At 39.9% G+C, this 115,343-nt stretch carries 97 protein-coding genes and 1 riboswitch; of the genes, 48 read left to right on the top strand and 49 right to left on the bottom strand.

The features are described 5' to 3' along the window. Window positions 1-7 precede the first annotated feature (7 nt). On the bottom strand, window positions 8-1,018 hold the full coding sequence (locus tag ABJD64_RS09105) for a class I SAM-dependent methyltransferase (protein WP_348181939.1): 1,011 nt from the start codon (window positions 1,016-1,018) through the stop codon (window positions 8-10). A 312-nt stretch (window positions 1,019-1,330) separates the two neighbouring features. Here ABJD64_RS09105 and ABJD64_RS09100 point away from each other — a divergent pair, with 312 nt between their 5' ends. Together ABJD64_RS09100 and ABJD64_RS09095 are read left to right on the top strand one after the other, a co-directional pair. Continuing rightward, window positions 1,331-1,888, top strand: a complete 558-nt coding sequence (locus tag ABJD64_RS09100) for a biopolymer transporter ExbD (protein ID WP_348181938.1) — start codon at window positions 1,331-1,333, stop codon at window positions 1,886-1,888. Continuing rightward, a complete protein-coding gene (locus ABJD64_RS09095) occupies window positions 1,885-2,334 on the top strand; it encodes a biopolymer transporter ExbD (RefSeq protein WP_348181937.1) in 450 nt (149 codons plus the stop codon). Before ABJD64_RS09100 ends, ABJD64_RS09095 begins: the two co-directional genes overlap by 4 nt. 79 nt (window positions 2,335-2,413) lie before the next feature. On the opposite strand, the gene ABJD64_RS09090 is transcribed toward ABJD64_RS09095, so the two are convergent. From ABJD64_RS09090 to ABJD64_RS09075, 4 genes are all read right to left on the bottom strand, one after another. Further along, window positions 2,414-2,815, bottom strand: a complete 402-nt coding sequence (locus ABJD64_RS09090; protein WP_348181936.1) for a hypothetical protein — start codon at window positions 2,813-2,815, stop codon at window positions 2,414-2,416. 244 nt (window positions 2,816-3,059) lie between these two features. Further along, complete coding sequence (locus ABJD64_RS09085) at window positions 3,060-4,127, bottom strand: helix-turn-helix transcriptional regulator (RefSeq protein ID WP_348181935.1); 1,068 nt, start codon at window positions 4,125-4,127, stop codon at window positions 3,060-3,062. 154 nt (window positions 4,128-4,281) lie between these two features. Then, complete coding sequence (locus ABJD64_RS09080) at window positions 4,282-4,734, bottom strand: nucleoside deaminase (protein ID WP_348181934.1); 453 nt, start codon at window positions 4,732-4,734, stop codon at window positions 4,282-4,284. A 37-nt stretch (window positions 4,735-4,771) separates the two neighbouring features. Beyond that, window positions 4,772-6,079, bottom strand: a complete 1,308-nt coding sequence (locus ABJD64_RS09075; protein WP_348181933.1) for a hypothetical protein — start codon at window positions 6,077-6,079, stop codon at window positions 4,772-4,774. 725 nt (window positions 6,080-6,804) lie between these two features. Between ABJD64_RS09075 and ABJD64_RS09070 the strand changes: the two genes are divergently transcribed. After that, window positions 6,805-10,860 (top strand): reprolysin-like metallopeptidase, encoded by a 4,056-nt coding sequence (locus tag ABJD64_RS09070; RefSeq protein ID WP_348181932.1) that lies wholly within the window; start codon window positions 6,805-6,807, stop codon window positions 10,858-10,860. A 116-nt stretch (window positions 10,861-10,976) separates the two neighbouring features. Further along, window positions 10,977-11,423, top strand: a complete 447-nt coding sequence (locus tag ABJD64_RS09065; RefSeq protein ID WP_348181931.1) for a hypothetical protein — start codon at window positions 10,977-10,979, stop codon at window positions 11,421-11,423. A 24-nt stretch (window positions 11,424-11,447) separates the two neighbouring features. Here ABJD64_RS09065 and ABJD64_RS09060 read toward each other — a convergent pair whose 3' ends face one another. Beyond that, window positions 11,448-13,463, bottom strand: a complete 2,016-nt coding sequence (locus ABJD64_RS09060; protein ID WP_348181930.1) for a tetratricopeptide repeat protein — start codon at window positions 13,461-13,463, stop codon at window positions 11,448-11,450. 458 nt (window positions 13,464-13,921) lie between these two features. Here ABJD64_RS09060 and ABJD64_RS09055 point away from each other — a divergent pair, with 458 nt between their 5' ends. The 3 genes from ABJD64_RS09055 to ABJD64_RS09045 all read left to right on the top strand — a co-directional run bounded on the left by ABJD64_RS09055 (window position 13,922) and on the right by ABJD64_RS09045 (window position 18,925). Continuing rightward, a complete protein-coding gene (locus ABJD64_RS09055; RefSeq protein ID WP_348181929.1) occupies window positions 13,922-15,352 on the top strand; it encodes a hypothetical protein in 1,431 nt (476 codons plus the stop codon). Window positions 15,353-15,465: 113 nt separating this feature from the next. Next, window positions 15,466-18,399, top strand: coding sequence for a CHAT domain-containing tetratricopeptide repeat protein (locus ABJD64_RS09050; RefSeq protein ID WP_348181928.1), 2,934 nt, complete (start codon window positions 15,466-15,468; stop codon window positions 18,397-18,399). Window positions 18,400-18,424: 25 nt separating this feature from the next. After that, window positions 18,425-18,925: a YHS domain-containing (seleno)protein gene (locus ABJD64_RS09045; protein ID WP_348181927.1), complete on the top strand. Its 501-nt coding sequence runs from the start codon at window positions 18,425-18,427 to the stop codon at window positions 18,923-18,925. Here ABJD64_RS09045 and ABJD64_RS09040 read toward each other — a convergent pair. The 4 genes from ABJD64_RS09040 to ABJD64_RS09025 form a co-directional block, all read right to left on the bottom strand. Then, entirely contained in the window at window positions 18,909-21,236 is a 2,328-nt protein-coding gene (locus ABJD64_RS09040; protein ID WP_348181926.1) for an MMPL family transporter, read from the bottom strand. The two genes, ABJD64_RS09045 and ABJD64_RS09040, sit on opposite strands and share 17 nt — an antisense overlap. A gap of 6 nt (window positions 21,237-21,242) precedes the next feature. After that, entirely contained in the window at window positions 21,243-21,536 is a 294-nt protein-coding gene (locus ABJD64_RS09035) for a DUF6695 family protein (RefSeq protein ID WP_348181925.1), read from the bottom strand. Beyond that, window positions 21,533-22,198 (bottom strand): DUF6695 family protein, encoded by a 666-nt coding sequence (locus ABJD64_RS09030; RefSeq protein WP_348181924.1) that lies wholly within the window; start codon window positions 22,196-22,198, stop codon window positions 21,533-21,535. Before ABJD64_RS09030 ends, ABJD64_RS09035 begins: the two co-directional genes overlap by 4 nt. Window positions 22,199-22,386: 188 nt before the next feature. After that, window positions 22,387-23,733 (bottom strand): DEAD/DEAH box helicase, encoded by a 1,347-nt coding sequence (locus ABJD64_RS09025; RefSeq protein WP_348181923.1) that lies wholly within the window; start codon window positions 23,731-23,733, stop codon window positions 22,387-22,389. Between the two features lie 350 nt (window positions 23,734-24,083). Between ABJD64_RS09025 and ABJD64_RS09020 the strand changes: the two genes are divergently transcribed. The 3 genes from ABJD64_RS09020 to ABJD64_RS09010 all read left to right on the top strand — a co-directional run bounded on the left by ABJD64_RS09020 (window position 24,084) and on the right by ABJD64_RS09010 (window position 27,192). After that, window positions 24,084-25,775: a CHASE domain-containing protein gene (locus ABJD64_RS09020; protein WP_348181922.1), complete on the top strand. Its 1,692-nt coding sequence runs from the start codon at window positions 24,084-24,086 to the stop codon at window positions 25,773-25,775. Further along, complete coding sequence (locus ABJD64_RS09015; protein WP_348181921.1) at window positions 25,776-26,168, top strand: response regulator; 393 nt, start codon at window positions 25,776-25,778, stop codon at window positions 26,166-26,168. 151 nt (window positions 26,169-26,319) lie between these two features. Next, a complete protein-coding gene (locus ABJD64_RS09010; RefSeq protein ID WP_348181920.1) occupies window positions 26,320-27,192 on the top strand; it encodes a DUF72 domain-containing protein in 873 nt (290 codons plus the stop codon). 57 nt (window positions 27,193-27,249) lie between these two features. Here the strand turns inward: ABJD64_RS09010 and ABJD64_RS09005 are convergent, their stop codons facing one another. The 4 genes from ABJD64_RS09005 to ABJD64_RS08990 all read right to left on the bottom strand — a co-directional run bounded on the left by ABJD64_RS09005 (window position 27,250) and on the right by ABJD64_RS08990 (window position 33,252). Next, entirely contained in the window at window positions 27,250-27,441 is a 192-nt protein-coding gene (locus ABJD64_RS09005) for a cold shock domain-containing protein (RefSeq protein WP_084370440.1), read from the bottom strand. 55 nt (window positions 27,442-27,496) lie between these two features. After that, a complete protein-coding gene (locus ABJD64_RS09000) occupies window positions 27,497-27,721 on the bottom strand; it encodes a cold-shock protein (protein ID WP_348181919.1) in 225 nt (74 codons plus the stop codon). A gap of 457 nt (window positions 27,722-28,178) precedes the next feature. Further along, complete coding sequence (locus tag ABJD64_RS08995; protein ID WP_348181918.1) at window positions 28,179-31,214, bottom strand: two-component regulator propeller domain-containing protein; 3,036 nt, start codon at window positions 31,212-31,214, stop codon at window positions 28,179-28,181. Window positions 31,215-31,329: 115 nt separating this feature from the next. Continuing rightward, window positions 31,330-33,252 carry an OmpA family protein gene (locus ABJD64_RS08990; protein ID WP_348181917.1) on the bottom strand — a complete coding sequence of 641 codons (1,923 nt, stop codon included), beginning with the start codon at window positions 33,250-33,252 and terminating at the stop codon, window positions 31,330-31,332. A gap of 189 nt (window positions 33,253-33,441) precedes the next feature. Between ABJD64_RS08990 and ABJD64_RS08985 the strand changes: the two genes are divergently transcribed. Beyond that, on the top strand, window positions 33,442-34,017 hold the full coding sequence (locus tag ABJD64_RS08985) for a hypothetical protein (protein ID WP_348181916.1): 576 nt from the start codon (window positions 33,442-33,444) through the stop codon (window positions 34,015-34,017). Here the strand turns inward: ABJD64_RS08985 and ABJD64_RS08980 are convergent. The 3 genes from ABJD64_RS08980 to ABJD64_RS08970 form a co-directional block, all read right to left on the bottom strand. Next, window positions 34,014-35,537 carry a HAMP domain-containing sensor histidine kinase gene (locus tag ABJD64_RS08980; protein WP_348181915.1) on the bottom strand — a complete coding sequence of 508 codons (1,524 nt, stop codon included), beginning with the start codon at window positions 35,535-35,537 and terminating at the stop codon, window positions 34,014-34,016. The genes ABJD64_RS08985 and ABJD64_RS08980 overlap by 4 nt on opposite strands. 34 nt (window positions 35,538-35,571) lie before the next feature. After that, window positions 35,572-36,696, bottom strand: a complete 1,125-nt coding sequence (locus ABJD64_RS08975; protein WP_348181914.1) for a PAS domain S-box protein — start codon at window positions 36,694-36,696, stop codon at window positions 35,572-35,574. A 192-nt stretch (window positions 36,697-36,888) separates the two neighbouring features. Further along, entirely contained in the window at window positions 36,889-39,255 is a 2,367-nt protein-coding gene (locus ABJD64_RS08970) for an ABC transporter permease (protein ID WP_348181913.1), read from the bottom strand. Between the two features lie 180 nt (window positions 39,256-39,435). Between ABJD64_RS08970 and ABJD64_RS08965 the strand changes: the two genes are divergently transcribed. After that, complete coding sequence (locus ABJD64_RS08965) at window positions 39,436-41,892, top strand: caspase family protein (RefSeq protein WP_348181912.1); 2,457 nt, start codon at window positions 39,436-39,438, stop codon at window positions 41,890-41,892. A gap of 1 nt (window position 41,893) precedes the next feature. Here the strand turns inward: ABJD64_RS08965 and ABJD64_RS08960 are convergent, their stop codons facing one another. Next, window positions 41,894-43,027, bottom strand: coding sequence for an AraC family transcriptional regulator (locus ABJD64_RS08960; RefSeq protein ID WP_348181911.1), 1,134 nt, complete (start codon window positions 43,025-43,027; stop codon window positions 41,894-41,896). A gap of 319 nt (window positions 43,028-43,346) precedes the next feature. On the opposite strand from ABJD64_RS08960, the gene yaaA reads away from it, so the two are divergent. Further along, on the top strand, window positions 43,347-44,114 hold the full coding sequence (gene yaaA / locus ABJD64_RS08955; RefSeq protein ID WP_348181910.1) for a peroxide stress protein YaaA: 768 nt from the start codon (window positions 43,347-43,349) through the stop codon (window positions 44,112-44,114). On the opposite strand, the gene ABJD64_RS08950 is transcribed toward yaaA, so the two are convergent. Next, a complete protein-coding gene (locus tag ABJD64_RS08950; RefSeq protein ID WP_348181909.1) occupies window positions 44,101-45,279 on the bottom strand; it encodes a twitch domain-containing radical SAM protein in 1,179 nt (392 codons plus the stop codon). The two genes, yaaA and ABJD64_RS08950, sit on opposite strands and share 14 nt — an antisense overlap. Before the next feature lie 136 nt (window positions 45,280-45,415). Here ABJD64_RS08950 and ABJD64_RS08945 point away from each other — a divergent pair, with 136 nt between their 5' ends. After that, window positions 45,416-46,213, top strand: coding sequence for a DUF3108 domain-containing protein (locus ABJD64_RS08945; RefSeq protein ID WP_348181908.1), 798 nt, complete (start codon window positions 45,416-45,418; stop codon window positions 46,211-46,213). Window positions 46,214-46,215: 2 nt separating this feature from the next. Here ABJD64_RS08945 and ABJD64_RS08940 read toward each other — a convergent pair whose 3' ends face one another. Next, the gene (locus ABJD64_RS08940) at window positions 46,216-46,965 is read right to left on the bottom strand and encodes a LytTR family DNA-binding domain-containing protein (RefSeq protein ID WP_348181907.1); all 750 of its coding nucleotides are present in this window, start codon (window positions 46,963-46,965) and stop codon (window positions 46,216-46,218) included. After that, window positions 46,958-48,925, bottom strand: a complete 1,968-nt coding sequence (locus ABJD64_RS08935) for a histidine kinase (protein WP_348181906.1) — start codon at window positions 48,923-48,925, stop codon at window positions 46,958-46,960. Before ABJD64_RS08935 ends, ABJD64_RS08940 begins: the two co-directional genes overlap by 8 nt. Window positions 48,926-49,315: 390 nt before the next feature. On the opposite strand from ABJD64_RS08935, the gene ABJD64_RS08930 reads away from it, so the two are divergent. Further along, a complete protein-coding gene (locus ABJD64_RS08930) occupies window positions 49,316-50,470 on the top strand; it encodes a VWA domain-containing protein (RefSeq protein ID WP_348181905.1) in 1,155 nt (384 codons plus the stop codon). Between the two features lie 75 nt (window positions 50,471-50,545). After that, window positions 50,546-51,379, top strand: coding sequence for a S1-like domain-containing RNA-binding protein (locus tag ABJD64_RS08925; protein ID WP_348181904.1), 834 nt, complete (start codon window positions 50,546-50,548; stop codon window positions 51,377-51,379). A 121-nt stretch (window positions 51,380-51,500) separates the two neighbouring features. Here the strand turns inward: ABJD64_RS08925 and ABJD64_RS08920 are convergent, their stop codons facing one another. From ABJD64_RS08920 to ABJD64_RS08860, 13 genes are all read right to left on the bottom strand, one after another. Next, window positions 51,501-52,259 carry a LytTR family DNA-binding domain-containing protein gene (locus ABJD64_RS08920; protein WP_348181903.1) on the bottom strand — a complete coding sequence of 253 codons (759 nt, stop codon included), beginning with the start codon at window positions 52,257-52,259 and terminating at the stop codon, window positions 51,501-51,503. Beyond that, complete coding sequence (locus ABJD64_RS08915) at window positions 52,252-53,373, bottom strand: histidine kinase (RefSeq protein WP_348181902.1); 1,122 nt, start codon at window positions 53,371-53,373, stop codon at window positions 52,252-52,254. Before ABJD64_RS08915 ends, ABJD64_RS08920 begins: the two co-directional genes overlap by 8 nt. A gap of 99 nt (window positions 53,374-53,472) precedes the next feature. Continuing rightward, window positions 53,473-54,126 (bottom strand): M15 family metallopeptidase, encoded by a 654-nt coding sequence (locus tag ABJD64_RS08910; protein ID WP_348181901.1) that lies wholly within the window; start codon window positions 54,124-54,126, stop codon window positions 53,473-53,475. Then, window positions 54,092-55,216 carry an alanine/ornithine racemase family PLP-dependent enzyme gene (locus tag ABJD64_RS08905; protein ID WP_348181900.1) on the bottom strand — a complete coding sequence of 375 codons (1,125 nt, stop codon included), beginning with the start codon at window positions 55,214-55,216 and terminating at the stop codon, window positions 54,092-54,094. The genes ABJD64_RS08910 and ABJD64_RS08905 overlap by 35 nt, the downstream gene beginning before the upstream one ends. Then, window positions 55,198-56,289, bottom strand: a complete 1,092-nt coding sequence (locus tag ABJD64_RS08900) for a DUF1611 domain-containing protein (RefSeq protein WP_348181899.1) — start codon at window positions 56,287-56,289, stop codon at window positions 55,198-55,200. The genes ABJD64_RS08905 and ABJD64_RS08900 overlap by 19 nt, the downstream gene beginning before the upstream one ends. 33 nt (window positions 56,290-56,322) lie before the next feature. Further along, the gene (locus ABJD64_RS08895) at window positions 56,323-56,481 is read right to left on the bottom strand and encodes a hypothetical protein (protein ID WP_348181898.1); all 159 of its coding nucleotides are present in this window, start codon (window positions 56,479-56,481) and stop codon (window positions 56,323-56,325) included. A 62-nt stretch (window positions 56,482-56,543) separates the two neighbouring features. After that, complete coding sequence (locus ABJD64_RS08890; RefSeq protein WP_348181897.1) at window positions 56,544-56,666, bottom strand: hypothetical protein; 123 nt, start codon at window positions 56,664-56,666, stop codon at window positions 56,544-56,546. A 157-nt stretch (window positions 56,667-56,823) separates the two neighbouring features. Further along, window positions 56,824-57,042 (bottom strand): hypothetical protein, encoded by a 219-nt coding sequence (locus ABJD64_RS08885; RefSeq protein WP_348181896.1) that lies wholly within the window; start codon window positions 57,040-57,042, stop codon window positions 56,824-56,826. A 19-nt stretch (window positions 57,043-57,061) separates the two neighbouring features. Then, window positions 57,062-57,415 carry a cupin domain-containing protein gene (locus ABJD64_RS08880; protein WP_348181895.1) on the bottom strand — a complete coding sequence of 118 codons (354 nt, stop codon included), beginning with the start codon at window positions 57,413-57,415 and terminating at the stop codon, window positions 57,062-57,064. A 148-nt stretch (window positions 57,416-57,563) separates the two neighbouring features. Continuing rightward, window positions 57,564-58,124, bottom strand: coding sequence for a helix-turn-helix domain-containing protein (locus ABJD64_RS08875; protein WP_348181894.1), 561 nt, complete (start codon window positions 58,122-58,124; stop codon window positions 57,564-57,566). Between the two features lie 14 nt (window positions 58,125-58,138). Further along, complete coding sequence (locus ABJD64_RS08870; RefSeq protein WP_348181893.1) at window positions 58,139-58,891, bottom strand: NYN domain-containing protein; 753 nt, start codon at window positions 58,889-58,891, stop codon at window positions 58,139-58,141. A gap of 31 nt (window positions 58,892-58,922) precedes the next feature. Continuing rightward, complete coding sequence (locus tag ABJD64_RS08865; RefSeq protein ID WP_348181892.1) at window positions 58,923-59,378, bottom strand: hypothetical protein; 456 nt, start codon at window positions 59,376-59,378, stop codon at window positions 58,923-58,925. A gap of 143 nt (window positions 59,379-59,521) precedes the next feature. Continuing rightward, complete coding sequence (locus ABJD64_RS08860) at window positions 59,522-59,707, bottom strand: hypothetical protein (RefSeq protein ID WP_348181891.1); 186 nt, start codon at window positions 59,705-59,707, stop codon at window positions 59,522-59,524. A 169-nt stretch (window positions 59,708-59,876) separates the two neighbouring features. On the opposite strand from ABJD64_RS08860, the gene ABJD64_RS08855 reads away from it, so the two are divergent. The 15 genes from ABJD64_RS08855 (at window position 59,877) to ABJD64_RS08785 (ending at window position 74,832) form a co-directional block, all read left to right on the top strand. Next, the gene (locus tag ABJD64_RS08855; RefSeq protein ID WP_348181890.1) at window positions 59,877-60,398 is read left to right on the top strand and encodes a hypothetical protein; all 522 of its coding nucleotides are present in this window, start codon (window positions 59,877-59,879) and stop codon (window positions 60,396-60,398) included. 44 nt (window positions 60,399-60,442) lie between these two features. Beyond that, a complete protein-coding gene (locus ABJD64_RS08850) occupies window positions 60,443-62,068 on the top strand; it encodes a tetratricopeptide repeat protein (protein WP_348181889.1) in 1,626 nt (541 codons plus the stop codon). A 163-nt stretch (window positions 62,069-62,231) separates the two neighbouring features. Then, window positions 62,232-62,810: a GNAT family N-acetyltransferase gene (locus ABJD64_RS08845; RefSeq protein WP_348181888.1), complete on the top strand. Its 579-nt coding sequence runs from the start codon at window positions 62,232-62,234 to the stop codon at window positions 62,808-62,810. 179 nt (window positions 62,811-62,989) lie between these two features. Then, a complete protein-coding gene (locus tag ABJD64_RS08840; protein WP_348181887.1) occupies window positions 62,990-63,769 on the top strand; it encodes a LuxR C-terminal-related transcriptional regulator in 780 nt (259 codons plus the stop codon). 66 nt (window positions 63,770-63,835) lie between these two features. After that, on the top strand, window positions 63,836-64,471 hold the full coding sequence (gene pnuC / locus ABJD64_RS08835; RefSeq protein WP_348181886.1) for a nicotinamide riboside transporter PnuC: 636 nt from the start codon (window positions 63,836-63,838) through the stop codon (window positions 64,469-64,471). Next, window positions 64,435-64,971, top strand: a complete 537-nt coding sequence (locus ABJD64_RS08830; RefSeq protein ID WP_348181885.1) for an ATP-binding protein — start codon at window positions 64,435-64,437, stop codon at window positions 64,969-64,971. The genes pnuC and ABJD64_RS08830 overlap by 37 nt, the downstream gene beginning before the upstream one ends. A 55-nt stretch (window positions 64,972-65,026) precedes the next feature. Continuing rightward, window positions 65,027-65,132, top strand: a riboswitch (TPP riboswitch). A gap of 50 nt (window positions 65,133-65,182) precedes the next feature. Further along, window positions 65,183-67,426 carry a TonB-dependent receptor gene (locus ABJD64_RS08825; protein WP_348181884.1) on the top strand — a complete coding sequence of 748 codons (2,244 nt, stop codon included), beginning with the start codon at window positions 65,183-65,185 and terminating at the stop codon, window positions 67,424-67,426. A 12-nt stretch (window positions 67,427-67,438) separates the two neighbouring features. Then, window positions 67,439-67,645 carry a sulfur carrier protein ThiS gene (thiS, locus tag ABJD64_RS08820; protein WP_348181883.1) on the top strand — a complete coding sequence of 69 codons (207 nt, stop codon included), beginning with the start codon at window positions 67,439-67,441 and terminating at the stop codon, window positions 67,643-67,645. 9 nt (window positions 67,646-67,654) lie between these two features. Continuing rightward, window positions 67,655-69,526, top strand: coding sequence for a phosphomethylpyrimidine synthase ThiC (gene thiC, locus ABJD64_RS08815; RefSeq protein WP_348181882.1), 1,872 nt, complete (start codon window positions 67,655-67,657; stop codon window positions 69,524-69,526). 96 nt (window positions 69,527-69,622) lie between these two features. Continuing rightward, window positions 69,623-70,102 carry a thiamine phosphate synthase gene (locus ABJD64_RS08810; RefSeq protein ID WP_348181881.1) on the top strand — a complete coding sequence of 160 codons (480 nt, stop codon included), beginning with the start codon at window positions 69,623-69,625 and terminating at the stop codon, window positions 70,100-70,102. Further along, window positions 70,095-70,844 carry a hydroxymethylpyrimidine/phosphomethylpyrimidine kinase gene (locus ABJD64_RS08805; protein WP_348195070.1) on the top strand — a complete coding sequence of 250 codons (750 nt, stop codon included), beginning with the start codon at window positions 70,095-70,097 and terminating at the stop codon, window positions 70,842-70,844. The genes ABJD64_RS08810 and ABJD64_RS08805 overlap by 8 nt, the downstream gene beginning before the upstream one ends. Further along, complete coding sequence (locus tag ABJD64_RS08800) at window positions 70,841-71,500, top strand: thiamine phosphate synthase (RefSeq protein WP_348181879.1); 660 nt, start codon at window positions 70,841-70,843, stop codon at window positions 71,498-71,500. Before ABJD64_RS08805 ends, ABJD64_RS08800 begins: the two co-directional genes overlap by 4 nt. Then, complete coding sequence (locus tag ABJD64_RS08795; RefSeq protein WP_348181878.1) at window positions 71,466-72,236, top strand: thiazole synthase; 771 nt, start codon at window positions 71,466-71,468, stop codon at window positions 72,234-72,236. Before ABJD64_RS08800 ends, ABJD64_RS08795 begins: the two co-directional genes overlap by 35 nt. Next, window positions 72,229-73,347, top strand: a complete 1,119-nt coding sequence (gene thiH, locus ABJD64_RS08790; protein ID WP_348181877.1) for a 2-iminoacetate synthase ThiH — start codon at window positions 72,229-72,231, stop codon at window positions 73,345-73,347. The genes ABJD64_RS08795 and thiH overlap by 8 nt, the downstream gene beginning before the upstream one ends. 204 nt (window positions 73,348-73,551) lie before the next feature. Continuing rightward, complete coding sequence (locus ABJD64_RS08785) at window positions 73,552-74,832, top strand: alpha/beta hydrolase-fold protein (RefSeq protein ID WP_348181876.1); 1,281 nt, start codon at window positions 73,552-73,554, stop codon at window positions 74,830-74,832. A gap of 86 nt (window positions 74,833-74,918) precedes the next feature. On the opposite strand, the gene ABJD64_RS08780 is transcribed toward ABJD64_RS08785, so the two are convergent. Then, on the bottom strand, window positions 74,919-75,233 hold the full coding sequence (locus tag ABJD64_RS08780; protein WP_348181875.1) for a hypothetical protein: 315 nt from the start codon (window positions 75,231-75,233) through the stop codon (window positions 74,919-74,921). A 148-nt stretch (window positions 75,234-75,381) separates the two neighbouring features. On the opposite strand from ABJD64_RS08780, the gene dnaX reads away from it, so the two are divergent. The 6 genes from dnaX to ABJD64_RS08750 all read left to right on the top strand — a co-directional run bounded on the left by dnaX (window position 75,382) and on the right by ABJD64_RS08750 (window position 80,416). Continuing rightward, window positions 75,382-76,497: a DNA polymerase III subunit gamma/tau gene (gene dnaX, locus ABJD64_RS08775; RefSeq protein ID WP_348181874.1), complete on the top strand. Its 1,116-nt coding sequence runs from the start codon at window positions 75,382-75,384 to the stop codon at window positions 76,495-76,497. Window positions 76,498-76,832: 335 nt separating this feature from the next. Then, on the top strand, window positions 76,833-77,066 hold the full coding sequence (locus tag ABJD64_RS08770; protein ID WP_348181873.1) for a hypothetical protein: 234 nt from the start codon (window positions 76,833-76,835) through the stop codon (window positions 77,064-77,066). 116 nt (window positions 77,067-77,182) lie between these two features. After that, a complete protein-coding gene (locus ABJD64_RS08765) occupies window positions 77,183-78,298 on the top strand; it encodes a Gfo/Idh/MocA family oxidoreductase (RefSeq protein ID WP_348181872.1) in 1,116 nt (371 codons plus the stop codon). A 127-nt stretch (window positions 78,299-78,425) separates the two neighbouring features. Next, complete coding sequence (locus ABJD64_RS08760) at window positions 78,426-78,902, top strand: hypothetical protein (RefSeq protein ID WP_348181871.1); 477 nt, start codon at window positions 78,426-78,428, stop codon at window positions 78,900-78,902. Between the two features lie 279 nt (window positions 78,903-79,181). After that, the gene (locus tag ABJD64_RS08755) at window positions 79,182-79,571 is read left to right on the top strand and encodes a hypothetical protein (protein ID WP_348181870.1); all 390 of its coding nucleotides are present in this window, start codon (window positions 79,182-79,184) and stop codon (window positions 79,569-79,571) included. Window positions 79,572-79,873: 302 nt separating this feature from the next. Next, window positions 79,874-80,416 (top strand): transposase, encoded by a 543-nt coding sequence (locus ABJD64_RS08750; RefSeq protein ID WP_348181869.1) that lies wholly within the window; start codon window positions 79,874-79,876, stop codon window positions 80,414-80,416. A gap of 123 nt (window positions 80,417-80,539) precedes the next feature. On the opposite strand, the gene ABJD64_RS08745 is transcribed toward ABJD64_RS08750, so the two are convergent. From ABJD64_RS08745 to ABJD64_RS08735, 3 genes are all read right to left on the bottom strand, one after another. Then, window positions 80,540-80,887 carry a helix-turn-helix transcriptional regulator gene (locus ABJD64_RS08745; RefSeq protein WP_348181868.1) on the bottom strand — a complete coding sequence of 116 codons (348 nt, stop codon included), beginning with the start codon at window positions 80,885-80,887 and terminating at the stop codon, window positions 80,540-80,542. 273 nt (window positions 80,888-81,160) lie between these two features. Beyond that, complete coding sequence (locus ABJD64_RS08740; RefSeq protein ID WP_348181867.1) at window positions 81,161-82,978, bottom strand: LysM peptidoglycan-binding domain-containing protein; 1,818 nt, start codon at window positions 82,976-82,978, stop codon at window positions 81,161-81,163. After that, window positions 82,975-83,616, bottom strand: coding sequence for an O-methyltransferase (locus ABJD64_RS08735; RefSeq protein WP_348181866.1), 642 nt, complete (start codon window positions 83,614-83,616; stop codon window positions 82,975-82,977). The genes ABJD64_RS08740 and ABJD64_RS08735 overlap by 4 nt, the downstream gene beginning before the upstream one ends. Before the next feature lie 158 nt (window positions 83,617-83,774). On the opposite strand from ABJD64_RS08735, the gene ABJD64_RS08730 reads away from it, so the two are divergent. From ABJD64_RS08730 to ABJD64_RS08710, 5 genes are all read left to right on the top strand, one after another. Further along, window positions 83,775-84,407, top strand: coding sequence for a deoxynucleoside kinase (locus ABJD64_RS08730; protein WP_348181865.1), 633 nt, complete (start codon window positions 83,775-83,777; stop codon window positions 84,405-84,407). Window positions 84,408-84,505: 98 nt separating this feature from the next. Further along, on the top strand, window positions 84,506-86,524 hold the full coding sequence (locus tag ABJD64_RS08725) for a dihydrofolate reductase (protein ID WP_348181864.1): 2,019 nt from the start codon (window positions 84,506-84,508) through the stop codon (window positions 86,522-86,524). A gap of 76 nt (window positions 86,525-86,600) precedes the next feature. Continuing rightward, a complete protein-coding gene (locus ABJD64_RS08720) occupies window positions 86,601-87,197 on the top strand; it encodes a TetR/AcrR family transcriptional regulator (protein ID WP_348181863.1) in 597 nt (198 codons plus the stop codon). A 127-nt stretch (window positions 87,198-87,324) separates the two neighbouring features. After that, window positions 87,325-87,723, top strand: coding sequence for a hypothetical protein (locus tag ABJD64_RS08715; RefSeq protein WP_348181862.1), 399 nt, complete (start codon window positions 87,325-87,327; stop codon window positions 87,721-87,723). 177 nt (window positions 87,724-87,900) lie between these two features. Beyond that, window positions 87,901-88,077, top strand: a complete 177-nt coding sequence (locus ABJD64_RS08710) for a hypothetical protein (protein ID WP_348181861.1) — start codon at window positions 87,901-87,903, stop codon at window positions 88,075-88,077. Here ABJD64_RS08710 and ABJD64_RS08705 read toward each other — a convergent pair. After that, window positions 88,067-88,561, bottom strand: coding sequence for a hypothetical protein (locus tag ABJD64_RS08705; RefSeq protein ID WP_348181860.1), 495 nt, complete (start codon window positions 88,559-88,561; stop codon window positions 88,067-88,069). The genes ABJD64_RS08710 and ABJD64_RS08705 overlap by 11 nt on opposite strands. Before the next feature lie 144 nt (window positions 88,562-88,705). Between ABJD64_RS08705 and ABJD64_RS08700 the strand changes: the two genes are divergently transcribed. Together ABJD64_RS08700 and ABJD64_RS08695 are read left to right on the top strand one after the other, a co-directional pair. Then, window positions 88,706-91,129, top strand: coding sequence for an ABC transporter permease (locus ABJD64_RS08700; RefSeq protein WP_348181859.1), 2,424 nt, complete (start codon window positions 88,706-88,708; stop codon window positions 91,127-91,129). A 179-nt stretch (window positions 91,130-91,308) separates the two neighbouring features. After that, entirely contained in the window at window positions 91,309-91,875 is a 567-nt protein-coding gene (locus ABJD64_RS08695) for a carbonic anhydrase (protein ID WP_348181858.1), read from the top strand. Window positions 91,876-91,948: 73 nt separating this feature from the next. Here the strand turns inward: ABJD64_RS08695 and ABJD64_RS08690 are convergent, their stop codons facing one another. The 9 genes from ABJD64_RS08690 to ABJD64_RS08650 all read right to left on the bottom strand — a co-directional run bounded on the left by ABJD64_RS08690 (window position 91,949) and on the right by ABJD64_RS08650 (window position 102,347). After that, window positions 91,949-93,475: an oligopeptide:H+ symporter gene (locus ABJD64_RS08690; protein WP_348181857.1), complete on the bottom strand. Its 1,527-nt coding sequence runs from the start codon at window positions 93,473-93,475 to the stop codon at window positions 91,949-91,951. Window positions 93,476-93,634: 159 nt separating this feature from the next. Next, window positions 93,635-95,398 carry a peptide MFS transporter gene (locus tag ABJD64_RS08685; protein ID WP_348181856.1) on the bottom strand — a complete coding sequence of 588 codons (1,764 nt, stop codon included), beginning with the start codon at window positions 95,396-95,398 and terminating at the stop codon, window positions 93,635-93,637. A 511-nt stretch (window positions 95,399-95,909) separates the two neighbouring features. Continuing rightward, window positions 95,910-96,680 carry a tryptophan synthase subunit alpha gene (gene trpA / locus ABJD64_RS08680; RefSeq protein ID WP_348181855.1) on the bottom strand — a complete coding sequence of 257 codons (771 nt, stop codon included), beginning with the start codon at window positions 96,678-96,680 and terminating at the stop codon, window positions 95,910-95,912. 33 nt (window positions 96,681-96,713) lie between these two features. Then, the gene (gene trpB, locus ABJD64_RS08675; RefSeq protein ID WP_348181854.1) at window positions 96,714-97,895 is read right to left on the bottom strand and encodes a tryptophan synthase subunit beta; all 1,182 of its coding nucleotides are present in this window, start codon (window positions 97,893-97,895) and stop codon (window positions 96,714-96,716) included. Further along, window positions 97,896-98,519, bottom strand: coding sequence for a phosphoribosylanthranilate isomerase (locus tag ABJD64_RS08670; protein WP_348181853.1), 624 nt, complete (start codon window positions 98,517-98,519; stop codon window positions 97,896-97,898). Beyond that, complete coding sequence (gene trpC / locus ABJD64_RS08665; protein WP_348181852.1) at window positions 98,516-99,310, bottom strand: indole-3-glycerol phosphate synthase TrpC; 795 nt, start codon at window positions 99,308-99,310, stop codon at window positions 98,516-98,518. Before trpC ends, ABJD64_RS08670 begins: the two co-directional genes overlap by 4 nt. A 3-nt stretch (window positions 99,311-99,313) precedes the next feature. Continuing rightward, on the bottom strand, window positions 99,314-100,327 hold the full coding sequence (gene trpD, locus ABJD64_RS08660; protein WP_348181851.1) for an anthranilate phosphoribosyltransferase: 1,014 nt from the start codon (window positions 100,325-100,327) through the stop codon (window positions 99,314-99,316). A 17-nt stretch (window positions 100,328-100,344) separates the two neighbouring features. After that, entirely contained in the window at window positions 100,345-100,911 is a 567-nt protein-coding gene (locus tag ABJD64_RS08655) for an aminodeoxychorismate/anthranilate synthase component II (RefSeq protein WP_348181850.1), read from the bottom strand. Next, window positions 100,911-102,347 carry an anthranilate synthase component I family protein gene (locus ABJD64_RS08650; RefSeq protein ID WP_348181849.1) on the bottom strand — a complete coding sequence of 479 codons (1,437 nt, stop codon included), beginning with the start codon at window positions 102,345-102,347 and terminating at the stop codon, window positions 100,911-100,913. Before ABJD64_RS08650 ends, ABJD64_RS08655 begins: the two co-directional genes overlap by 1 nt. Before the next feature lie 320 nt (window positions 102,348-102,667). On the opposite strand from ABJD64_RS08650, the gene ABJD64_RS08645 reads away from it, so the two are divergent. Next, complete coding sequence (locus ABJD64_RS08645) at window positions 102,668-103,090, top strand: TerB family tellurite resistance protein (RefSeq protein WP_348181848.1); 423 nt, start codon at window positions 102,668-102,670, stop codon at window positions 103,088-103,090. Between the two features lie 28 nt (window positions 103,091-103,118). Here the strand turns inward: ABJD64_RS08645 and ABJD64_RS08640 are convergent, their stop codons facing one another. Continuing rightward, window positions 103,119-103,949 carry an outer membrane beta-barrel protein gene (locus ABJD64_RS08640; RefSeq protein ID WP_348181847.1) on the bottom strand — a complete coding sequence of 277 codons (831 nt, stop codon included), beginning with the start codon at window positions 103,947-103,949 and terminating at the stop codon, window positions 103,119-103,121. Between the two features lie 254 nt (window positions 103,950-104,203). On the opposite strand from ABJD64_RS08640, the gene ABJD64_RS08635 reads away from it, so the two are divergent. The 3 genes from ABJD64_RS08635 to ABJD64_RS08625 all read left to right on the top strand — a co-directional run. Beyond that, window positions 104,204-105,811, top strand: a complete 1,608-nt coding sequence (locus ABJD64_RS08635; protein WP_348181846.1) for a type IX secretion system membrane protein PorP/SprF — start codon at window positions 104,204-104,206, stop codon at window positions 105,809-105,811. 6 nt (window positions 105,812-105,817) lie between these two features. After that, on the top strand, window positions 105,818-109,159 hold the full coding sequence (locus tag ABJD64_RS08630) for an FG-GAP-like repeat-containing protein (protein ID WP_348181845.1): 3,342 nt from the start codon (window positions 105,818-105,820) through the stop codon (window positions 109,157-109,159). Between the two features lie 230 nt (window positions 109,160-109,389). Then, the coding region (locus ABJD64_RS08625) for a hypothetical protein (protein ID WP_348195067.1) at window positions 109,390-115,343 on the top strand (5,954 nt) is incomplete at its 3' end.

Genomic DNA, 115,343 nt, shown 5'->3' with positions numbered 1-115,343 from the left:
ATTTCTCTTACTTTTTTTCAAAAACCAACCGTGCATGTCCCATAATTTCTCGTTCGAAACAGACTCTATTAGGTCGTACCCTCAGAACAGCAAGCTGATGGCGGAATTCTTTGTCTATAAAGAATTTGGGGATTAGTGAAGCAAACCATAAGTATTTCTTCAGATTGAATTTGTAGAACCGCTTAGTCCATTCTCTGTTGGTTTTAACGTAATCCAGACGCCCATCGCTATAAAATACTTTATTCATATATGGTTCAGCAGTTCTTACGATGTGTTCCTGACCATAAGGAACCCATGAATCTGGATTGTGCTTACGAAGTAACGCAATAAAATAACTGTCAGAGTCTTTTGGTGCGTTGATATCAATATCGTCAAACGGAATCATGTTCTTTTCGAAAGTCATGCTTTGCATATAGAACCGCCCACCGGGATTAAGAAGGTTAGCCACATGTTTGAAATAGTCCTCATATACAGCATCTTGCCGGCCCTCACGGTAGTCCTTTACCGAAGATACATGCTCAAAACTGCCAAAAGCAGTCACCGCATCGAACATACCAAAGTCTTCAGGCTTGACGAATCGGGCGTCTTTGATGTGTGCATCCAGTCCGTTGGACACACATGCCGCCACTTGTCCATCGGACAGGTTTACACCCACTCCTTCAGCTCCTATCTCATCCCTTAAATACTTGAGCCAACCACCCCAACCGCAACCCAGGTCCAGAACTTTACTACCCTTTTTGATCCCAAGTTCTTTAGCCACAAACTCATATTTTTTTAGTTGTGCTTCATCAAGCGACATGGAGTAATCCCCGTTGTACATGGCATTACTGAAATGGGCAGTTTCACCCAGACTTAACCTGATAAATTTATCGATATTGGAATAGGTAAAATCCATTTCCTTTTTCTTGTCCCAAGTCTGTCCGTCGCTCTCACTCTTACTCGATCCTATCCATTTGTCTGACAGGTTTTCAGGTTTAATAGCTTGTTCGTCTTCAAGTTCTTGCAGTTTTTGACTCATGTTTATTGGTTTAGGAGGTGAAAGATAATTATCTCAGTTGCGTATGCGCTAAAGATATTTTTACTGTTCATAATTTACTGAATTGCTCTAAGTAAACCATAATTATTTCCTATTCCTTCACCTATTGTTTCTTGATAGACCAATTTTGGAGGTAGTCATACAATAGATAGAAGTTTCTTTCTAAGCCAAAAGAACCAGTGATCTTGTCACCCAGAATCATGGCAACCCTTCCTTGCTGAATAAAGGATCCAACCGAAATAAACATTAATATGTGACTATTCAGCATTCTCGGATTAATACTGTAAAAAGCCTATGAAATTGAAAAAAACAAAAGTAGAGCCGAAAGTCTCAGCCGGGTCTATGGCGGACATCGCCTTTTTATTGCTGATTTTCTTTCTGGTGAGTACGAATTTACTTCAGGATAAAGGACTCATGCTACAGCTCCCTCCAGATGTACCTCCAACTGATACTCCGATCAAAGACAGAAACTTGTTTAAGGTACTGATCAATTCTAAAAATGAATATCTCATAGAAGGTAAAGTGAGGTCTGATCTGGCAGGCCTACATGATGAAGTCAAAATGTTCGTACTCAACCCTTCCTCTAATCCTTCTCTTTCTGAAAGTCCTAAGAAGGCAATTATTTCCATTAAAACTCAGCGCGGCGCCCATTATGCATCATTTATTGCAGCCCTCGACATCATCAAAGAATCCTACTACCAGATGTATGGCGAGCAGGTTGGTTTATCCTCTGAAGAATACAGGAGGCTCAATCGTAACATTCCAAAGGAATATAGCTTATACCTGAAAGGTAAAATGAACCTACCTATGAACATATCCATTGCAGAACCAGACCAAATCAGTACACTATGAAAATCAAGAGAAAAACCGGGACTAACACAGAGATATCAACCGCCTCCATGCCGGACATTGTATTCCTGCTGCTGTTCTTTTTTATGGTGACAGCCACGATAAAAGTGAAAGATGAACAATTGAATGTCAATGTTCCCGATGCCCAGGCGGTCAACTCCGTCGACAAAAAGTTTCTCATCAAAGAACTAACTGTGGGCTTTCCTAAAGATGTGCGACTGGGTCATTCACCAAGAATTTCAGCAGACAAGCAAATGATCACTCTCAATCAGATTGGTCAGTGGGTACAACGACAGAAGACCGATCTGGGTGAGCAATACAAGGATCAAATGATTGTCATGCTCAGAGCTGATGAAAAGGTGGATATGGGCTTCATTGGTGATATTCAGTCGGAGCTTAGAAAAAATAATGCAAGAAAGATTCTATATAGAACCCTGGTACACAATTAGTCCGATTGGCAATGTTGTCAAAGTAAAAAAACATAGAGACCCGGCTCCCGCTGGTCTCTATGCTAATATATAGGTGAATCTATTGTTTGGTCATAGTAACAGTATAACTACACCCATCTTCACTATCGATCCAATTGGCGGACAAGGTACCCGAAACCAATGTATAACTTACATCCGTACAACCATTGTCCGGAACACAAAGCTTTAAACCTGATGCGTCTCCTGTAGCGGTGCCCTGTAGCACTACCTCAGGATAGGACCCCGAATAACCACCATTTGATGAAAAAGTAAGCGTCATACAGCCAGCGGTATCGCACGCAGCATTATCTCCTGAGGCCGTGCAATTAGTCCTCGAAAAAGCCGATGAACTCCACGTGCCTACCAGTTCAACAGGAAAGTCAACGGAGCCATCATCATCATCGCTACTACAGTTGAACAAAATAATGGAGCTTAGTATAGCCAGTGCTATTCTTCTTTTCATAATCGTAAATGTTTAAGTTATCTATTGATTTCGTGCCTCTCTGATACCCAGTCATACTTCTATATTTCGAGCTATGTCCAGAGCGCAGGAAAATCAATTTTCAGAATGGATTAAAAGTATAGATCTGGGAAGGCATAGCTGTTTCGTACATAAGAAATATTGATGTACGTAAAAGTATGACTGCAACTTCTGAGTAGCCTAGCTTAAAGAGGTATAAGAAGTTCACCTGGAGCTTAGTTGAACTCTATGGTACGCGAACTGAACTAATAAACTCTTTTGGGAGCATTCCGGTCTTCTTTCTGAAGGCCTTTATGAAAGTGGTTTTTGACCTGAATCCGGCTTCCTCGGCGATGGTCTTGATCGTGTACTGTCTGTCATCCCCCATTTTGAAGCGCTCTATCGTATCTGCTACCCTATAGTCGTTCACAAAATCATAATAGCTACATTTAAAATGCTCCTTCAGTACCAATGTTAAGGCATGGGTAGAAGCATTCATTTGCCCGGCGATAACAGCAAGTGAGAGATCTGGTTTTTTAAACAGTTTTTCTTCTTCCATCAGGTTCTCAAGATGGGCGGCCAAATCTGTTGTTCTAACCGATGGCGGCTTTTTATCTGCGATCATATAAGCAATCGGTTTTATAGGATGCATTATGAAATGATAACCCAGATAAAGATTCAGATACAACATCAACAGCCAAAGTGGGTAAAATGCGGTATCAGGTAATTGCGCCGGATATACTGAAACATCTGCCAGAAATAAACCGATCCAAAGCAAGAAGATGATCACAATGATTACAAAAACATGCACTAATCTTGAAAGATTGGAGGGGCCATTTAATGCAATCCGGATGGCGCGATAGAGGTAAAAACCATTATAGAAAATAGCGATCCCCTCATAGATATGAAGTGTCAAAGGATCAAACAAAATTTCAAACTTATCGTCGATTGCAAAAAAATAAATATATCCCCATAAAATCATGGTTAATAAAATATCCAGATAGCCCCCAATCAAATGTTTATGCTTAATTACTTGCTTACCATTTGTCCCGAACAAGGCCTGCGAAAAAGCATAGATCAATGGTCCCAAAAAATAGACCACCGGAAACCGGTCGATACAAAACCAATCGTAATCGTAAGCTAAATAGGGAATCAATATCCAACTCGCGAAATTCAAAGAGGTAAGAAAAATGAAAAAGGTCAAAGCTCGGTTCGCCTGATTGTATCTTTTAGGACTCACATAGATGAGAATCAAAAAGAACATGGAATTGACCAGGCTGGTCATTAAAATAATTTCTACTATTCCTAAATCCATAGATTGGCGGCTGGTTTGATTATTGGTAAATCTAGGCTCCTGATTTCAGGCATAAAGTAAAGTCATTTGTTTTTAAACATATTCGAGGTTTTCATAAAGTAGAGGCTAATATTTGACAAAAGGCTTGAATAATCACACATACATTCTCGGAATGTTAATAATCCACCCGATCGGGACTCTCTTCCCATTTTTTAAAAGCTTCTTTGGCCTCCTCTCTCAACATTTGTCGGGTGAACAACTTGCGTTGGTTAATCGGTTTTTCTATCTCCTCGTAGATAAACTGGTCATTAAAATTGATGTGTGCGGCATCCTCCTTTGAATTAGCGTAGTATATTTTGTCTGGTCTTGCCCAATAGATTGCTCCGAGACACATGGGACAGGGCTCGCAGCTGGTGTAGATTTCGCAACCGTCAAGTTGAAAACTGTCGAGGTATTTACACGCGCTTCTTATGGCCAAAATCTCCGCATGAGCGGTTGGATCATTGGCAGTAGTCACTTGATTCCTACCTCGTCCGATGATTTTGCCATCCTTTACCACTACGGCACCAAACGGTCCTCCATGTCCAGATGTAACATTCTCAATGGAGAGCTTGATGGCTTCTCTCATGAATTTTTCACTACCACTTGACATAACTCAGAATAGGCTACTTAGAATAGGTTTTTTCGTTAAGATAATTCATTGTACGTAGCGGCTTCTCCATTTTCCTAAGCGCATCCTGACCTACTTTTGGCAGTTTTAAATAATGCATACTGCCCATCAGGTCACCTTCCACCTGCTGGTATTTTCTGCCAGGGATATACATGGCATATTTTCCCGTCCGTTCATTGAAAATCAGGTATTCCTTTGCGTACAAATTAATTACGTCCTCGGATGTCCAATCCGTATCCTCATTCGGGCGAATGTTTTTAGTTACACTACCTCCAGCCGATCTCAATTCCTGGTCGGCGCTTTCCAATGCAGCTCCTGTGACTGCATTAGCCAGCTCCCCTCCTGTACTAGGCGTAGAAGGGTGCGGATTACGAATGTGAATCAACCCACCCGATCGATCCAGGACCTTGACATATTCATTTTCAAAATTTACATACTCTACGATTTTTCCATCTTTGCTGAAAACCAATCTTTTCAGGGCTCCATTATTAGTATAATATTCTACATCACCATTGGTTCTGGTTAAGGTCACATCACGTACAAACCAAATACCCGGAAATTCTGAAATTGTAATTTTGCCCTTTATTTTTTCACCTGATGAGGTAATAGCATAACCATTTGTGTTTTGATCTAAACCAGCCAGTAGCACCGGGTCAAGTGAGTCATAACTGCTATTATCCCTATCGTTCACGACCAAGGTTGTGCTACCTGATGTTTGTGCTTCTTTCCTTTTTCCCACTCCAAAATTGGACAACTGACTAGCCTCAAATTTGAACTTCTGTTTGTCCCCAGTCTTTACATCAATTTGAATAATTTTTTTCCGCACCTCCTTAATGGAGATTTTTCCTTGGTAGGTCTGTCCTTCTTTGGTCACCACATACCCATAGGCCGTACTTCCTTTTCTTGTATTACTTGGCTTCGAAGGCGCACCCGTATTTGACCCCAGCTTGACTTTATCTACCGTATACCACTCAAATTCACCAGGTGTGTCATTTGTCAGATTTTCAGATAGCCCAAACTCTACCAAGCTTCTTAGTGAGAATTTATATTTTTCACCGGCATCGGTCTTAAAATTGACACCATATAGCCTATCGTATGAATATCCAATAATAGAAATTTGACCGTCTAGTCTGGTGCCATCCAACAATTGAACATATCCATTTTGATAGTTGGAAGCGTACTCATGAAAGGAGGTTTTTTGCGCTTGATAATTTCCGGCCTGACTTCTGTTTATCTGTCCGTAAGTAGAATTGTTGAAGCAACAGATAAGGACAATACAAAAAAATCTAAAAAATATTTTCATCAAAATGAGATTAAAAAGTCGTGAGATTCATGTTATACCTAGACACTAATCTAACCAATATATTTCATTAATATAAACAGCTGAAAAACAGAAACATATAAAAGAATTCGTGATTCTTTTATTCAATCATCCGAACCGCTACTTCCTTAAGACTACTTAAACCAATGAATATCATTTTTACCTTAACAGATACTTTTTTGACATGCTAAATTTCGCACTGATTTTGGTTTATAAATTTATCCAACATATATTCGGGGTTTCGTAAACCCAAATATTATTCGCTAAACAACCTAACCGGCCGTGTATTTACCCAACCTAACTAACCAAAATGAAATATTCTATGGAATAGATCATTTGTCACCAAGCAACATTGAGAAAAAGATGACTACGCAACTCAACCCAAAACTCTGCAGTGGTCTATTGCAGAACTACCAGCTCGATATTTACTGTAGCCAAGAATGGGTCGTATAGCCCACTTCAACTTCATCCAGTGATTAACTGCCCGACTCGGGTATCAATCAGGGAACAAAATCACAGGATAAAACCGTCTTTTCTGACGCATTGATAGCTACTATCGGTGAAGTTCAAAACATTTCGTCGTGTTCACAATGTCATTATTGCGAGCTCAACAACAGGAGACTTGAGCTTAATCAGGACAGAAGCATTTCTTAATACTCAACAACACCATTATTCAACTAATTACTTAACTATTTAACCCAATTAAGATGAAAAAAGCTTTACTAACGCTATTTCTCCCACTGGTTTTTGGTTACGGCTATGCCCAAACCAAAAACAACAGTTGGACCTCCAGTAGTCCCACTGGAGCCACACTCAACTCCAGGGTGATTACGCAGGAGTCAGAGGTATATGACCTTGACATTGCCTCATTAAAACAAAACCTGACACAGGTGCAGAGCAGGGATGCAGCCAGTGGCAGAACAAACCATATCATTAGTTTCCCCACTGCTAGTGGACGTGTAGAAGCGTTTCGTGTGGTGGAAGCCTCAGCTTTACATCCTGATTTAGCAGCCAGGTATCCTGGCATAAAATCCTATGCAGGACAAGGAGTAGATGACCCGAGTGCAACCATTCGATTCAGTTTGTCTGACCAGGCCGGATTTCATGGAATGATTCTATCAGGTACCGAAGGACTCAGCTATATTGATCCTTTCACCGAGGATTTAAAAAGCTACAAAGTTTATGCAAGACAAAGCATTGACAATTTAGTGTCTGAGTTTCAGTGTATGACCGACGAGGAAGTCAATTTGCCCTCGTTGATGAATAACGGACAAGGAAGTGCACAAAGAACCGATGACAAAAAGCTAAGGAAATACAGATTAGCTATGTCATGTACAGCAGAGTATGGCAATATTTTCGCAGGCTCAGGTACCGACGCACAGAAGAAGGCTAATATCCTGGCTCAAATGAACATAACCATGACGCGTGTGAACGGAGTCTATGAACGTGACCTGGCTATAACCATGGAATTGGTACCAAACAATGATGCCATAATCTATTATGGCAGTACCAACTCTGACCCCTGGACCAACGAATACAACAACAAAACTCAACAAGTGATTGATGCGGCTATCGGAGATGGCAACTATGATATTGGGCACAATTTCAACACAACTGGTGGTGGAAATGCAGGTTGTATTGGTTGTGTGTGTACAAGTGGCAGCAAAGGAAGCGGATACACAGGTAGATCAGACCCCACCGGAGATCCATTTGATATTGACTATGTAGCTCATGAGATTGGCCACCAGTTTGGCGGCTATCATACACAAAGCAATTCAAGTTGTAGAAGTGGTAGTGGATCTACGGAAGTAGAACCAGGTAGTGGTAGCTCAATTATGGGATACGCGGGTATCTGTGCAGCCAATGTTCAGAGCAATAGTGATGCATATTTTAACTATGTGAACATCAGAGATATATCTGCCAATATACAAACGGGTACAAGCTCAAGCTGTGCACAGGTGGTAAATTTATCCAACAACCCTCCTACTGCTAATGCCGGCTCAAACTATTCAATCCCTAAATCAACCGCCTTTATACTTAGAGGTCAGGGTTCAGATCCTGACGGAGATGCCATCACCTACACTTGGGAACAAAATGACCCTGAGAACCCTAATTCAAACGCTGCACCGTCGTCTACAAGAACGACCGGCCCAATGTTTAGATCAAAAGAAGGCACTACTTCTCCTGACAGATATATGCCTCAAATCTCTGATGTGGTCGCAGGTAATTTAACTCCTACATGGGAGGTCGTACCTTCAGTGGCGAGAAGTATGGAATTTGCCTTAACTGTAAGAGACAATAAGGCAGGCGGCGGTCAGACTGATGACGATTTAATGTCAGTAACAGTTGTGAACGTGACTCCATTTACTATGTCGGCACCAAACACTGCTGTGACCTGGAATGTAGGACAAACAGAAACAGTAACCTGGAATGTTGGCTCTACCAATTCATCTCCAATCAACTGTGCAAATGTCAATATTTTGTTGTCTACCGATGGAGGACTTACTTACCCAGTCACCTTGCTATCCAATACGGCCAATGATGGATCGGCTAGCATATCCGTACCTAACAATGTATCTACTACTTGTAGAGTAATGGTGGCTGCAGCTGATAATATCTTCTATGATATTTCGAACATCAATTTCTCTATTGAAGGAGCCATCGCATGTAATGCCACCACTCCTACCGGTCTGGCAGCATCCAATATTGGCTCGGCTACGGTTGATCTAAACTGGAATTCTGTAGCAGGTGCTTCTTATGAGATAAGGCACAGAGCTACCGGTACTTCAACCTGGGCGACTACAGCATCAGGCAGCAACAGTCTTTCTCTTTCGGGATTGTCCGCACTGACTGAATATGAGGCCCAGGTAAGAAGTGTATGTACGAGTTCAAGTTCTTCTTATAGCTCTTCGGTCGTGTTTACTACCACCGAAGTCCAGCTTAACTATTGTGCTTCGAATGGCAACAATACCAGTGATGAATATATAGGAAGAGTACAGTTAGGTGCAATTGACAACAGCACCGGGGCTGGTTCTGGTGGATATTCAGACCATACTTCAATATCAACTACTTTGACAATCGGTGATGCCAACACCATCACCATTACTCCAACTTGGACAGGAACTGTTTACAATGAAGGCTACTCTGTATGGGTAGACTATAACCAGGATGGCGATTTTGGAGACTCAGGTGAACAGGTGTGGTCAGCTTCTGCATCGCAAACCACACCAGTAGCTGGTTCATTCACAGCTCCTGCAACAGCTACAGTCGGCAATACTCGAATGAGAGTATCTATGAAGTATAATGGTGTACCAACGAATTGTGAATCATTTGATTACGGTGAAGTAGAAGATTATACGGTAAATATTCAAAATTCAACTCCGGATACAGAAGCACCTTCCACTCCTTCTGGATTGGCTACAGCCAACATCACAGAAACTTCATTGGACTTATCATGGACAGCGTCTACTGACAATGTAGGTGTTACCGGATATAATATCTACTTGAATGGAAGTCTTCACGGAAACTCCTCGAGTACGTCATATTCATTTACTGGGTTATCGGCAAGTACTACTTACGCTCTAGCTGTGAGCGCATCAGATGCAGTAGGAAACGTATCCTCAAATGGAAGCATCAATGCGACTACACTTGACCCTGTAAGTGGCTGTGTTGGAGGAATTTCAGCCTTCCCTTATGCAGAAGGGTTTGAAAGTGGTCTTGGTGCTTGGACACAAAGCTCAGCCGATGATATCGATTGGACGGTGGATGCCAGCGGCACACCATCCAACAACACTGGGCCGTCGTCTGCAACCGAAGGTTCTAACTATCTCTATGTTGAGTCTTCCGGAAATGGTACAGGTTTCCCAAACAAGGTAGCCACCATAAACAGTCCATGTATCGATTTGTCAGCTCAGTCAGCTGCAACCGTTACTTTCTCCTACCACATGTATGGTGCAACTATGGGTAGCCTGAATTTGCAAGCAAGTACCGATGGTGCGGCATGGGCTTCCCTGTGGAGTTTGTCAGGAAACCAAGGCAATACTTGGTCTAGTGCCAATGTTGACCTTACCGCCTATGCTGGTGGTTCTGTACAGCTCCGGTTTGTCGGAACTACCAATTCCAGCTACACCAGCGATATGGCCATTGACAAACTCAACATATCCTCAGGTACCACTGGTGGTTGTACAGATGTGACACTTACTTTAACCCTGGATGATTATCCTGCAGAAACTAGCTGGGCGATAACGGATGATCAGGGAGGCACTGTCATGTCTGGTGGATCTTATGACGCAAACAATGATAAAGGTGCTACAAAAATAGACACAAGCTGTCTGGCAGACGGCTGCTATACCTTTACCATCAACGATTCTTACGGTGACGGTATTTGCTGTAGCTATGGAAACGGCTCTTACTCATTAGAGGATGCCAACAGTACGCTTCTAGCTTCTGGAGGAACGTTTACAAATTCCCAGGCTACCAACTTCTGTCTGAATGGATCAACAGCGAGAAATGCATCTGTTGTCGAACGTTTTGTGCCTGTTAGCCAACCTCGGGTATTTCCGAATCCGGCTTCCGATGTATTGTTTATCAATGCACCTGCCGATTTGGTAGCTGTCAGGGTTTTGACTGTTAGTGGATTACAGATCACAGAAGTAAAACTTTCAGATCGAGGGCTTGATGTGTCTTCTTTAAATCCGGGTGTCTACATCATTTCGATGCTCACGGAAAAGGCAACATTAAATGCGAGATTTATCAAAAAGTAATTTTTATAAGAATTAATATTAAACAAGGCCTCCGGATTTAATTCGGAGGCTTTTGTTTTTCAGAATTATGGTATCATTGTTGATTCATGTGATATCACATCACTCTAAAGTCTGACATGAAATATTTCCTACTTTATTTTTTAATCTCACTAACTACTCCGCTCGCGGCGCAAGTGGACAACATCGAAAAGATCAGTTTCCAATCGTTATCCAGAGGATATTTTGAAAATGTAGTAATTACTCAAGATAGCTTGATCATTAGAAAAAGCGAAAACCGAGGCTCTGTTGAACAAACTACCAGACGTTACTTGACTAAAAAAGAATGGAAATCACTGGTTAGGGATTTAAGTAAAGTTATCCTATCCGATATACCTGTATTAAAGTCTCCTACGGCAAAACGGACGTATGACGGCGCCAGACATTCCAGCATAATCATATACACCACCGATGGTTCTTCGTATGAGCATTTATTTGATAATGAAGACCCCAATGATAAACTTGAACCACTCATGAAATGCATTATTAGTATCAGAGATCGGATTGACGGTGCTTTACTTGATTAGTGCTCTTTTTACTCCTGCTGCCAACTAAACCATTCCCTCTTTTTCAAGCGTCTTATTTATTTCCCGAAGTGTTTCATCAAGTTCCTTAGCTGAGTTGTAGACGTTTTTACTTATAAAATTAATATCCTCTGAGTTGCTCTTATCTGCTCTATACAAATTGATAAGCGCCAATATCCTTGAAACGGGCGCCCGAACAATATGGGAATTGAAGTAAATGTATTTTTTTAGTTTTTTGTTTTGTTCCTGAAGTAATTTATTTCTCTCACTCATTTTCTTTTCGAGCGTGGAATTGATGGATTTTATTTCATCACTTTGCTCTTTCAGAGTCTCTGTCGATTTGTGGCTCTGCTTTATTCTCTTATACAATAGAAAATAAACCACAAGGCACAATACAAGCGCAAGTATGGCCAGGCAAGCCCAAAGGACTCGATAAGCTACCTCCTTTGCTTCTCGAGCCTCCAGCAAACTTATTTCAACATCTTTAGCTTTCAATACTGCATCAGTCTCAAGACGAGCTATTTGTAGCGAATTCTTATTACTAAATATGGAATCCTCTATCGCATGATATTTTATTTGAGCATCCAGGGATTTCTCAAAATCCCCAAGTTTTCGGTATAACTGAGACTGGTTTTGCGTTATCTCCAAAGTCAATCTTCTTGCATTGAGTCTGTCGGATATTCCAAGGGCCTCATCAAAATATCTTTCTGACAAATCGAAATTTGCCTCTTCAAACTCTATTTTCCCAAGGATGAGATATGATTCAGCCAACTCCAATGGCGTTTCTAGTTGTAAGAAGACATCAATAGCTTCATTAATATATGTCCTTGCCAAAGTAAAATCACCTATGTCAAGATTAGAACTACCTAACTTCAGCAATGACATCGCAATGGCATGTGGATTGCCAACTTTACGCCTGATTTGAAGTGCCTCATTCATATGAAGGAACCCCAGATCTACACTATCCAGTCGTACATAGGTATCACCCAGGTCAGACATTGTAGATGCTTGAGCATACTCATCACTTATTATTTTTTTTATTGCCAAGGCTCTTTTTTGGTAGATCAAGGCATTCACATAATCTCCAAGTTCTGAATAACTACCTCCGATATTGCTCAATCCAATGGCAATCCCAACGCTGTCTTGCAATGATTCCTTTATTTCTAAAGATTCTTGAAAATATTTTAAGGCCTCAGAAAATAGCCCTTGCTTAGCATACAATATGGCGATACTATTCAACGATTTGGCCTTGCTGTCCATATCTCCGAGCTGATCCTTTATGGTTAATGAAATTAAATGGTATTTAAGCGCTTCGGGGAATTTTCCAAGTTTGGTCAGCGTCACTCCTAAATTTGAATAAGCACGCGACTGTGTTTTCCGATCGGAGACTTCAGCAGCAACTTTCAGCGCCTGTTCGAAATAGAATTTAGCTTCAATAAATCTTGACTCATTATAATAAAGAATAGCCAGATCATTACTTGTTTGGGCTTTGATTTGACTGTCAGCCGTGCCAAAAGACTCTAGCGCCAGCTCATAGAAGTGTTGCGCATACTTAACAGGTCGGTGCTTTTCAAAAATATGTCCTAGTCGTCTCAAATACTTTCCATTCTCAATATAGTCAGTAGATGCCAATTCAAATTCCTTAGTGAGATCGATGTATTCCAAGAGTTTTTCAGGATCCGGATTTCTTCGTCCGGCCCACAGAATTTTCAGTAAGTTGCTGTGATGTTCGTCATAATTTTTAAATCGATTTTGACCTTTATCAGATAAGCGATTCTCCATATTTTTTTCAAAATCGCTGTACTTCACAGAGTCCGACCTTATTAGTTCCCAAAACTCCTTAGTGATTTGTCTGATGGAGGCCTTAATCAACTCATTTTCCCGGGACATGAGATGCTCTTCAAATTGCTGCATTAAGCTATCAACCGATATCCGATTTCCGGGTACCAGCTGCTGATAAGCTGATCCTGTAGCCGTAGTACTTAATACGTTAAGCAAGCTAAGTGATAACCAAAACCCGAGAATTGGACTGTATGATTTCATCAGTTTTCTTAAAAAAAACACTTATTGGGCTGGTTAAACTATATCAATTGGTCAGATAAGCCAAATTGATAGCTCTAAGACAAAGTTGAATAATAAATATAGCCAAAGAATCCATATAATTGTTATGGTTGTCTCAGATTCGCTAAAAGCTCTAAGCCATATGGACAGCTATTACTAAACAATATTAGTTTCAATCCATGACGTTTTCTATTGATGTGTTATCGGTACTGACCTCTTCGTAATAATTGATCAATGATTAAGAACAATTATTACGATCATGACGAAAAAATCGCTAAGATCACATAATATGAAAGCCAAATCCCCTCTATTTCTATTTCAGCTGAAGCTTTTTTAGTACTTTTATACCAAGCATTTTTGAGATAGAGCAATTATAATAACTGTTCATTCAACATATTTAATTATTGTTGAGCGGACTAAAAATGTCAAAATCATCTCTAATGCCAGACAAAATCTTGCCTGATAGCCGACTGATTGGTGCGCTCTTTATAGCTGGGTTGAGTAACAAAGGTCATTCAACTACTACAGAAAGAGTAATATTGGCCAATGCTATATTTCTGGTCGTGCCGTTCATTATTGTAATTTCCTACCTTCTCGATTATCAGGAATTTTTAAAGCCAATCTCAGAATTGAATTTTGATCAGTTCACAAGGTTAATGTTTGCAGGAGCTTCGCTCATTTGTTATTTCTTAAATCGCAGTAATCTATTTTTAACCAGCAGATGGATCTACCTATTATCCTGGGTAGCTTTTTGGCTGTTACTTGATCCCATAGTACAGGGAACGTCATCGGACTACTACTTTCACTTCGATTTAAGCATTATTGGATTTTCTGTTGTCACACAAATCCTTATTTCATACAAAAAAGAACCAATTGCCTTCACCAGTCTCATACTGTTCAGTTTGGTCTCCATATTTTTCCAGCAACCCTATTTACTTCACTTCGACTCAGACAGGTCATTTACAGAAACATTCCTGGACAACAACTACACCTATCTTACATCCATCTACTATTGGGCTATTTTCAACCTTATTATCGGATATCTCCTTTACATATATGAAAAATCTAATAATCGCCTGGTGGAAAATAATGTTCAACTCGATCAATTAACCATGAACCTTGAAGGGCTAGTGGCCGAAAGAACTTCAGATTTGCAAAAAAAACAAAATGCTCTTCTTGAAATAACAAATAAACTCAGGGAAAGTGAGGAAAAATACCGTAAACTCTTTACCAATAGCTTTGAGGGAATTGCTCTCCTCAAACTAAACCGTCCGATGGAAACATCTCTATCCAAAGAAGAGCAAATTAAGTACCTGTCTGAAAACCTTACGCTTGCAGAATGTAATCACGTATTTGGCCAACTATACTTGCATGGTGATCCTGATACACTTATCGGAAAACCTTTGTCATTTATCATGGACCATAAGGAGTCTCTAACAAATTTATTGCAGGCCTACATCGACAACAATCATCATTTGAACGGACAGGTATTTAAAGAATCAATTCACGAAACTGACAGATGGTTTATTAGTCATATTACTTCGCAAATAGAAAATGACAGCATATCGTGGATCTGGTTAAATAAATTAGATATCACCGAGAAGAGCATGCAAGATAATGAACGGAAGATCCTGCTTCAAAACCTTGAAGAGTATGCATTCCAGACTTCACATGAGCTTCGCGGACCTTTGTCTCGTCTACTTGGATTAACCAGTCTTTTACTCAACAAAAACGTATTCGACCAAGAAGAACTTCCGGAAATGCTAAAACATATCAATAGCACTTCCATTGAAATAGACGAGGTAATAAAGATGATGAATCAGGTTTTGAGTCGAAGTTCGTACGAAAGTAAGTTGACCAAAAAGAGTTGACCGACTGTAATCAATTGACGCCTAACGCTATGATAGCTAAAGGCGTTTTTGAATTCCATGGCTTCATGAATCCCTGAAAATATTTAACTTCAGGATTCAAAAGAACTGAAACCATGAAGTGCCTGACAATCCCCTGTTTACTTTTAATACTTGTTGTAATACCCGCCAAAGCCCAATTTAAACTTGGCAAGCTAAAGCTTGACGATATCGTAAAAAAAGAACATTTGGAAGCTGCAAGTGATCTTTTCGATACTGAAAGTCAGGTCGAGAAGTTGAGAGCCGAACAATTAGTAAAAGACACCTCATTTTATAACTATATATTTTCTCAAGGCAACAGAGCGTCGTTCTTTGCCAACCGGGATAGCCAAGAAAGTCTACTCTACACCCTTGGTGCCGACTATGATGAGGATTCTGAAGAGCCGCTGGAATTTGAAGTATACGAGCAAATATTTGAATTGAACCGCACGGCTGAGTTCTCGATCTATATCCATCCGGAAATAGCTACCTATAATTTTATGGAAGCCATCGCTCTGTTTACCAATGAGGATAGCTATTCTCAAATTTCCCTTGATTCAGCATTTGACTTTCGGGTCATACTCGACATGGACACGATGAGTATTGAAGAAAAGTACGCTGTCGGCAAAACTATGGCCAACATCTCTATTATGGTTCATGCAGAAGGCAAATACAATCTATCCGAAGGTTTGATGCAATATACTATTCGGTACTTCCAGGAAGAAATCAACGAAGAATCAATCGCCCTGGCTTCTTTGTATAACAACTACGCTGTGATTGCTCAATCACAAGGGAAATACACTGAAGCCGAAGAATATTTTCAAAAAGCAGAAATGTTGCTCTTGAAACACGAAAAGGAAAACTCGCTTTCTCATGCTATTCTTTCTAGCAACCAAGCCCTATACTATAATGAGATTGGTCAAAATGAGGAAGCTGAAAGCTTCATCGAAAAAGCCATGAACATGGCCGGAGATGAACTCCGGAAAAAAGGTAGAGACAATGTAAGTTTCAAAATCAACCAGGGTCTCATCTATTACAGCAGTGGTAAGTACACCGAAGCTGAATCTATATTCAATGATGTGCTGGAGCTGAAAAGAAAGCGTATGGCACGAAATCAAACAGATTATGCTAATGTTGAAAACTATCTTGCAAGCGTTTTGATGGAATCAGGCCAAGTAGATCGCGTACAATCCCTGCTCGATGATGCGCTTAGAATCTTTGAAAGCAAATACAACAAAGAGCATCCAGCATATATTAAAACCAAGCATAACCTTGGTAGATTTCATTTATACCAAGGTCGTTATGCCGAGGCTGCTTTGGTACTCAAAGAGGTAAACAACGCCTATATTCAATTCTTTGGCGAGTTTCATCCTGACTATTTACGATCGCTTGAAGATCTGGCTGTAGTATCCTGGAAACAGAAAGACTATGAGACCGCTAATAAGCAATTCAAACAAGTGATTTCCACCTACTTAGAGCTAGTAGAAAAGAACTTTGCTGCTATGAGCGAATATGAAAAAGGACAATATTGGGCCGGAGTCAGGCCATCCATTTTAAAATTTTATAATTACGCAAGTTCCAGGGCATTGGAAGACCCTCAACTCCTTACAGAGATGTATAACATCCAATTGAAAACAAAGGGTATACTCTTCAGTACTTCGGCACGAATTAGAGACGAAATCCTAGGTGGAGATAACCAAAAGCTCAAATCATTGTACCTGGAGTGGCAGCAAGCTAAAGAAGACCTGCTGCTTTACTATACGTATTCTAAAACTCAACTGGACAATTTGAAGATTGATTTAAAAGGAGCTGAAGCAAAAGCAAACCAATTAGAAAAAGAGCTCAGTAGACAATCATCTGACTTTGCAGCAGCAAACAAACTACCTACGACTACGCTATCCCAGGTGAAGTCCAGCCTCTCACCTACTGATGTGGCCATTGAAACCATTGGATTCCCTGGTTTTGAAAATAGCTTTACTACTAACAAGAAATATGCTTTTCTGATAGCTGATCCTAATTCAGAACATCCTGGTCTTGCCATACTTGAAAATGGAAATGAACTAGACGGAAAGTATGCGAAAGGCTATCGAAATATGGTGCGCCTCAAAATTGACAATCCAATACTCTACGAGCAATATTGGCAAGCTGTAGACAAAAAATTAGGAGGAGTAAAAAATGTCCATCTATCCTTGGATGGAGTGTACTTTCAGGTAAACATCAGTGCACTTCGAAAGCCTGACAACACCTATGTATCTGATGGGATCAACTTTCATCTATACTCTAGCACACGTGATCTAGTTGACAAAAATGAGTCCAGAGCAACCAGCAAGAAGGCTGATTTTTTTGGTTTCCCTGATTACGGCAACAAAGGATTGCTGGCAGCTTTACCAGGTACAAAAGTGGAAATAGATGCTGTTAGCCAAATCACGAGATCAAATGGATATACTGTCAGGGCATTTTTAGAGAATAACGCCTCTGAGACTAATTTCAAAAAAATTGCTTCTCCTTCCCTTTTACATGTGGCTACACACGGCTTCTTCCTGCAACAGAGTGAGTCTTCGCAAGAAAAGGTGCTTGGCATAGAAGTAAGCCAGGCCAAAGACAACCCACTCTTGCGTTCCGGCCTAATGTTGTCTAATGCTGAGCAAGCTATGTCTGCATCCAAATACCAAAGTTCCAACGAAGTTAGCGCTGTCGATAATGGCATTCTTACTGCGTACGAAGTGCTTACTCTAAATTTAAAAAATACTGATTTGGTGGTGCTGAGTGCTTGTGAAACTGGCCTTGGTGAAATCAAATCTGGCGAAGGTGTATATGGCTTGCAACGGGCATTTCAGGTAGCAGGTGCTCAATCAGTAATTATGAGCTTGTGGAAGGTAAGCGACGAGGCTACCAAAAACCTGATGACCCATTTTTACCGTGAATGGATGAGTGGCAAAACCAAAAACGCAGCCTTTATTGCAGCTCAGAAGAGGCTAAGACAAGACTTCCCCGAACCTTATTACTGGGGAGCATTTGTACTATTGAACTAATTCTTGGTTTATACTTGTTTAGCCAATGAAAAACTCACAAGAATCTATTGAAATGTTCAAAGTACTCCTCAATTGTCTGCCTACCCTGATGCTGTTCCTGAGTTTAATCAGTTTCAATATCGAGGCTCAAAACAAGTATGCAAATCTGGATAAGAGCGGCCTAGCCATCCAAGGTTACGATCCCGTCTCTTATTTTAGCAATGAGAAACCATTAAAAGGAAATTCAAAATTGTCCTATACATACAATGGTATGATCTATCATTTTTTTAGTGAAAAGAATAAAAGTGAATTTGTTCGCCAACCAAAAAAGTATGAGCCAAAATACGGCGGCTGGTGTGCCTATGCGATTGGGGTCGACGGTTCCAAAGTTAAAATAGATCCTGAAACCTATAAAATCGTCGACGGCGAATTGTACCTTTTCTACAATTTCTTCCCGGTAAACACACTTAAAAAGTGGAACGATAATGAAAAACAACTGAAACAAAAGGCAGACACCCAGTGGACTGAGATCATTTCTCCGCGCTAACAGACTCTGGGGCGATAGAATTGCGAAGTTCCGGAGTCCATCGCAGCAAGACAGGAAGAAGTAATAAATCAGTCAGCATAGCAACAATCAAAGCTAATCCCGTCATCCAACCCAAAACCTGAATACTTTCGAAACTTGAAAGACTGAAGATCATAAACCCAAAAAATAGTACTATCGAAGTAAAGAGGATAGGCCTTGTCATATTAAAAATGCTGAGTTTAAGGGCGGTTTTTGAAGTGTATTTATCTAGAAGAGATAAATAGTGGTGTGAAAAATGAATTGTATCATCAACGGAAATACCGAGTACAATCGTGAAAATAAGAGCGGTAGAAATCTTCAAGGAAATCCCAAAGAAGCCCATAATAGCACCGCAAACTATCAAGGGTATTAGATTAACAACGAGTGCAATAATGGTAAGACGTACGGAACCCGTATAACATAAAATCACCACTATTACCACCCCAAAGACTACACCTAGCCCCATGACAAATGATCTGGTAACTTTTGCATTTGCATTATCTATCAGGTACGCCACACCCGTGAGAGAAGCATTCAAGTCCGTTTGATTGGATAATGTTTCTCTGAGCTCGGTATTCTTGCTTTGATAATATAAGCGACCCCTATCGCCTATTCTTCCAGATATACGAGCGGTTTTGCCATCAATTCCTAAGACATCTTTGGCCTTTTCGAAAAGATGATATCTCCTCGCCTGACCTATTAATTTATCGTATTTTCTTTTGTCGCTGGGGATTTTGTAAAACTTACTGTTACCTCCATTTACAGACTGATTAAGTGTCTTAAGAAGGACCACAGGGCTGCGAACCAAACCCAAATCATAATTAGCACTAACCAACTGTTCGAGAGTGTCCAGCATGAGTACATTATTATGGTCAAGGATACCTGTCTTTTCATCTCCTGATTTTATCACAATTTCAAATGGTCGGATACCAGAAAATTCTCTTTCGAAGAAAAGCAAATCTTGCTTCAATTGACTTTTTTCACTCAAATCATCAAGAAAATAATTATTAATATCAATCAACGATACGCCTACGAGGCCAATAACACCTATCACAGAATAAAGCAGAACTATTCTTTTTTTGGCCTGAGTATACATGCACGCTATAAAGAATAGTGATATACGATGCATCCAATTTCTGCCCGTCTTTGAAGCACTAGAGCCAATAGGTAAAAATTTAACCAAAGTGGGGATCAAAACCAGGTTTAATATAAACGATAAGGCAATTCCGCCCGCTGAGAGAAGTCCAAATTTTTGAATCGATACGATTGGAATAAAACACAACGAAGCCAACCCTGTCGCTGTCGTGACAGAAATCAGGAAATTAGGAATGCCGGTTTTTATAAAAGCCTGTTTTATTGCATAAGACTTATCCTTTGTAACACTAAAGATTTTATGAAATTTGGTCAAAAAATGAATAGAAACTGAAGTGCTCAAAACAAATATTAGGGTCGGCAATATGGTCATCATTAAGTCTACTTCAACGTCCAGATAAGCTATGGTTCCGAATATCCATACCGTGACAATAAGGATTATAGACAACGGTATAAAGACATAATAAACTTGCTTGAAAATTGTCCAGATAGCACCGCAAAATAGCAAGATTGCCAACGTCGAAAAGACAAGCATTTCTCTTTTCATAGTTTTGATATAATAATGCTGGGTTTGTACTCTGCCGGCTAAATGGTAGTTGCTAATATCGACCAGAGGAAGGTTGAGGAGCTCGTTTACTTTTCTAATCAGTCTTTCATTTTCAGTCCTTATCAATCCGTCCTTTATTCCTAATATCATTGTAATGGAAGAACTGTTTTGGGAAAAAAGGCCATTGTAACGCCCCAGCGTACTAATTTTGGCACTATCGGTCAAATACAATTCAGGTCGGTTCAAATGAATCAATGTCCGTGAATGAAAGCCACCTATCGGCATTTTCACAAACTCCTTGAGGTTTGTAGGAGATACCACCTTCTCTATTTCTTCCAGCTCTAGAAAGAGACGAGTTAATGTGTCAATTCTCGTTAGAAAACCATGATTAAAAACTCCATTTTCGCTTTCAACACCTATGAGTAAGGCATTATTTTCATTTCCAAAGGTGCTTTTGAATTCATCATAGAGCGCTACCTCAGGATCATTCTCAGAAAAGAATCCTTCGATGTCATAATTGAAACGCAACTTGACCAACTCAAGTGAAAAGAAAATGGTGAGAGCAGCAACCATGAACAGGGTCACTTTATTCCATTCGCTCTTCTGTGAAATATTATATAAACCATTCACCCAGTTTTCCAATCTCGACTTCATCTGCTTCTATTCCCGATTTAATGTGATTAATCGATGATCTTGAATTACGCTGACGGTTTGGCAATGACTAGGATAGGTAATTGTAAATGGCATTGAAGCTACGAATTCTGCTGTGGTCTGAAATATCCCTTCACATTCTAATTCACCTGACGGAGCGTGCCTTTTGATAGAGAACTGACCACCAGCAAGCATGCGTATGACAAACCATGACCCCGCTCCCTCCCCGGCCAGCCATTGAGCACTTGAATCCAGAATAGATGGCAAGGAAGGAGCTGGTAACACGTCAGCCTGCTTTCTCATGCTGTCGCCCATTTTGACTCTTCTTCTAAAATCTGTGGCTGAGCCTGAGGCTGCCCGGTTATTAAGGTAGGCTCTCTCATAGCCAACACGTTGCCTTTTGGTGAGGCACTAATAGTAGGTTGAAAGATAAGACTTAAACATTTGCTAAAAGGAAGACGGGCTCCGAGCAAAACACTTGCTACAAACCGGGAACAATTGGTGCCATTCCAAATCAATGGGCCATAAGGAATAAATTGTCTACTTTGAAATTTCATTGCTTTATTCCGAGCTTCATCAATATTTAACTTCAAACTAGCTGACAGTATATATCCATCTCCATGACAGGACTTATTGTGATAAAGTTCATAAAGAATATCTTGCTCATTGATGATATTATTACCTGAACTAAACCGAGCTTTTGTCCTTATCCTAAGATCGTGATCAGTTGAGCCGGAACGTACCCTGCCCAATCCGACAGGTGAGTGGTATCTCCCAAAATCATAGAACTCACATATTCCGGTTTGATCTGAAATTAGGACAATAGCTGAATGACCTACCTTGTAATAGCCATTTTGATTGATGTTGAGCCACCTCATCAAGTGATCATACCAAGCTCCTGTTTGTTTGCACTTAGTTTCTGGCCAGGAAAGCACAATGGCCAATCCATTATACTCGGGTTTCATTCAACTTTCATTTTCAATTCCTAATATTAAATGACTGAGATATCAGTTTTAATAGTCCCTACAAGAACCATTCTACCAATATAACTTCTCAACTAATCTTAAATGCAGATCAATATCCAAATCACTGGTATCGAACAGTGAACAAAAATATCTGAAATTAGGTTCGGAGAAACTAAATGATGCCATTCTCACTTTCTTCTTCCTTTCTGATTCTTGTCTCCCCTGGTCCTAGGCTTTTTATGCTTGGAAATCAGTTTCCTTTTGTAAGAACCACCAAGATTCACCTTCTTGTTTTTTTCCTTTTTCTCTTCATCTCCTACTTCTTTCGATCGAGGTTTTGTATTTCTATTGTAATTGCTCTCAACAATTCTTGGACGCTCCTCCGGAATTAATTCATTGGTTACTTCCACCTCTTCAGGAAATTCTTGAAGGGAAATGTTGTAATCCATCAAGCTTTCGATAGCCTCCTTTAATTCCTCTTCCTTTTCCGTATAGAAGAGAATTGACTTCCCAATTTCTTCTGCTCTACCAGTACGGCCAATTCGGTGCATATAATTTTCAGGATAACCCGGTACATCAAAGTTGATCACATGAGATACCTTCTCCAAGTCCAAGCCCCGAGCGATCACATCAGTTGCGATTAAAATTCGTTTGGTTCCATTATCGAATTCCTCAACAGACCTCAATCTATAGTTCTGCGATTTATTTGAATGAATGATACAAACATCTGAACCAAAAACGTCTTCAACTGCATCAAATAGTCTATCAGCTAATTTTTTAGCAGATATGAATACAAGAACCTTATGATACTCTTCTTTCTCCCGAAGCAAATGATTGAGCAAATTGACTTTGGTATTGAAATTTTTTACTCCAAAAGCTACTTGCCGAATGTTTTCCAGGGGTGTCCCACTTACTGCAATCGAGATTTTCTGTGGTGAACTAAAAAAGTCCTCAATAAGTAGATCAACTTCCTCAGTCATTGTCGCAGAAAACATGATGTTTTGTCTTCGAGATGGCAGCAGTTCAAACAAATTAGTAAGTTGAATTCTGAAGCCCAAATCTAGCATAACGTCTACCTCGTCTATAACCAATTTGGTTAGCTCCCGTGGCTGAAGTGCTCTATTGATAATCAAATCATACAAACGACCAGGTGTAGCCACTATGATGTCCTGACCCTCAACAAGGGCATCCTTTTGCACTTTAAGGTTTGACTCACCAAATACACCCAATACACGAAGATTAATATATTTAGCCAGTGTTTCTATCTGCTCCACCACCTGTACAACCAATTCCCTAGTCGGTACCAAAATTAGTATTCTGGGGTTTAGTTGCTGCGAAAACTTCAAGCCCTGAAGCAAAGGCAGCAAGTAAGCTATGGTCTTTCCTGTGCCCGTTTGGGAAATTCCAACCACATCCCTTCCAGATTGGATGACCGAAAATGTTTCTTGCTGAATTGCCGTAGGTCTTTCAAAACCTAAATCTGAGATGGCGTTAAGCAAAGGGTTTTTAAGCTTAAACGAATCGAAAGTTTGCATAAAATTACTTTGTGCAAAATTAGATATAATCCAAACGATCATAAGGTTTATGAACTAAGTATCTCAACACTCAATGAAGTATCCAACCACAACAACTATATGCTCATAACTCTTAATAGAAAAGATCATTTCTCCCTTTACAGGTCGAGATTTGTTCAGTACAGCAATAATTAAATCATCTTTTTTTTTGTTATATTTATTATACCTCACTTAGAGATGATCTAATAAGAATCCTTGCTAAGTTATATTTCGTATTAAGTAATACTGAAAGTCAAGAATAATAATGTATGGTAAAACATAACTAATCAAAATAAATAATCACCAGCTTTTTCCAAACAACTGTAATTAACATGCCAACTTCAAAACCTAAGATTTACACCATCTGTGTGCTGATATTGTTATCAGGTATGGCGTTATCACTAGGTTTCTATTTTTCATTGGAAAACTCAAATCAATTAAAAAGAGACAAAATATTAACAAACCTTTATGGCAACATTCATAGCAACATCCAACGTGAGATAGACAGAAATTTAAACTCCCTCTATGCACTTCGAGCCAGTTACCAGGCCTATGGTGGCTGGAATCGTCAAGAATTTGGGAGATATGCAAGTTATTATACCAGCCATATTAATAGTATACAAGCCTTAGAATGGGTGCCTGCAATCAGATTAGATCAAAGGGACTCTTTTGAGTTGGCAACTCAGAAAGAAGGTTTTGAAGGGTTTCAAATATTCAGTAGAACAAATGGGGAGGTCGTTCGTGCTGAAGAACGAGCAGTTTACTACCCGGTCTATTTCATAGAACCTTTTGCCGGTAATGAGGCTGCCTTTGGATTTGATCCGGGTGCGTTCAGTGAGTCTCGTCAAAAGGCAATTGAGCAGGCTATTACAACCAATCAGGCTGCCGGATCGGATATAATTACGATTATTCAAAAAACCAATCCACATAATGCGATACTGGTTTTTGTGCCCATTTTTAGCGATGAATCTAACGAAAAATTAATGGGATTGGTGGAAGGTGTCTATCTTATGGACAAGCTTGTAGATGCCGCTCTAATTGATCTTGATCTTCCTTCTGAGGTGAATTTGGTTATTTCCAATCAGAACAGCAGTGGAGAAAAACTATTGGGAACCAGCTTATCAAACACTGGCGAATTCAGCTCCAGAGAGAGCTTACTCTCCATAGCTGATCAAACATGGGTTTTGAGATTAGAATATTTAGGAGCTGTCGCGTCGCAGGTCATCTCCCCTTTTTGGCTCCTAATAGCGTCGCTAATCTTTACCTTGTTGATTGTGAAGGTCTTGTACGACGTATTAACTGATAACCAAAGAAGGTTACTCAAACACGTAGTTGAGCTAAGGCGAAAAAATCATGATCTGGAACAATATACTTATGCGGCTTCACATGATCTTCAGGAGCCCCTACATTCCATTCAAAGCTTAGTGGGCCTTATTCATCAAGATTATAATGATCAAATTGATGACATTGGCAAAACCTACCTACACCACATTAATGAGGCCTCACAAAGAATGAGTGAGTTGATTACTAACCTCTTACGATATAGCCATATAGGAAAAACAGAAAAGCAAATGTGGACAAATAGCAAGACTGTCCTGGAGAAGGTAGTCAATAATCTTGATGCTGATTTACAAAAAAACAAAGGAATTATTCAAATCAAGACTGAGTTGCCAATTGTAATGGCCTACCCGGCTAGCCTCGAGCAATTGCTCCATAATCTGATAGCAAATGGATTGAAATTCCAATCGCCAAACAACCATCCTATCATCGAAATCTCTACAAAAAAACTTAAAGGAGAAGTCTGGCAATTTATTATAAAAGATAACGGAATTGGCTTTTCAGAGGAGTTTATCGGGAGAATATTTACTATATTTAAGACACTGCACTCCAGATCTATTTATCCCGGCTCGGGATTTGGATTGGCTAATTGCAAAAAGATCGTTGAACTGCATAACGGGAAAATTTGGGCAAAATCAAAGCCTGGGAGTGGTAGTACATTTTTCTTCACTTTAAATCTAACCTAAATGATTGCAACCAGCTATATACTTTTGATCGATGATGATCAGATTACTAATTTTGTAAATCAGACAATTATCGAAAAGTCTGAGGTTCCGATAGGAACCAAAGCCGTAATTACCGGTACAGATGGCATTGACTATCTGCTCAAATGCCTCAGTAACCATGAAGATTTGCCTTATGCTATTCTCCTGGATATAAATATGCCTGAAATGAATGGCTGGGAGTTTCTTGAAGAATTTTCGCGATTAGACGAAAAAATAAGAAATGAAGTCAAGGTTTACATGGTAAGCTCTTCCCAGAACGAAGAAGATGTTAAACGTGCTTTAAGCAATCCTAATGTAACTGACTTTCTTCATAAGCCTCTCAATTCGAACATGGTGAGGAAGGTATTTGGTTAAAATCTCTACTTTAACCATATTTAATTAGCATTTTCTGAGTCGGTAGAGGACTTTCACATTCTGCTCTCTTTGAGCAATTCTCAGTTCAAAGAATAATGGAAAAGCAACATTGACAAATACAAAAAATAAAACTTAACCCTAGATTTAGTTTATGAAATTCGGAAGTACTGACCATCCTGAAGAACTAAATCTGGAATTGCCCAAAGACGATGAGGCAACCGCTAAAGTATTAGCACAAAACAAGACTGGTCTTCAAGACATATATGTTGGATGTGCGAAGTGGAATCGTCAGGATCTTAAAGGATTTTATCCCAGAGGTACTAAGGATGAACTCGTTTATTACTCTACACAGTTCAACAGTATCGAGTTGAACGCAACATTTTACAGAATATTTCCTAAAAATCAATCTGAAAAATGGGCACAAAAAACGCCGACAGATTTCAAATTCTTTCCGAAAGTGCCGCAGTCTATCAGTCACTTTCAACGGCTCTCAAATTGTACTGATATTGTATACGAATTTTGTGATAGCATCGCTGGCTTCAAAGAAAAACTTGGTATGCCATTTCTTCAGATGCCTGATAATTTTACACCTAAACATTTTGATCGACTGAAATACTTTATTTCCGAGTGGCCGAAAGGAGTTTCTTGGGCACTCGAACTCAGGCACACGGACTGGTATAATGATAAATCTATAGCCACTAAACTTACGAGCCTTCTCGAAGCAAATCAAATTTCTAGCATCATTACCGATACGGCTGGTCGCAGAGACTTATTGCATATGCGCCTAACTAGCCCAACTGCTTTCGTTAGATATGTAGGTGCCAATCACTCATCTGATTATGATCGTCTGGACGAGTGGGTATCAAGAATAAGAGAATGGAACTCTCTCGGGCTTGAACACTTGTATTTCTTTATTCATCAAAACCTTGAAAACGAATCGCCTCTTCTAGCAACTCATTTTATTCAGCAACTTAATGAAGCATTGGGGACCAATGTTCAAGGCCCTATTTCACTGATGATATAAAAAAAGCAAGCCCTAAAGGACTTGCTTGGTAATTTTGTATGATATCAAAAGAAAGGATTAACCCAGAACTTTTACGTTAACTGCATTTATACCTTTTTTTCCTCTTTCGGTGTCAAATTCAACTTCGTCGTTTTCTCTGATTTCATCCACTAGACCTGAAGTATGTACAAAAATGTCGTCTCCTCCATCTGATGGCTTAATGAAACCAAATCCTTTGGCGTCATTGAAAAATTTTACTGTTCCTTGCATTAGTTTATTAAATTATTAAAAAAAATCTTTTGTTCTAGGTTTTATTATTGGGGGGCTATGCTTCTTTGTCTTCCTTCTTTTCTTTCTTTTCGATTTTGACTTCTGGTGGTTCGGATAGGATATTTCCAAACTCATCTACATATGCCATCATTTCCGATAGTCCCGCACCTTTGTTATTGTTTTCTTGTCTTTCCTTGCGTCGCTCCTCTTTTTCTTTCTTCTTAAGTAATTTTTTCTTGGCCTTCTGGTTTTTGATGAAGCTATTCTGGGATTTTGACATATCTTGTATTTAGTATGTTAGCAAGCGAAATTCGCATGCCAAGGAAGAAATAAAATCAATACATAAATGCCTAATTATTACAGAAAGGACAAATGCGGAAAGGATCTTACTGAATTCCAGCCCCAAAGGTAGTCCTTTAATTTGTATTTACGGCTATATTTTCTAATATCAAATAAATTACAAGGCGTAACTATATTCCTGATCTTATCTTCCTTGTAATCAAGCTCTATCTTTTGACGCCATCTATACGTTGCCGTATGAGCATTATCTAGAGGAATTCCCAACATCCGAGATGGCACCATTAAGATTCATATTTAATCCAAACGGTGCCCATTACATTATTTCAGAGTTGACAAAATGCAGATACGTGTTTTGTCAAAGCAGGAAATTCTTGTTGCCACCTTCAAAACTGCCCTTGATATTTACCATAATAGTCTTCTTTGCCGACTACTCTTCCTTATACAGGTTTCAGATTTTTCAGCATTATAGTAAATGAACTCCCACTGCTTGGATCTGAATTGACATGAACTGTACCATGCAATTTTTCAAGTGTTTCTTCTACTATATACAGTCCCAGCCCCGAGCCTTCGGTGGTCGTAGTCGCGCGATAAAACATATCAAATACATTATTCTGATGTTTTTTTTCGATACCAGGTCCATTATCAGTTACCTGAATTTGTATAGATTCTTTATAGTCCGACGTTTGTATTGACACAAAGGGTTTCTCTACGTTCTCGGGGCGATGGTGTTTGAAGGCGTTAGTGATAATGTTGCTAAGCACGACTTTTAGGCGACTTGGATCGCTATAAAAATCTATGGTATGTTTATATGACAAGTCACATCTGATTTTCTCAAAATTAGCAGTGTGACTTATATCTTCGAGGATATTCGATATGGTGGTTTCAAAATCAACCTGCTGCACCTCTATTCCTAAACGGGCATTTCTGGAGTAGTCAACGATGTCATGAATAAACTCATCCAACCGATTGACACTTTTTTCAATGTGATCTAGATATTCGACTCTTTTATTAGTGTCTCCCATCCTTGCCAGGTTTATCAACCCTAATATGGAAGATAATGGGGATCTTATTTCATGTGATGCACTATACACGAATCTATCCAACTCCGCATTCACCTTCTTCAGTTCTACATTTTGTCTATTTATGAAAGAAATCCGCCATCTATAGATCACTAAAAATATGACCACGATCAATAATAGAATGAGTAAATAGAACCAAACGGTTTGGTAAAAAAAAGGCTTCACTCTGAATGTATAACTTGCCCCTGTTCTATTCCAAATCTGACTTTCATTCGCTCCTATCACACGAAAGGTATACTTGCCCGGCTGTAAATTCGTATACTCAACTCGTCCGTCGTATTCGGACGAACTCCAATTTTTATCAAAACCCTCTAGTATATATTTAAACTGATTGCGCTCAGGTGCAGTATAGCTCAGTACGGCAAATTCGAAAATATAACGCAGTGCTCCAGCCTCGATTGATACATTGCTTTCTGTCGGGTTTAATCTATCATTATCAACAAACACATTTCTAATCTGAACGTTAGGTACTAAGCTATTTTGTTTTAGACGTCTCGGATTTACTTCACAAACACCACCTAAAGTTGGGATCAGAACTCTTCCGTCTGAGGAGAGCATGGATCTCGTGGCGCCAGTACACTCTCTATTGTCCATTCCATTATTTTCATCTAAAAGTTGATAAGGTAATTGATCAATTCGTCCGCTTTGATATTGGCTCCAATCCGTACTATTGATTTGCAAAATGCCTAAATTAGAAGTCATCCAGAGGTTTCCAGCTTGATCATCGATCAGATCAAAGTAGGTTTTACTTCTCCTATCCGATACCAGTTGGACAAGTTTAAGGTCATTACCATCAAAATTCAACAAACCAATATTAGCGGTAACCAATGCGGTCGAATCTGAGGTCATATCAATATTGAATAGCAGGACACCTGAGTCATCATCTTTCAAGTGATAAGTCTGAGTCTTTCCTGATTGCTCAAAAACTGTCATTCCACCACTATGAGTTCCCACATAAATGTCTCCATTGACAGACTCCGTTACGCTAAGCACAAAATTAGATTTGAGCCGGTTTCCATTATTGAAGACCTCCACAATCCGATCTTTCCTGAATTTAACCAGTCCGCCCGATCGCGACCCAAACCACATGTCGCCTCGCTGATCTTTGAGGACTGTGCGAAAATTATTGGCAGGCATACCTGTTTCAGTTGAATATACCTTTTCCTTAATTCCTTGTTTATGAATAATGCCGACATAGGTGGCTAACCAAAAAGAGCCATCTGGATCATGATAAATATCTCGAATACCATTCCCTCCAAGATCCGTCTTTATTGTTATGTGAGAGTAATTATTTCCACTCCGGACATCTATTCTATTTTGGTCTGTACCTATGTATAAGTTACCATCCCATGACTGATGCACGATATTCACTCTATTGCTCGCAAGCTGAGGTTTGGACATATTGGACAACATGCTCTCTTTCAAACGAATGAGTCCTGTTCTGCTTGAAGTAAGCCATAAGCTATTTTCTTTGTCCATAATTAATGAACTGATGCGTACCAGATCTATTCCTCTTTTGCCATAGAACCAATTAGTCTTATTCTGTTCTCGATTCCATCTTACTAATCCAAGTTCTGCCCCTGCCCAAACTGAATTCCAACCATCGACAAGTAAACAATTGATATAAACGCCCGCCAGGCTCTCAACAGTATGCAGCTCACCCATTGGATCAATATGTTGCAGACCATTGGTTGTAGCAATCATCAACCAACCATCACTGGTGTAAGCCAGATTCTTTACATGGTTGTCTAGCAACCCATTTTCTGTTGTCAATTGCCTTTGAAGTTTTCCATTATTCAAGTAAAACATTCCACGGTCTTCGGTCGCCACCCATAGCCTACCTTCCTTATGTTCTACAATACTGGTTATCGTACTTTGATTTAATTCAGGAATATCAACCTTAAAAGAATTACCCCCGTCTAAGGCATACAAACCATTATTATTGCTCCCTATATATATGATTCCTGATTGGCTGACTAAGAGTGATGGAATTGATTTTGGAAGAATTTCGCCTTTGGGGTCAACGACTTTAAATTCTCCGTTGTCATATTTGACTAGGCCACTTCCTTGTGAACCGAAGAAGATAATGCCCTGATCATTTTCTACTACAGCATAAAAACCATCTGTTTCAAGAATGTTGAGATTGTTAATGTCATAAATTTCGATACGTTCACCATCATAGAGCATCACCCCGTTGAATGAAGTAATCCAAATTAGCCCCTTTGAATCTTGAAAAACGGATGTAACATTATTTGAAGAGAGTCCGTCTTCATCGGTCCATTGTGAAATGCTAATGTCTCTGACACCACTTTTAGGGTCAAAACCAATTTCTTGTCCATTGGAGTTATTATAAATGCCCAATTCCAATAATAAAAAGACAAGAACTATTCGCATGCACGTATATTATAAACTGACAAAAAAATGCGGTTGTTTTTTTATAAGATAAGTTAAAAACTGCTTATAAAAAAACAACCGCATTTCCGCTAGCTTAAAAAATATTCAGTAAATGCTAAAACTCAACAATGACAAATTCAGTTCGACGATTGGCTTTTCTGCCATCATTTGTACTATTGTCTGCTATTGGTGTCGATTCTCCATACCCTTTGGCCTGAAGCCTTGCTTCTTCAATTCCAGCAAGTTTTAGATACTCAACTACTGCATTAGCTCTTGCCTGTGACAATCTCAAGTTCGCATCTTCTGACCCCAAATTATCAGTATGTCCGCCTACCTCAATAACCATAGACCCATTATTCTGTAACAGTTCAGCTGCTTTGTTCAGTTCGACATAACTAATAGGTTTGAGTTCTGCTCTTCCTGATTCAAAAAAGATGTTATTAAGAACAACTTTAGTTCCTTTTTCTATTGGTTCCAGGCCTATGTCCTTGGTAATCTCCTGGTATGTAGTATCCTTTGGCAAATCGAAGCTCTGAGAATAGAAGAAATAACCATCCTTACTTGCCGAAACACTATAATTTCTTCCCGCTGGAAGCACCACCAGATACTCCCCACTTTCTGAATTACTCTTATTGATTGCAATCAGTTCACCAGTATCAATATCTTCAATCAAAACTAAGGCCCCTAATGGTTCATCTGTATTAGCGTTAGAAACTACGCCCTCTATCACAGCCGTTGGCTTGGGCTTTAGATAATCCGGCAATTCGGTCTCATAAATGTTGTAGCTATCACTATTTCTGGAAGAAGAAAAATAGGCTTTGCCTGATCCTGAAATACTAAAGTTTTTATCCTCTCCTGATGAGTTTATTGGAGCGCCCAAATTTATTGGCTTGGCCCATTTACCATTCTCAAATACACTATAAAAAATATCTACACCGCCCTGACCTGGGTGCCCGCTTGTTGCGTAATAAAGCGTTTTACCATCAGCAGCGAGGAAAGGGCTATTATCGCTTAATGGTGTATTAATTATACCTCCTAAATTCTGAGGTATTCCCCAGTCTCCTAAATGATTAATCTCGGTCATGTACAGATCGGCTCCGCCGTATCCTCCATCCCTAGATGAGGTAAAAATGATCCGCGTTCCATCCGAGCTTATGGTGGGCTGAGATTCCCAATCTTTACTATTAACCACATTGCCCATATTGACGGGCTCAGACCATTTGGTACCATCAAGTGTCGTAATGTAAAGGTCACAATTACCTACGCTTTCTTTTCCACCACAGCGAACGTAAACCATCGTTTGGCCATCACCGGTAAAGGCCGAACCAAAATCATCATTGATCGAATTAATTGGCTCAGGAAGCATTCTAGGTTCACTCCAGGCATTATTTTGAAGATTTGATACATAGATATCCTCTCCATAATGATTGGCCCGAGAGCTATCTTGAACATTATCAAATCCCCCCTGACGAACACTAGTAAAATACAATCTTGTTCCTATCGGATTCACCTGTGGAGCATAGTCATTTGCAGAGCTATTTAACTTGGATACTAATATTGGGTCCGATGTAGTATTGTCTTGTTGTCTGATTTCCCGGCTTTTTTGCGCATACTCTAATCTGTTTTTTGCCTCATGCCTTTTCATTGTATTTTTTGGCACATCAGGGAATTTCTTTAGAAATGTTTCAAAATATCGCTCTGCTTTCGATAATCTGTTTAATTCGATAAACACTTCTCCTCCCTCAAAATAAAAAGCAGGATTGTAATTGGGATTTACTCCCCGCAATTTTTCGAATGCAATGGAAGCCTGTTCGGGCTGCTTGTTACGTTTGAAGGACATTGCAAGATAAAACCAGGCCTTATCGGACCTGTTCTGATATTTCAACGCTTCATTAAATTTCTTAATGGCCTCTTCATATCTTGCGTGTTTATAATATTTTCCTCCATCTTTGAATGCATCTGCATAGGTCTGAGCCTGACTCTCTTGAGCTACCAGAGCAAGAATTAAGCTTAGAATAATAATAGATAATACTCTCATAATTATAATTGGTTGATATCAATGTAAAATAAGGAATCTTTATATAAATCTAGTACTGTGCCAGTAGTCAACCATTTAGAAAGAAGAATTCTTGCCGACAGATAAGTCTTTAATTTGGCGTCCATTCTTTTTCTTTCACTAAGAAACTATAATTTTGTTTAAACCAAACTAGAACTTAACTCTGTAACTATGAAATATATTTTTGCAATTTTCGCAACGGTTGTTCTATCTTCTTCTCTACTTTTTGCCCAAGAAAAGCCAAACGATATCATTTTCATTGTTGATGAACTTCGCACGGCATGGGACGTCGAAGCCGATAAAATGGAGACTTATGCTGGCATGAAAGAATATTGCCATTCAAAGGCCTACAGAAAAAGTGTTTCTGAATTATTGAGTAATATTCATCACTACGATACCACCCTGTATTTCACAGTTAATGAGAAATATGATGCCAGTAAGGATCTCGCCGCAAAAGAGACGTTGAATGACATATTAACTCTTGAAACAAAATATACCACTCCGAATTTTGTTGCATTTCTAAAACTAGAATGTGAAAAAGTTATTGACATTGAAAAAAATCTAGCCAAAAAAGATAGCGGTGGCTTCGACAAGGACATATCAGCACTTGAAGAAGAACTCACTCAGTATATAGATGCTGTAACAGAACGCGTTGATCTGGTTGATGAACATATTCATCATTTAAAAGAATTAGATCCAAATTCTATTCAACCGAAAACAGAAAACGACGAAGGAACTGGTTTTTAGTCCATTTCGTTCAAATGTACAGTAAACTTAGCCCCTTGCTTGGGACGACTGTCGACATGCAATTCTCCGTGATGGTAACTCAGTATGGTATTGATAATATACATACCTAACCCGCTACCATTTACGTGAGAGTGAAGCCGGACAAAAGGCTTCATAATTTCTTCCTTATATTTTACAGCATCAAATCCCAAGCCGGTATCTTTTACTGTCAAGGTTACTCTACCTTTATTAACCATCGTTCTCAATTCGATAACCAGAGGTTTCTCCGGATTTTTGTATTTCACGGCATTAGTCAATAGATTTTGCATAATGCTCTTCAAGTGCAGCGGAGGATAATTGATTTGCTTACACGCAGAAAAATCCTTTCTAAAAGTTGCATTGGAATCCTTGATATCTTGGAGCATACCCTGTGCAACTTCCGCCAAGATTTTATCAAATGATATTAGCTGAGCATCCTCATTTAAAGAGGCACGAAGATGATTCACATCGTTAAGTGCATTAACGGTCATTGATAACTGATCGGCGCTTCGTTTCACATTTTTCAATACGGTATCATAACTATTGTCGCCCATCTTGGTATTTTCAAGCATTTCAATCAACGACTTCATGTTGTTGACCGGAGCCTTCAAATCATGAGCGGTACTATAAGAAAAATGAGTAAATCTTTCGATTTCAGCCTGTGCAGTTTGCAGCCTATCGGCCATATTATTGAAGGCATCCACCAAATCTTCAGTGATACTTTCTGGCTTCAACTGGATTCGTGTATCTAGGTTCCCCGCTCCTAATCTCTCTGCTCCCTTTCGAATTTGCTCTAGGGGTACCCAAATTTTGTAACTGAATGTATAAACAGCAACCAAAGACAAAGTGGTAAAGAAAATGGTCAGAACCACAATCCATTGCATAGACAATTCTTCTTCTTGCTCTACGGATTCCACCTGAGACTCGGTAAACATCTCAAGTCTCATCAGTACTCCTTCGATCTGACCATTAAATTCGTTCTCTTCTGCTTCGACCCTTTCAGACTTCAGCATGGCCATTTCAAGATCTCCGTTTTCTAAGAACTCCATTACCTCCAGCGCATGGTTCTCATAGCTTGTATGTTCAGATTCCAACTTTCTTAAAGCCACCTCCAACGTTTTTAATTTGGATAGTTGACTACTGCTGGTGGTATTCTTCAAAGCGCGATCTACCTGCTCTTCCGCATCTATTAAGTCTTGATCTACCAAAGCAGCCAGATAGCGAAATGTGCTATCTGATTTCTGAAAGTTTTGCATTGCAAATTGATGCTTTTCAAACTCCTCCGCATATCTAATTGCCCTTTCGAAATTTATGGATTGTTCCAATTGATTGGTTTCAATTTGGGTCAGTATTTCGACTAAAGGCAAATCGATTCGTGCTACATCGTCAATATCCTGATGAGTTGCCAGCATTCTTAGCAGTGCAAATGCACTCAGAATCAATAGCATCAAAATGATAAAGCTGCTTCGTTTTAATATCGTATCCCTTACCTTATTTTTCATCCTCGTATCTTACAATTCTTAACTTAATTTCTTCTTAATCCAAGTCCAGCTTGGCATTCATTACTCGAATAACTTCATCCAAGTCCATTGTGGCAATTTGGAGATTTGCCATCAATTCTTCATAGCTTTCTCTATCATCCCAAGTCATTTTTATCAAATCTAAAATACCCAATATAGACGATATAGGTCTTCTAATATTGTGAGAAGCATAAAAAGCGTAGTCTTCCAATTTCGCAATAACTGCTTCCTTTTCTTCCCTTTGCTTTTTGTCTTTAGTAATATCTATAGCGACTGCAATTCTTGCTTTTTGTTCTCTGTAGGTGGTGGAATGACCTGATATCTGAACGGTGAAAGCGGATCCATCCTTTTTTTGATGTTCCCATTCAGATGTTTTCCATTTAGCATTGAGTTTCTGCTGATAGTCCAGATCAGCAGAGCTTGTAGTCCTGCCGGCATCTATTCTTAAGTCCATCAGGGTCAACTGCCTGAACTGATCAAGGTTATATCCATACAAGGTCATTGCTCCGTTATTTACATCTAGAATATCCCATGTCTGTGGATCATATATCAGCATTGGAACAGGGCTATCGTTAAATACAGAGTGATAATTGGCCTCGGTGAGTTGACGCAAGCCTTTCTCTTTTATTCTTAATTGAGAACTATAAGATTGTGAAATGTAAGAGGCTGCTGTCGTCAAAAATATTTTATCATAAGTAGTCCAATGCTGAATTTCACTGGTCTTTTCAACAAAGATCACACCCAATATTACCTCTTTGTACCAAACCTGTATGCCCAACATGGATTTGATTTCATTGGCCTTTATATAGGTCTTTCTGATTTCTTCGGCAATTTTACTATTCCTTACATCATCAACTTTTATGATCAATTTAGATCTGAGAGTTTCATAAAAATTTGGGCAATCAGACTGAGCAAATTGTTCTCCTTTCAGAATTGTTTCCTCAAGCCGGTCATAGAGAAACAGGTTCTTCACCTGGTTATTTTCCTGATTGAATATCCAAAAGCCCGCGCGCTCGACATCCAACTCGAAAGTAAGAGCAGTCAGCACCTCCTGTACAAGTTCTTTGAATCTGCCGTTGTGCAAATAATCAGACCGTGAAAGTTGTAGTAAAGTTTTGTGCTTTGCTTTTGTCCTAACCATCAATTTTTTGTTCACAAAAATGCATACTCCCAGCCATCGCTTGAGGAAATATATTTAGGATAATGGGGAGACTCTAAAATAGATCAACTATAATAGACGCGCAAGATAATGATATTCTAATTTTAGCCTGAACTATGAACAAAATTAATTTGCTGCAAGGCAAAAGTTTGCATTATTGCATACAGTTTTTAATTACTCGTCTCTTAGCGATCTTGCTGGATTAGCCCGAGCTACTCTTCCTGCTTGGTTTCCAACTATTAGCAACGAAAATACGAGAGCGATTAGACCAACAACAGGAAATACCCAAAACTGAACATCTACTCTAATCGGATAACGCTCTAGATACTGATCAAGCAAATACCATGTGAACGGAGTGGAAATCAAAAAGCCAATCAGCACAAGTTTCGAAAAATCTTTAGACATCAATGCAATTAAACTGACAATACTCGCACCCAATACTTTTCTAATGCCTATTTCTTTGGTTCTTTGCTCAGCGGTAAATGAAGCAAGCCCAAAAAGGCCAAGTCCTGTTATAAAAATAGCAAGAAAGGAAAATATGGTTGCCAGGCGCTGTGTCATATTAATGGTATCAAACTTTCGTTGAAACTCGACATCAGCAAATTGATAGTCAAATGGATAGGCCGGGTTGTATTTATCAAATATGGCCTCAACTGTTTTCAAGTTTTGATTTAATGCGCCGTTGTTTTTAAGCCTCACTGTAATGGCATTAATCCAGTCTGGGTTAACTATCATAAACATAGGTTTAACTGCCTGATACGGAGATCCCATAATGACATCATCTACAACCCCGATCAGTTGTCTTTTTTCACCCCACAAATCGAGGGTCGTGCCTATTGGATCTTCCAATCCCATCAATTCCAATGCAGCTTTGTTAATCACAATAGAAGATGTGTCAGTAGTAAACTCTTTCGAAAAATCTCGTCCGTGTAAGACTTTGATACCCATTGTCTTAGTGTAGTCGTATTCTGTAGAAATTGTAGTAAAAATGACCTTTAGGTTATCAGGTTTTCCTGGCCAGCTCAAAAAATTGTTAGAGTTGATCGAGGTAATACGGCTATTAGATCGTGTCACAGCTTCAACGGCTCCCGATTGTAACAATTGAGTTTTCAATAAATCATAGTTTTCGGCCAACTCGTCACTATAGTCAACTGAAATTAGATTTGACTGATCATAGCCCAGGTCACGATCTTTCACCAATTCTATTTGCCTAAAAATAACTACTGTGCTTACCAGTAACAGAATAGAAAATCCAAATTGTATCACTACCAAAACCTTTCTCGGTGAAGTAGCACCCTTTCCTACTTTTATAGTTCCTTTCAAGGTCTCCACTGGACGGAAAGAAGACAAATAGAAAGCCGGATAACTGCCAGATAAAATACCGGTAAGCAAAATCATACCAAATCCAATCAACCAAAAGTCATAAGATAGATAATCAATAAACAACTGCTTATCTACCAGATTGTTATAGGCTGGCAAAACCAGTTCTGCCATGAGTATGGCCAGAGTGAAAGATATGATGGATATGATCAGGGACTCCCCTATAAACTGCAAGATGAGGTACTTTCTTGTTGACCCTAAACTTTTTCTAATACCTACTTCTCGAGCCCGTCTTTCAGATCTGGCCGTAGCCAAATTCATAAAATTAATACAGGCTATGACCAAAATAAAAATGGCAATAACCGAGAAGAGTCTGACATGATCATTTCTTCCTTCTTTGGTCACACCATTAATAAAATTTGAGTGGAGTCTCCATCGTTCCAGGGGATGTAAAAAGAGCTCTCTAGGCATATCATCCTCTCCATTTTCTGCCAACATCGTTGAAATAACCTGGTCAACCTCCTTTTTCTTACTCTCATCATCGAGCTCTACAAAAACCTGAAAAGAGTAATTACCCCAATTGGTTTTATTGCGAACAACCCACTCACTCAACATCTCTCTTTGTTTCCAGGGTACCAAAAAATCAAATTCGAATGAAGAATTCCCTGGTACATCTTTTAAAATTCCTGTGACATTGAGATTGACCTGATCTTCGAATCGTATGACCTTACCCAAAGGGCTTTCGTTTTGAAACAAAGTTTGAGCAAGTGATTGACTAATTACAATAGAATATGGGTCGTCCAATACTACGGCAGGATCTCCAACTATCAACGGATACTCAAACATTTCGAGAAATTCCTCACTAACATAATAGCCCGGCTTAATGAGTCTGGTATCTTCAACGGTAAGTAGTCGCTCTCCTCCCCATCCGGTCACCACTGAATTCACCACACTACTATGAGCCGTCTTCATAGCCTCATAAGTAGGTAGAGGAATCGACTGCCACGTATTAATTTTTCCATCGAAAGTAGCATGTACCCATACCTGACTAAGTCTTTTATATTTAGGAAGAAATTTATCAAACGACAGTTCGTCTGTTACCCAAAGCCAGATCAAAATGCTACACACAATGCCAATTGATAGGCCAAGTATATTAATTGCAGAGTATAACTTATTCTTAAATAAGTTTCTGAGAGTGATTTTAAGGAAGTTTTTCAACATAGTTATGCCTGAGTTAGTTGACTATTTAATGATTATTTCGCAGCGCGAATAGTTGCATTGATCGACTAAAAAATTATTCTAGTCGAATATCTGCCAAGAAAACCGCACAGTTAGGGGTAAAACAGGCAAAGTATCGGATAATTAGATAAATTTGAGTAATCAAATAAACCTCGGGAAATCATGAAGCAAGTTTCACTAATTTTAATAGCGACCAGCGTATTCGTTCTGAATGCCTTCGGTCAGACCAAGAAGGTCACAGAGCTAGAAGATAATTCAGGAGAAATCACAGAGTTTCAAATAGATCAAAACAACCAATACATCGCCTTGGGCAATAAAATTGGCATTTTATCTGTGTTTGATTTTGCCAGCAAGGCCGAAAATTATAAGGTGCGTCCTCACAGAGATAAAATTAACTTCATAAGGTTTTACCCTGACGCCAATCAAATCTTGACTTTTTCAGATTCCGAGATTGTTTTTTCTAACGCCTCAGATGGATCTCAGATTAGTAAAATTACAATTTTCGAAAAAATCAAATATGTAGATTTAAACAGTTCAACTAAACAACTCTATATTCTTGCTTCACGAGGCGAAGTTGATCCGGTTCAAAAAATCTATAAAATAGAACTTGATACAAGGAAGTTTGACGTATTCCAATCAAATGCAGGCAATGTTGAAGCCTTCAAATCCAGCGCAGATGGCAAATACATCTATATCGGAAAAAATGAAGAAATCTGGATAAAAAACATCGGTCTTGATATCATTGAGAAAAAACTAAAAGACCATGACGCTAGAATTGAGTCTATGGATCTCAATCCTTCCAAACCAGATTGGATGACCACAACTGACAGGTATACCATTAGATTCTGGAAAATATCCTCTGCTAAAAGTTATTTGCTCAAGTGGAAGGTCGTTCCTACCCCAGAAGATTTTGACAAAATATACGGTGCCTGGGTGCTGAACGAGAATAATAAAATTTTGATTCATGGGGAGGAAGGCGTAAAAATCAGAGATGTGTCCAACCCACATGATGAAATCTCGCTCATTTCATCCACTGGCTTAAAAATTGAAAAAGTTGCTATGAGTCCAGACAAAGCAACGATATTGCTACAGGCAAGAGACAATGGTGTAGAGGTTTGGAGCAATGGCGCTCCGCAAGTTGCCACAGCTTCTACACAGACTAGAGCCGCTTCTCAGTCAGCCGTCACAACCATTGACAGTAGCGATGATATTTACAGAAAATACAAGACGGAAATTGATAAAGAAATGAACCTGAGAGCTGAGCTTTTTAGGCCCAGAGGAGAATTTGAGCGAACCGCTGATTATGAAGAAAGAAAGGTTCAGGCAGAGACTTATAAGGAAGGCATATTTGATTACTACCGTGACTTGGCCAACAGAGAAGCTGAAGTGGCGAAAGAGCTGGAACAAGCTAGAAGGAAGATTTTGGCCGAAAAAGAAAAAAGAGATAGCGAAAGACGCGCTGCCTTATTTAGAGACAAAATAAAAGGTTCTTATTCCGAATATTATACCAGGATATCTGAATTGGGTACATACGATGCTGATAAAGAAGAATTTCCAATTACTATCGATGGGATGACCTACAATGTAAAAGTTCCCTTTGACAAGGCTCGGGCATTCAAAGAAAACTCTCCGTTTTTCAAGGTTGTGGGAAATAGCCAATTACTTGATGATGCTGTCACCTCTGAGAAATTTAACTACAAGATCGTTACCGACAGAAAGGAAGTTTATGAATTCGGTAAGCAAAAGAAGGCGCTATTCGTAGCAGATGAAGCAGATCGATTGTTGAATGGCCTGATTAAAACAGCCCCCGCTCCCGCCACTCCTGTTGCATCCGCACCTGCTAATCGCCCAAAACCAAGTCAAGCCAAGTCAGGCATGTCAGAAATGGATTCACGAATCGTAGATTACTTTAGTACTAAAACATATCATGCGCTCCTGATTGGTGTAAACGAATATCGAGATCAATCTATCACTCAGTTGGATGGGCCTATCAATGACGCAAACAGGTTGAAGAATATTCTTACTACAAACTACACATTTGAAGAAGAGAATATAACATTCCTGCAGAATCCAACGCGGACTGAGATTATCGAAACATTCGATGACTTGCAGAGCAAAATTGATGAAGATGACAATCTTTTCATATTCTATGCAGGCCATGGCGTATGGGATGAAGATTTGAAACAAGGGTTTTGGCTACCTAGTGATGCCAAAAGAACTTCCAAGGCCGCTTGGTTATCGAATGCGATGATAAGAGACTATATAGGAGGAATTCATACGAAGCACACTCTTCTGGTCGCCGATGCATGTTTCAGTGGCGGTATTTTCAAAACCAGGGACGTATTTATTGAAAACATGGCTTCGCTTGAATTGGCCAAGCTACCTAGTAGAAAAGCCATAACCAGCGGTGCTATGAAGACTGTGCCTGACAAAAGTGTATTTATTGAATACCTGGCAAAAAGATTGGAAGAAAACGAGCGCAGTCTACTGCCTGCTGAAATTCTTTTCAGTTCTTTCAAAATCGCTGTTATGAATAATAGTCATGGTCAGGTACCACAGTTTGGAGACATCAAAGGTGCTGGAGATGAGGGCGGTGACTTTATCTTTTTGAAAAGATAATTTACACGGATTTCTCGGTCTTATATGACAGTGGAGTCTTTCCTGTAAACTTCTTAAAAGCCTTATTAAAGGATACCTTGTTATTGAATCCTGCACGATAAGCGAGTTGAATGATATGTTCACCTTGGCATTCAGGTTTAAGGAACAACTCCTTTACATAGTCAATTCTGTATTTATTAATAAATTCAAAGAAGTTCTGTTCAAAGTATTTGTTAATTACAAGGGACACATTGTGTCTGCTTGTGTTGGCTTTTAAGGCTAATTCATCAAGCGAGAGGTCATTGTGTAGAAATAACTGGTCTTCCTTCATCAATTGGATTAATCTATTCTGAACCTCGATTTCTCCCTGCTCAGTTAGTCCCGAATTTTTGTATTTGTGACGGAGTACTATATTGGACAAAGGTTTCCCTGCAAGCACTTGTGGATAGATGTATCCCAAGAAACTTACACAAAATATAAAGAAGGACATGGCGAACGAAATCATATAATCCCAAGTGACATCAAAAAAACTAAGATTTACTAAAGCATAATACAACACGATGGTCAGATAATAGCCCGTATAACTAATAAGCAAATAATTAAACCAAGGCTTTAGATAGGATTCTTTCAAATTGGCCTGATAATAATGTCTGTAACACAAAAATAGGTACGCCCCCAGGTAAGTAAGTTTGAAATAGGTGTTGATTCCGATTCTAAAAAACAGATGGAATCTCTTGTCAAGTATAAAATGTCTTTCGCCAATGAAATTATCAATGAACAATGGCGACAATGCACACATAACCATTATCGGGCCTATAAAATGCAACCAATCTTTCTTTCTCAAATTGCAATTGGTCGTTATGTTTCTAACATAGAGGTAAAAGAGAGTGCCAGATAAAAAAATAAGTGGATGATACCAGCCATTGAGATAAGGAAATTCCTGATTGAACTTTGTCCAGTACAGCACATAACTAAAAAGTATGACAGAAAAAGTAAGAAGTAGAAATGCCAAAATCTTGTTGGCTTGAGCCTGTGCTCCTTTCAGGTTGAATAGCGCAACTGATACAAAAATGGCCTGAAGAGACACAAATAAAAATAATGAAGTCCAGGTATCAAAAGAAGGTTGGACAACTGGTTGAGACTCGGTTTGGGCCATTAGTTCAACACTGTTAAAAGTTAGCAGTGTCAAAATCAACAGGAATTGGAAATATCTTATTGTCAACCGTGGTTTGATATAAATATATCGTTTGTGCTCTAGCAAAGAAATTTGTTGTCCATCAATCTAAAGGTAAATCTGATAATAATTTACCTAATTGTTTTCTACCGTTCAATGTCAGAAGAAACATTTTGCGATTTTATGTAATTCATATATTAGAAAAGATATATTCATAATTGATTCAGAAAACACTAACCATAAAGGATTACGAATTAATCTTTTTTAATTTCGCCTTTCACATATTCTTTCTTCGCAGACAATGATCACAGTAATTTCTCCCGCCAAGACTTTAGACTTCGATAACAACACTAAGTTTGATCATCATACGTTCCCGCGATTTTCCCCTCAGACCAACCGCCTTATTCGTGAACTAAGGCAAAAAAAGAGCCACGAGATACAATCATTGATGAACGTAAGCGAAAACATTGCGGATCTCAATGTTAGAAGGTATAAAGATTATCGACGAGAACATACAGCGGACAATTCAAAACCGAGCATTCACGCCTTCAAAGGTGATGTGTATATCGGCCTAGATGTCAATCAGCTTGACGATGAAGACTTAAATTTTTCACAAAAACATTTAAGGATTTTGTCTGGCCTTTACGGTTTACTGCGTCCGATGGATATTATTCAACCTTACAGGCTAGAGATGGGTACTAGTCTTTCAGTCGGCGAACACCCTACCCTATACAAATACTGGAATGATCAAATAGTGAAATTAATTCACAAAGATCTAAAAGAACAGGATGACAATGTGATCGTTAATCTCGCATCAAATGAATATTTTAAAGCTATATATCGAAAAAGCCTAAAAGCCCGTGTGATCCACATTGAGTTTCTGGATTTGAAGAATGACAAATACAAAGTCATTTCGTTCTTTGCAAAAAAGGCCCGAGGGATGATGGCAAGGTACATCATTAAAAACAGGATCAACGAAGCAGAGCAACTTAAAGGGTTCGACTATGAAGGGTACTACTTCGACCCTAAGGCCTCAACGGAAGATCAACTTGTTTTCAAACGAGATTAAGGATAGGCTTGAGCTCGGGAAAAACATCTTGAAAACTTTCATATCTCATTTCATCCAATACTGCAAGGTTCTTTCTTAAATTTGGAATTTTTTTGCTCCAATCCTCTTGATTCATGAACAGGAACACAGATTGAAATTCAGAAATCAACGATTCGTCAGCTCCCATTTCTTCCAGCCATAGCATATGCTCAGTAAGACTAAATTGGGCTTTTTGCTTAAGCTCTTTGGGAAGCACTTTGATGTTGTAATAATCAGGGCGTGACAATAAATTGAGGTAGACGGCATTTATATGTATCAAACCTTCGTCCACAAAATAGCGATGCAATACTCCAAGAGTATGCACATTAAAAATGCTAATGGTTGGAGCAACTTCCAATTGTACGTGGGGCAATTCAGATTTTATAATCTTCATATTCTCAATAAAAATACTCCATTTCAGGCCTTTACGTACATATTCAGCCTGCGGACCCAGGCCATCAATACTCGCTGAAACAGTGACTTTTTTGAATTTCTTCCATAGACTTAAGGCATTTCGTCTCTTGAGTTCTAGCTTACTCAAATTGGTATTGTATCTGAGATGAACATTGGTGTTTCCGATCTCAACAAGCTTTTCGAGCAGATCATAATGTTCCTTCATCATCAAAGGCTCACCTCCTGCGAAGTAAATTTCCTCCAGCTCTATACCTGCATTCAACAGTTGGTCGATTAATGAGGCAGTGTCTTCAGTGGCAGCTATTACTGCCTTTTTCCCCTGATGAGTTTTTAGCTCCTTCGCTTCTTCAAACCAGCTAGAGCTTGCTCCATGCCAACAGGTCCGACATCTAAGATTACACAGATTATTGAAACGTATATCTAAATAAATAGGCTTTGATTCAGCAGAGTACCCATTTGAGTCTGTATGATCTACCCAAACCTTCCTGGAACTAAACTTCTCTAGGGTTTCAGTTCTCATACTGTTTTTACCGGCCTCTTCTTTTGAAAAACAGGACGAGCATCGAACATCTCGTTTACCTGCTAACAGTGATTTTCGAAATTTCTGAATGCTTTTGCCATTCCAAATTTCATCGAGTGTTTGCCGATTGATATTCCCAAATGTTATATTGGCGTTGCAACAGGCCTTAACGAATCCATTGGTGTCAATGTGCAAATGCACCCAAGGCATCAAACATAAGTTTTGGTTTGAATTTTGTAAGAACTCGATGATGTTGAATTAAATTACTGCTTGGTTCACTTAGAAGTACCAAAACTACAATTTAATAAGGTCAAAATTAGTATCATTGCTCACCCTAAAAATGAGAAATATGAATTTTAAGTTTGGCAAATTTATATTCCTGTTTACGCTCTTCATCAGCCATACGCTATATGCACAGTCTAATGGAGCAGACGGATCAAAGGATAAAAAGGAAAACCTCAAATACAAGTTGAAGATAGGTTGGTTCACCATTGGTAGCGGTGAAGTAACGATAGATAACAATTCCGATTGGGATGGGTCTCCATGCTACAAAGTAGGTGTATATACCGAAACCTTGGGCCTGGGCAACTGGCTCGGGAGTCTTGATGATCATTATACTTCAATGATTGACAAGCAAACGCTAAAACCTATTCACAATGAAAAAAATGTAACCGTTGGCAAAAGTACCTGGGAGCAATGGACTAATTATGACTATAATTCTATGCTGGTGGATGTTAAAGTAATAGATCATAGGAAGGAGGACCCAAACCGATCTTGGCAATTGAAACTACAGGAAGATACTCAGGACGTCTTGGGCACATTCATGTACTTCAAACATTACGATTGGTTTAGTCTCAATCGTGGTGATTCTGTTATGCTCACCACGCATTACGAAAGGAAACTTTATCAAGTTGGTGTAAGATACATGGGACAGGAAGTAATTGAATTCAATGATAGGAATGTCGGGGCATATCGATTGCATCTACTTCTTCCGGAAAACGATAAATTAAAAAAAGAAAGGCCTGTTGAAATCTGGATTAGTTCGGACAAGAATCAGTACCCACTCCTGATACAAACTAAGCTTCCCTTCCTGGGTAAGGGCCGCGTAGAACTCGTAGAGCTAAATAACGGTGAGCCTATATTTTAATACTATTTAAAAGCCTCAAGAAATTGAGGCTTTTTCTTAGGAGAGACTTCCAATTCAACATCGTTTTCCATAGTCACATACCCTCCTTTTCCTTTTGTATATCTCACAACATAATCTGTGTTGATTAGACTCGATCTGTGGATACGTACGAACTTAGTTTTTGGCAACATTTCCTCGAAGTGTTTCAATGTCTTGGAAATCAATAGCGGTTTACCATCCTTTAGATGAAATTTGGTGAAGTTGTCATCCGCTTCACAATAGATGATCTGATCAATTGGAACAATTTCGAAGCCTTCAAATGTAGGAAGCATGATCTTCTTAGGTCGCTCATTCTCTTGTTTGATATTGTCCAATAATACCTGCACGTGGAATGAGTCAACATTTTGTTCCTTCTCAGACTTGATTTTATCTACAGCGTTTACAAGTTCGTCTATATCAATAGGCTTTAATAAATAATAGGCAGCACTCATATTCAAAGCCTGAATTGCATAATTATCATAGGCCGTGACAAAAACTGTTTCGAAACTGATATCCTCGACCTGCTCGAGCAAATCAAACCCAGTTCCAAAAGGCATCTCTATATCAAGGAACAAGAGATCCGGGCTGATCTTTTTAATGGCCTCCAAACCTTCCTGAATATTCTTACATGCTGCCATAAGCTCAACATCAGGACAGTATTTGGCAAGGTAATTAGACAGGATCTGTCTACTATCCTGTTCATCATCTACTAATATGGCTTTCAGCTTATCCATGATTTTTGGGGGTTAATATCTCCACACATGTTCCCGACAAATCTTCGTTAAGGTCAGTAATCTTGATTTTATAATTGGTATGATAAACTTGATTGATGATCGCAATTCGTTCAAGCGTATTCTTGAGGCCGACGGAGTTCTTTTTCTTTTGATTGTCGGTTTTAAGTCTGGCAGATTCTACACGACCAATTCCGTTATCTTCAATACTGATTTTAATACCATCCCCGTTCTGATAAATATTTACCTGAAGGTGGCCCTTTTCCTTTTTATATCTGAGTCCGTGCCAGATAGCATTCTCAATATAAGGCTGAATCAACATGGGCGGAATTTCAAGTTCATCCAGATCCAGCGAGGGATCTATTTCAAAACCATAATCGAATTGGTCTCTGAAGCGGTAGTGTTCCAATTTCAGGTAAAGGGCGATCATCTCCTGCTCCTCTCTCAGGCTGATGAATTCCTTTTGTGAGTTGTCCAATACCATTCTCATCAGTTTAGAAAATTCAGCAAGAAATTTGTTGGCAGCTCTTTCGTCATTCAAGGTGACAAATTGATTAACTGAGTTCAAAGCATTAAAAATAAAGTGCGGATTCATTTGTGATCGCAGAGATTTAAGCGCAAGCAACTGCCCTACACGTTTTGTTTTCATTGCGTTGCGATAAATGTAATAGGTTGCCGTAATCACCAGAACAAGAAGTCCGATCAATCCATAGATCAAAAGACGCTGCCCTCTCAGCTGCTGAGCCTGCAGTTCTGTCGTTGTCTCTTCAAGCAAGTAGCTAGATTCGTCCAAGGCCAAATCTTTAGTAAGGGCTTGAATGTCCTGCTGCTTTTTAAGAAGACTTTCTCTTACACTTCGTTGAGTTTGCTGTTGTTCAATGAGGTTCTCCAAAGCAAGGCTGTGGCTCTTGTAAGCTTCAATGGCCTTTGATTTAACACCAGACTGGTTGTAGGCTTCAGCCAGTGCTTTATAGGTATTGGCCTGCTCTTGAAAGTTGCCGGTTGAATCCGCCAAAACTGCGGCTTGTCTCAGTTGGCTGATTGCATCATTCGTACGTCCTTGTTCAATTAATACCTTACCGATCGCCTGGCGTTGTTTGGTTGCCTGAAGGGGCAAGTTGGCGTCAGCCTTACTCACCGCAATTTTTTCCCTTAGCGCAATTTCTTCCTCTTTTCGGTCCTGCTGCTGATAGATATTTAACAGCTCTTCAGCTTCCTCATCCTCAGGCACGAACTTACCCGAAACCACCTCGTCAAGTATTTCTGAATCAGTATCAAAAAAAGACTCTCCAGCTGTCTCATCTGCCGACTGAATCAACGAATTTTCAGCTGCGGCAAAATCATCCTGCTGAGCATAGGCACGCGCCTTTATCGCTCTTCCCCTTGATTGCAAGGATTTGGATTCATTGCTAGTTAGTGAAGGTTCCAGCTGACTCACTTTTTCCAATGCTTTAGGCGCATTCCCAAGCGCTACTTCTATTTCGGCAATTCTTAATTCGGTCTCCAATCTCTTATTCTCATCTATTTCAGTGTTCAGCAAATCCTCATAGAATCTTTTTGATTGATCGAAAAGTGATAGATTAAAATTGACCCTTCCCAATCCTTCTAATGTCGTTCGGAAATCAGGTGTGGTATTGTAGACGCTTACCAATCTTTTGTAGGCGTCTAAATAGTTCTGACTGGCCAACTCCGTCTCGCCTTGATGTTCGTTTATTCTGGCCAGCACCAAATAGCATTTAGCTTCATTGTAACTGCTCTTTTGAGTAATACTGGTAGCCAGGGCCTGCTCTACCCTATCGAGCGCAGCTGCAGGGTCTGCTACCATGAGGTTCTCGGCTTCTTGCAGGAGGCCAGGCACACTCTGGTCGACGGAAATGTTACGCTCGGACAGACTCTCGTACTTCGATCTGGATTTTTTGTTTTTATCCTGGGCGAACAGCAGACTGCTAAAAAGCGAAAGCATCAAAAAGGTCGATATAATTTTATTTGCTATCAATTCTCTTTTCTCATCATGGGAAACCAAACTTCTTTTATTCCAGACATAAAGTGCCCACAAAGGCTTCCAGTCAGATTATTGGTGTAAGACACTTCTGCCAAGATCCCTTCCATTTTTTTTGGGTGCAAAATCTACAATTCGTGGTTCTCGCATTTCGATTATTTAATCATGTAACCTAACAAATTTGCATACAAAAAGATGGAATAAAAAACGCACAAACAGATCATCGCCCGCCAAAACCTAAGTCTACTAAACCAAACACTCGCTTCCCTCAATGAAAGTGACTCCTCGCTCAACGGCACTATTTTGTTTGCCCGAGACGGCTCACATTTGAATTATCATTTTAAAACAAAAATCATGAAGAATTCAATCACAACATCTGTAAGAACTATCGCTTTCTTTCTTATTTCGATACTTACGCTCGGCTGCTTCTCCCCTAACACAGAGGCTAAACCGACACCTTCCCCTGACAAGCAAAAAATTATGCTTGCTTTATTGCTCGACACCAGCAACAGCATGGACGGCCTAATCGATCAGGCAAAATCACAACTATGGACAATTGTTAATGAGCTTTCAGCGGCCAAATGTGGAAATGGTACACGGCCTGATATTCAAATCGCACTATTCGAATACGGCAATGATGGTTTGCCACAGGCTGAAGGATACATGCGAATGGTTACCGACCTCACCACTGACCTCGATGAGATTTCAGAAAAGCTGTTTGGACTTTCAACCAATGGTGGCGACGAATACTGTGGATATGCCATAGATAAATCAATAAAGAAATTGGACTGGTCAAAATCTAAAGCAGATCTGAAAATGATTTTTATTGCTGGAAACGAACCCTTCAGTCAAGGCAATGTGCCTTATGAGTCGGCTTGTAAATTGGCTAAAGAACATGACATCGTAGTAAACACCATTTTCTGTGGTGACTACAATGAAGGCATCCGTACTTCTTGGAAACATGGCGCTACACTTACAGGTGGATCTTATATGAGTATTGAACAAAATCAAAAAACAGTGTACATTCGAACACCATACGATGATAAAATCGACAGGCTCAATGATGAGATGAATAAAACCTATATTCACTATGGTGCACAAGGTAGAAGCAAGAAAGAAAAACAGATAGCACAAGATGAAAATGCCGAATTCTATAGCCAGGCTAACAAAGTAAAAAGAGCTATCTCAAAAAGTTCGCATGCTTATAAAAACTCAAGTTGGGATTTGGTGGACGCCTATGAAGACAATGAAGAGGTGCTGGAATCGGTAGATGATAAGTTCCTGCCAGAACCGATGCAAAAAATGGATTCCGAAGAGAAAAAGGCTTATGTGAAAGAGTTGACTCAAAAAAGAGAAGCAATTAAAAAGGAAATTCAGACCTTAAGCACGCAAAGAAAGCAGTATATCGCCGAAAACAAACCTACTGAAGCTCCGGTAAACACACTGGATCAAGCTATGGTCAATTCCATCAAAGAAGTTGGCAAAACAAAGAATTTGATTTTTGAATAGCCCCCCTTTTCAGCGAAGTCCTTCAAGGTTCTTAATCTTGAAGGATTTCCTGTGTAAAAGGTCTAGTTTTGCCATATGATAGAAATCGGTCGATACAACACACTCAGCATTGCCAGAATAGTTCCACCCGGGGCCATTCTTGTAGATGAAGAGGATTCCGAAGTTTTACTGCCCAATAAATATGTTCCTGAAAATGCCAAGGACGGAGATGAGCTCCAGGTATTTGTCTATACGGATTCTGAAGATCGACCAGTAGCAACCACTCTCACGCCTAAGGTAATGCGCAATGAATTTGCGTGCCTTGAAGTCAAGGATGTAAACAATATTGGGGCGTTTATGGACATGGGACTTGAAAAGGATCTGCTGGTACCTTTCAGCGAACAGCAAAAAAATATGCGGCCAGGACAGTGGCACATGGTCTATGTCTATCTTGATCAAATCACGAAGCGAATGGCAGCAAGTGCCAAAATCCATTACTACATCGAATCTGAAAACATCGATCTGGTAAATGATGAAGAGGTCGATTTGATCGTGGGAGAAACCACACCGCTGGGCACAGCCGTAATTGTTAACAACAAATATCAAGGTCTGGTCTATGAGAACGAAGTATTTCAAGAGCTTCTCAAAGGCGAAAAGATGAGGGGATTTGTGAAAGAAGTACGAGAGGATGGTAAGGTTGATATTAGCCTAAGAAAAATAGGAATGGATCAGCTGGAAGATGGTGCTGCAAAGATCATGGAGCGCCTGCAATTGAATAACGGAAAATTGTCCATCCATGATAAGAGCTCGCCCGAAGAAATTCAAATGATGCTACAGATGAGTAAGAAAAATTTCAAACGGTCGTTGGGAATTTTGTATAAGCAAAAGCTCGTCCTTTTAAAAGATAACAGCATACAACTCATCAAATAGAAAAGCCTTCCCGAACCACCAGGAAGGCATACTTGAACTTGAACTCAAAATGAATCTCAATTAGTGGCTAAAATACTATCCTAAGCAATGTTAGGAATGAACTATGTGTTGGAAGGTTAATTTAGTGATCGCTGGTCTGCTCTGCAATGTGTTTCTTAAATGAGCGAGAAGAAGAGACTTCGAAGTTATTTTTAAGTACAAACTTAAACTCATTGTTACCTTGATAGGTCTGCTTGGCAATCCAGTGTTTGTTTAGAATATAGGTGCGATGTATTCTTAAAAAATGTTGAGGATTGAGCTCTGATTCCAAAATATTCATACCAATCCGAAAGAGGTAATCTTTTTGTTCCGTACAAAGTTTTACATAATTCCCTTGGGCCTCCATATAAATGACATCATCTACGTATATCTCCACCTCAAACCCTCTTTCCTTCATAATAAAAGATTTTCGGAATTGGCCAGGTGGTGTATCAAATGTCTTTAACAAGCTCTTCATTTGACTGGCCAGTTGTGACGATTTTTCAGTAGACATTCTATCCCTCACGAGTTTCAATGTATCATTTAGTCGGCTTTCATCGAATGGTTTGAGCAGGTAGTCCAAAGCATGAATATCAAAGGCCTTTAGTGCGTAATGGTCGTAAGCGGTAGTAAATACAATGTGCGGCACTTTATTCAACCGATTTATTACACCGAAACCATCCAGATCGGGCATCTGAATATCTAAAAAGACCAGGTCCGGTGCTTTATTCTGAATCAATTCGACTCCTAGTTTTCCGTTTTTCGCTTCGCCAATGATCTCAATGTCTTCCTGATCATCAAGTAGTTTTTTCAGCCTTTCTCTTGCGAGAAATTCATCATCGATTATTACAGATCTAATCATTTTTCAATTCTAATGGAACTCTGATTTCAGATTTATAACAATGGCTATCCAATTTTTCAAAATGGCAGTAGTATTGTTCGCCATAACTCTGTGCCAGTCTCTTCTCAACGTTGCTCAGGCCAATACCAAACCCTCCGCTGCCATATGAACGCAATTCCTGATCATCAGAATTGTTGACTTCCAATTTCACCCAAGAAACTTTGGACCCATTTTGGAATAAAGCAGCTGCAACCTCAATTTTACTATGTCCACTACTCCTGGCAACACCGTGCTTGATGCAATTCTCTACCAAGGGCTGTAGGATCAAATTTGGTACTTTGCTTTTCATCACGTTTTCATCAATGGAAAAATCAATCTCCATCCGATCTTGAAATCTTATTTGTTCAAGCTCCAAATAATTACGAATAAAGTCTATTTCGTCTTTCAGCGTGATAAATTCATCTTCATTATGTGACAGCATACTACGCAATAAATCCCCTACTTTGGTGATCATACGCTGTGCTTTTTTCACATCAATATCTATCATAGAAGAGATAGAATGAAGAGTATTAAACAAGAAATGAGGATGCAATTGCATTTTCAATCCAGCCAATTGGGCTTTGGCCAAATCCCTTTCCTTATTGGCCAATTTCTTTTGGTAGTCGATAGCCATGAATATACCAATAATCACTACACCCTCAATCAAACTGGTAAAAAATCCGGTTATTAATTCTGATCGATTATTACTACCCAAAAAATCCCGCATATAGCCGCTTTGCACATAATAACTAAGATTGTAAAACCAAAGTGATAGGGCATTCTGTACGAATGCCACAAGCATGACAATTGTGAAGTGACCCAGTTGCCACGCACTTCGAAGGCCCTTCGAATTAGCCACGCGCTGACCAATTAGCAGTAGCAATGGACTAAGAATTGCCCAAAACAAATTTCCGATGAGCAACTTTATCGCTATTTCGCCCCAGCTGAATGTAAAATCAAACTCATTTGCGATATGATAGGCATACTGCTGGATCAACTGAAAGGTCGTGACCAAACAAACCAACCCTATTACGGATATCGCTGATATCGGTAGCAACTTAAAATAGGCTTCAATTAGATTTTTTCTTAGAACCATATAAATCTTTCGATTCAAAGATTAAAGATACGGCAAGGCCTGTGCTATCGCCAGTGATGAGTGACTATTTGCATAAAATGTGATGGTGTGAGTAGGCTATTACTGTTCTCTTATTATTCCGTAAAAGGCAGACTTCTCACCTTTTTCTAGAGCCCAGATCACATTCCCGTAGTCAAAATGCCAGTACTCTCTGGCATCAACCACGAATCCTTCATTTTCGAAAAGACCTATAAGTAGCATTCTGTTTTCTAATGCCAGCGACGATATATCCGGGTGATAAGGGTAACATTGCTCGCTTAACGTGATCTTATAATCAACGTTGGTACCAAAGTTCATCACTTTCTTAGTTTTATTATCATAAATCAAGGCATCAACAGCGCCACCAGTCAAATGAGTGGATTTGACGCCTGGTGCGATAAATGAAGAAGTTAGTTCCTTGATTTCCAGTGGTGTTTTCTCTGGAAATTCTTCTTGAAAATTGCGGAAACAATTATTCCACAATAACAATTGATGATCTACTGATCTCCATGCAGATCGTATAATCAATGTTTTGTCTTCCTTCTTCAGATGATTGCTGATTCGTCCTATTTTTTCTAAAATGGCCTCTCTTACCATATACTTATAACCTCTTTTAACCGATGGTTCATATAAGAGATCAAAGTCGCAATTTTTAAGACTTACGAGTTTACTACGGTCTTCAAGGATAGGAATGGACGGACTATGCTGCTGTATGTGTTGAACTTTTTGATCCACTGTTTTGCAATACTCCTGAGAGTTCAATTGTCCGGCCATATATTTTAGTCACATAGGGGGAAGTCATAGCTGACACCAGTGCTGTATAGTTCAAACTAAAAGTCACTTCTTCCCCGATTTTTAATATTCTGCTTTTTGTATTTAAAATCATATGATCACTACTGGCTCCTACAATTTCAAAATCGCTTTCTGGCATCAATCCGGAAGTTAACACGTCTTGTATACCAATTCCTAATAATGCTCTATTCATCAGTCCTGAATTCTGATAGCGATGACAGTCGCCTTGTGCATTTTGTATCTGAGTTCCTGTTGGTACAGACGGCTTCTTTTTTGATTCGATGACCTCGGCAACCAATCTGAAGGCATTTGTAAAAAGGCCTGGTATAGCTTCTCTATGGAGTGGTTCGCGACCCAGGTAAATAGATTCTCCCAATCTTAAATTATTGATTTTGCCAATTAGTTTAGTTTTTTTGAACCATCTGTAGTTAGCAGAATTCCCACCTGATATCATCTTTAGGTGAATGCCGAACTTAGCCTCAATATTCATGGAAATGGCTGATAAATACATCATGTTTTGATCATCAGGTGCTATACCTGCCTGGCAGGCAAGATTGGTACCGAGCCCTATCAGTTCTATGCCATTTAGCTGAATAATCTTTTCTACAGTGTTTTCTACGTCTTCGGGCAATACTCCTTCTCTCAAATCACCCAACTCTACCATTAGGATTATTCTATGAACCTTATTTAAACTGACAGCAATTGTGGATAGATATTCGATGACAGATATTTCAGAATTAAAGCTAATATCGGCATATCTAACCACCTCGTGTGCCTCGCTCACCATTGGAGATCTTAGCAGCACAAGTTGGCTTTTGACATCACTATGGTATATCTTTTTGATATTTAGTATTCTTGAATCGGCGAGCATGCTTATGCCACTTTTCAGAAGAGCATCTACCACATTAGGATCTCCGCACACAGTTTTGGTCACTGCCATCAGGTCTATCCCCGATTGTGCATATAAGTCTTTTAGTTTTCTCGCATTATGGGTGATTTTCTCTAAGTCAATTTCTAGTCTAGGGGTAGACATATCTCTTTTGACTTCTCAAGAGTTGGAAATTTTTCTAGAATGCCTTTGACCAATTTGTCACAACCAAACGTCAGGACATCAGTGGTTGGTAATCTGAATTCTGTTTCGTAAGCTTCAATCGTCTCTGTTATTTCGTCCGCTGTCATGTGCTCATGATTGATACCAATGGCAATCACCGATGTTTTAGCAAAAGTTTCTATCAAATTGATTTCTTTCTGAAGCGAAGTGGATTTCAATAATGGATAATCAGCGTAATGCTCCCTTTTTGGTGCATGTTGGATAATCACCGCATCTGGTACAGAGCCTCGGATTATTGCGCTCGAAGAGGTAAAAGCCGGGTGGCCGAGTGCTCCCTGGCCTTCTACAATTATCAAATCGGGCACTTCTTCCTTATCGGCACTTAGTATGGCATGTTCCACTTCGCCGGTAGCAAATCCTGAACTTAATACATCAATGGCTACACCGTATTTTGATCCTTGTAGGATACCTGTTTGCCCTGTGGTTATAAAAGCGACATGTATATTCTGTTCTTCCAGAGCTTGTACGAGCATCATGGCAGTGGTTCTCTTACCCACCGCACAATCGGTACCCAATACCGCTATAACCGGAGTAGTTACTTCATGAATTCTTCCAGAAAAAAGATGTAGGTCTTTTCTCTCTTGCGGCTTTCGAATATCATACAATTGAACGCCGTACTCCTCAGCCTTAAGTACGAATTCATCATCTGCTGTGAAGTACTGCGGTAAACCATTGACAATGTGCATGCCTTTTCTCATCGCAGAAAGTATAATATTCCTTTGCTCCTGATCAATGAAACCGGACAAAGGTGCAATACCATATATGAAATACTGGGGCACTTGATTCAAAGCCTCAACTGCGGAATCAATGTTGTCAAAGCTTGGAATACCATTGGCAATACCATCTAGAATTTCTCCGGTGTCACGCCGACCTTTAGTACTGTCTATCACACCAACGATATCGTATTTTTCCGAACGCCTGACCAGGCCGTTGGCAACTTTACCATCGATAGCTCCAAATTCATTTTCACAGTATATCAGTGCCGTTGTATTCATAGGCAATATTCGATTTAATATTAGAAATTAGTATTAAAGTAACTCTCTTTCAAAAAATGGCAAATCCTTATGATCAGGTTGCTTTGGCAATTGGCAATAGTATATGCGTTTGATATATCTTCTCACCATCAATTCAACATCCGGGCTTGCCCTGGCATAAACTGTATCTCCGGGTTTATATTTATTTTCCATGATGATATTATTTGACAGTGAAGTCTGCTTATCAATGAAATCTGGTATTGCGGATAGACAAATTAAAAGCTAGAAGCTTTTCCCTTTTCTGCACGTTTGGCTGCTTTTGCTGCCCTTTTTTCTTTCAGGGTTTTGGTAGGAGCTGTTTTTCCCGATTTTAGTTTACCTTCTTTTTCCTTGGACATCGCAGCGTTTTAAGGTGAATTATGGAAAAAGTCAACACAGAAGTGTACAAACCGAACCACTTTGCAAAAGTGGCTAGAATGAGACTGTCTTACGCTACACAAATTCAGGTGATACTTACATATATCTCATGTTTGTCGTTTTATGCACAGACTATTTTCAGTTATTAGGGTGTTGGTGTTGAGAAGCATGGGAAGTGAGCAAATCACAGAGCGAGTTGTAGTATTCAATCAGACTTTGGACGCTGGCTTTGTGCTCTGATTTTCCAGAGATTTTTTCTGGCATTTCTTCAAGATGTTTTAGGAATTTAGGATTTGTTCGATCAATATTCATCGTAATACTCATTATTTCCCCGTATAATTCTTTTCTACTTTTCATATGATCATTTATCTACTTCTCAACCTATACTGACCTGGTCATAACCGCTTTTTATTATCGTATTAATCATTTTGAATCTGACGTTGGCAATTATTGAATTTGCATAGTGGGCCGGAATAATAATCGATTGCCCTGAGATTAAGGTATTCGATTCACCATCTATTGCTATTTCAGCTACACCATCAATAATCTGAACAAAAGTGTCAAACGGTGATTTCTTTTCCTTCATTGTCTCCCCAGCATCAAATGATGCAACACTGATATTTCCAGTAGTTTTGTTTAAAATCGTCTTAATCAAAATGGCATTCGGTACATAGTCTATCATTTCAGCAAGAGACAGCACTTTACCTTTTTCCACTTCTTTATTTTGCATAAGCGATTCATTAATGCGATTATCCTTCAACCGAAGAGATGTCTCATTTGGGAAAAATGGCATTTGAGGACATCAATAAATTTACTGATAAAGATCCTGCACGATTACACCAATGACACTACATAAAAACGGACAAGTCTTACATGTATCACAGGTTTTCGAGGTTGCCATCTCGCTTTTTCTTTAGTTTTTTGTAAAATGAAGGTGTAAGACCAGTTACTTTTTTGAACTGGTTAGATAAATGAGCAGCACTGCTGTAGTGCATCTTATAGGAAATTTCAGAGAGGGTCAGTTCATCATAAAGGAGCAATTCTTTCACTTTTTCAATCTTGTGCATAATGATAAACTGTTGGATAGTGACACCCTTCACTTCAGAAAATGTATTGGCCAAATAGGTATAATCATAGCCCAGCTTATCGCTGATATAATCTGAATAATTGACTTTAGGGACTTCCTCCGAATAGTGTATCATTTCGACAATGACACTTTTTATTTTCTCAATCAGAATGCTCCTTTTATTGTCCAAAAGCTCCAATCCGGACTTGAGAAGATTAGACTTGAGCGTTTCGTGTTGCTGAGAAGTGATATCTTCCAAAATCTCTACCACGCCCAGGTCTACCACCACCGAGTGCAAACCCAAATTTTTCAGCTCTTTCATTACCATCATCTTGCATCGGAGGCTGACCATATATTTGATATATAGTTTCATCGGGATCGCACGGACTACCGGGCGTTTGATTTCTCTTTAATTCTTACGTAAATCAATTTGAACCTCCCTTTCGGGCTTTCTCGTTGGTCTATTTCAAATTTATCAATCGATTTGATGAGCGGTGTAAGCTTATGGAAACCATAATTTCGGGAATCGAAATTTGTTTGTTTTTTCTGAACCAAACTTCCCACATCACCAAGAAATGCCCATCCGTCGTCATCTGCCAAATCATCAATACTTGATGAGATCAGTTTAATAACCAGAGGTGTTATTCTGTCAAAACTCTTTTTTGCTTCGGGTTTGCTGCTTTCAGATACCGATTGATTATCCTCAGATTGGTCTTTAAGAATCTCAATGTATATAAATTTATCAGATGCCACTATAAAGGGATTCGGTGTCTTCTTCTCTCCTATACCAAATACCTGCATTCCCGCTTCTCGTAATCTGGTCGCTAACCGAGTAAAATCACTATCACTGGATACCAGACAAAAACCATTGACTTTTTCAGAATAAAGAATATCCATAGCATCAATGATCATGGCTGAGTCGGTGGCGTTTTTTCCAGTGGTATACCCATATTGCTGGATGGGCGTAATCGCATTTTCTAAAAGCACGTTTTTCCACTTAGACAAATTGGGCTTGGTCCAGTCACCATATATTCTCTTGATTGTGGGATTGCCATACTTGGCAATTTCAGCCATCATTTCCTTCACATGTTCTGAAGGAATATTATCTCCATCTATGAGTACGGCAATATTCAGATCCATCCCTTAAACCTTCAAATCAATCTAGCCAACTTTAGTCTTTTGAACTCTCTTTAGCCTCAGGTGTCACTTCGACTTCAGAGCTTTCTTCTGCATCAGGGGTCACTACAGCCTCAGGACTGGCATCTTCTACTTCTTCAACTTCCTCCACTTTTTCCAGATTGATATGCAGCATGTACTGCTTATCTAATACAAACCCGTAGGTTGCACTCTCGGTCAATTCACTCGCCTTTGTGGATCTATCTAGTACAGCAAACAGGCTTTTAGCAACCGCAGATGCCTTTACCTCCTTGCTGGGCCTTCCATTAGAAATTTCAATGGCAAAAGAATGCCCCCCTTTTTCCTTCGGATTGATGTCATGAAATTCATGTTTCAGAAATTGGTATTGCTGTGGCCCGTTCGTAGCATCTACCATAAGTTTGAGAACTACCGGCCGATATTTATTCCAAAGGTACGAGTATTTAAGACTGTCTAATGCATGATATTCCATATCAATCGGATTTTTGTTAATTAATTAATTTATAGTTTACAGAGCTACTCTCGCCATAATTTCATCGCGACTGAGTGATAGGTATTGGTAATAGGGTTGGCAAAAGAAAAATAATGACTCAAAAGTCAATTCTTTGGTTATGCTCAATGAAGCTGTAACTCAGCAAATAATGTCTCTAATTCCGCTCGCGTTTTACTCAGTTTTGTCGCCAGCTTACCTAGCATATTCTCTCTCTCGCCTGGTTCGAACAAAAAATCCTCGTCGCTTAGGACAGGGAACCACATTTTAAGCAAAATTTTTTGCTCTCTCCAACTTCTTACAATATTCATACATGCAAGTTAGCTTTTTAATACATCAGATTTATGAATTAGGACTACGAAGAACGGTAGATGACCAAAAAATGCATATCTGGCACTACAACGAGTGTAAAATTGTACTGGTCATTTTATAATTAGTATTAACTTTAGCTATTATTACAAGAATTCAATATTAAAACTCATGCTCAAACAGTATCTCCTATTCGTTTTAGTCACACTCTGCACCTGCTCTTGTAGCAAAAGGACATCAGATCCCTCTGCATTACCAGAGGATAAGCATACGAGTGAACTAACTTATATGGATATTTACAATTTGGCCCTTGCCGCTGAAAATGGAGGTGGCATGGATTTTCATGGCGATGCCTTTGGCAATGATGCCGAGGACGATCTAAGTATCTATGCCAACGGTGGCTGCGGAAAGGAAGAATGTGGGATCTCTTTAGTAATGGAAAACAAGAACGCAGAGAGATCAATTTCAGCTGTTATCAAGGCCAAGTTCAAACTACCGGGAAACAATATCAATGAGATGATCAGAATGTATGAGCTACTTCCTGGTCAAGCTTTATCCATTGGCTGTTCTCACATTTGTCATCAGGATAATTCTTATATGATTCAAAGAGAAATTGTATCCGCCGGATACGTGGAATCAAAAGAATCAGACAATCAGGTGAAGACTGACTCTACAGAAAGTATCTCAAGCTAATTATAACCCACTCGTATTAAGCCATAAACTTAAATAAATGCGGAATGAAAAAGTCTTTACTTGCATTTTTGCTGATTATAGTACTTTCCTCTTCCACTTTCGCTCAAATAGACTCTCTCATTTCAATTTCGGACACCATTCAATCAAGTACCGAAAAAGTGGACTGGATGTTGGGAGTAGGCTATGATTACTACACTATCGATCCAGATATAACAGAAAAGTTCGGGACACTCGCTCTAAACCTGGCGAGTAGTGAGGAATATGAATTAGGTATTGCGAGATCACACCACATCTTAGGCATCGCCTATTGGACAAAAGGGCTATTGGAAAAAGGGCTTAAGGAAAACCTAGCGGCACAGAAAATCTATGAAAAACTCGGAGAGGACAGATGGCTCCGAATCATAAAAATGAACTCAGCCAATATCTATGGCAATTTGGATCAGCATGACAAAGCCATTGAAATGCTAAAGTCTGTCATAGAACTGGCTACCATCGAACAAGATAGCCAGCTATTGGCCTGGACTTACAATAATATTGGAACTGAATACCGTAAATTGGGCGATTTCGATTCAGCTCTGATCTACCTCAAGAAAGATCTTCCATATGTAGAGGCCTTGATGGACACGGTGGGCGTGGCATTGGTGAATAACAATATTGCTGTTGCACATAATAGCAAAGGACAATACGATGAGGCCATTAAATATCTGATCGTTGCTCGCAATTATCTCAAACTGAAGGAAAGCAAAAAAAGACTTGCTGAGGTTTACACCAATTTTGCATCCAACTACGCAGAACTTGGAGATTTAAAAAAAGATAAATTGTACCTTGATTCAGCCTTAATTCTTGCTACCGAAATCAATGCCAAAGAGATAGAGCAAGAAATATATTTAGGACTCTCCGACTACTATTATCGAATCAAGGATTACAAAAATTCTTTAGATTATTACGAAAAGAATGTTCAGATTAAAGATTCCACCAGCAGCGCGGCCGTTCAAAAAGAAACCGAGATACTTCAACTTCAATATGAAGATGAAAAAAAGGCCAAACAATTAGTGGTTTTAGAAAAACAACAGGCCAAAGATCAGTTTGACTTTTGGCTTGTCATAGTCATTTCTGGGGCAGCCTTAATATTAGCTGCCTTATTAATTTACACACTTCGTTTACGCGTTAGAAATGTGCGAATGAGGGAGAAGGAGCTTCAATCTCAAATAGAGCAAAAGAATAAGGAACTCACCTCCTACGCACTCAATTTCATTCAAAAAAACGAACTCCTCAATGAACTCACCGACAAGATTGCGGAACTAAAAAAACAATCCGACTCCAAGTCAATCAAAGAATTGAACCAAATGAATGGCATTATCAATAGCAGTTTCAGAATGGATCATGACTGGGACAATTTTAAACTAATGTTTGAGGAATTACATGGTGATTTTTTCAACAGATTAAAAAATCGCTATCCTGAATTGGGCAATGCCGAACTCAAACTATGCGCACTTCTGAGATTAAACATGAACCTCAAAGAGTCATCACGAATTCTGGGTATTTCCTCAGACAGTGTAAAAACGGCACGCTATAGATTAAGGAAGAAGTTAGGACTGGCTACGGAGGACAACTTGGTGGATTTCCTCATTAAATTTGACTCCGGGAACCAACACCTGGCTATTGCTTGATTAATAGAAAATCACTAAATAACTGATTTACTGACACTTAGATGTTTTTGTATACCCATTGTTCACCTACCTCTAACCCTGTGTACACCTCTTGTTTACCTCTATAATTTAAACCCTCCTACCTGGTCAAATACATTTGTCAGCACAAACAAACGAATGTATTATGAACAAGTCAACTACGCTGAATAGAGGATTTCTATTCAAAATTCAGAAGGCAGCCAGCAGTTTAGAAGCATTTACCGGAACACTTTTGAATGTCTTCTCAAAAGGTGCCGGCCAATACAAATTGAGAAAAATTAAATCGACAGACGACGAAAAGGTCAAGGAGTTAATTCAAAAAATTCTCCTTGAGCGAGGTGGTCTGGGCATTGAGTCTCTTTACTATGACAGCGAGCTCATCAGCTTAACGGAGCACTATCAAAAAGAAAAAAACAGGTTCAATGTTTTGACCCTGCACGGCGAGATCGTTGGTACTGTGGGTATAGGTTCAACAGCCAAGTCAGATACCTGTGAAATCAAAAAACTCTATCTCCACAAAGACTGCAGAAGCAAAGGACTAGGGAAAGTGCTATTCACCCAGGCGCTGAAGCAGGCATTTCTACTGGGCTATCAGTCCTGCGTGGTATCAATCGAATTGAGAAACGAAGCCTTTCATTCGTTTCTCATTAAAAATGGTTTTAAAGAATTACTGCATACATCTAACAATCCTTATGAAATTCAACTTCACAGGTCTTTAAACTAGCTACATATATTTTTCCTCGCCAATATAACTTAAGCATCCTGATTCATTCAGGATGCTTTTTTATTATTTTTCTTTTACGATTTCTATTATTTTGTATATTACCAATCCAACTCCACTATCACGCCCTATCTAATTATTGTAGTTAAACAATTAAGAATTAACATTAGACTGGAATAAGCATGAACAACAGAATTATCTCAGATTACTCTGAAATTTTCGAAACCTATCAAGAATTAAAAGGAGATTTTTTAGAAAGTCATATTGCCAAACTCAAAGAGTTGGACATGTATATGCCTCACAGCTCTACCTTCTTTTGTGTCACAAATACTACTACTCGCTCCTTCGAATACGTCAGCAAAAATTTTCACCCATCTACCGGTTTAGACGCCGTTGCAATGTGCCAGCAAGGTATGACTTACTGGTGGGAACAAATGCATCCCGACGAAATGCAACTTTGGCTGCAATCTTTAACGGATCTCATGACATTTACAATGTCTGAAATTAATGTTCATGACAGAAAAAAAGTAAGCTACACCTGGAATTATCGTATCAAAGTAGCAGATGGACTTTATCGTTCAATTCTTCAACACACCACCCCCATGTATTTCGATGAGGAAGGTAAGCCTGTGATTGGCTTAGCGCATTATAGCCTTCTTCCAGCCGTCAGTAAATTCATGCCAATAAGAGCAACCGCCAAAATGCTCAATCAAAATGAAGAGTATGAAACCGTTTTCTTCAAAACCTACAGCGAACAAAAATTGATTTCGGAACAGATTACTTTTCGAGAACGTGACATTATAAGACTAATCTCATTTGGCCACAGCTCTGAAGATATCGCAGAAAAGTTGTTCATCTCGACAAATACAGTCAACTCTCACAGAAGAAATATCCTTAAAAAAACTGATTGCAAAAACACTTCTGAACTTGTAGCTCGAAGCATCCGGGAAGGTATGATTTAATCATTTACCTGATTGTTTTGCATTGTGATTATCATTGCAGCCAAAATAAGGCAAGCAAATCAAGAAATGACGCAAATCGGACATGAAATATTAAATTATGCGCTTGGGATAGATTCCTATGAATTCCTGGGATTGATCTTTGGACTGCTGGCAGTTTGGTATCTGATCAAGGAAAGTATTCTCACCTGGCCGGCTGGCATTCTGTATGTACTTGTGTCATTCATTGTATTTTGGAAAATTCGTCTATATGGAGACCTCCTGCTTCACGTTGTATTCTTGGTACTCAACATCTATGGCTGGTATTTTTGGATCTTTGGTAGGAAAAATGAAGAAAAGGAATTGCCCATAACAACCTATGACCCGAAGCAAAATCTACTTTTACTCCTGATTTCTGGATTTGGAATTGTGATATTCGGTTATTTCCTGGCCAATATTAACAACATCTGGGGCCATATCCCCCCCGCTGCACTCCCCTATTGGGATGCCACCACTTCAGTTCTGAGTATCACAGGCATTTGGCTAATGACCAAGAAGAAATTAGAGAATTGGTATTATTGGTTTGTAGTAGATGTTCTCGCGTGTGGTATCTATTTTTACAAAGGCATTTTCTTTTATTCATTTTTATATGGCGTATACATTGCCATGGCAGTGTCAGGTTACCTAGCATGGAAAAAATCACCGAACCTACTTTCAAAGTTGTAATCACCGGACCGGAATGCACTGGCAAGTCGACATTATCCAGGCAGCTAAGTGAGTATTTTAAAGAACCCTGGTTGCCCGAGTACGCTAGAACCTATCTTTCAGAAATTGGTCGGCCATATAGAGACAGTGATCTTTTGGACATTGCCAAAGGCCAAGTGAGAAAAGAGGATGAATTGCTCTCATTAGGCAGTTCCAAAGTTTTTTTTGATACCAGTCTGGAGGTGATCAAGGTTTGGTCTGAGTGGAAATACAAGTCATGTGATAGTTATATCATTGAGAATTTGGAAGCGCGCTCAGCAGATTTTTATCTCCTGCTTTCCCCGGACATGGCTTGGGAGAACGACCCGCTTAGAGAAAACCCAAACGATAGAGATATCATTTTTGAAATATATAAGGATGAATTAGAGAAGTTGGACAAGCCATATGAAATTATTTCAGGATTGGGATTGCTTCGTATACGCAGAGCCATTCAAGCACTATCTAACTTCACTGATTGGTAAAGAATTCTGCAGCATCATAATAGATTTGCTTTTTACAAAACTATTCTCATACCTTTGTAAACATAAGGGGTGCCTAAATGGTGATATACCTACAGGCTGAGATTACACCCATAGAACCTGATGCCGATAATGCGGTCGAAGGGAAATAGTGGTACGCTAAAGACAAGAGTGCCCTTAGCTCTTGTCAAGTATTAACTAAGAATAATTTATAATGAAAAATTATCTATTGACTGTAGCTCTGCTATGGAGCTTGACCGCGTCTGCACAGTCTGACTTCACCATAGATTCAATAAAAACTATGGATTTGAAAGAGGTAGTCGTGTCAGCTACTCGTGCTACTTCTAAAACACCAATGACTTTCAATCAAATAGAGAAGGAAGACATTGAGGAAAATAATATAGGAAAAGACCTTCCCTATTTGTTGGAAATGACACCATCTGCGGTCACAACCTCAGATGCTGGCGCGGGTGTGGGATATACCGGTATACGGATCAGAGGTAGCGATGCGGCTAGAGTTAATGTAACATTAAACGGTATACCATACAACGATCCTGAATCACAAGGTGTGTTTTGGGTAAATTTACCAGACTTTGCGTCCTCAGTTTCGTCCATTCAAGTACAGCGTGGACTAGGTACATCTACCAACGGCGCTGGTGCTTTTGGCGCCTCTGTGAATATAGAAACCGATGGCCTCAATAGAGATTCTTATGTGACTTTGGATAATGCTTTTGGCTCTTTCAATACCAGAAAACATACAGCCATGGTTGGCACCGGGCTTATCGCAGATAAATTCGCTTTTGATGCCCGTTTGTCTCAGATTACCTCTGATGGTTATGTCGACCGCGCAACCTCTGATCTGCGATCTTATTTTGTTTCAGGTGGCTATTATGGAAAGAAATCCCTGGTAAAACTTAACATCTTCTCAGGTCATGAAACTACCTATCAGGCGTGGTACGGTGTCCCCGAATCTCGGATTAACGATGATGTTGATGAAATGAACGCCTACGTAGCTCGCAACTTTTTGAGCGCTGCAGATTCACTAAATCTACTTACCTCCGGCCGAACTTATAACCAATACACCTATGATAATGAAGTAGATGACTATCAACAGACTCATTACCAATTAATTTCGGCTTTCGACTTGTCAAGCTCATTGACCCTAAATGTAGCACTGTTTCTGATTCATGGTGAAGGATATTTCGAACAATACAAGGCGGGCCGTGATTTAAGCGACTACGGATTAGACGATATCACAATTGGTACACAGACTATTACAAGCACCGACCTCATTCAGCGTCGTTGGTTGAACAATAATTTCTATGGTACCACATTTTCACTTGACTACCAACCAAATAATGCCTTCAGATTCACTTTAGGTGGAGCCTGGAACGAATACGATGGTGACCACTTTGGCCGTGTGATTTGGGCTCAATACGCTAGTAATGGAAACATCCGTCATCAGTATTACTTCAACAACAGCATAAAAAAAGATTTCAATATCTTCGGAAAAGTGATCTACGATGTCGCAGATCAATGGTCCCTGTTTGGTGATTTACAATACCGCATGGTGCACTACACCATGGAGGGAGACGACAATGACGGATTGGTTATTGATCAATCTCATAACTACAATTTCTTCAATCCGAAATTTGGATTCAAGTACCAAATCAACGATTATTCACAGGCCTACGCTTCAATAGCCATTGGAAGTAAGGAACCTATCCGGTCAGATTTTACGGACAACATCGATGGAACCATCCCAAAAGAAGAAAAGCTCAGAGATCTCGAAATTGGATATAGTCGATCTACAAAAAAATATAGCTTCCAAGCGAATTTCTACTGGATGGATTACAAGGATCAACTTGTTCTTACTGGTGAGTTAAACGATGTGGGCTCCTCACTGAGGGCCAACGTCGATAAAAGCTTTCGAAGAGGCGTTGAACTTCAAGTAGGTTATCAATTGGCACCCGAAGTAAAACTAAACACCAATGCCTCATTCAGTCAAAACAAGATCGAAAGCTTCAATGAGACCATCTATAACTACGGCCTTGGCTGGGACGAGTACAATGCCGATTTGGTCTCATATGGAGAAACAGACATTGCCTTCTCTCCTTCTGTAGTTGCCGGAGGTAATATTGAATTCACACCTCTTGAGGGTTTGAATCTGAGATGGATACACAAATATGTTGGGGAACAATTTCTCGATAACACATCAACAGATTCTCGAAAGTTAGATGCCTATTATGTAAGTGATGCAGTGGTTTCATATGCACTTACGGGCAACAACTTCAAGTCAATAACTTTGAAAGTCGCCGCTTACAACATGTTCAACAAAATGTACGCTGCGAACGGCTATACATGGGGTTACAGAGGAGGTGGAGACGAAGTCAGAGAGAATTTTTACTACCCTCAAGCAGGTACTAATTTTATGATTGGGCTCAGTGTAAAACTCTGATATTTTGTCTCAATGACCATTAAACTGAACAGTAAGACGCGCAGCGTACCCGTCGAAGACGCGAATTTGGTTGATCTGCTTAAGACAGACAATCTCTATCTCCAAAGAGGTATTGCAGTAGCAGTCAATGATGAAATCCTTCCCAGGCAATCATGGGAAAAATATCAAGTACAAGACAACGATAACATTCTAGTGATCACTGCCACACAAGGCGGTTAATATACGAACATGACGAAAACAAACCACAGACCTTCAGAAGACAAGATAACCAGAGACCCTTTTCCAGCTTCAAAAAAAATATATGTAAAAGGAGAAATTCATGATATAGCAGTCGCTATGCGTGAAATTTCTTTGAACGACACCGTTCTGAAATTCAATCCCTCGGCACCAAAAGAAACAAACCCTCCTGTGACGGTTTACGATACCAGTGGGCCATTTACAGACCCTGACATTGATATAGATGTAAAAAAGGGTCTACCCAAGCTACGAGAGCCTTGGATTCTCAACAGAAACGATATAGAAGTCATGGCAGGCATCTCGTCTCAATATGGACGTAAAAGGCTAAATGACAAGAGCCTGGATGCTTTGAGATTCGAATATTTAGCAAACCCTAAGAAAGCCAAGTCGGGTCAAAATGTAACTCAGCTTCATTATGCCAAAAAAGGCATCATCACCCCTGAGATGGAGTACATAGCCATTCGTGAAAACCAAAAAATTGAAAGCTGGGGACATCTCAATGATCAGCACAAAGGAGACAGCTTTGGGGCCAACACACCCAAAGGCAAAATCACTCCTGAATTTGTAAGAGACGAAATTGCTGCTGGGCGAGCCATCATTCCAAACAACATCAACCATCCTGAGTCAGAGCCTATGATCATTGGGCGTAACTTCCTGGTGAAAATCAACGCCAACATTGGCAACTCTGCCGTGTCTTCTTCCATAGAGGAAGAAGTAGAAAAAGCAGTTTGGGCCTGTCACTGGGGAGCGGACACCATCATGGATTTGTCCACAGGAAAGAACATTCATGAAACCAGAGAATGGATATTAAGAAACTCCCCGGTTCCTATTGGTACCGTTCCCATCTATCAAGCGCTTGAAAAAGTAAATGGCAAAGCGGAAGACCTCACCTGGGAAATCTTTAAAGACACCTTGATAGAGCAGGCAGAACAAGGCGTCGATTATTTCACTATTCACGCAGGTGTCCTTCTAAGATATATCCCCATGACTGCCAAACGAGTAACGGGTATTGTTTCCAGGGGTGGCTCGATTATGGCCAAATGGTGTCTGGCGCATCACAAGGAAAGCTTTCTTTATACCCACTTTGAGGAAATATGTGAAATCATGAAAGCCTATGACGTGGCCTTCTCTTTAGGTGATGGTTTAAGGCCGGGATCTTTAGCTGATGCCAATGACGAAGCACAATTTGCTGAATTAGAAACACTTGGAGAACTCACAAAAATTGCCTGGAAGCACGATATTCAAGTAATGATAGAAGGTCCGGGCCATGTACCTATGCACATGATCAAAGAGAACATGGATAAGCAATTGAAGGAATGCCACGAAGCACCATTTTATACCTTAGGCCCATTGACAACAGATATTGCTCCAGGCTATGATCATATCACCTCAGGTATCGGAGCAGCCATGATCGGGTGGTATGGATGCGCTATGCTTTGTTATGTGACCCCAAAAGAACATCTGGGTCTTCCCAACAAAAAGGATGTAAAGGACGGAGTAATCACCTACAAAATTGCAGCTCATGCCGCTGATCTGGCCAAAGGACATCCAGGAGCGCAGTACCGGGACAACGCCTTGTCAAAAGCCAGGTTCGAGTTCAGATGGGAAGATCAGTTCAACCTATCACTTGACCCCGATACAGCAAGAGAATTTCATGACGAAACCCTTCCAGCTGAAGGTGCTAAAGTGGCTCACTTCTGTTCTATGTGTGGACCAAATTTCTGCTCGATGAAAATTACGCAAGATGTAAGGGAATATGCTGCGGAAAAGGAAGTCTCTGATTCGGAGGCTTTGTCCAAAGGCATGGAAGAAAAGGCGAAAGAATTTGCCGATAAGGGAAACGAATTGTATCTGGAGCAATAAGACTTGAATACCATCGTCATCACACCGGAATCACAAGTAAAGGGCGAGATTGAAACTTGCAACCTACTGTTAAGAAGTAAATTAAGGCGATTACATGTGCGTAAGCCGCTAGCCTCTGAGGACAACATGAGAGCGTATCTTGGCTCCCTGGATCAGGCATATCTGAATAAAGTGAGTCTGCATGGTCATCATGATTTGGTTGATGAATTCGGAATTGGTGGCAAACATTTCAAAAGCATAGAAGAAGTCGATACCCATAGGCTCGTATCCAAATCCTTCCACTCTTTTGAAAGTATAGAAAAAGAATCTACTCTTTTAACGTATGGGTTTCTAAGTCCGATTTATGATAGCATCTCTAAGGTTGGCTATAAAAGTGATTTCAACAAAAAGGATTTGAAAAGGAAATTGAGTGGATTTGATCAATTTCCTATTTACGCTTTGGGCGGAATTGAAACTTCTAAAATCGATGAGTTGCTGGAATTGGGATTTGATGGTGCCGTCTTGATGGGTACCATCTGGTCTGAAGAAAACATGTCAAACAGAATTGACATAACGGATAAATTCATTCATGCCTGACAATAAGCGCCATATGGTATTAAGTATTGCAGGCTTTGATCCCTGTGGTGGTGCTGGAGTCTTAGCAGATATACAAACCACGCAGCAATGCAAAGTACAAGGTATGGCAGTCGTCAGTGCGCTGACTAGTCAAAACGAAGATCAAGTATTCCGTGTGACCTGGCAGGATTTCAAGTCGATTTCGAATCAATTAGAATCACTCCTTGATAGGTATAGTTTTGAAGTGGCTAAGATTGGCATCATTGAAAACTTAGAAACACTTGAATCGGTTATTGACTTGTTAATGCATCATTCCAACGAGATTAAAATCATCTGGGATCCCATTCTGAAATCATCTTCCGGTTTTGACTTCTTAGAAGACCTGAGGCCTGACCAATTGAACAGCGTGCTTAAGGAATTATTCCTTATTACTCCTAATCTGCCCGAATATGAGAGATTAAAAACTGCGCTTGGAAACCAAAAAATTGAAACCAACATATTATTAAAAGGAGGACATGCAGATGGAAATGACACTTCAGATTTGTTGATTGAGCAAGGTGGCAATGAAGAGATTATATCGGGTCAAAGAATCAAAGGAGAAGGCAAGCATGGTACAGGTTGTGTACTCTCGTCGGCGATAGCTTCCGGGCTCAATAAGGGCATGAAATTAAAAACTGCATGTACCTTTGGTAAAAGATATGTTGAAGGCTATCTCAAAAGTGGATACAGCAAATTGGGAGCGCATTATGAAATACAAATATGATAAGCAGGTTACATTATATCTCACAAGAGACTGACGAAAAAAGCCACTTGGACAACATCCGAGAGGCTTGCGAAGCTGGAATCGATTGGGTACAGCTAAGAGTGAAAAACAAGGAACTAGACGAAATAGAAGAAATGGCATTTGCGGCAAAAGCCATTTGCAAGAAGCATGGTGCTAATCTCATCTTGAATGACCATGTTGAAATTGCCAAGGCAGTAAAAGCCAACGGCGTTCATCTTGGTCAAAATGATATGGATCCTGTGGAAGCTCGATCGATCCTTGGAGACAAACCCTACATCGGTGGCACTGCAAATACCTGGGAACAAGTAGAATTACTATATGATTCCAAAGTCGTAGACTATGTCGGCCTGGGTCCTTTTAAGTTTACAGAGACCAAAGAAAACCTAAGTCCAGTACTTGGAATTAGAGGATACTCGAATATCCTGAATAACATGATTATCCAAGATATTGATATTCCAATCATTGCCATAGGTGGGATTGAATTGGAAGATATTTTCGATTTACAATTGACAGGTTGCCACGGCATTGCAGTAGCATCCTTGATCAATAACTCATTGGACAAAAAAGAAACATTAGAAGAAATTAAACTACTACTTCCGAATGGAACATTTGACGATAGCGGAGAAAACTTTTAAGTCTCGACTGTTCACCGGTACGGGCAAATTCAAAAGCAACCAGAACATGCAAGAAGCGCTTGAAGCCTCAGCGTCTGAATTAGTTACAGTTGCTCTAAAGCGTGTTGATGTAAAGGACCAAGAGGATCAAATTTTGAATCATCTATCTCACAGCAGAATCCAATTGCTGCCAAATACATCTGGAGTAAGAAATGCAAAAGAGGCTGTTTTTGCTGCAGAATTGGCTCGCGAAGCCTTGGAGACCGATTGGGTCAAGTTGGAGATCCACCCCGACCCAAAATATCTCCTGCCCGACCCAATTGAAACACTTAAGGCCACAGAGGAATTGGCAAAAAAAGGATTTGTCGTCATGCCCTACATACATGCCGATCCCGTGCTATGTAAAAGACTAGAGGACGTTGGGACAGCCGCGGTCATGCCACTAGGCTCTCCCATTGGTAGCAACAAAGGTTTGAAAACTTTAGATTTCCTTGAAATCATTATTGATCAGGCCAGTGTCCCCGTTGTAGTAGATGCAGGTATCGGTGCTCCATCTGATGCCGCTAAAGCTATGGAGATTGGTGCAGATGCCTGCCTGGTTAATACCGCCATAGCAGTTTCACAAAACCCAGTGCAAATGGCAATCGCCTTTAAAATGGCCATCGAAGCCGGACGGATGGCATATGAAGCAAAATTGGCGTCTCCAACACCTAATGCTATAGCAAGCAGTCCCTTAACCACATTTTTGGATGCCTAACTTCAAGGGTTTATTTGAGGAATACAGCTGGAGTGCAACTAAGGCTTCTATTTATGAGAAAACGGCTGGCGACGTCGAAAGAGCACTTTCCAATCCTGAGCGGAGCTTAGAAGATTTTAAGGCACTCATCTCCCCCGCTGCCTTGCCCTACTTAGAGCAAATGGCACAATTGAGTCATGAGCTCACTTTACAGCGCTTCGGTCATACTATGCAATTATTTGCTCCCATGTACCTCTCCAATGAGTGCCAGAATATCTGTACCTACTGTGGCTTTAGTTTGGACAACAAAATCAAACGCAAAACACTTAACGACATAGAAATTGCCCGTGAAGTTCAGGCCATAAAAGCGATGGGGTTTGAGCACATTTTGCTTGTAACAGGTGAAGCCAATCAAACCGTGGGTGTCGATTATATAGCCCATGCCATCAAACGCATTCGCCCACACTTCGCAAATGTGAGTATGGAGGTACAGCCGTTAGACCAGGAGGACTATGAACACCTAATTCCAGCAGGCCTTCATTCGGTTCTGGTCTACCAGGAAACGTACCACGAAGCCGACTACAAAAAACATCATCCAAAAGGCAAGAAATCCAACTTTCACTATAGACTGGATACGCCAGATCGATTGGGGAAAGCAGGCATCCATAAAATTGGCCTTGGAACACTCATAGGTTTAGAGGATTGGCGCGTAGACAGCTTCTTCACGGCACTTCACTTGGCGTATTTAGAACACAACTATTGGCAGACCAAATATTCCATATCCTTTCCGAGGCTCAGACCCTTTTCAGGAGGCTTAGAGCCAAAAGTAGCTATGAGCGACAAAGAGTTGGTACAATTGATCTGCGCTTATCGTCTTTTCAACCAAGAAGTGGAATTATCTCTTTCAACCAGAGAGACTAACACTTTTAGAAACCATGCCATCAAATTGGGAATCACCAGCATGAGCGCCGGATCAAAGACCAACCCCGGAGGATATACGGTTGAACCTCAATCACTTGAACAATTTGAAATCTCGGATGAGCGATCGTCTGATGACATCAAACAAATGCTAAATGAAAGCGGTTATGAAGCCGTCTGGAAAGATTGGGACTTGGCACTTGAGTGTCAATGACAAAACGCTATAATAATTAAATCAATCAGGCATTGATTCTTCAATGTCAGCTGAGTCTTATTCAATTCATGGCCAGTCTTCTGTCCTGAGGAAATACGCCTATGGTCAATCCAACCCTGTGTCTATCGAGACGAAACCTTAGCTTCTTAATTTTTTAGTTATGATTGATAAAATTTGTGTTGTTGATCATCAAAAAAACCAAAAATGAAAGTTGTCAATCTTATCTCTCTGCTTACCGCGGCGTTTTTAATTCAACATGTAACGCTTAAGGCACAATCCGACCCAATAAAAGAGAGCTTGAATGTGACCGGAGAGTTAACACCGATCAGCTTTGGAGAACAATTCACTTACTATTCCAAAATTCTGGACGAAACCCGTACAGTTAACATATACCTTCCTGAGCATTATTATGAGTCATCAGAAGAACACACTTACCCTGTGGTTCTTCTCAACGATCGACATGGCGATCAGTTCTTTCATACCACGGCAGGCATAGTTAGACATTTGAGTTCGGTGGACAGAATACCCGAATCAATCGTAGTAAGTTTTCACAATGCTGAAGGGTACGCCCCTAATGTTTATAACAATGGCATGTGGGGATCTCAGGAAATGTTAGAATTTGATGCTGATCCCGATTTATTTATCAAACATTTGACAGAGGAGTTTTTTCCATATTTAGAATCGAATTTCCGAGCGGTAGATTACCGGATAATTGTCGGCGTCTCAGGTAGTGCCATATTCCCTATGCACACTTTCGCGAAAGCTCCGGGCCTATTTCAAGGACATTTCATACTTGCCAGTGCTGACGTAGTGGGCATGGGATATGCCTCCGGCGAAACATTTATTGATGCATTTGAACTGGCCCTGCAAGACAATTCCAATCTCAGAGGCAATTTGTATTTCGGAGTTGCCGACGGAGATTTGACCTGGCAGGAAGAATATATAACCAATGTGGATGAACTGAAGCAACGTCTCGATCCATATCTAACGGACAATTTTAAAATGAAAATCGATGTGATCCCGAATGAAGACCACTATGCTTCCTATATGAAAGCCATGTTAGCTGGATTCGAGATTGTTTTTCCCAAGAAGAAATGGTCGGCACGGTATAGAGATCTTGTGAAACAAAACGGAAATGCTCTTGCGAACATTGATGCTTTCTATAACAATCTATCGGATGAATACGGATTCAGAATTTTGCCAAAAGCAGATCGGTGGAATAATGTTAATTGTTACCGGTTTATTGGCAGCAGGTTTCTACTAGAAGAGCGAACGGATGAGGCCATCGAAGTTATACAACGATGGGTGAAGTACCGTCCGAAGTCTGCAGAGGCTCTGAGTCAGCTAGCCAAAGGCTACAAAACAAATGATCAAATGGAATTGGCCATTTCAACTCAGAAGGCAGCTATCACCTTAGCCAGGCAATACGACTTAGAATCAGTAAGCAAGTATGAAAAGCAGTTGATTGAATTAAACAAGAAATAAGTATTCCACTGATTAGTGGAAAGGACAAAAAGGGAAACCTGAATACCAAAGATCAGAAATTACTGTCTTCGGTATTCTGACTTCAGTTATTTCTTCTTCGTTTTCTTAAGCTCTGTAACTTCGTTATCGCTCAGCGCACGCATATATTTTTCTTTTACGCCACCTTCTCTACCACTGTGCCACTGACGTACCCAATACTTTTTCTTAGACATGTGACTGTGCACAACCGCCTCAACCTGTGAGCCGTCTTTCATAGTTACCATCACATGCTGATGAATATGAAAAGCCTTAGGTTTAGATGATTCCGTCTTTGACTTACCCTTATACTTCTTTTGTGCAAAACTTGCTGAAGACGCCATAAAGATGAGGAGTGCTGAGGCTAAGATGATTTTAACTTTCATAGCTATTTTGATGTTTGTTTATTCAAAAATACCAATAAGGTCAAAAATTCATCCATCATAATAAGGACAATTTGTGTACATCAAGATTTAATTTAATTTCAGATTAAATAATCGCTGGAAATTATCCGCTGATTACTATCTTGCGCCCATGGAAAATTTTGTAGTATCGGCACGTAAGTACAGACCACTCGGCTTCGAAGAGGTGGTAGGTCAAGGCCATATTACAACTACCCTAAAAAATGCCATTGACAATAATCATTTGGCACAGGCCCTCCTGTTTTGTGGGCCTCGTGGTGTAGGTAAAACCACATGTGCCAGAATATTGGCACGAATGGTCAACAAATTTGATGACCAGGGTAATGCAGAGTCTGCTAATGCCCTTAACATCTATGAACTAGATGCTGCCTCTAATAATTCGGTAGAGGATATTCGTAACCTGATCGATCAGGTACGCTACCCTCCCCAACAAGGCACACATAAAGTATATATTATAGACGAGGTTCACATGCTTTCAAACCAGGCCTTCAATGCATTTTTGAAGACTTTGGAAGAACCTCCATCCTATGCCATTTTCATTTTGGCAACCACTGAAAAGCATAAAGTCATTCCTACCATCTTGTCCAGGTGTCAGATTTTTGATTTCAACAGAATCGAAATTGACGACATCACTTATCAGCTAAAAAAAATTGCTGAAAAAGAAGGTATCGATTGTGAGGAAGAGGCTCTCCACCTGATAGCCCAAAAGGCAGACGGAGCCCTGAGAGATGCATTATCTATTTTTGACCTGATTGTGACCTTCTCCTCTGGAGATAAAGTCACCTATCAGGATACGATCAAAAATCTGCATATTCTTGACTACGACTATTTCTTTAAGTTGACGGACATGCTGGACCAGAGTAACGTCTCACAAGCGCTGCTCACTTATGACGAAATATTACGAAACGGTTTCGACGGACACAACTTCCTGATTGGTCTTTCAGAACATTTCAGAAACCTGATGGTCTGTAAAGATGCTGAGACAGTCAAACTCCTGAATGTCTCTAAGAATATACAAGCCAAATACCTCGAGCAAGCCAAAGCTATCTCATTGTCATTCTTGATGTCGGGACTGAACATCCTAAATCTTGCTGATCTCAACTTTAAATCGAGCAAAAACCAGCGGCTTCACGTAGAGCTCGCTCTGATGAAGCTTGGATACCTCAAAGAGGCGATCAAAGTATCAGCCAATTCGGCCAATGAGGTAAAAAAAAAAGTGATAGCGTAACTCCCAAAGCTGAAAAATCAACTGTAACCACAGTTGCAACAGCTTCTACCACATCAGTCGCCACTTCTGTAGCACCTCCTCAATCTACCACCGGAAAAGTACCCGCTGAAGCAAAAAAAGAAACGCCGAGTCTGAAAGCCATCTTCAACAAAAAGGAAGAACCGAAAGCCGAAGAACATCAAGAAGTTCAAAAAACAGAAGATGCTCCTCAAGTCGCTATCACACAAGAAAGTGTCAGACAAAAATTAGATGAGTACGTCAGTGATAAAAACATCACCGGTGCCGTCAAAATTATTCTGTCCAAACCTATTAAAGTAAAAGTTAACGCGATTGAATTGACCATTACCAACTCTGTGGAGATCGCCATGATTGAAAACATTGAAGTAGAACTGCTGGGCTTTCTAAGATTGGAACTAAAGAACTCAGCCATCGCTTTCAACTATGAAATCTCAGAAGACACAGGGGAACGCCGCCCCTACACCAGCGAAGAAAAATTCAAGGCCATGGCTAAAAAGAACCCTGCGCTTCTGAAACTGGCGGATGAGTTTGGTTTGGATACTGATCATTGATAAAGTCACCCTCTGATTAATTCTATTTCACATCCTGAGCAATTAGGCTAAATTTGAATGACTAAGCTTGATTAACCCTTGATGGCTAATTCATCTTCAACAAACTCCGTACAGCTATGAGATACAAATTCTCACTTCTTCTTGGTATTGTTCTTTGCTCTCTAAGTGTTTTCGGACAGGAAAAGCCACTCAAAATTGGTGTAATTGGACTTACCCATACACACGTCCATTGGATTCTTGGTCGGGAAGATCAAGAAGATATCACTATAGTTGGCATCGTTGAGTCCAACAAAGATTTGGCTCAGCGTTATTCGGAGCAACATGGCTTTCCTATGCGTATTGTGTATGACACCATGGAAGAAATGATTAATGCCACCCAGCCTGAAGCCGTAACCGCTTTTGGAACAATCTATGAACATCTCGAAGTCGTAGAAATGTGTGCACCGAAAGGCATCCATGTAATGGTAGAAAAGCCACTTGCGGTCAGCTTAGAGCATGCAAAAAAGATGGAGAGTCTCGCTAAAAAGCATAATATTCACTTACTCACCAACTATGAAACTACCTGGTATCCCACGAATCATAAAGCCTACGAAATCTTAAAAAACGGAACTGTTGGAGACGTAAGAAAAGTCGTCGTTAGAGACGGGCATAAGGGTCCAAAAAAAATCGGTGTCAATAGCGAGTTTCTGGATTGGCTTATAGACCCGGTTCAAAACGGAGGCGGTGCGATTACTGACTTTGGTTGCTATGGAGTGAATCTAATGACCTGGCTGATGGACGGCAAAAGACCGTTTACGGTTACCGCTGTCACCCAACAACAACAATCCGAAAACAATCCTCAAGTAGAAGATGACGCAACAATCATATTGACGTATGACAAAGCTAACGCCACCATACAGGCTTCATGGGATTGGCCGATAGGAAGAAAAGATATGGAGATTTATGGCCTCAGCGGTGTGATCTATGCGGACAATCGCAATGACCTTCGTGTTCGGATAGCCCAAGGTTACGATGGTTTTGACGAGAAATCCTATACCCTAGACGACCGAGAATCACCTCTCGATGACCCTTTTGCTATGTTTGCAGCGGTGGTAAAAGGTAAAATAAATCTACCACCCTTTGATTTATCGTCTCTCGAAAACAATATGATCGTTATGGAAATTTTGGACGCCGCAATCAAAAGTGCCAAGACCAAAAGGACGATTGAGCTAATAAAGCAAGAGGAGCCATAAACGTCAATTCCAAATTGATGGCCTGATCAGCTTACTAAATACAAAATTAATTTTAGGAATTGAATCAATTTGTAATTGTGCTACTTTTGTCACCAGCAGCACATCCTATTCAAATAATATTTACAACATGAAAAGAATAATCGTAGCAATTTCACTTTTTGTGGCATCTCAAGGTGCCCTAGCGCAAAACACCTTCCCTTCTTCTGGGAATGTGGGTATTGGAACTACCAGCCCATCTGGAATATTGCACATACATTCTAGCTCTCCAAATGTATACCTGACAACCAATGATTACGCTGCACTTAGAGGAAATGGAGGAACCTGGCTTTTTGGTTATGGAGGAGCATCCGGCAGTGAAGATATTTCAATCGGAACTCAAGACAATACAGGAAATAGAACTCTTACACTGGCTGCAGGAGGTAAAGCACAACTTAAATTATTAGGAAATGGAAATGTAGGAATTGGAACCACTAGTCCTGACTCTAAACTACATGTAGCTGGAGATGGAGCAGTCATTAAACTTCAAGATACTGAAAATGAAGATACTGAAAATGCTTTCCACAGATGGATAGGAGGCTATGACAAGAGTGGTGATGAAATTTAGTGGCTTGGCGAAGGCAGTAGTGGAAGTAAGACATTAGGCCTTCATACTAGTAGACCTAGATATGACTTAAGGTTATATAATTCTGGAAAAGGAATTATTATTAATAATAATGGTAACGTAGGCATAGGAACCACAAGCCCATCTAAGTTATTACACGTTTCTTCAGCTGCTCCGTCCTTTTTACTGGAACGAACGGGGTCAGTATCCTGGGAAACTCGAATTGACAACAACGGTAGATTTATAATCCAGGACGCGACAAATGCTACTGAACCATTTAAAATGGAAGCACTCACTCCTACTGCAACAATTTATACCAAGAGTAACGGCAACGTAGGCATCGGAACAGCAGACCCCAAATCCAAACTGGCGGTCGATGGCACAATAAAAGCAACTAAAGTTGAAGTGATGGCAGATGTCAACAGTGTACCAGATTATGTTTTTGAAGAAGACTATGAGCTCAGAACCCTCCAGGAAACGAAAGCTTACATAGAAGCCAACAAACATCTACCTGAAATTCCTTCCGCCGCTGAAATTGGCAAAGACGGCATGGACCTGGGAGACATGAATTTGAGGCTTTTGAAAAAAATTGAAGAATTGACCTTGTACCAAATCCAAATGATGGAGGAAATGAGCAAAATGAAAAAGGAATTGGAAGCATTGAAGAATTGAGTTGAAGCAGGTAATCTGGACCTTCATAAGCTATAGTGATACCCCTCAAAGAAGGTTCGTGGGGACACGAACCTGAGCGTAGAGGGAAATAACAACTGAGCTGGGGCGGGTAAGTTCGTAGGGCAAGGACCATAGCAGAGCAATGGCTCGCATGCAGGAGTGGCTCATGAAGACACGAGCCATAGCATGGGTCGCCAAAGTTTATGTCCTCACGAACTATCTAAAACAACATCAATTCACCACGGCCAAGGTTCGTGTCTTCACGAACTATCTAAAACAACTTCAATTCACTATCTTTCGTCATGCATCATCCTGACATCAGAAAATCATATATTGAACCAAACCAAATTTATTTCTGGACGGCTACTATAAACAACTGGCAGCCTTTGCTTGAAACTAATAACTTCAAAGATGTAATTATAGAGTCTCTGACTTATTTATCAAGCAAGAAACTAATTGATGTGTTTGGCTTTGTTGTTATGCCTAATCATATCCACTTGATATGGCGACTAAACTCAAAAAATGGAAAAGAGCCGCCAAGCGCCTCTTTGTTGAAATTCACCGCTCATCAATTTAAGAAAATGCTAGATTTAAAGGAACTCACTTCCTATTTGGTAAATGCACCCAACAAAGCACATGAGTTTTGGCAGAGAGACTCAAAAGCGACGCCACTTTGGACTCCAAAAGTTGCTTACCAAAAATTGGATTACATCCATAACAACCCTGTTAACGGCAAATGGAATCTGGCAAATGATTGGGTAGATTATCATTATTCTTCTGGGGCATATTATGAGATTGGAGGCAATGATTTTGGTTTTTTAAAACATCTTGGCAACGAATTTTGAAATAACCAATTGTGAATGAAGGTTCGTGGGGACACGAACCAGAGCGATATAGAAGGTAAGTGCCCCTCCCTGCTCACTTACCCGGATTGATTGCATTAAAATGCTCCAAGCCTTCACAAAAAGCTATTCCATGTTCATGTCATCCAGAAGGTTTTTCAGTTCTGTCATTTTGCTCATGGGAAGTTTCTCCAACAAGTCCAACCCTTTCAGGTGTTCTTCATTTCTCTTTAAAGTACTTAGGGGATGATTGGGATCGAAAGTCTGCCCGGTACCATCCCATTCGAATAGATCGTTTGGAGTACAATAAAGTGCCTGACAAATTTTTTCAATCTGATACATTTTTAAACCGCTGACTTTGTGATTAACCAGACGGTGCGCAACATCATGACTAAAACCTAATGATTTAAGATAAGTGTATGGTTTTTTGATGCGACGTAAAGTAAAAATATGGTTAAGGTTAAGCTTTAGCATGGTTTAGGTTAGATTTTGATATTATATATTAAGATTTAGCTACTCAAATGTGAGTATATACAATATTACTATGAGTATATACAATGTTACTATGAGTCATTAATATATTCAAGTGAGCATATATTAATTATTTTTAAGTAATTAATATGCATCTATAATACTATCCAATATGGATTAGACTTATTCCTATATTTATATGAGTATTTAAGATAAAAAAGTGAGCATTTACAATATAAAAATCAGATTCACAAACCTAAATCATAGATCGTAAACTCATCTCACCCTCAACCGCTCCCCCACGTCAAGATTGAAGTTATCCTTCTGATTGAATTTAAGGAGGTTTTCTACAGAGATATTATACTTTTTCGAAATGCCGTACATGGTATCTCCCGGTTCTACCACATGAAAATTGACTGTTTCTGAGGCTGGCGCCTGGGTGTTTTCTTCTAATGTACCATGAATGATTAAGTTTTGGCCTACTCTAATTGAATTGTCATACAAGTCATTCCACTCCACCAAATTTTCCACAGATACACCCATCTTCTTAGCGATAGCATACAAGGTCTCGCCTTTCATCACCAGATGATTAGTGATCTTAATCGGCTCGTCCAATTCTGAGATGACCTCTACTACCTCATCTTTCGTCTCAACGGTTTCTTTCATTTCTTGACGAGCAGGAGTAATTGAATCTTCTGATACCTTTACTTCTTCTACTATTTCCGGAGTCACCCTCACTGGCACTTCTATCTTTTTTAAAGGAATGGCCTCATCCACAGGAAGCTTAGGAAGTTCCCTATACTCAATGGGCATATTGGTCGGGCGCTTTTTATGCAACCAAAGTACTCGGCCTGGTTCTATATCATCTATGGTCGCCATTCGGTTCAGCTTAGCTAGTTTGACTAGTTTGATTCCAAATTTCTGTGAAACATCCCATAGGGTTTCATTAGGCTGTACGGTATAAAAATAGATCTTCCCTTTGTTCCGCTTAGGTCGGGTATAGTAGATATCTCCCTCCCTGATAATATCGGTCATTTTCAAATCATTGTACTTGGCGAAACGCTCCGGAGTCAGGTTGGCCTTTTTTGCCAGAACAATGATGCCATCACCACGCTTGGCAAGTATGGAGGGCAGACCGTTAATTTTTATATAAATCGTCCCCGAGACGTTGAGATCTTTGTCAATGGAGGGGTAGATTTTAACGGAAATCAAATCATCGTCAGTTTCCTCTCTTTCCTTATTTTCAGGTTTTGATTTACCCTCTTTCATCTTAGGTGCTTTGCCGCGAATGGGAAGCATGACAGAATATTCCTTTTCTCCAGGCACCTTATTGGTCTTCAGCCACTTATTATATTTTTCCAACTCTGTTTCATCCACCTTCGCATCCTTTGCTATGGCCGAAAGTGATTTCCCCTTTCCCTTTTTATATTCAACCAAGCTCAGGCCCTCGCTGTTTTTTCCGCCCGTTATACCTTCGTAGGCAATTTTATGTGCCAAAAAGCGCACAACGTACCAATGCGTCTTCGCATCCAATGTCATTCGTTTCTTTCCAAAATTACTTTTACTCACATACTTCGCTGCGCCGCCTCGTCCAGTCATATGCGCCAGGATGGTGTACACCCAATTATCGAAATAGAAATTATGTCTTTTGAAATACTTAGCCGCTCCATGAGTAGACGCAACTATATTCAAACGCTCATCTACACTACGATCGATTCGCAAGCCTACCTCTCGTCCCGTAAAATCTTTGAATTGCCAAAAGCCAACGGCATTAGCTGATGATACTGCATCAGAAATCAATGCACTCTCTTGAAGTGCCAAAAACTTGAAATCTGTGGGAATACCCTCTTCTTTCAGTACCCTTTCTATAATTGGGAAGTAAATTCTGGCACGATCTGCTTTGATCTCCATGTATTTGGGGCTTTTGATCAGCGCATCCACATCCTTTTGAATGTTTCGTCTTGCCCCATCTGAGATTTTGAGTTTCATATCACCTAGCGTGATTTCACTTGGCACGCGTACCCTTCTTACGTCATCATTTGCATAAATCAGTGAGGCACACAGGTAAAAAAAGAATAGCAAACAGTATTTCATAATACACGAAGTATCATCAGTCCATCTCTTACGGCCATGAGTACGTTTTCGACTCTTGGGTCTTCATGAACTTTTTTATTAAATTCTATCAGTGCTTTAGTGTCCTTATCATTGGGTTTTGGTTTTGAGATAACCTTACCACTCCATAAAATATTGTCCGCAATAATAAATCCACCTTGGGCCATTTTGTCTATAACCAGTTGGTAATAATTGTAATAATTAACCTTATCAGCATCAATAAATACCAGGTCAAATGTCTCATTCAGAGAGGGAATCAAATCCAACGCATCACCAATCATATATTGGAGTTGGTCCGAATAGTCAGATTCCTGAAAATAGCGATTCACAATGGGTTCCAACTCCTCATTGATATCGATCGTAAAAAGCTTCCCTTTGTCAGCTAATCCTTCAGCCATACAAAGCGCTGAATATCCAGTGTAAGTGCCGATTTCCAGTATGGTTTTCGGACGAATCATATGTGAGACCATAGATAGAATTCTGCCCTGGACATGCCCTGAAAGCATTCTTGGCCGGAGCACATTAAGGTTGGTTTCACGATCAATTTTTTCCAGCAGCTTGCCTGCTACTGTAGTATGACGTGCGGAATAGTCCTGAATGTCCTTGCTTATAAAATCCAATCTTTCTATTTGATTTGTAATCGGTATTTGGTTCAAAAATATATACAATTTCGTATAACCCAGATGATTAATTAGGGTTAAGTAAACACCTGGAAGAATTTATCCACATTCTAAGATTCATACTTTTATTAATCAACCGTACTATTACCTTTGTTCCAATGGCTTTACACCCCAAACATATCGCAGTATCTGGCAACATAGGCGCTGGAAAAACCACACTTACAGAAATGCTCGCCAAACACTATGGTTGGCAGGCTGAATTTGAAGATGTAGAAGACAACCCCTATCTGGCCGACTTCTATGGAGATATGACGAAATGGTCCTTTCACCTTCAAGTGTATTTTTTGAATAGCCGATTCGAGCAGGTAAACAAGGTCAGAGCAGGTGAAAAGACAGTCATCCAGGACCGAACGATTTATGAGGATGCTTACATCTTTGCAAAAAGCCTGCATCATCAGGGGTATTTTAATGATAGGGATTATCAAAACTATTTGACGCTCTTTGACTCAATGATCAATTTTGTGAAGGCACCGGATCTTTTGATTTATCTCAAATCAGATATTGATAAACTGGTGAAGAACATTGAAAAACGTGGACGCGACTATGAAAGTGCTATTCGAATTGACTATTTGCAAGGCTTAAACGAACACTATAACCATTGGATAGCCAATTATAAAGAAGGCAAACTTTTGATCATCGATGTCAACAACATTGACTTCGTCATCAATCAGGAAGACTTTGCCACCATAGTTTCCAAGATTGATGTAGAGTTGCACGGACTCTTCAGCTAAACATCCTCTATTTTCCCCGCTCCATTGATTTTACTATGGTGATTTCAAGCATGAATTGTATATTGCGAGATTGTTTAAAAACACATACCCATTAAGACATGAGAAAACAGCTAACATATTTATTACTAATTGCACTATCCTGGTCTTGTACTCCCACAGCTAAAGAGGAACAACCAGTTGTTGCTGAAGACGATTTTGTTTGGAAGACCGAACAATTTGCAGATCTAAAAATGATCAGATACCAGGTTCCCGGATTTGATCAATTGACATTAGATCAAAAGAAACTTGCCTATTATCTTACTCAGGCCGGGCTATCCGGTAGAGATATAATCTGGGATCAGAACTATCGGCATAATCTAGCCATCCGAAGCGCTTTGGAAAATGTCATTAACAATTTTGAAGGCGACAGAGAAAACGAAGATTGGAATCAATTTATGATTTATGTCAAAAGAGTCTGGTTCTCCAATGGAATTCATCACCACTATTCCATGGCTAAAATTGAACCCGGTTTTAGACAGGAATATTTTCAAAGTCTATTGGATGACACAAATACCCAATTAACCGAAGAAATTGTAAACACCATTTTTGATCCTTCAATTGATAATAAAAAAGTGAACCTAGACCCTGAGAAAGGATTACTTCTAGGCTCGGCCAGCAACTTTTATGACCCGGATGTGACTGCGGAAGATGTGGATGAGTTCTATGCTCAAATCACAGACAAAAATGCTGAAGAACCACTTTCTTATGGTTTGAACTCAAAGTTGGTTAGAGATGAAAATGGCCAGCTACGCGAAGAGATTTGGAAATCCGGTGGAATGTATGGTGAAGCTATTGATCAGATGATTTATTGGCTTGAAAAGGCAATTACTGTTGCTGAAAATGAGGCGCAAAAAAGAGGCTTTGAATTACTCATAGAGTACTTCAAAACAGGTTCATTAAAAACCTGGGATGAATATAATGTAGTATGGGCAGCTGCGACTGCTGGTGACATCGATTATATACTCGGATTTATTGAAGTATATAATGACCCCAAAGGCTATCGTGGATCGTATGAGTCAATCATTCAGGTAAATGACTTCGATGCATCAGCAAGAATGAAAGTACTATCCGATAATGCACAATGGTTCGAAGATAACTCTCCAATCATGAATGAGCACAAAAAAGAAAATGTAGTCGGTGTAAGTTACAAGGTCGTGAATGTAGCCGGAGAATCAGGTGATGCTTCTCCCTCCACACCTATTGGCGTGAATTTGCCTAACGCCAACTGGATCAGAGCCAAACATGGATCAAAATCCGTGAGCTTAGGGAACATCATTGACGCCTATGACAAAGCGGGCACTGCCGGATTTACTGCAGAATTTGCTTATAATCAGGCCGAGTTGGAAAGAGCACAGAATCACGGTGAGATTGGCGACAAAATGCATACTGCACTTCATGAGGTGATTGGACATGCTTCCGGTAAATTAAACCCTGGAGTTGGTACCCCAAAAGAGACTTTAAAAAACTACTCTTCTACTATCGAAGAAGGACGTGCCGATCTAGTCGGTCTCTACTATCTCATGGATCCTAAACTGGTTGAACTAGGCTTAATAGAAAGCCTCGAAGTGGGCAAGGAAGAGTATGACGGCTATATAAGAAACGGCATGATGACCCAATTGAGAAGACTAAAATTGGGAGAAGATATTGAAGAAGCTCATATGAGAAATCGAGCTTGGGTGTCTGCTTGGTCTTTCGAACAAGGCAAAGCTGATAACATCATTGAGAGGAAAGAAAAAGACGGCAATACTTATTTTGTCATCAATGACTATGAGAAGCTCAGAGAAATTTTCGGAAGACTATTGAGGGAAACTCAGCGAATCAAGTCTGAAGGCGATTATGAAGCAGCCAAGGCTCTTGTAGAAAGTTACGGTGTGAAAGTGGATACAAAATTGCATCAAGAAGTATTGGATCGAGCAGCTAAGCTAAAAGGTGCACCTTACGGAGGGTTTATCAATCCTGAATTGGTACCGGTAACGGACGATGCGGGAAATATCACCGACATCGAAGTGAGTTATCCAATGGATTTTACTAAACAAATGTTGGAATACGGAAAGAAATACTCTTTCCTCGCCAAATAAAGAAATGGATTGGGCTGCACACATGAGTGCAGCCCTTTTTTATTTAACGAGAAAAATGGTATTATTAATAATCTAGATGGCAGACAAAAGAGATCAGATACTGGACGCAGCCAAATTACTCTTCAACAGACAGGGGTATGCAAAAACAAGCGTGGATGACATTTCTCAAGCTGTAGGCATGCGCAAATCTTCCTTGTACTATTATTTCAGAAACAAGGAGGACCTCTTTATGTGTTCTTTCAAGAATGATTGGGGCGAAAAATTTAAGATATTTGAAACCGAGGCAAATAAAGAAAATAACCCCTCAGACAAAATACTCGCATACATCACACAATCGCTCAATTATTACGAAAAGGTAGTTATGGAGCATAAAATCCCTGTTAAAGCGCTCATTGAAACAAGGAATTTATACCGATCATTCGTCAATAAGATTAATCGAGGTGGTATCGGTTTCTATATAGGCGCTATAAATGAAGGCATTGAAAGTGGTGAATTCAAGAATTGCGAAGTAGAAAAAGTAGCGGAAGCACTTTTTCTCATCAAGTTCTCCATTCAGTACGATCAACTAAGTATGTTTTTACATACCTACCCTACCGAAGACGATTGGACGCACATCAGAGAACAAATTTTGTACGCCGTAAGTCTTGTACTTGACGGCATTAGGAAAAAGTAAGAATTATTTTTTCGAACAAAACAACCTTTTGTTCGAATGATCGTATAACTTTGCATATCTCCCTACTCGGGATTTTATTTTGACAGAAATTCGAACGTTTAACCAATTTGTTCTAAAGATCTAAATCATGAAAAAATTAGCCTTAATTCTTACTGTAGCGCTTCTTTCATCCGTGTCTACATTTGCACAAGAGATTCCAAAGAAGGAATTCACCATTTCGGTGTCAGAAAAAAACATTGCTGTACAACCAGGGGAAACAAAAAAATATGAGGTGACTTTAAACAGATCGAAGTCATACAAAAAGACTTCAATCGACCTATTAATTGATTCGAATCTGCCTCAGGGTATCACGGTTTCTTTTGAAAACGGTACAGACCCCATGGTCAACAGAATTATGATCGTATCTGCTGCTGACAATGCAGAACCAATCAATAAGGCTGTAATTCTAAAAGGAAAGTCATTGAGAGCCAGTAAAGGTGTAATGCTAAATCTAAGTGTAGACAACGAGTCTTATACGGCCAACTAAGAAATCATTATTAGTTTTGCGAGTAAGAAGACAGCCTTGATCAGGCTGTCTTTTTTTGTCCGCTAATTAGACGTGGTCCTGCTCTACTGAATCAATTTTTCATTGATTGCTAGTTCCATACAAATCCTCTCACTGGATTCAAGCTCGGCCTTCTTCTAGTCGTACTCTTGGCCATTTATGAAGCACAAAAGCAACGAAAGGTTGACCTTGTCGAAAAAAGAAGTAACTATACTTGAGATAGCCTACAAAACAGGATTCAGTTCCATTGGTTCGTTTAACCGAGCATCTAAAGCAACCACATTTCAAACACCAACTGAAGTTAGAAAGACCTATTTAGCCATGGTCAATAATTAAATTTTATCCTGACTTTCAATTCTTTGAGCCCTTCCTGATAGTCATATTGCAAATCCTCATGCAAAGCAAGTAAGGACTTATCAATCTTTTTCAATTGGTTTTGTAATAGATTTATCAACACTTTACTTTCTTGCAATGGAAGATTCAGTTCGACAAGTGATTGACAGAAGAACATCAGAATTTCTATTTCCGTTTGCTTATTTCCTGAATAGCGAATTTGTTTATTGGCCAACCGTAGTGCTTTGCGAATCGTCTTTTTTGCCAGGTACAAACTCGTGGAATTGAGCGAACCAAAAGCCGCAGTGATATCATCTTTTACCTGTTCGATATAAAAAGCCTCATTGTCTGACTCCAAAAGCAAATAATGAAGTAATTCTTTGTTTTCCTTTTTGTGCCTGGCCAACCGCAGACAAACGGACAAGAGTTCTTCTTGCGACAAAAGTTTAAGTTCTTTTTTTAATTCACTTAGTGAGGCAGTATGCATACAAGGCAATCAGATTTTTAATATTTGTAATAAACAGCAACTAAATTTAACTAACATGCAACCAAAGGTGCATTTACGACATCTAATAGTTGCACTATTAGACCGTAATTTCAGCAAGAAAACTCAAATCAAAAACTCAATATCATGCTCAAAAACTTTTATCTCACGGCAATCAGAAACCTGCTGAAGCATAAAAGCTATTTTCTGATCAATATTGGTGGCCTTGCCATTGGTATCGCAAGTTTCATTTTTATCTCCCTCTACATTATCAATGAACTCAGTTATGACCGATTCCATAGCGAGTCCCACAATATTTACCGGGTGCATGTACACGGACAAATGATGGGGCAATCTATGGACATGGCAGCTACAGCTTCGCCCATGGCTCAGGCTCTACTCAACGAATATCCAGAAGTCACCAAAGTGACGCGAATTAAAGAAAGTGGCGCCTGGTTTATCGGTCGGGGCGAAAAAAAATTCAACGAGGATGGCGTTCTATTTGCCGATTCTTCGTTTTTTGATGTCTTTGATTTTAAACTCCTTTCAGGAGATCAACGAACGGCCCTGATTAAGCCAAGATCGGTGGTATTAACTGAAAGTTATGCCAAAAAGTATTTTGGCGATGAGGATCCTTTGGGTCAAAAACTCACCGTAGAGCAAGATACTATATTCTATACGGTTACAGGTGTAATGGAAGATGTTCCTGATCATTCGCATATGCAATTCGATATGATGGGCTCGATGAGTACGTATCGCCATTGGAATAACAATCAGTGGGTGAGCCACAATCATTATACCTACATTACTCTAAATGAGAATGCCGATGTTGGAGCATTCGAAGAGAAAATCCAAGAACTTGTTTACAAATATGTGGGACCTCAGGTCGAGCAATTTCTCGGCACCACTATGGATGCCTGGGAAAGTGCCGGTAACTCATTCGGATACTATCTCATGCCACTTGAAAACATCTACCTTCATTCCAGTGTAGACGAAGAGATGCAAGCCAATAGCGATATATCTTATATCTATATTTACTCCTTGATTGCCCTGGTCTTGCTTTCTATTGCCATCATCAATTTTGTGAATTTGGCAACTGCACAATCCTCTTCGAGAGCAAAAGAAGTAGGTATTCGGAAGGTGGTTGGTTCAAGTAAACGCCGATTAGTAACGCAGTTCATCTTTGAATCTATAGTCGTTTCAGCTATAGCTACGCTGCTTGCTTCCTTATTAGTATTCTTACTAACTCCATATTTCATCGAGTTAATTGGAAAAGAAATCGCCTACTCATTGACCTCAAGTGTCTGGAGTATAGCCGCTTTATCAGGCTTGGCCATCCTAATTGGAATCATGGCCGGTTTCTACCCTTCTTTTGTGCTAGCTGCTTTCCAACCCGTACACGTACTCAAGGGAACGATGAGCACAGGGGCAAAAGCCGGATGGATGAGAAATTTACTCGTGATTATACAGTTCACTGCAGCCATCATCATAATTATAGGTACTGTGGTCGTTTATAATCAGATTGACTTCATGCTCAATAAAAATCTTGGATTTGATAAGGAACAAATTGTCGTAATTCGAAGATCTGATGTATTGAGAAATAACCTGGAGACCTTCAAAAATGACTTGTTAAAAAATCCGAACATCAAAGAAGTAGCCAATGCCATGTCAATTCCTGGTAAGGATAGATACAACAACAATGCGCACATGACTGAGGAGAACCCTGAATCTCCATATCTTCTTTTTGAGAATAGAGTCAGTTTCGGTTACGCCGAGCTCATGAATCTGGAATTGGTAGAGGGCCGGTTTTTCTCCAAAGATTATCCATCCGATTCGAATGGAGTGGTTATTAATGAGGCCGCCGTCCGTACTATTGGTTACGACGAACCGTTGGGTAAAAGATTCATCAATCAGGATCGCCAAGGTAATAAGCAACTGATGACGATTATAGGTGTAGTAAAGGATTATCATATAGAATCACTACACAAACCTATTGAGCCTTCTATGCTCAGGTTGATGCCTGGAAACTGGGAAGGGTATGTCACCATTAAACTTAGCAACACGCACAACGTCCGCGAAACATTACAATTCATTGAAAGTACTTGGTTTAATCACTCCTACAACAAGCCATTTCAATATTTCTTTTTCGATGATGACTATGCTAATCTTTACAACTCAGAATCAACTACTGCTCAAGTTTTTGTCGTGTTTGCAGGGCTATCTATTTTCATTGCCTGTCTGGGACTCATTGGGTTGGTCACCTACACGGCAGCCATACGCAAAAAAGAGATTGGCATCAGAAAAGTACTGGGAGCCAGCACAACCACGCTTATTAAATTACTATCAAATGAGATCGTAAAATTGATCATCATATCGACGCTAATTGCATGGCCCCTTGCCTATTTTGCTACTGATTATTGGCTACAAAATTTTGCGGATCGCCTTTCAATTAGTCCATGGATCTACCTTACATCGACATTTATTGTCGTATTTATTGGCGGATTAGCCATCAGTTTTCAAACCCTTAAAGCTTCCATGGGCAACCCTGTGGACTCTTTGAGGCAGGAATAATTAGAAAACTTGCAGAAAATACGTACCAATATCCGAAAAAAGACCTATTGAAATTGTAGGTCTTTTTTTCTCACCTTTGTCATGGTAAAATTAAAAAAGGAACCAATGTCTTTGGCTTTATTTGGTTTCTTGAACTAATTTTTCATTGAATTACGAATTAAATTTCAAAATACATAAACATGAACTGGAAAGAAGCACTACAACGACTAAAGGAAGGAAACGAGCGTTTTGTTAATACAAAACCATCTACCGCTGCACAGGATCAGGCAAAAATTGCAAGTCTAACCGGAGGACAATCTCCATATGCAATCATATTATCATGTGCTGATAGCCGCGTGGCTCCCGAATTAGCCTTTGACACCGGCCTCGGTGAAATATTTGTACTACGTGTTGCTGGCAACGTAGCCAACACCTCGACCATTGCCAGTATTGAATATGCCGTAGCACATTTAGGAACTAAACTAATAGCGGTCATGGGTCATCAGAGTTGTGGTGCCGTTGGTGCCGCGGTCCAGGGCGGTGATGCAGGGGCTAATCTTAACAAGTTGATAAGTTATATTCAGCCAGCAGTAGACAAAATTGGTGCAGACGCGCCCTTGGCAGATATAGTTAAGGAAAATGCAAATATATCAGCAGGCACTTTGACCTCGAAGTCAGATATTATTTCCAACGCGGTGGCATCTGATGGTGTGAAAATTCTGACTGCTTATTATAATCTGGACTCAGGGAAAGTTGATTTCGAATAAGAAATAAATTAAATATCATAAAAAAGCTCGTTAGTATTCTAACGAGCTTTTTTTATAGACTGATTCAGTCTATCTAATGCACTTCGTGCATCAATTTTTTCAAGAATGGAGCCAGCACAAGTGCACCAAGGCCAAGACCAAGACCAATCATTCCTATATTTTCAAAGCCTTCAACATATACCGCCAATGAATCCATACCCGAAGCCGAAGTGATATCGTCTGTATTAATTGCCATACTTCTACCAATCAGTCCTCCAATATTGAAAGCGTAGGCCACTGCCATAAACCAAATACCCATCATAAAACCTACCAGCTTCTTTGGTGTTAATTCGGTGATCTTTGATAACCCAACGGGTGACATATTCAACTCACCAACAACAAATAAGAAATACCCAGCCACGAGAAATATCATTGGTACTTTACCTTCACTATTTGCAAACCCACCACTAAGAGCAAGCACATAAAACCCTACTCCGATCAATAGGAGTCCAATCGCAAATTTGTACGGTGTCCTTGGATTCAAATTTCTTTTTTGCATAGCTATCCACATGGCTGAAAATGGAATCGCCAATAGCACGACAAAAATTGCAGTTATTCCGTTTGTTCCAGCTGCGGTAAACATCACCAATTCCACGTTCCTGTCGGCAAATAGGGTGAGTAAACTTCCTGTCAGTTCATAAAAAGCCCAAAAAACGGTCATCAGTAGCGTCATGTACAAGACCATAAAGAGTTGGCCTCTCTCTTTACCAGAAACTTGGGTAAATGTCCAAATCAAAAAGCCCAATACACCGAGTACGAGAATATTAAAAATAAACGATACGATTGTCCCTTCAAACATCACGTCTCCAAAAGCAGTTAAGACAAAGTCTCCAAACTGAATTAGGTAGGCAATAACTGGCACCAATAGTACAGCTACTACAGGTACCCACTGCTTTTTCCTTAATCCGAAGACCTTTTCGTCCAGTGCCTCTTCTGAGGGTGGCAAACCATGATCGCCAAAGACGCCTTCTTTAGTTCCTCTATAGAATACGATCAAGCCGGTTAACATACCGATACCAGCAGCACCAAAACCATAATGCCAACCATAAGTCGCTCCCAACCATCCGCAAAGAATAGGTGCGACAGCTGCTCCAACATTAATTCCCAGGTAAAAAATGGTAAATCCTGAATCTCTTCTAACATCACCCTTTTCATACAACGTACCAACAAAGGATGAAATATTTGGTTTAAAGAATCCATTACCGACAATGAGTAACCCTAAAGCAGTAAAAAAAGCAATAGGATGCTCTATAGCCAGAATAAAATGACCAAGCGTAAAGAATATGGCACCTAACATCACTGCCCTTCTAAAACCCAGAAGTCTATCAGCAACCATTCCTCCGATGGCCGGCGTAGCATAAACTAGCATGCCATATGCAGCATATATACCAAATGCTATTGTATCTCTATCAGCGGAGGCACTAAACATCTCGTTCACCATATATAGCGTGAGCAACGCGCGCATGCCGTAAAAACTGAATCGTTCCCACAGTTCAGCGAAGAATAAGTAAAAGAGGCCTTTTGGGTGACCAAATAGTTCGGGTTGTTGTTTTGCATTCATATTCTAAGACTTAAAATTTGTCGAATATAATAAGATTGAACTATATGCAATGTCGGCCTGCTGCTAATGGTACAAATTCAGTCTAAAAGGGTCAATTTTGGTATAAAAAAGCCACACGCTACTAGGCATGTGGCTATTACATTTTTTAGTAACACAATGCTAATTGACTCCGTGCATACCTTTCTTCATCAGAGGAGAAAGAACAAACAACACCACGCTGATGGCAACACCAACCCACATCAGTGAAGAAAAGAAATCTGCATATATAGCACTAGCGGCGGCTACATCGGCAACTACCCCACCTTCTGTATCCATAGACGCAAATTTTGCAATTTGAGCGGCCACCAGTTCCGAATAGGCAGTTGCAAGGAACCAGACACCCATCATGAAGCCTACAACTTTTGGTACAGAAAGTTTTGTCACAGCTGATAACCCTACTGGAGACAAGCATAATTCTCCTGTGGTATGGAGTAGGTAAGCTAGAACAATCCAGATATAGGCCACTTTACCAGAGGCATCTGGCATTGTAGCTCCCAATACAAGTGCACCAAAACCCAAACCTGCCTGGAGTATGCCTAAACCAAATTTAAGTGGTGTACCAGGTTCCATTTTATTTTTGCTTAAAAATGTCCACAGCCACGCAAATAAAGGAGCCAGCAAGAAAATGAACATAGCATTAAGCGAGCCGGTCTGTACCGCCGTGACCTCCCATATCACAGGCAATCCTGAAACAGACTCCGCAACTTCACCAGCAAACCCAATGGTGTCAATTCCCTTATAAATGAATACAAGAGAAATCACGCCAAATAGTATTCCTACAATCATTTTTTCAGCATTATTCATTGTATAGAACTTGCTCCTCCCTAAAAATCCAATAACAAAAGGAATAAGAATAACAATAAAGGCGATGATATAAAGACCCGTTGTTTCACCCGGTAAATACGTCATGTCCACCAAGACCCTATCCACGACCCTATCGGCGTACAAAGTCATTGAAGCAGCTGACTGCTCGAACAATGCCCAGAAAACCACGGTGAAAAGTGTCAATGAAGCCAACACCGTCATCCTACCACGTTCAACCTTATTACACTCCTTATATAAAAACCAAATCAACCATACCAGTACGGCAAATGCCATTCCATTAAGTGTGTTGTGTACGATAGAATTCGATTGAACCAAAAACCAGATTAAAGGTACGCATACCAAAGAACCTAAGTATATAGTCAACTCCTTGTTGATTCCAATCGGGCTTTTTTCCTTGAGTACTGCAGGATTTTCAGGATCAGCATGACCTTCTAAATATTTTTGTCCCCATAAGAACACAACCAAACCGAGCAGCATACCAATACCAGCCAACCCGAAACCATAGCCCCATCCATAGTTCTCTCCAAGATACCCACATAGTATGGTTGCCCAGAATGATCCGAGGTTAATACCCATGTAGAAAATAGTAAAACCGGAGTCTCTTCTTTTATCTCCAACTTCATAAAGCTTGCCAACAATGGTAGAAATATTTGGTTTCAAAAAGCCAACACCAACAATGATTAATGCCAGTGAAAAATAGAAAATATTTAGTGCAAAATCATCTTGAACAAGTGTGCCGTCTACCATCTTAGCCTGATCTCCTTCGAAGGCCAAACCAAGGTGTCCGAAACAAAGCATAATCCCTCCAAATATCACGGCTTTGCGCATGCCTAAATACCTGTCGGCCAGCATACCTCCGATGACAGGTAGCGCATACACCAATCCGGCATAAGCACCAAGTACATCAAGCCCTCCATTATCTGTGAATAGATGATATTTGGTTAAGTACAAAACCAGCAAAAACTTCATTCCATAGAATGAAAATCGTTCCCACATTTCCGTCAGGAAACAGATATAAAGTCCCTTAGGATGGCCAAAAATTTCTTGTTTGTCTTCCATATTGATTTTTAAGAATTCTTACTTCAAATCTTCTTCTATCAACAACTATCACTTACCTAACCTCAATGCTCAATACAAGACACAATAAGTTAAATGCAAAACTAAATTTGCTTGCACAACGATTGGCTCTCAATGAGTGGAAATAACCTAAAAAGTCCTAAGAGGTTAATCAATTTTGGATGCTGTTTGGTATAGAATGAACCGCCAAAATAAGAAGAATAATTTTAAATCAAATGAGCGCCTTGTTTTATTCCAGGTATGCGTCAATACAGTATCAGTATCGTACTTGATATTCTAGTAACTACATGGAGTAAAAAAAAACTGAAAATGTCTACTCACAACAAGGGATATCAACCTTAGTCAAGCTTTAAAAACAGCAGAGTAATACTAAAAAAAGGATTCACTCTATATTTCTTACATAGACCTTAATTATTCTTAAAACAAGATATCTTAAGTTCGTTGATTAATAGAATGTTATATGGATATTTTTAGACACGTCTAAAAAGAAAAATTAAGCAAACTGATCCATGAATTTAGTTATGTTTTCACCGATATCTTTCGTTTCTGCAAGTGACTTAACAAAAGCACTTCCTATAATCCCCCCTTTTGAAAATTTACACACCTGATCGAAGGAATTCTTATCTTTGATACCAAAGCCTGTGATCAGCGGATTTTTTAATTTCATGGCCAACAGACGGTCTGCAAAATCTTCAAAATCCGTTGCGAAATTCTTGTTTTCGCCAGTAGTACTTGATGAGGAAACCATATAGATAAACCCGTCGGTATGTTCGTCCACCAGGCGTACTCTTTCATCAGTTGAGGCAGGCGTCACCAAGATAATATTTCGCAAGCCACTAGCCTCGACCATCTCTTTGTAATTCTCAATATATTCCTCAATAGGTAAGTCTGGGATGATCAAACCATCAACACCTATTTCTTTACATTTCTTACAGAAATTCTCAAACCCATACTGAACAATTGGGTTCAAAGAACTCATCATAATCAGCGGTATATCAACCGCTTCTCGGATGTTCTTTAATTGCTCGAAAAGCAGCTTGACTGTCATGCCATTTTCAATGGCTACAGTATTGCTATATTGTATTGTTGGCCCATCAGCTACGGGGTCCGAAAATGGCACGCCAATCTCTATAAGATCAGCGCCATTCTCCTCTAATTTTTTAATGACATTTACAGTGTCATTTAGCTGCGGATAACCAGCAGTAAAATAGATAGATAAAATATTATCTTTTAATTTTATTAAGTTATTTATTCTATTTTTCATTATAGAAATTGATTCTTTATAATATAAATTGAATTACAGTCTTTGCAAGTAAGATTCTAAATCCTTATCTCCCCTACCTGATAGATTAACCACAATAACCTCACCTGGTTTGATGTTTAGTTTGTCCAGAGTTGCCAGCGCATGAGCAGATTCTACAGCAGGAATGATTCCCTCTAACAGACATAATTCCTTGCCGGCCGTCATCGCCTCATCATCAGTCACCGCCTCATATTTCACCCGGCCAGATTCGAACCAATGCGCCAATGCTGGTCCAATTCCCGGATAATCTAAACCTGCCGAAATTGAATGAGGCTCCACCACCTGCCCATCATCCGTTTGCATAAATAAGGTCTTACTTCCATGTAGTATTCCACTTTTTCCTTTGAAAGTGGCAGCAGCAGTAAATCCTGACTCAAGACCTTTTCCTGCTGCTTCTGCAGCGATGAGCTCCACCTTTCCCTCTTCGATAAAATGAAAAAAGGCACCAGAGGCATTACTCCCTCCTCCAACACAGGCTATCACACGGTCAGGATATTCTGATCCCGTTACCTCAAGCAGTTGCTTTCTGATCTCTTCGCTAATCACGGATTGAAACCTGGCCACCATATCCGGATATGGATGAGGACCGACCACAGAGCCAATAATGTAATGTGTTTCAAATGGATTGCTGATCCAATAGCGCATGGCCTCGTTAGTAGCATCTTTCAGTGTTTTACTACCAGAAGAAACCGGAACTACCTCAGCACCAAGCATTTTCATTCTCCCTACATTGGGAGCCTGTCTTGCTACATCGATTTCGCCCATAAAAACAATACATTCAAGGCCCATTAATGCGCAAGCTGTAGCTGTTGCGACACCATGCTGCCCAGCTCCTGTTTCCGCAATAATTTTCTTTTTACCGAGCTTTTTTGCGAGTATAATCTGCCCTAACGCGTTATTTATTTTGTGTGAACCTGTATGGTTCAAATCCTCTCTTTTCAAATATATATTTGCTCCATATTTTTCAGAAAGCCTAGTTGCTAAATAGAGTGGAGAGGGCCGTCCTACATAATCAGAAAGCAATTTCCCGAACTCTGCCTTAAATTCACTGCTTGCAATAATTTCTTCGTAATTCTCCCTCAGCTCTGTTACATTGGCCTGCATCATCTCTGGCACGAAAGCGCCCCCAAAATTCCCAAAATACCCTCTTCTATCCGGTTTTAACCTGGTTTCCATCTATCTATTTACTTTTATTTCATTAAAAAATTCTTTCAGTCTTGCCTCATCCTTGTCTCCAGGGGAGAATTCAAAGCAGCTGTTCACATCCACAGCAAATAGCTTAGGATGTTTTATTTTTTTTAAACTTTCCACATCCTCTAACCCTATTCCTCCACTTAGAATAAAGGGTTTACCTAGCCCATAGTCGTCAAGCACGGACCAATCGAATTGAGTGCCATTTCCACCATAAGATGATCCTTTGGTATCAAATAGAAAATAATCTACATAAGGCTCATAATCGCGCAAATCAGACGGTAGTTCATTTGAAATAGAAAAGGCCTTAAATAGCTTATATCCATTCATTTTCAATTGTCTACAGTACTCAGCTGATTCATCTCCATGCAGTTGAATATAGTCCAGATCATAAGCCTTAGCGGTCTTTTCAATTGTGGAAATGGACTCATTAACAAATACACCCACTTTTTGTTTGTCACAATGAATGAGATCGTCGTTAGTCAAGTTGCCTTCAACGAAGTTCCGGCCAGATTTAGAATAGAAAATAAACCCTACAAAGTCAACCGTCTCCTGCTTCAGAAAAGTCAAGTTTGCCTTGGTTCTTATGCCACATACCTTGATCTTCATCCCTTAGCCAGTTGCGTTTCCATGAACTTCTTCAACTCATGGGCAGGATCACTATGCTTCATGAATTGCTCGCCAATCAAAAAACCTTTGTATCCCTCAGCTGCCAATATATCCATCTCCTTTGTTGAGGAAATACCACTTTCAGAAATTTTCAATTGCTCAGCAGGTAATATTTTGGCTAAATCAATTGAGTTCTGAATGGTAGTTCTGAAGAGCTTCAAATCCCTATTATTCACCCCGAGAATATCTACGGCCTCATAATAACCATCATTAAATTCGTCTTCATTGTGAATTTCTAAAAGCACTTCAAGTCCAAGTTTGTGAGCCAAATCAGTAAACTTCACTATCTCATCTCTAGTTAAAATAGCTGCGATTAGTAGCATCAGATCTGCACCAATGGCCTTTGTTTCATAAATTTGAAATTCATCGACAACAAAATCTTTACGCAAAACGGGACATGTCATATGCTTTTTTGCTCGCTGCAAGTCTTCGATACTTCCGCCAAAATAGTCCTTATCAGTAAGTATCGAAATAGCAGAGGCACCTGCCTGGCAGTATCCTTTCGAGACCTCAGCTACATCGACTTTGTCATTGATAACCCCCTTAGAAGGAGACTGTCTCTTAAATTCCGATATGATCCCATAAGGCGCTGCCTGAAGCAGATTTTGGCTAACAGAATAACATTCACGCTCAAAATGACTTGACCGTATCAAATCATCAATTGATATCACGGACTTCTGATAAGCCACTTCCTCTTTTTTTGTTTGAACAATTTTATCTAATACATTCATGACTTATGTGATTGAAATTTGGGTCTTGTTTGGATTTAAAAATGTTTTGAAACATGTATATGCCCGACCTGATTCGATTGATTCACGAGCCATGGCTACTCCATCAGTAATATCTGATAGTTCTTTGCCTACAGTCAGTGCAAGTCCGGAATTGGCCAGCACCACATCAGTTTGAGCTTTTGTTGCCTCGCCTTTGAGCACGTTTATAAATATTTGTGCCGAAGCTTCAATTGTGTCTCCTCCATTTATGGATTTTTGAGTGACTTGCGCCAAACCCAAATGATCAGGATAATAGACTCTTTCTGCATGATTGGTAATTACTTTAAAGGCTCCCGTCAGTGATATCTCATCATAACCATCAAGTGCATGTACAATGGCACAATCTCGATTTTCATTTTGATGTAAATACTGATACAATCGAGCCAGTTCAAGGTTGTACACACCGATTAATTGTTTTTCCGGTCTACTAGGGTTCACCTGCGGCCCTAGCATATTGAAAAATGTCTTTAAACTTAGATCTCTTCTTACCGGAGCCACATTCTTCATAGCCGGATGAAATAACGGCGCATGTAGAAAACAAATACCGGCCTCATCCAAACTTCTTTTCAGCTCATCTTCTTCCGCCTTAAATTCATAACCAAGATGAACAAGTAAATTAGACGATCCACACATGGAAGATACGCCATTGTTTCCGTGCTTGGCGACGTTTTGACCAGCACCCGCAACTACAAAACTGGAGGTCGTAGAAATATTGAAAGTATCCTTACCATCACCACCTGTTCCGCACATATCCATGGCATTATAACCATTTAAGTTAATGGGTTTGCATAGTTCAAGCATTGCGTCTTTGAATCCAGCTAATTCATGCGTTCTGATGCTCCGCATTAAGTACACCGTCATGAAAGCAGCCATTTGACTCTCATTGTAAGCACCATTTGCTAACTGAATTAACGTATCCTTGGCTTCCTGTTGCGTAAGAATGTAATTATTAGTCAATTTTTGAAGTATCTCTTTCATTGGTTTATTATTTGAGGTTAAGCGTTAATCCAGTTTTCAATTAATTTGATGCCATGTTCGGTTAGTATAGATTCAGGATGAAACTGTACCCCTCGCACAGCATACTCTTTATGCGCAACGGCCATAATTTCCCCATTCTCATCCGTAGCGGTGATTTTAAGCTCACCCGAATTTTTCGGATCTATGGCCCAGCTGTGATATCTACAGACTTTAAATTTTTCCGGAATACCTTCAAACAATACATCTGGAGACTCAATTTTTACACTGGTTGCAATACCATGAAGCACAGTAGGCATGTTATAAAGTTTTGCCCCAAACACTTCGCCAATAGCTTGATGCCCAAGGCAAACACCTAATATTGATTTGTCCTTTGCATAGGTTTTAATCACATCAAGTAAGATTCCACTCTCATCAGGCAGACCTGGGCCCGGTGATAGCAGTATTCTGTCATATTTACCAACGTCTTCAAGACTGATTTCATCATTCCTAAAAACTTCCATATTTTCATCGCAGCCAAGCTCACGCAGTATATGCACAAGATTGTAGGTGAATGAATCGTAATTATCTAAAACCAAGGTCTTCATTATTTCTGTGCTTCTAACTTTTGATTAATACTATCTGCTTTTCTTATGGCTGATTGGAGTGCTCCAACCTTATTGTATACTTCCTGAACCTCGCTATCAGGATCTGACTTGGCCACTACGCCTGCCCCAGCCCTGAAATGCAACGTGTTGTTTTGACTTAAAAATGAGCGGATCACAATGGCATGATTGAAATTACCATGAAAATCCATCAATCCAATCATGCCACCATAATACCCCCGTTGCGTATTTTCGTATTCGTCAATTAATTGCATAGCTCGGTGTTTTGGCGCACCTGAGAGCGTTCCTGCTGGAAACGTATCAGCAGCCAAATCAATTGCTGTTTTTCCTTTCTTCAGGAAGGTTGAAACCTTAGAAACTAAATGAATGACATGTGAAAAGAATTGGATCTCCTTGAATTTCTCAACATTTACGCGATCACCCGATTTACTCAAATCATTGCGCGCCAGATCCACTAGCATAACATGTTCAGAATTCTCTTTTTCATCCTCAAAAAGTGCCCTGGCGGATTCCGCGTCCTTTTCGTCATCACCAGTACGTTTATAGGTTCCGGCAATTGGGAATATTGAGGCCACACCATCATTCACTTCCAATTGAGCCTCTGGAGAGGAGCCAAATATCTTGAACGAACCATAATCAAAGTAAAACAGATAAGGAGAGGGATTTATGCTTCTAAGTGCTCTATAAAGCAAAAATTCATCCCCATTAAACTTGGTGCTAAAGTTTCTCGATAACACCATTTGAAAGGTATCCCCTCTTTGACAATGTGCAATGGCCTTCAATACGCTGTCGCGATATTCGGCATCTGTCATATTCGATTCTACCTTGCCATCAGATTGAAAAGAGTATTCTGGTGTATTATTCGATGATATCATCATTTCGATCTCATCTAAATGATATTCCTGGCTCTTATCTTCAAGAGCATTGTGCGTGATAAATATTTTATTAGAAAAATGATCAAATGCGATCACATATTCAAAAAAGAAATATTGCATCAGTGGGATATCAAATGCAGAAGCCTTTTTAGTGTCGAACTTTATATTCTCAAAAAGCTGAACTGCTTCATAAGCGGTAAATCCGAAAAGACCTGCTTTGGTAAATCCTTCACTTTCATTCTTTTCTGTAGAAAAGGCATCGCTAAATTCATAGAACGCCTGCTTCACGTTAAGATTTGAAATCGGTCTAGTCTCCGCTTCAAGTTCTGGCAATTGTTGTATCACGTGGTCCTTATCCACTCTAAATTCCGCCAAAGGAGAAAAGCCTATGTACGATATACTATTCTCCTTAGCATGGTAATCTGAACTTTCTAATAAAAATGAATTTGGAAATCTGTCTCTGATTTTAAGATAGATACTCACTGGTGTAAGTATATCACCCAGTATCTCGCGAGTTTTTGAAAAAATTTTAATCTGTTTCATGTCAATTTTTGGCAAAAAAAAAGCCCCGATGATCGGGGCTTTGTTATTTTATATGTTTCAATACATACTAGGGCCGATCACATCTTGCTTGCAAAATGCTCCACCACCAGTTTGTATTGTTGTTTATCATTTTCATTAATGCAATAATATTTCAGGAATCGTTATAACCAAAATAAAATGACAGTTTTTATAAAAAAAATTCTCTTCATTCGATTTATTAAAGTATATATTTCAAAAATTCATTTAATTTGAATAATTCAAACAAATTACTGAACTTGTACTTTCTTTAAGAATCAAGAACACAGCCTAAATCAATATATATGTCTTCAGAGTTAGATGTAAAGCAGCAACTAAGTTTGCTTGTTCACCTGTCAAAGGTTGATAATTTTATTGCCGAACCAGAATCAAAAATGATTCACTATTTGGGTAATCTGCATGGGCTTACTGAAGACGATATTGAAACTATCATAGACAATCCTATGCCCATTCCTGACCTTCAGGATCTACCACCAGACACTAAATTTGAATACCTCTTCAATATTGTTCAATTGATGAAAGTTGATGGCAAGGTATTTCAATCTGAAATTGATTTCTGTGAAAAAATAGCTCTAAAGTTGGGATACAAACCAGGTGTAATAGCTGACCTGTCGGCTTACGTATACAGCGACCCTACTATCAATACCAGTAAGACTTTCCTGAGAAGTATTGTGGATGAACACCTGATGCCTCGTAAGAAAAAGTAAGATTCAATTAGATACTTAATTCCTTTATTTATCTCTTATATTTTTTCTCCTTCTTCCCTCCAACGTTGGACGAGCTTTTTCCTTTTAGTGTTAATTCTGGGTTGAATCCAAACATGTAAGCAATAGATACCATAAACATATGAGAGCGATACTCAGTATCCTCTCTATAGTCATTGATATTAGAAAATCTAGTACCATCAGTGAATGCCAGATTTGAATGCGCCCAGCTAATTTTAGCATCAACAATTACCCTTTGGGTGGGAGTAACATCAAAAAGCCAGCCTACACCAAAGTCCAACGCATATTGTAGTCTATTTGGCTTGGTAACTATAAGCTTATCCGTATAGTCACCGACATTGAGTTCTTCTAGTTCTTTATCCAAGAATAGGATGTCATAATTTACAGCTTCACCAGGTATAGAAGCATTTTCTTCAGTTTCGTCGGAAATAATTGTTCCCTTACCTCCCAGCCACCAACTCAGGCGTGGGCCAGCTTCCACGAAAACTTTGAATCGGCTATTCTTCATAAAAACAACGCGTGCCATTAGTGGAGCGGTAATGAAATGGTTTACAGTTTTATTATCCAAACTCTGATCCGGAAATAAATCCTTTGGACGTACGCGATTATTGACTCGAAGATATACGACCTCAGTATGAACTTCAAAAGCACCTTCAGTGGAGTAGTCCATTGCTAGTCCTGCATGCCAGTTTACTTTGCTGCTTACATTAAAGGAGTCCTTATGAGCAGCAACCTGATATCGGGGTAAAATAATCTGTCCGCCTACTTTAGGACCAAACCAAAACTGGGCATGGCCGGAAAATGAAACAAATAGTAGCCCTATAAATAATAACCTTTTCATGTTTCTTGTATTGACAATCATTGTATGTTTCAAGATTTGCAAATTACAATTTTTAAATCATTATCATTCACTATAAAGGACAATGAGCAAAAAATATTCATATTTTGATAATAATATCCATTTTTTGGAATTATTGTATTGTGTTGAGTCTAATTTCTATAGTTTACTATTTTTAAATTAGATTTGACATTTACTAATGTTAGAATAAAAACAGAGATTTTAATGATTTATTTTAACGATCAGGTGTGTAACATATGAAAAAAAGAATATTAGTATTCCTGCTCTCATTATTTCTTGCAGGGAATAATCTATCTGCCCAGGATCAGAAAGTCTACAGCCAGTTTTTTATGAACCCATATGTAATTAATCCTGCATATGCTGGTGCGACAGGCTACACTACCTTTTTTGGTGTGCATCGACAACAGTGGATTGGACTGGAAGGAGCTCCTGCATTTTCTCACCTCAGCTTCAGCACCCCACTCGAAAATAACATTTCAGTTGGCGCTTTAGCTTTCAACAATAACGAAAATGCTATTAAAACATCCGGCGCAAAAGTATCAGCTGGTTATTTACTAGAGTTGGATCGAAAGCAGTTCTTACGGTTCGGTCTTTCGATTGGTGGAGGATATACAACTTATGATGTAGATGCAGGGATTGACCCTACACTATTAGCATTGTCGAATACGTCATTTTTAATGGCCGATCTTGGTGTTTCTTATTACTACGAAAATCTTAATGTTGCCTTGTCTGTTCCAAATCTGATAGGAAGGAATACTGTGGACACAAATGGCTTTAGCGAGGTGAAATTAGCGCCTTACGAAAATTTAACACTTCAAGCCAATTACAGACACTTGATCAATAAAGATTTTTCCATAGAACCACACCTTATATATAGGTTTTCCACAGTCAACCTCTCCCAATACGAAGCAGCAGTCATTGCACATATTGGTCATGTAATTTGGGCAGGCCTTAATTATCGACAAGACGCCGGTGCCGGCGCATTGTTTGGAATAAAAATTCAAGAAAAAGGAGCAATTGGTTTTGCTTATGAGTATGGTAAAACCGAGTTGGACGGATTTTCTTCTGGAACCTTTGAACTCAGTTTGGGACTACAACTTGGAGAGAAAAAGAAAAACCAGAGACAAGCTGTCTCTTTTATTCATAACTTCAAAAAATCCAAGCACGAAAAATCCAAAAGCTCAACAAGAAGCCAATACCTCGCGCAACAGAGAGCTAAGGCTGCCGAGCAACGTGCACAACAAGCTGCGGCTGCAAGTCAAGTAGCAACACAGACCACAGAAACACAGACCACAGAAACACCTGCTACAACAACACCTGCTACAACACCGCAAACAAATCCAACTGCTACGACCGTGGCAACCACAAATGAATCAACAGCTGATGTTGTAAAAGAGGAAATCGATCATGACACCCCACTTCAACATAGAACGAAATCTGACGGTGTTTGGGAAATTGGAGCAACTTACATTCAGACACGTATTGATAGTACAAAAACAAAAACATTAAAATGGCACGATGCATTGACCGACACACCTGATCACGCAGAACTACCGCCAAACACACACAGAAGAGTTCCTGGCAATATTTTGGAATTACCGGCAGGTCACCATGTAGTAGCTGGCGAGTTTATTACCTATGAAGAGGCAGAAGATTATAGTGATAAAATTTTCGAAATGGGATTTCATGGGTCTCTAGTAGGCCATCTACAATCATTGGAGGATAAAAAATATGTAGTTGTTGTGCACAAAGGGGCTACAATGGGTATTGCTATGGACGAGCAAAAAAAATGGAGTAAACGCCAAAACCTAAATCATGTGTACATCCTAAATGTGGTACAATAATCAGATATGAGAAAAAAGAATAATCGAATGATGACTAAGTACTTAATAGCAATCTTTTTGATGTTTGTAAGTTTACTATCTGCAAGTGCTCAGGCTCCTTATGTAAATAGCATAAGCCCAGCCAAAGCTTCAGTTGGGGATGTCGTTAATATCAGTGGGAGTAATCTGACAGGAGCAACGGTTGTTTATTTTGGTGGTGCCAAAGGAACCAATCTTAATGTCGTCAATAGCAATCTTTTAACAATAGAGGTACCGTTTGGAGCAAGTTTTGAACAAATTACCGTACTGCACACCACAAATGGCGCCGGATATTCTATCGAAAAATTCAACCTCACCTTCGACGGACAATCTTTTACAGACGGTTCAAATGTATCTAGTAATGTGAGCTCTCAAGAAATTTTTGCTACTAGCAAAACTCAGACCCAGGACTTATGTACTTGTGACTTTGACAATGACGGAGATTTAGATGTGGCTATTTCAAATGTTGGAAGCGTTGAAATATCAATTTTCACTAATTCATCCACCGTAGGAGATGCAAATTTTACTTCCACTACAATATCTAATTCTTTTGCTGTGACTAATGTAATCTGCGGAGACCTAGACGGTGATGGTTTTGCAGATTTGATTGCCAACGAGCTTGGCGGCGAAGGTAAAATATATACTTATCGTAATAATCAGGTAGGTGGATTCGAAGCAAAAGAAGAAGTAGCTATTCCTCAAAATGGATCTCTGTTTAGAAAACCTGGACGAATTGCTCTTGGAGATCTTGATTTAGATGGAAGGCCTGAAGTCGTGGTTACTGCTGAAGATGATAATTCGATATTCTTTTTCGAAAACAACAGTATAAATGGGAACATAAATCTGTCATCTACATCAAATTCGCTGACGTCAAGTGAAAATTCTGGAACAGCCGGACTTGGCGGTCTGGATATTGCCGATTTGAATAATGATGGTTTTCCAGAAATCATAGCCTCTAATTTTACTGAGCCCGGATATTATATCTGGCAAAACAACAGTCAACCAGGAACTTTCACTTTCAGGTCCCCCCTATTTACCAATACCAATAGTAATATAAGAGCATTGAAAGCAGGAGATATGGATCGCGATGGTTTTATGGACATTGTTTTGACTAATTCAGATATCAGTAGCAGCGATATAATTGAAATATCCGAAAATACTTCAAGTACTGCCGGACAGGATATAACAATGAGCTCTCCCATTCAAGTATTAGGGATAAATACCAGCTGGGGGTTGGACCTTGGCGACATCGATGGCGATGGCGATTTAGATATCGCAGTAGCCTCTTTTGGAGCAAACAATGGATATTATGTGGTGATGAATACCAATCCTGGTACTATTGCTAGCGCAAGCTATAGCGTAGGACTAGTAGCCGAATCAAATGCGAATAACTCAAGAAATATTAAGATAACGGATATAGATTCTGATGGCAGACCTGACTTTGTGTATACAAACAATTCAACAGCAGAGGGAGCTGGAAACTTAGCTACCAGGTTAAATGAAATTTGTTTCGTACCAGTCATTACCCCTTCAGGATCTACCGCACTCTGTGCAGGAGATATGATAGATCTTGTTGCGCCTAAATCAGGGTATAGTTATGTATGGAAAAAAAACAACATCGTTGAAGTAGGACAAACAACAAACACTTTGTCCAATGTAAGTACTGCCGGCAGCTACACCGTAACCATCTCAGATAATGTGGGCTGTCAGACAGAGTCAGCAGCCCTGGTTGTCACTGCTCCTGGAGGAACTTATAATGCGGCTACCGTCTCAGCATCTGATGCAACACCCTGTGCTGGAGATAACATAACTTTAAATGTAGATACTGAAGACCCATCAAGTTCCTATTTGTGGACAGGACCTAATGGGTATACAAGTACTACTAAAGTGCCTACCATTTCGGGAATTACAGTGGAGGGCTCAGGAGACTATTACCTAACTACCACATCCAGTGGAGCTGGTGGTTGTCAGAAAACTTCAGCAGCATTGTCTATAAGTGTGACAGGCTTACCTGCCATAACAGTCAACAATACCAAACCGGACTACTTCTGTACTGGTACGACCTTAAATTTGTCCACCAATCAATTTGCAGGACACACCTATGACTGGAAACTAAACGGGGTCAGCTTTGCGCCAGTTCAAACGGATCCTACTTTGTTAGCCGCCACTGCTGCTGGTGATTATAGTGTAACAATAGCTGTGTCAGGTTGCTCGTACACAAGTGCTGCCAGAACTCTAACGACTGTAGCCCCTCCTACTTCAAGTTTCACGGCGTCTGATGCGACAATCTGCGAAGGTGTTGCAGTTGATTTCACAGCGACATCAACTGGAGATGGGGCACTAACAATTATTAACAATTGGGACTATAAAGATGGAAGCGCTGTTGAAACCGGAAGCCCGGTCAATCATGCCTTTAGCACTGCCGGAAATTATGAGGTTGCCGTAACCGCAAAGTATGATGGTATTGACGATGCTGACTGTACTTACACGCCAGCCAGCTCGACTATAACCATATTAGCACCACCTACTGGTACTGATTTGGATTTGATCATCTCAGATAATACCGACACTATGAACTATGAGAAGTGTAAAGATGTCGCACTAACTCTAAGGGTCGGAACCCCCTATCCAAATTATGAATGGAAAACTGGCACCACCACAATTAGCACAATATCCATTGCAAACGTGGTTGAAGAGCAAGCTGTATTCGTTACCCTGACCAATGACGTAAAATGTGTTTTTGATTCTAATCCGGTGAATGTCACCAACTATACTACTGGAGGGATAGAAATTGTAGCGGCAAGCCCCAATGTCATCGATGTTACAGATTTAACAATAGGGAAAAAAATCGAATTGCAAGAAGATCAAACCAAGTTAACACTTAACGTAAACAATACAGATGCTCCGGCATGGGAACCGGCGCTGTACATTAATGACACAACCCTTACCACAGTTGAAGTTACTGTCACAAGCCGACAGCTGATTTCAGTTTACGGAATAGACCAACTCGGTTGCCAGGAAAAGGACTCCGTTACACTCGTTATACCAGGTATCCAGGGAGCTAAAAGCTTTACACCAAATGGAGATGGAATCAGCGACTGTTGGGAGGTTTCCAATGTGGGTACTACTGATTGCCAGGTTGTGATCTTCGACAGCAAAGGAAGACGTATAAGAGAAATTTCATTTAACGCCGACGGAGGTGCGGATGATTGCGTTTGGGATGGCAATAAATCCAATGGTTCTTCCTTGCCTGATGGCATGTATTATTATTTTATCAGCTGTTCGGATAGTGGTAATGAAAGTAGTGGATCCATATTTATGGCCCGATAACGGACGTAATTTTTACCTAGTTTATAAGTAAAATCCGTAAATTCATCGAAAAACCACCTTGTATTAGTGATATTTTTTATAAAAAAAGTACACTTCACATTTTTTAAATTACCTTTAATGCAAAATTTAGCCTCATTGAACTCAAACTTGAAACCAAATCAGCTTTATACACTGTCGGTTACTTTTTTTATCATTGAGGCATTAAAAAGTGGAACCTTGTCTTCAATCGTATGAATAGCTATAGAAAGATTTTTGCCCTACTCCTATGTCTTGTACCCAACCTACTGGTTGCGCAGGAAATCTGCGGTGATGGTATAGACAATGATAATAACGGCTTCGTGGACTGTTACGACAGTGCCTGTTCTGGAGACGAATTTTGTGATGACTTCTATTTTGGCAATTCTGTTTTGTGCCAGGACCCTGCTACACAAAACCCAGCCTTTGAAATCAAATTACAATGGGGTTCAGATGATCTTACCGCGTTTAACTCTGTCACTCCGGCAATTGGAGACATCGATGGTGACGGAACACCGGAAGTCGTAACTACAAACAGATATCTCAACACAGTAACCGTATTAAATGGAGCTAACGGTAATACCGAACATGGTCCACTTGATGTAGGATTTGATATTGCCAAGACAGTAGCTATTGCAAATCTCAACATCTCGGCAGAGGAGGCATTAGCAACAGGTATTGATGCTGACTGTGCGACCATTTTTGTTAGAGGTTTTAAAAATGGAAATTTAAGAGCTTACAATTGTAGTCTGGATTCTGTACTTTGGAGTATACCCAATACCAACACCGGTAACAAAGTGGGGTTGATCTCTCTCGCCGATTTCAATGGCGATGGAATTGTGGAACTTTTGCACGGAAATGAAATCAGAAATGCAAATACCGGCGGTGTGATTATTGCTGGCCTTGGAGACTTCCAAGATGACGTTATTCATGGTACTGTAGCTATTGATATATTACCTGATGCTGCCTGCGCCAATTGTGAAGGCCTCGAGATTGTTGCCGGAGGTAAAATTTACAGTGTCGACATCCCTGATCAAACAGACAGAACCGTGGATCCTGTTGGAACAAGAACACTCGAACGTGATATTAACGATGTCCTTCCTCCTGGAAGTGAGTTTGCCATAAAAAATGGCTGGGGTTGGAACTTCAATACTGCCTCTATTGCTGATTACAATCAAGATGGTAACATAGATGTTATCATTAGTGGTGGTCAATACGTGAGCGGATCAATAAGAACAGCTGCGGTCTTTTGGGATGTAATTAATTTCAATGTTATCACGTTTCTCCCCCCTCAAAATCACTCTGCAGGTACCGGTCGTATCAATATTGCAGATATCGATGGAGATGGTCAACTCAATTGTACATTCGTATCTAAGCAGCGGCTATACGCATTAGATGAGAATATGGTTCCATTAACCACTTGGAATGGTGGATTGGGATATAAAGACATCAACGAGGGTTCCTCTGGATTTACTGGATGTACGGTCTTTGACTTCAATGATGACAAAGCAGCGGAGGTGATCTACCGCGGGGAAACCTATGTCCATATCATTGATGGCACCACTGGTAATTCTCTGAAGCAGATTAAATGTACTTCCCGTACTTTCGAAGAATATCCTGTGGTAGCAGACGTCGATGGAGACGGAGCGAGTGAAATATGTGTTTCCTGTTCATTCGATGACAACACTTCGTTTACTCCATACAGTAATGGACGATATGGTCACATCAGAGTGTTCGAAGCTGATGGTGGTGAAAATTGGCAACCTTCAAGGCCTATTTGGAATCAACATGGTTATTTCAATGTCAACATCAATGATGACTTGACCATTCCTACCAATCAGCAAGATCCGGGGAAAGTCTTTTCTACTAACGTATGTACTACGGGCGACAACAGACCCCTTAACGCATTTCTAAACCAAGCACCTTATTTGAACGAAACCGGGTGTCCTTCCTATATATCTCCCGATATCGATCTCATCGAAATCACCAGCGTGGGGCAGGCACAATGTCCGGAAGGGGAATTTAACGTCACCATACGAATTGAAAATACGGGAGATACAGACTTGACTGGTACGATGCCTATCACTTTTTACAATGGCGCTCCAGATTTAGCTACTTCCACAAAACTCAATACAGTAACAGAGAACTTCTCCAACTTTGCTGTGGGTGATACGCTTTTTATCACAAAAACGGTGGTTGGTCAAGGAGGGAATTTTGACCTATATGTATCTATAAATGATGCAGGAGCACAAAACCCACCGGTTACCGATTTTGTGAGACCAGTTCCTGAATGTGACGACACCAATAATTTAGATTTTATAGGAGTAACCTCTACGAATTTTGATCTCCAACACGAAGTAATCAGTCATAATATAAAATGCGATCCTACCAAACCGGATAACGGTGATGCTAAGGTATTTTACTTTGGTACCGTATCAGAAACGATAACCAACCTATGGAATGAAAACTTTGATAATCTGACACCTGGTGATGAAGTCGACAATGGAAGTACATCATGGAGTTTTACTACTGCTCCTTCAGGAGCAGACAATCTGGAGGTTTCATTCACGGGAGTTACCAACGAGCTCTTCTTTGCAGATGTAGATGGTACAGCCGTATGGGAATCAGAAACCATTGATATATCCAGCTATCAATCGGCTAAAGTATCTGTCGGTATGAGATCCAGTGCGAAAAACGATACCTTCAACGATTTCATGAGGTTATATGCAGTAGTTGATGGAAGCGAACAGGCACTCTCCAACGGAATCCAATCCGGAAATTTTGGGTCATTAACTGCAACTCTCGAAGGTATTACAGGAAATTCGATCAGCATTCGAGCAAAGGTGAAAAATGGAAGAAATGATGAATTTTATTACCTTGACGACCTGGTTATTCAGGGTGTAACAGACGCACTGAGCGGTGAAATTACTGCAGGCTTTGACTTTCATTGGTTTCAAAACAACAATTTTAATGATACCATATTTACCGGTAATAGGTATACTGCGTTGGCAGAAGGTAATTATCAAGTCATCGCTTCTTCACAAACTAACTCTTGTACGTCAAATGTAGAAGATATCACCATTCAACTAGTCTCTAACAATCCGGTAGTGGGCATTACCAAGACGCAAGATCTCCTTAATTGTGACACGCCGGACGGTATATTAGATGCTTACGTGATAGAAGGTGGTTCCCAGGTAACAACAGGATATGACTTCACTTGGTACCTTGGCAATGACTTCACAACAGTAGTTGCCGTTGGACCAACCGCGATTAATTTAGAGGCCAGAACCTATTCAGTAGTAGTTACCGATGAAACTTCCGGTTGTGAAACAACACTCTCCGAAACTGTTGATACTGATCAAACACCTCCTGGTATTTTTGAAGTAAGCACAACGCATATTACAGACTGTACAGACCCAAATAGCGGTGAGATTATTGCGGGTTCTGATGGAGCCAACTCTCAATATACATTCAACTGGTATGACGGAACACAAGTAAAAGCAACACCTGATTTTAGTGCTTCGGGAAACAACGGCATGGGTGTTTCGGGGCAAAGATATCATAACCTTGAAGCTGGCTTTTATACAGTTGAAGTTCAGCATAAGCAAACTGGTTGTATTTCTGCTCCATTAACCATTGAAATTTTGGATAATTCAAATTCTCCAGCGGTTACATTAACGCTTTCTGATAACACTTCATGTACAACCAATGGCAATGGCTCGGCATCTGCTGAAATAGCAGGGCAATCTATTACAGATTATACTTTCACCTATTATAGTGGTTCAAATGCACTAGCTGAAAACGAAATTTCCACGGTAAGTGGAACTCAAAATGAAGTAGCTCAACTACTTTCCGCAGGCAATTACTTGGTTACTGTTGAGGAAATTGCTACTGGTTGTGTGGGCCGTGAATATTTTACCATTGAAGAAACGCTTGTCTTCCCTTCGACACCGCCGTTTAATGAAATTGCGGTTACTGATGTAACATCATGTAATGGTGTTGGTGCCGCTGATGGTATTATTGATGCCACTGGAGTCAATATGGCAGCTGTTAATACAGACGAGTTTGAGGCCATTCAAAATGGCAGTTTTGAGGTTCCGGATATTCTAACGGAGTTTGGTTCAAGTACATTCAAAATATTTGATCAATCGCTAGCGGATGGTTGGTCGTCCACAGATCTTGTGTTAGAATATTGGAAAAGTGGGTTTCAGGGTGTACCTGCTTTGGAAGGCAATCAGTTTGCAGAGATCAACGCCAACAACCCCGGCACTTTCTATTTCGATGTGGTAACCAAACCTGGAGTACGAATGAATTGGTCCTTCGGACATAGAGGCAGACAAGGTACTGATGTTGTAGCACTTAAAATCGATGACCCTGCCGCTGTAACACCAATAGAAATAGGCCAATTTTCTACAGGCACAGCTGATTGGGTAAGATACTCTGGCGAGTACACAATTCCAGATGGGCAAACCATTTCCAGATTTTCATTCGAAGCAATAAGCACAGCTGGCGGTAGTCTGTCTGTAGGAAACTTTATGGATGACGTGGTTTTTGAAGTAGCACCTTACTACTTTCAGCTTTTCGCTGGAACAAACTCTTCTGGCAGCCCTTTAGCTGAAAATACAACAGGTTATTTTGATACGCTGCCTGAAGGCACTTATACATTGTCTATTGTAAACAATATTACCGGCTGTCCTACAGATGACATTCCTATAATCATTAATCTCCAAGAACAAGAACCAGTACTTGTAAGACAAACAAAAACTGCTGATACCTATTGTGTAAATGGAAATGGTACTCAGCGAATTACAGCTTCCACGGCTATTGGCGACCCTACGGCAGGTTATAAGTATGAAATCTATACAGGAACAGATACCACGGTTGCACCGTATGCTGGACCATTTATAGATGCTGACGGAGACTATACTTTTACTGACTTGGAAGACAATACATACAGAGTCCTTGTTATCAATAGAGATAATGCCTGTACTGCTTTTACAGATGTTACAATTTTGGACAATTCCGAAATTCCGTCGTTTTCGAATGCTATTATCAATAACAATACGTCCTGTGACCCTGCTGCAGCAAATGGCCAAATAATTGCAAACGTCTTTGGCCAACCGAAAACAGATTACACTTGGTCATGGTTAGATGACGGAGGACTTCCAATTACCGGTAAAACCGCCGTTGACGCAGCCGTTGATGGAAACGCAAATAACTTAACAGACCTGGCCGCCGGTACCTATCAAGTCTATGCCATTCATACAGAAACTGGGTGTGAAACCGGTTTTCTGCCTGTCGTAATAATCGATGACCCATCTGGAAATTTCCCTACTATCTCAATATCAGAAGTAACAACCAATACTAGTTGTGGCGTTGGTAATGGTTCGCTAACTGCTTCAGTAGATGAAGGAGGAGGCCCGGGTGTGACTACAGGATACACGTTCGAATGGTTTGTTGGTGCCGATGATTCGGGTGCCGTATTGACGGTAGGTGACAATGCCGGCAACAACTCTGATGTGAACTTTACAGGTACTGAGTCAAATACGATAACCGGACTAAGTGCTCCTGTAGGTAACAATACTTATACTGTAAGAGTGACTAATTCGGATAACTGTTCAAATACCGCAACCTTATCCTTATCTAGTAATCCGACCACCCCTGTTATCGATGATACCGATCCTGGAGATGTCAACCTGACACAGGTCACTACCTGTCTTGGCAGTGCAGCATTCCCTGAAGGTGAAATTGAATTGACTGATGTAGCAGATGGTGCATTCACTAATGCAGCCACTGACTTTACTTATTCCTGGTACATCGGTAACTCTAATACAGGAACCGTCATCGCCAATGGCGCTGATATCGGTACTCAAAAAGGTGCTACCGCAACTGCCATCAACGTCTCGGGTGCGACTACCAACCACATCGTCGGGCTCGATGCCGGTGATTACACCGTGGAAGCAACCAACATTGCTACCGGATGTCTGTCTGCAGCCGTAGTGGTGACTGTGACCGAAAGCCTGGAGACCATCACCATGGGTGAAACTCCGGTCTCTGATCAAGTCAACTGTTCTGGTGATCCATCAGGTAGTTCTACCATTACTGCCTCTGATCCGGGAGGACATACTTTCACCTATGAGTTCTTTGTAGGCAGCAACACCAATGTAGC

The sequence above is a fragment of the Reichenbachiella sp. genome (assembly GCF_039944555.1).
Lineage (GTDB): Bacteria > Bacteroidota > Bacteroidia > Cytophagales > Cyclobacteriaceae > Reichenbachiella.
Note: the sequence above shows the minus strand (reverse complement) of the source record. Positions and strands in the feature narration are given on the sequence as shown.

What these genes read in the sequence shown, in the direction of transcription:
- ABJD64_RS08920 (WP_348181903.1), bottom strand. Translation starts at nt 52,259, where the DNA reads ATGATTAGATCTGTAATAATCGATGATGAATTTCTCGCAAGAGAAAGG.
- ABJD64_RS08800 (WP_348181879.1), top strand. Translation starts at nt 70,841, where the DNA reads ATGATAAGCAGGTTACATTATATCTCACAAGAGACTGACGAAAAAAGC.
- ABJD64_RS09015 (WP_348181921.1), top strand. Translation starts at nt 25,776, where the DNA reads ATGATTGCAACCAGCTATATACTTTTGATCGATGATGATCAGATTACT.
- ABJD64_RS08925 (WP_348181904.1), top strand. Translation starts at nt 50,546, where the DNA reads ATGATAGAAATCGGTCGATACAACACACTCAGCATTGCCAGAATAGTT.
- ABJD64_RS08740 (WP_348181867.1), bottom strand. Translation starts at nt 82,978, where the DNA reads ATGAAATACTGTTTGCTATTCTTTTTTTACCTGTGTGCCTCACTGATT.
- ABJD64_RS09010 (WP_348181920.1), top strand. Translation starts at nt 26,320, where the DNA reads ATGAAATTCGGAAGTACTGACCATCCTGAAGAACTAAATCTGGAATTG.
- ABJD64_RS08970 (WP_348181913.1), bottom strand. Translation starts at nt 39,255, where the DNA reads ATGTTGAAAAACTTCCTTAAAATCACTCTCAGAAACTTATTTAAGAAT.
- ABJD64_RS08990 (WP_348181917.1), bottom strand. Translation starts at nt 33,252, where the DNA reads ATGAGAGTATTATCTATTATTATTCTAAGCTTAATTCTTGCTCTGGTA.
- ABJD64_RS08765 (WP_348181872.1), top strand. Translation starts at nt 77,183, where the DNA reads ATGAGATACAAATTCTCACTTCTTCTTGGTATTGTTCTTTGCTCTCTA.
- ABJD64_RS09060 (WP_348181930.1), bottom strand. Translation starts at nt 13,463, where the DNA reads ATGAAATCATACAGTCCAATTCTCGGGTTTTGGTTATCACTTAGCTTG.
- ABJD64_RS09000 (WP_348181919.1), bottom strand. Translation starts at nt 27,721, where the DNA reads ATGTCAAAATCCCAGAATAGCTTCATCAAAAACCAGAAGGCCAAGAAA.
- thiC (WP_348181882.1), top strand. Translation starts at nt 67,655, where the DNA reads ATGACGAAAACAAACCACAGACCTTCAGAAGACAAGATAACCAGAGAC.
- ABJD64_RS08755 (WP_348181870.1), top strand. Translation starts at nt 79,182, where the DNA reads ATGGAAGCACTCACTCCTACTGCAACAATTTATACCAAGAGTAACGGC.
- ABJD64_RS09065 (WP_348181931.1), top strand. Translation starts at nt 10,977, where the DNA reads ATGAAATATTTCCTACTTTATTTTTTAATCTCACTAACTACTCCGCTC.
- ABJD64_RS08780 (WP_348181875.1), bottom strand. Translation starts at nt 75,233, where the DNA reads ATGAAAGTTAAAATCATCTTAGCCTCAGCACTCCTCATCTTTATGGCG.
- ABJD64_RS09055 (WP_348181929.1), top strand. Translation starts at nt 13,922, where the DNA reads ATGCCAGACAAAATCTTGCCTGATAGCCGACTGATTGGTGCGCTCTTT.
- ABJD64_RS08855 (WP_348181890.1), top strand. Translation starts at nt 59,877, where the DNA reads ATGCTCAAACAGTATCTCCTATTCGTTTTAGTCACACTCTGCACCTGC.
- ABJD64_RS08760 (WP_348181871.1), top strand. Translation starts at nt 78,426, where the DNA reads ATGAAAAGAATAATCGTAGCAATTTCACTTTTTGTGGCATCTCAAGGT.
- ABJD64_RS09030 (WP_348181924.1), bottom strand. Translation starts at nt 22,198, where the DNA reads ATGAAACCCGAGTATAATGGATTGGCCATTGTGCTTTCCTGGCCAGAA.
- ABJD64_RS08850 (WP_348181889.1), top strand. Translation starts at nt 60,443, where the DNA reads ATGAAAAAGTCTTTACTTGCATTTTTGCTGATTATAGTACTTTCCTCT.
- ABJD64_RS08875 (WP_348181894.1), bottom strand. Translation starts at nt 58,124, where the DNA reads ATGAAACTATATATCAAATATATGGTCAGCCTCCGATGCAAGATGATG.
- ABJD64_RS09020 (WP_348181922.1), top strand. Translation starts at nt 24,084, where the DNA reads ATGCCAACTTCAAAACCTAAGATTTACACCATCTGTGTGCTGATATTG.
- ABJD64_RS08915 (WP_348181902.1), bottom strand. Translation starts at nt 53,373, where the DNA reads ATGGTTCTAAGAAAAAATCTAATTGAAGCCTATTTTAAGTTGCTACCG.
- ABJD64_RS09045 (WP_348181927.1), top strand. Translation starts at nt 18,425, where the DNA reads ATGAAAAACTCACAAGAATCTATTGAAATGTTCAAAGTACTCCTCAAT.
- dnaX (WP_348181874.1), top strand. Translation starts at nt 75,382, where the DNA reads ATGGAAAATTTTGTAGTATCGGCACGTAAGTACAGACCACTCGGCTTC.
- ABJD64_RS08930 (WP_348181905.1), top strand. Translation starts at nt 49,316, where the DNA reads ATGAAGAATTCAATCACAACATCTGTAAGAACTATCGCTTTCTTTCTT.
- ABJD64_RS08845 (WP_348181888.1), top strand. Translation starts at nt 62,232, where the DNA reads ATGAACAAGTCAACTACGCTGAATAGAGGATTTCTATTCAAAATTCAG.
- ABJD64_RS08825 (WP_348181884.1), top strand. Translation starts at nt 65,183, where the DNA reads ATGAAAAATTATCTATTGACTGTAGCTCTGCTATGGAGCTTGACCGCG.
- ABJD64_RS09095 (WP_348181937.1), top strand. Translation starts at nt 1,885, where the DNA reads ATGAAAATCAAGAGAAAAACCGGGACTAACACAGAGATATCAACCGCC.
- ABJD64_RS08700 (WP_348181859.1), top strand. Translation starts at nt 88,706, where the DNA reads ATGCTCAAAAACTTTTATCTCACGGCAATCAGAAACCTGCTGAAGCAT.
- ABJD64_RS08985 (WP_348181916.1), top strand. Translation starts at nt 33,442, where the DNA reads ATGAAATATATTTTTGCAATTTTCGCAACGGTTGTTCTATCTTCTTCT.
- ABJD64_RS09080 (WP_348181934.1), bottom strand. Translation starts at nt 4,734, where the DNA reads ATGAGAGAAGCCATCAAGCTCTCCATTGAGAATGTTACATCTGGACAT.
- ABJD64_RS08695 (WP_348181858.1), top strand. Translation starts at nt 91,309, where the DNA reads ATGAACTGGAAAGAAGCACTACAACGACTAAAGGAAGGAAACGAGCGT.
- ABJD64_RS08690 (WP_348181857.1), bottom strand. Translation starts at nt 93,475, where the DNA reads ATGAATGCAAAACAACAACCCGAACTATTTGGTCACCCAAAAGGCCTC.
- thiS (WP_348181883.1), top strand. Translation starts at nt 67,439, where the DNA reads ATGACCATTAAACTGAACAGTAAGACGCGCAGCGTACCCGTCGAAGAC.
- ABJD64_RS08895 (WP_348181898.1), bottom strand. Translation starts at nt 56,481, where the DNA reads ATGGAAAATAAATATAAACCCGGAGATACAGTTTATGCCAGGGCAAGC.
- ABJD64_RS08975 (WP_348181914.1), bottom strand. Translation starts at nt 36,696, where the DNA reads ATGGTTAGGACAAAAGCAAAGCACAAAACTTTACTACAACTTTCACGG.
- ABJD64_RS08750 (WP_348181869.1), top strand. Translation starts at nt 79,874, where the DNA reads ATGCATCATCCTGACATCAGAAAATCATATATTGAACCAAACCAAATT.
- ABJD64_RS08980 (WP_348181915.1), bottom strand. Translation starts at nt 35,537, where the DNA reads ATGAAAAATAAGGTAAGGGATACGATATTAAAACGAAGCAGCTTTATC.
- ABJD64_RS09085 (WP_348181935.1), bottom strand. Translation starts at nt 4,127, where the DNA reads ATGGATTTAGGAATAGTAGAAATTATTTTAATGACCAGCCTGGTCAAT.
- ABJD64_RS08725 (WP_348181864.1), top strand. Translation starts at nt 84,506, where the DNA reads ATGAGAAAACAGCTAACATATTTATTACTAATTGCACTATCCTGGTCT.
- ABJD64_RS08880 (WP_348181895.1), bottom strand. Translation starts at nt 57,415, where the DNA reads ATGCAAAATAAAGAAGTGGAAAAAGGTAAAGTGCTGTCTCTTGCTGAA.
- ABJD64_RS08640 (WP_348181847.1), bottom strand. Translation starts at nt 103,949, where the DNA reads ATGAAAAGGTTATTATTTATAGGGCTACTATTTGTTTCATTTTCCGGC.
- ABJD64_RS08900 (WP_348181899.1), bottom strand. Translation starts at nt 56,289, where the DNA reads ATGAATACAACGGCACTGATATACTGTGAAAATGAATTTGGAGCTATC.
- ABJD64_RS08655 (WP_348181850.1), bottom strand. Translation starts at nt 100,911, where the DNA reads ATGAAGACCTTGGTTTTAGATAATTACGATTCATTCACCTACAATCTT.
- ABJD64_RS09070 (WP_348181932.1), top strand. Translation starts at nt 6,805, where the DNA reads ATGAAAAAAGCTTTACTAACGCTATTTCTCCCACTGGTTTTTGGTTAC.
- ABJD64_RS09005 (WP_084370440.1), bottom strand. Translation starts at nt 27,441, where the DNA reads ATGCAAGGAACAGTAAAATTTTTCAATGACGCCAAAGGATTTGGTTTC.
- ABJD64_RS08795 (WP_348181878.1), top strand. Translation starts at nt 71,466, where the DNA reads ATGGAACATTTGACGATAGCGGAGAAAACTTTTAAGTCTCGACTGTTC.
- trpB (WP_348181854.1), bottom strand. Translation starts at nt 97,895, where the DNA reads ATGGAAACCAGGTTAAAACCGGATAGAAGAGGGTATTTTGGGAATTTT.
- ABJD64_RS09100 (WP_348181938.1), top strand. Translation starts at nt 1,331, where the DNA reads ATGAAATTGAAAAAAACAAAAGTAGAGCCGAAAGTCTCAGCCGGGTCT.
- ABJD64_RS09105 (WP_348181939.1), bottom strand. Translation starts at nt 1,018, where the DNA reads ATGAGTCAAAAACTGCAAGAACTTGAAGACGAACAAGCTATTAAACCT.
- trpC (WP_348181852.1), bottom strand. Translation starts at nt 99,310, where the DNA reads ATGAATGTATTAGATAAAATTGTTCAAACAAAAAAAGAGGAAGTGGCT.
- ABJD64_RS09040 (WP_348181926.1), bottom strand. Translation starts at nt 21,236, where the DNA reads ATGAAGTCGAGATTGGAAAACTGGGTGAATGGTTTATATAATATTTCA.
- pnuC (WP_348181886.1), top strand. Translation starts at nt 63,836, where the DNA reads ATGACGCAAATCGGACATGAAATATTAAATTATGCGCTTGGGATAGAT.
- ABJD64_RS09025 (WP_348181923.1), bottom strand. Translation starts at nt 23,733, where the DNA reads ATGCAAACTTTCGATTCGTTTAAGCTTAAAAACCCTTTGCTTAACGCC.
- ABJD64_RS08890 (WP_348181897.1), bottom strand. Translation starts at nt 56,666, where the DNA reads ATGTCCAAGGAAAAAGAAGGTAAACTAAAATCGGGAAAAACAGCTCCT.
- trpA (WP_348181855.1), bottom strand. Translation starts at nt 96,680, where the DNA reads ATGAAAAATAGAATAAATAACTTAATAAAATTAAAAGATAATATTTTA.
- ABJD64_RS08710 (WP_348181861.1), top strand. Translation starts at nt 87,901, where the DNA reads ATGAAGCACAAAAGCAACGAAAGGTTGACCTTGTCGAAAAAAGAAGTA.
- ABJD64_RS08685 (WP_348181856.1), bottom strand. Translation starts at nt 95,398, where the DNA reads ATGGAAGACAAACAAGAAATTTTTGGCCATCCTAAGGGACTTTATATC.
- ABJD64_RS08995 (WP_348181918.1), bottom strand. Translation starts at nt 31,214, where the DNA reads ATGCGAATAGTTCTTGTCTTTTTATTATTGGAATTGGGCATTTATAAT.
- ABJD64_RS08830 (WP_348181885.1), top strand. Translation starts at nt 64,435, where the DNA reads ATGGAAAAAATCACCGAACCTACTTTCAAAGTTGTAATCACCGGACCG.
- trpD (WP_348181851.1), bottom strand. Translation starts at nt 100,327, where the DNA reads ATGAAAGAGATACTTCAAAAATTGACTAATAATTACATTCTTACGCAA.
- ABJD64_RS08730 (WP_348181865.1), top strand. Translation starts at nt 83,775, where the DNA reads ATGGCTTTACACCCCAAACATATCGCAGTATCTGGCAACATAGGCGCT.
- ABJD64_RS08805 (WP_348195070.1), top strand. Translation starts at nt 70,095, where the DNA reads ATGCCTGACAATAAGCGCCATATGGTATTAAGTATTGCAGGCTTTGAT.
- ABJD64_RS08965 (WP_348181912.1), top strand. Translation starts at nt 39,436, where the DNA reads ATGAAGCAAGTTTCACTAATTTTAATAGCGACCAGCGTATTCGTTCTG.
- ABJD64_RS08645 (WP_348181848.1), top strand. Translation starts at nt 102,668, where the DNA reads ATGTCTTCAGAGTTAGATGTAAAGCAGCAACTAAGTTTGCTTGTTCAC.
- ABJD64_RS08785 (WP_348181876.1), top strand. Translation starts at nt 73,552, where the DNA reads ATGAAAGTTGTCAATCTTATCTCTCTGCTTACCGCGGCGTTTTTAATT.
- ABJD64_RS08705 (WP_348181860.1), bottom strand. Translation starts at nt 88,561, where the DNA reads ATGCATACTGCCTCACTAAGTGAATTAAAAAAAGAACTTAAACTTTTG.
- ABJD64_RS08865 (WP_348181892.1), bottom strand. Translation starts at nt 59,378, where the DNA reads ATGGAATATCATGCATTAGACAGTCTTAAATACTCGTACCTTTGGAAT.
- ABJD64_RS08935 (WP_348181906.1), bottom strand. Translation starts at nt 48,925, where the DNA reads ATGCTTTCGCTTTTTAGCAGTCTGCTGTTCGCCCAGGATAAAAACAAA.
- ABJD64_RS09090 (WP_348181936.1), bottom strand. Translation starts at nt 2,815, where the DNA reads ATGAAAAGAAGAATAGCACTGGCTATACTAAGCTCCATTATTTTGTTC.
- ABJD64_RS08745 (WP_348181868.1), bottom strand. Translation starts at nt 80,887, where the DNA reads ATGCTAAAGCTTAACCTTAACCATATTTTTACTTTACGTCGCATCAAA.
- ABJD64_RS08650 (WP_348181849.1), bottom strand. Translation starts at nt 102,347, where the DNA reads ATGAAACAGATTAAAATTTTTTCAAAAACTCGCGAGATACTGGGTGAT.
- ABJD64_RS08720 (WP_348181863.1), top strand. Translation starts at nt 86,601, where the DNA reads ATGGCAGACAAAAGAGATCAGATACTGGACGCAGCCAAATTACTCTTC.
- ABJD64_RS08945 (WP_348181908.1), top strand. Translation starts at nt 45,416, where the DNA reads ATGAATTTTAAGTTTGGCAAATTTATATTCCTGTTTACGCTCTTCATC.
- yaaA (WP_348181910.1), top strand. Translation starts at nt 43,347, where the DNA reads ATGATCACAGTAATTTCTCCCGCCAAGACTTTAGACTTCGATAACAAC.
- ABJD64_RS08860 (WP_348181891.1), bottom strand. Translation starts at nt 59,707, where the DNA reads ATGAATATTGTAAGAAGTTGGAGAGAGCAAAAAATTTTGCTTAAAATG.
- ABJD64_RS08715 (WP_348181862.1), top strand. Translation starts at nt 87,325, where the DNA reads ATGAAAAAATTAGCCTTAATTCTTACTGTAGCGCTTCTTTCATCCGTG.
- thiH (WP_348181877.1), top strand. Translation starts at nt 72,229, where the DNA reads ATGCCTAACTTCAAGGGTTTATTTGAGGAATACAGCTGGAGTGCAACT.
- ABJD64_RS08905 (WP_348181900.1), bottom strand. Translation starts at nt 55,216, where the DNA reads ATGTCTACCCCTAGACTAGAAATTGACTTAGAGAAAATCACCCATAAT.
- ABJD64_RS09050 (WP_348181928.1), top strand. Translation starts at nt 15,466, where the DNA reads ATGAAGTGCCTGACAATCCCCTGTTTACTTTTAATACTTGTTGTAATA.
- ABJD64_RS08940 (WP_348181907.1), bottom strand. Translation starts at nt 46,965, where the DNA reads ATGGATAAGCTGAAAGCCATATTAGTAGATGATGAACAGGATAGTAGA.
- ABJD64_RS08885 (WP_348181896.1), bottom strand. Translation starts at nt 57,042, where the DNA reads ATGAAAAGTAGAAAAGAATTATACGGGGAAATAATGAGTATTACGATG.
- ABJD64_RS08960 (WP_348181911.1), bottom strand. Translation starts at nt 43,027, where the DNA reads ATGGCCCAAACCGAGTCTCAACCAGTTGTCCAACCTTCTTTTGATACC.
- ABJD64_RS08670 (WP_348181853.1), bottom strand. Translation starts at nt 98,519, where the DNA reads ATGAAGATCAAGGTATGTGGCATAAGAACCAAGGCAAACTTGACTTTT.
- ABJD64_RS08870 (WP_348181893.1), bottom strand. Translation starts at nt 58,891, where the DNA reads ATGGATCTGAATATTGCCGTACTCATAGATGGAGATAATATTCCTTCA.
- ABJD64_RS08635 (WP_348181846.1), top strand. Translation starts at nt 104,204, where the DNA reads ATGAAAAAAAGAATATTAGTATTCCTGCTCTCATTATTTCTTGCAGGG.
- ABJD64_RS08840 (WP_348181887.1), top strand. Translation starts at nt 62,990, where the DNA reads ATGAACAACAGAATTATCTCAGATTACTCTGAAATTTTCGAAACCTAT.
- ABJD64_RS08630 (WP_348181845.1), top strand. Translation starts at nt 105,818, where the DNA reads ATGAGAAAAAAGAATAATCGAATGATGACTAAGTACTTAATAGCAATC.
- ABJD64_RS09035 (WP_348181925.1), bottom strand. Translation starts at nt 21,536, where the DNA reads ATGAGAAAGCAGGCTGACGTGTTACCAGCTCCTTCCTTGCCATCTATT.
- ABJD64_RS09075 (WP_348181933.1), bottom strand. Translation starts at nt 6,079, where the DNA reads ATGAAAATATTTTTTAGATTTTTTTGTATTGTCCTTATCTGTTGCTTC.